The organism is Kocuria sp. NBRC 114282, assembly GCF_030268385.1.
GTDB lineage: Bacteria > Actinomycetota > Actinomycetes > Actinomycetales > Micrococcaceae > Kocuria > Kocuria palustris.
Window position 1 is genome coordinate 170,023 of sequence record NZ_BSQO01000002.1, and the last position, 110,547, is coordinate 280,569.

General features: G+C 70.6%; 107 protein-coding genes and 3 pseudogenes (2 of these 110 cut by a window edge). 60 read left to right on the forward strand and 50 right to left on the reverse strand.

The genetic code is table 11. The features are described 5' to 3' along the window. The 4 genes and pseudogenes from QSJ40_RS04455 to QSJ40_RS04470 all read left to right on the forward strand — a co-directional run. Positions 1-1,137: the 3' portion of a Rep family protein gene (locus QSJ40_RS04455; protein ID WP_053446999.1), read on the forward strand. The gene continues 285 nt to the left of window position 1, outside the view; only the last 1,137 of its 1,422 coding nucleotides appear in the window; its start codon lies off the left edge, out of view; its stop codon occupies positions 1,135-1,137. Then, the gene (locus QSJ40_RS04460; protein WP_035123391.1) at positions 1,134-1,724 is read left to right on the forward strand and encodes a hypothetical protein; all 591 of its coding nucleotides are present in this window, start codon (positions 1,134-1,136) and stop codon (positions 1,722-1,724) included. The genes QSJ40_RS04455 and QSJ40_RS04460 overlap by 4 nt, the downstream gene beginning before the upstream one ends. Then, positions 1,721-2,182, forward strand: a pseudogene (locus QSJ40_RS12875) (relaxase/mobilization nuclease domain-containing protein); the annotation flags it as partial. The gene QSJ40_RS04460 and the pseudogene QSJ40_RS12875, both read left to right, overlap by 4 nt. Before the next feature lie 412 nt (positions 2,183-2,594). After that, on the forward strand, positions 2,595-3,482 hold the full coding sequence (locus QSJ40_RS04470; RefSeq protein ID WP_038989747.1) for an ABC-2 transporter permease: 888 nt from the start codon (positions 2,595-2,597) through the stop codon (positions 3,480-3,482). Between the two features lie 18 nt (positions 3,483-3,500). Here QSJ40_RS04470 and merT read toward each other — a convergent pair whose 3' ends face one another. Continuing rightward, the gene (gene merT / locus QSJ40_RS12880; RefSeq protein WP_131797935.1) at positions 3,501-3,842 is read right to left on the reverse strand and encodes a mercuric ion transporter MerT; all 342 of its coding nucleotides are present in this window, start codon (positions 3,840-3,842) and stop codon (positions 3,501-3,503) included. A 10-nt stretch (positions 3,843-3,852) separates the two neighbouring features. Continuing rightward, positions 3,853-5,277 carry a mercury(II) reductase gene (gene merA, locus QSJ40_RS04475; RefSeq protein ID WP_061225165.1) on the reverse strand — a complete coding sequence of 475 codons (1,425 nt, stop codon included), beginning with the start codon at positions 5,275-5,277 and terminating at the stop codon, positions 3,853-3,855. Between the two features lie 106 nt (positions 5,278-5,383). Here merA and QSJ40_RS04480 point away from each other — a divergent pair, with 106 nt between their 5' ends. The 3 genes from QSJ40_RS04480 (at position 5,384) to QSJ40_RS04490 (ending at position 6,873) form a co-directional block, all read left to right on the forward strand. Then, positions 5,384-5,773 (forward strand): heavy metal-responsive transcriptional regulator, encoded by a 390-nt coding sequence (locus QSJ40_RS04480; protein ID WP_042529932.1) that lies wholly within the window; start codon positions 5,384-5,386, stop codon positions 5,771-5,773. A 39-nt stretch (positions 5,774-5,812) separates the two neighbouring features. Beyond that, positions 5,813-6,625 (forward strand): LLM class flavin-dependent oxidoreductase, encoded by an 813-nt coding sequence (locus QSJ40_RS04485; protein ID WP_285729160.1) that lies wholly within the window; start codon positions 5,813-5,815, stop codon positions 6,623-6,625. Between the two features lie 65 nt (positions 6,626-6,690). Continuing rightward, positions 6,691-6,873 carry a hypothetical protein gene (locus QSJ40_RS04490; RefSeq protein WP_206389870.1) on the forward strand — a complete coding sequence of 61 codons (183 nt, stop codon included), beginning with the start codon at positions 6,691-6,693 and terminating at the stop codon, positions 6,871-6,873. Between the two features lie 34 nt (positions 6,874-6,907). On the opposite strand, the gene QSJ40_RS04495 is transcribed toward QSJ40_RS04490, so the two are convergent. The 6 genes from QSJ40_RS04495 to QSJ40_RS04520 all read right to left on the reverse strand — a co-directional run bounded on the left by QSJ40_RS04495 (position 6,908) and on the right by QSJ40_RS04520 (position 10,910). Next, entirely contained in the window at positions 6,908-7,543 is a 636-nt protein-coding gene (locus tag QSJ40_RS04495; protein ID WP_285729163.1) for a methylated-DNA--[protein]-cysteine S-methyltransferase, read from the reverse strand. Then, positions 7,540-8,037 (reverse strand): RNA polymerase sigma factor, encoded by a 498-nt coding sequence (locus QSJ40_RS04500; RefSeq protein WP_285729166.1) that lies wholly within the window; start codon positions 8,035-8,037, stop codon positions 7,540-7,542. The genes QSJ40_RS04495 and QSJ40_RS04500 overlap by 4 nt, the downstream gene beginning before the upstream one ends. Positions 8,038-8,318: 281 nt before the next feature. Then, positions 8,319-8,624 (reverse strand): Rossmann-fold NAD(P)-binding domain-containing protein, encoded by a 306-nt coding sequence (locus QSJ40_RS04505; protein ID WP_285729168.1) that lies wholly within the window; start codon positions 8,622-8,624, stop codon positions 8,319-8,321. Between the two features lie 123 nt (positions 8,625-8,747). Next, positions 8,748-9,776 carry a hypothetical protein gene (locus tag QSJ40_RS04510; protein WP_285729170.1) on the reverse strand — a complete coding sequence of 343 codons (1,029 nt, stop codon included), beginning with the start codon at positions 9,774-9,776 and terminating at the stop codon, positions 8,748-8,750. Then, entirely contained in the window at positions 9,773-10,132 is a 360-nt protein-coding gene (locus QSJ40_RS04515; RefSeq protein WP_285729177.1) for a PadR family transcriptional regulator, read from the reverse strand. The genes QSJ40_RS04510 and QSJ40_RS04515 overlap by 4 nt, the downstream gene beginning before the upstream one ends. A gap of 106 nt (positions 10,133-10,238) precedes the next feature. Next, entirely contained in the window at positions 10,239-10,910 is a 672-nt protein-coding gene (locus QSJ40_RS04520) for a LysE family translocator (protein WP_285729179.1), read from the reverse strand. A 116-nt stretch (positions 10,911-11,026) separates the two neighbouring features. Between QSJ40_RS04520 and QSJ40_RS04525 the strand changes: the two genes are divergently transcribed. Then, positions 11,027-11,473, forward strand: a complete 447-nt coding sequence (locus QSJ40_RS04525) for an Lrp/AsnC family transcriptional regulator (protein WP_024290990.1) — start codon at positions 11,027-11,029, stop codon at positions 11,471-11,473. Positions 11,474-11,543: 70 nt separating this feature from the next. Here QSJ40_RS04525 and QSJ40_RS04530 read toward each other — a convergent pair whose 3' ends face one another. Both QSJ40_RS04530 and QSJ40_RS04535 read right to left on the reverse strand, forming a co-directional pair. Beyond that, positions 11,544-12,008 (reverse strand): hypothetical protein, encoded by a 465-nt coding sequence (locus QSJ40_RS04530; RefSeq protein ID WP_053447008.1) that lies wholly within the window; start codon positions 12,006-12,008, stop codon positions 11,544-11,546. Between the two features lie 5 nt (positions 12,009-12,013). Beyond that, positions 12,014-12,253 carry a PspC domain-containing protein gene (locus QSJ40_RS04535; protein WP_006215424.1) on the reverse strand — a complete coding sequence of 80 codons (240 nt, stop codon included), beginning with the start codon at positions 12,251-12,253 and terminating at the stop codon, positions 12,014-12,016. A 188-nt stretch (positions 12,254-12,441) separates the two neighbouring features. Here QSJ40_RS04535 and QSJ40_RS04545 point away from each other — a divergent pair, with 188 nt between their 5' ends. Then, a complete protein-coding gene (locus QSJ40_RS04545) occupies positions 12,442-12,678 on the forward strand; it encodes a hypothetical protein (protein WP_162138730.1) in 237 nt (78 codons plus the stop codon). 100 nt (positions 12,679-12,778) lie between these two features. Then, a complete protein-coding gene (locus tag QSJ40_RS04550) occupies positions 12,779-13,726 on the forward strand; it encodes an alpha/beta fold hydrolase (protein ID WP_204782857.1) in 948 nt (315 codons plus the stop codon). Between the two features lie 96 nt (positions 13,727-13,822). Here the strand turns inward: QSJ40_RS04550 and hchA are convergent, their stop codons facing one another. Then, positions 13,823-14,683: a glyoxalase III HchA gene (hchA, locus tag QSJ40_RS04555; RefSeq protein ID WP_204782858.1), complete on the reverse strand. Its 861-nt coding sequence runs from the start codon at positions 14,681-14,683 to the stop codon at positions 13,823-13,825. A gap of 159 nt (positions 14,684-14,842) precedes the next feature. Between hchA and QSJ40_RS04560 the strand changes: the two genes are divergently transcribed. The 8 genes and pseudogenes from QSJ40_RS04560 to QSJ40_RS04595 all read left to right on the forward strand — a co-directional run bounded on the left by QSJ40_RS04560 (position 14,843) and on the right by QSJ40_RS04595 (position 21,523). Then, complete coding sequence (locus tag QSJ40_RS04560) at positions 14,843-15,184, forward strand: hypothetical protein (protein ID WP_204782859.1); 342 nt, start codon at positions 14,843-14,845, stop codon at positions 15,182-15,184. Between the two features lies 1 nt (position 15,185). Further along, positions 15,186-15,470, forward strand: a pseudogene (locus QSJ40_RS04565) (VOC family protein); the annotation flags it as partial. Positions 15,471-15,584: 114 nt separating this feature from the next. Further along, positions 15,585-15,716, forward strand: a complete 132-nt coding sequence (locus QSJ40_RS04570) for a hypothetical protein (protein WP_006215416.1) — start codon at positions 15,585-15,587, stop codon at positions 15,714-15,716. A 386-nt stretch (positions 15,717-16,102) separates the two neighbouring features. Continuing rightward, positions 16,103-17,500: a sugar porter family MFS transporter gene (locus QSJ40_RS04575; protein ID WP_285729187.1), complete on the forward strand. Its 1,398-nt coding sequence runs from the start codon at positions 16,103-16,105 to the stop codon at positions 17,498-17,500. Positions 17,501-17,559: 59 nt separating this feature from the next. Further along, entirely contained in the window at positions 17,560-18,666 is a 1,107-nt protein-coding gene (locus tag QSJ40_RS04580; protein WP_285729189.1) for an FUSC family protein, read from the forward strand. Next, a complete protein-coding gene (locus QSJ40_RS04585) occupies positions 18,663-19,475 on the forward strand; it encodes an NAD-dependent epimerase/dehydratase family protein (RefSeq protein WP_285729191.1) in 813 nt (270 codons plus the stop codon). Before QSJ40_RS04580 ends, QSJ40_RS04585 begins: the two co-directional genes overlap by 4 nt. A 3-nt stretch (positions 19,476-19,478) precedes the next feature. Then, positions 19,479-20,351 carry an ABC-2 family transporter permease gene (locus QSJ40_RS04590; protein WP_285729193.1) on the forward strand — a complete coding sequence of 291 codons (873 nt, stop codon included), beginning with the start codon at positions 19,479-19,481 and terminating at the stop codon, positions 20,349-20,351. Continuing rightward, complete coding sequence (locus QSJ40_RS04595; RefSeq protein WP_285729195.1) at positions 20,348-21,523, forward strand: winged helix-turn-helix domain-containing protein; 1,176 nt, start codon at positions 20,348-20,350, stop codon at positions 21,521-21,523. The genes QSJ40_RS04590 and QSJ40_RS04595 overlap by 4 nt, the downstream gene beginning before the upstream one ends. Before the next feature lie 31 nt (positions 21,524-21,554). Here QSJ40_RS04595 and QSJ40_RS04600 read toward each other — a convergent pair whose 3' ends face one another. Then, a complete protein-coding gene (locus QSJ40_RS04600) occupies positions 21,555-22,031 on the reverse strand; it encodes a MarR family winged helix-turn-helix transcriptional regulator (protein ID WP_285729197.1) in 477 nt (158 codons plus the stop codon). 103 nt (positions 22,032-22,134) lie between these two features. Here QSJ40_RS04600 and QSJ40_RS04605 point away from each other — a divergent pair, with 103 nt between their 5' ends. Beyond that, complete coding sequence (locus tag QSJ40_RS04605; RefSeq protein ID WP_285729199.1) at positions 22,135-23,397, forward strand: MFS transporter; 1,263 nt, start codon at positions 22,135-22,137, stop codon at positions 23,395-23,397. A 111-nt stretch (positions 23,398-23,508) separates the two neighbouring features. On the opposite strand, the gene QSJ40_RS04610 is transcribed toward QSJ40_RS04605, so the two are convergent. Together QSJ40_RS04610 and tdh are read right to left on the reverse strand one after the other, a co-directional pair. After that, positions 23,509-24,696, reverse strand: coding sequence for a glycine C-acetyltransferase (locus tag QSJ40_RS04610; protein WP_285729202.1), 1,188 nt, complete (start codon positions 24,694-24,696; stop codon positions 23,509-23,511). A 60-nt stretch (positions 24,697-24,756) separates the two neighbouring features. Then, a complete protein-coding gene (tdh, locus tag QSJ40_RS04615; RefSeq protein WP_285729204.1) occupies positions 24,757-25,794 on the reverse strand; it encodes an L-threonine 3-dehydrogenase in 1,038 nt (345 codons plus the stop codon). 484 nt (positions 25,795-26,278) lie between these two features. Between tdh and QSJ40_RS04620 the strand changes: the two genes are divergently transcribed. Together QSJ40_RS04620 and QSJ40_RS04625 are read left to right on the forward strand one after the other, a co-directional pair. Then, entirely contained in the window at positions 26,279-26,845 is a 567-nt protein-coding gene (locus QSJ40_RS04620; RefSeq protein ID WP_204782866.1) for a CAP domain-containing protein, read from the forward strand. A gap of 233 nt (positions 26,846-27,078) precedes the next feature. Then, a complete protein-coding gene (locus tag QSJ40_RS04625) occupies positions 27,079-27,348 on the forward strand; it encodes a DUF3072 domain-containing protein (RefSeq protein WP_171004084.1) in 270 nt (89 codons plus the stop codon). Between the two features lie 136 nt (positions 27,349-27,484). On the opposite strand, the gene QSJ40_RS04630 is transcribed toward QSJ40_RS04625, so the two are convergent. From QSJ40_RS04630 to betT, 3 genes are read right to left on the reverse strand one after another with little or no spacing between them, the layout of a single operon-like run. After that, positions 27,485-29,095 carry a GMC family oxidoreductase gene (locus tag QSJ40_RS04630; protein WP_285729208.1) on the reverse strand — a complete coding sequence of 537 codons (1,611 nt, stop codon included), beginning with the start codon at positions 29,093-29,095 and terminating at the stop codon, positions 27,485-27,487. 8 nt (positions 29,096-29,103) lie between these two features. Further along, positions 29,104-30,585, reverse strand: coding sequence for an aldehyde dehydrogenase family protein (locus QSJ40_RS04635; RefSeq protein WP_285729210.1), 1,482 nt, complete (start codon positions 30,583-30,585; stop codon positions 29,104-29,106). Next, positions 30,578-32,797 (reverse strand): choline BCCT transporter BetT, encoded by a 2,220-nt coding sequence (betT, locus tag QSJ40_RS04640; protein WP_061711077.1) that lies wholly within the window; start codon positions 32,795-32,797, stop codon positions 30,578-30,580. Before betT ends, QSJ40_RS04635 begins: the two co-directional genes overlap by 8 nt. Before the next feature lie 299 nt (positions 32,798-33,096). Between betT and QSJ40_RS04645 the strand changes: the two genes are divergently transcribed. Further along, on the forward strand, positions 33,097-33,609 hold the full coding sequence (locus QSJ40_RS04645) for a ferritin (RefSeq protein WP_061711078.1): 513 nt from the start codon (positions 33,097-33,099) through the stop codon (positions 33,607-33,609). A 101-nt stretch (positions 33,610-33,710) separates the two neighbouring features. On the opposite strand, the gene QSJ40_RS04650 is transcribed toward QSJ40_RS04645, so the two are convergent. Both QSJ40_RS04650 and QSJ40_RS04655 read right to left on the reverse strand, forming a co-directional pair. Continuing rightward, positions 33,711-34,490, reverse strand: a complete 780-nt coding sequence (locus tag QSJ40_RS04650; RefSeq protein ID WP_285729215.1) for an enoyl-CoA hydratase — start codon at positions 34,488-34,490, stop codon at positions 33,711-33,713. A gap of 154 nt (positions 34,491-34,644) precedes the next feature. After that, positions 34,645-35,283: an HD domain-containing protein gene (locus QSJ40_RS04655; protein ID WP_285729217.1), complete on the reverse strand. Its 639-nt coding sequence runs from the start codon at positions 35,281-35,283 to the stop codon at positions 34,645-34,647. A gap of 102 nt (positions 35,284-35,385) precedes the next feature. On the opposite strand from QSJ40_RS04655, the gene QSJ40_RS04660 reads away from it, so the two are divergent. Then, positions 35,386-36,357 (forward strand): GlxA family transcriptional regulator, encoded by a 972-nt coding sequence (locus tag QSJ40_RS04660; RefSeq protein ID WP_285729219.1) that lies wholly within the window; start codon positions 35,386-35,388, stop codon positions 36,355-36,357. Positions 36,358-36,400: 43 nt separating this feature from the next. Here QSJ40_RS04660 and QSJ40_RS04665 read toward each other — a convergent pair whose 3' ends face one another. Together QSJ40_RS04665 and QSJ40_RS04670 are read right to left on the reverse strand one after the other, a co-directional pair. Beyond that, complete coding sequence (locus QSJ40_RS04665; RefSeq protein ID WP_137801924.1) at positions 36,401-36,784, reverse strand: hypothetical protein; 384 nt, start codon at positions 36,782-36,784, stop codon at positions 36,401-36,403. A 116-nt stretch (positions 36,785-36,900) separates the two neighbouring features. Next, positions 36,901-37,356 (reverse strand): hypothetical protein, encoded by a 456-nt coding sequence (locus tag QSJ40_RS04670; protein ID WP_053447028.1) that lies wholly within the window; start codon positions 37,354-37,356, stop codon positions 36,901-36,903. Positions 37,357-37,549: 193 nt separating this feature from the next. Here QSJ40_RS04670 and QSJ40_RS04675 point away from each other — a divergent pair, with 193 nt between their 5' ends. Then, positions 37,550-38,131: a mismatch-specific DNA-glycosylase gene (locus tag QSJ40_RS04675; protein ID WP_206389895.1), complete on the forward strand. Its 582-nt coding sequence runs from the start codon at positions 37,550-37,552 to the stop codon at positions 38,129-38,131. A 51-nt stretch (positions 38,132-38,182) separates the two neighbouring features. Here QSJ40_RS04675 and QSJ40_RS04680 read toward each other — a convergent pair whose 3' ends face one another. Further along, entirely contained in the window at positions 38,183-39,493 is a 1,311-nt protein-coding gene (locus QSJ40_RS04680; protein ID WP_285729225.1) for an Nramp family divalent metal transporter, read from the reverse strand. 100 nt (positions 39,494-39,593) lie between these two features. Between QSJ40_RS04680 and QSJ40_RS04685 the strand changes: the two genes are divergently transcribed. Both QSJ40_RS04685 and QSJ40_RS04690 read left to right on the forward strand, forming a co-directional pair. After that, positions 39,594-40,391: an alpha/beta fold hydrolase gene (locus QSJ40_RS04685; protein WP_251714814.1), complete on the forward strand. Its 798-nt coding sequence runs from the start codon at positions 39,594-39,596 to the stop codon at positions 40,389-40,391. A 35-nt stretch (positions 40,392-40,426) separates the two neighbouring features. After that, positions 40,427-40,957 carry an O-acetyl-ADP-ribose deacetylase gene (locus QSJ40_RS04690; RefSeq protein WP_251714815.1) on the forward strand — a complete coding sequence of 177 codons (531 nt, stop codon included), beginning with the start codon at positions 40,427-40,429 and terminating at the stop codon, positions 40,955-40,957. A 1-nt stretch (position 40,958) separates the two neighbouring features. Here the strand turns inward: QSJ40_RS04690 and brnQ are convergent, their stop codons facing one another. After that, entirely contained in the window at positions 40,959-42,395 is a 1,437-nt protein-coding gene (brnQ, locus tag QSJ40_RS04695) for a branched-chain amino acid transport system II carrier protein (protein ID WP_268142529.1), read from the reverse strand. Between the two features lie 128 nt (positions 42,396-42,523). Here brnQ and QSJ40_RS04700 point away from each other — a divergent pair, with 128 nt between their 5' ends. Beyond that, positions 42,524-43,375, forward strand: a complete 852-nt coding sequence (locus QSJ40_RS04700) for an arylamine N-acetyltransferase family protein (protein ID WP_285729233.1) — start codon at positions 42,524-42,526, stop codon at positions 43,373-43,375. A 4-nt stretch (positions 43,376-43,379) separates the two neighbouring features. On the opposite strand, the gene QSJ40_RS04705 is transcribed toward QSJ40_RS04700, so the two are convergent. Next, complete coding sequence (locus QSJ40_RS04705; RefSeq protein WP_285729234.1) at positions 43,380-43,979, reverse strand: hypothetical protein; 600 nt, start codon at positions 43,977-43,979, stop codon at positions 43,380-43,382. A 60-nt stretch (positions 43,980-44,039) separates the two neighbouring features. Between QSJ40_RS04705 and QSJ40_RS04710 the strand changes: the two genes are divergently transcribed. After that, positions 44,040-44,621, forward strand: a complete 582-nt coding sequence (locus QSJ40_RS04710; RefSeq protein ID WP_285729236.1) for a PH domain-containing protein — start codon at positions 44,040-44,042, stop codon at positions 44,619-44,621. Here the strand turns inward: QSJ40_RS04710 and QSJ40_RS04715 are convergent. Next, positions 44,596-44,817 (reverse strand): annotated as a pseudogene (locus tag QSJ40_RS04715) (arginase family protein); the annotation flags it as partial. The gene QSJ40_RS04710 and the pseudogene QSJ40_RS04715 sit on opposite strands and share 26 nt — an antisense overlap. A 110-nt stretch (positions 44,818-44,927) precedes the next feature. On the opposite strand from QSJ40_RS04715, the gene QSJ40_RS04720 reads away from it, so the two are divergent. From QSJ40_RS04720 to QSJ40_RS04735, 4 genes are all read left to right on the forward strand, one after another. Then, a complete protein-coding gene (locus QSJ40_RS04720) occupies positions 44,928-47,150 on the forward strand; it encodes a multicopper oxidase family protein (protein ID WP_285729238.1) in 2,223 nt (740 codons plus the stop codon). 66 nt (positions 47,151-47,216) lie between these two features. After that, positions 47,217-47,921 carry a class I SAM-dependent methyltransferase gene (locus QSJ40_RS04725; protein WP_285729240.1) on the forward strand — a complete coding sequence of 235 codons (705 nt, stop codon included), beginning with the start codon at positions 47,217-47,219 and terminating at the stop codon, positions 47,919-47,921. A 31-nt stretch (positions 47,922-47,952) separates the two neighbouring features. After that, entirely contained in the window at positions 47,953-48,861 is a 909-nt protein-coding gene (locus tag QSJ40_RS04730; RefSeq protein ID WP_285729242.1) for a TetR/AcrR family transcriptional regulator, read from the forward strand. A gap of 52 nt (positions 48,862-48,913) precedes the next feature. Then, positions 48,914-50,158: an acyl-CoA dehydrogenase family protein gene (locus QSJ40_RS04735; protein WP_285729244.1), complete on the forward strand. Its 1,245-nt coding sequence runs from the start codon at positions 48,914-48,916 to the stop codon at positions 50,156-50,158. A gap of 30 nt (positions 50,159-50,188) precedes the next feature. On the opposite strand, the gene QSJ40_RS04740 is transcribed toward QSJ40_RS04735, so the two are convergent. Continuing rightward, positions 50,189-51,328: an alanine racemase gene (locus tag QSJ40_RS04740; protein ID WP_285729246.1), complete on the reverse strand. Its 1,140-nt coding sequence runs from the start codon at positions 51,326-51,328 to the stop codon at positions 50,189-50,191. Between the two features lie 295 nt (positions 51,329-51,623). Here QSJ40_RS04740 and QSJ40_RS04745 point away from each other — a divergent pair, with 295 nt between their 5' ends. Beyond that, the gene (locus QSJ40_RS04745; RefSeq protein ID WP_241180046.1) at positions 51,624-53,198 is read left to right on the forward strand and encodes an AI-2E family transporter; all 1,575 of its coding nucleotides are present in this window, start codon (positions 51,624-51,626) and stop codon (positions 53,196-53,198) included. A gap of 100 nt (positions 53,199-53,298) precedes the next feature. Next, a complete protein-coding gene (locus QSJ40_RS04750; protein ID WP_285729251.1) occupies positions 53,299-54,099 on the forward strand; it encodes a cytochrome b5 domain-containing protein in 801 nt (266 codons plus the stop codon). Between the two features lie 91 nt (positions 54,100-54,190). Here QSJ40_RS04750 and QSJ40_RS04755 read toward each other — a convergent pair whose 3' ends face one another. Continuing rightward, positions 54,191-56,833: an AAA family ATPase gene (locus QSJ40_RS04755; RefSeq protein ID WP_285729253.1), complete on the reverse strand. Its 2,643-nt coding sequence runs from the start codon at positions 56,831-56,833 to the stop codon at positions 54,191-54,193. Further along, positions 56,830-58,077 carry a metallophosphoesterase family protein gene (locus QSJ40_RS04760; RefSeq protein WP_285729254.1) on the reverse strand — a complete coding sequence of 416 codons (1,248 nt, stop codon included), beginning with the start codon at positions 58,075-58,077 and terminating at the stop codon, positions 56,830-56,832. Before QSJ40_RS04760 ends, QSJ40_RS04755 begins: the two co-directional genes overlap by 4 nt. Positions 58,078-58,298: 221 nt before the next feature. Between QSJ40_RS04760 and QSJ40_RS04765 the strand changes: the two genes are divergently transcribed. The 3 genes from QSJ40_RS04765 to QSJ40_RS04775 all read left to right on the forward strand — a co-directional run bounded on the left by QSJ40_RS04765 (position 58,299) and on the right by QSJ40_RS04775 (position 60,300). Beyond that, positions 58,299-58,754, forward strand: coding sequence for a lipopolysaccharide assembly protein LapA domain-containing protein (locus QSJ40_RS04765; RefSeq protein ID WP_006214946.1), 456 nt, complete (start codon positions 58,299-58,301; stop codon positions 58,752-58,754). Positions 58,755-58,839: 85 nt separating this feature from the next. Beyond that, on the forward strand, positions 58,840-59,760 hold the full coding sequence (locus QSJ40_RS04770) for a diacylglycerol/lipid kinase family protein (RefSeq protein WP_285729259.1): 921 nt from the start codon (positions 58,840-58,842) through the stop codon (positions 59,758-59,760). Between the two features lie 126 nt (positions 59,761-59,886). Then, entirely contained in the window at positions 59,887-60,300 is a 414-nt protein-coding gene (locus QSJ40_RS04775) for a VOC family protein (RefSeq protein ID WP_251714828.1), read from the forward strand. A gap of 122 nt (positions 60,301-60,422) precedes the next feature. On the opposite strand, the gene QSJ40_RS04780 is transcribed toward QSJ40_RS04775, so the two are convergent. Continuing rightward, positions 60,423-62,642: an NADP-dependent isocitrate dehydrogenase gene (locus tag QSJ40_RS04780; protein WP_285729262.1), complete on the reverse strand. Its 2,220-nt coding sequence runs from the start codon at positions 62,640-62,642 to the stop codon at positions 60,423-60,425. A gap of 205 nt (positions 62,643-62,847) precedes the next feature. On the opposite strand from QSJ40_RS04780, the gene QSJ40_RS04785 reads away from it, so the two are divergent. Next, a complete protein-coding gene (locus tag QSJ40_RS04785) occupies positions 62,848-63,405 on the forward strand; it encodes a phage holin family protein (protein WP_204782896.1) in 558 nt (185 codons plus the stop codon). 13 nt (positions 63,406-63,418) lie between these two features. On the opposite strand, the gene zupT is transcribed toward QSJ40_RS04785, so the two are convergent. Both zupT and QSJ40_RS04795 read right to left on the reverse strand, forming a co-directional pair. Further along, positions 63,419-64,228, reverse strand: coding sequence for a zinc transporter ZupT (gene zupT, locus QSJ40_RS04790; RefSeq protein WP_285729265.1), 810 nt, complete (start codon positions 64,226-64,228; stop codon positions 63,419-63,421). 37 nt (positions 64,229-64,265) lie between these two features. After that, on the reverse strand, positions 64,266-64,994 hold the full coding sequence (locus tag QSJ40_RS04795; protein WP_352156079.1) for a PIN domain-containing protein: 729 nt from the start codon (positions 64,992-64,994) through the stop codon (positions 64,266-64,268). Between the two features lie 99 nt (positions 64,995-65,093). Between QSJ40_RS04795 and QSJ40_RS04800 the strand changes: the two genes are divergently transcribed. After that, positions 65,094-65,819 carry a maleylpyruvate isomerase family mycothiol-dependent enzyme gene (locus tag QSJ40_RS04800; protein WP_285729267.1) on the forward strand — a complete coding sequence of 242 codons (726 nt, stop codon included), beginning with the start codon at positions 65,094-65,096 and terminating at the stop codon, positions 65,817-65,819. A gap of 117 nt (positions 65,820-65,936) precedes the next feature. Here QSJ40_RS04800 and QSJ40_RS04805 read toward each other — a convergent pair whose 3' ends face one another. Together QSJ40_RS04805 and QSJ40_RS04810 are read right to left on the reverse strand one after the other, a co-directional pair. Further along, on the reverse strand, positions 65,937-66,284 hold the full coding sequence (locus QSJ40_RS04805; RefSeq protein WP_024290935.1) for a GNAT family N-acetyltransferase: 348 nt from the start codon (positions 66,282-66,284) through the stop codon (positions 65,937-65,939). After that, positions 66,277-66,777, reverse strand: a complete 501-nt coding sequence (locus tag QSJ40_RS04810; RefSeq protein WP_285729271.1) for a carboxymuconolactone decarboxylase family protein — start codon at positions 66,775-66,777, stop codon at positions 66,277-66,279. Before QSJ40_RS04810 ends, QSJ40_RS04805 begins: the two co-directional genes overlap by 8 nt. 316 nt (positions 66,778-67,093) lie before the next feature. On the opposite strand from QSJ40_RS04810, the gene QSJ40_RS04815 reads away from it, so the two are divergent. From QSJ40_RS04815 to QSJ40_RS04830, 4 genes are all read left to right on the forward strand, one after another. Further along, positions 67,094-68,725 (forward strand): peptide ABC transporter substrate-binding protein, encoded by a 1,632-nt coding sequence (locus tag QSJ40_RS04815; RefSeq protein WP_285729273.1) that lies wholly within the window; start codon positions 67,094-67,096, stop codon positions 68,723-68,725. A 146-nt stretch (positions 68,726-68,871) separates the two neighbouring features. Further along, entirely contained in the window at positions 68,872-69,798 is a 927-nt protein-coding gene (locus QSJ40_RS04820) for an ABC transporter permease (RefSeq protein WP_006214935.1), read from the forward strand. After that, positions 69,791-70,828, forward strand: coding sequence for an ABC transporter permease (locus tag QSJ40_RS04825; RefSeq protein WP_285729277.1), 1,038 nt, complete (start codon positions 69,791-69,793; stop codon positions 70,826-70,828). Before QSJ40_RS04820 ends, QSJ40_RS04825 begins: the two co-directional genes overlap by 8 nt. A gap of 191 nt (positions 70,829-71,019) precedes the next feature. After that, entirely contained in the window at positions 71,020-72,606 is a 1,587-nt protein-coding gene (locus QSJ40_RS04830) for a dipeptide ABC transporter ATP-binding protein (protein ID WP_285729585.1), read from the forward strand. Positions 72,607-72,676: 70 nt separating this feature from the next. Here QSJ40_RS04830 and QSJ40_RS04835 read toward each other — a convergent pair whose 3' ends face one another. From QSJ40_RS04835 to QSJ40_RS04855, 5 genes are all read right to left on the reverse strand, one after another. Further along, entirely contained in the window at positions 72,677-73,348 is a 672-nt protein-coding gene (locus tag QSJ40_RS04835; RefSeq protein WP_053447052.1) for a response regulator, read from the reverse strand. Next, complete coding sequence (locus QSJ40_RS04840) at positions 73,345-74,763, reverse strand: sensor histidine kinase (protein WP_053447053.1); 1,419 nt, start codon at positions 74,761-74,763, stop codon at positions 73,345-73,347. Before QSJ40_RS04840 ends, QSJ40_RS04835 begins: the two co-directional genes overlap by 4 nt. Before the next feature lie 154 nt (positions 74,764-74,917). Next, on the reverse strand, positions 74,918-77,206 hold the full coding sequence (locus QSJ40_RS04845) for an FtsX-like permease family protein (protein ID WP_053447054.1): 2,289 nt from the start codon (positions 77,204-77,206) through the stop codon (positions 74,918-74,920). Beyond that, the gene (locus QSJ40_RS04850; RefSeq protein ID WP_285729282.1) at positions 77,206-78,018 is read right to left on the reverse strand and encodes an ABC transporter ATP-binding protein; all 813 of its coding nucleotides are present in this window, start codon (positions 78,016-78,018) and stop codon (positions 77,206-77,208) included. Before QSJ40_RS04850 ends, QSJ40_RS04845 begins: the two co-directional genes overlap by 1 nt. A gap of 156 nt (positions 78,019-78,174) precedes the next feature. Beyond that, a complete protein-coding gene (locus QSJ40_RS04855; protein ID WP_285729285.1) occupies positions 78,175-78,936 on the reverse strand; it encodes a sulfite exporter TauE/SafE family protein in 762 nt (253 codons plus the stop codon). A gap of 81 nt (positions 78,937-79,017) precedes the next feature. On the opposite strand from QSJ40_RS04855, the gene QSJ40_RS04860 reads away from it, so the two are divergent. The 4 genes from QSJ40_RS04860 (at position 79,018) to QSJ40_RS04875 (ending at position 84,683) form a co-directional block, all read left to right on the forward strand. Further along, positions 79,018-80,118 (forward strand): NAD(P)H-dependent flavin oxidoreductase, encoded by a 1,101-nt coding sequence (locus tag QSJ40_RS04860; protein WP_285729287.1) that lies wholly within the window; start codon positions 79,018-79,020, stop codon positions 80,116-80,118. A 1,130-nt stretch (positions 80,119-81,248) separates the two neighbouring features. Continuing rightward, a complete protein-coding gene (gene typA, locus QSJ40_RS04865; protein WP_006214924.1) occupies positions 81,249-83,150 on the forward strand; it encodes a translational GTPase TypA in 1,902 nt (633 codons plus the stop codon). Beyond that, positions 83,143-84,120: a PIG-L family deacetylase gene (locus QSJ40_RS04870; protein WP_259871869.1), complete on the forward strand. Its 978-nt coding sequence runs from the start codon at positions 83,143-83,145 to the stop codon at positions 84,118-84,120. The genes typA and QSJ40_RS04870 overlap by 8 nt, the downstream gene beginning before the upstream one ends. Then, positions 84,117-84,683, forward strand: a complete 567-nt coding sequence (locus QSJ40_RS04875; RefSeq protein WP_259871867.1) for a hypothetical protein — start codon at positions 84,117-84,119, stop codon at positions 84,681-84,683. Before QSJ40_RS04870 ends, QSJ40_RS04875 begins: the two co-directional genes overlap by 4 nt. Here QSJ40_RS04875 and QSJ40_RS04880 read toward each other — a convergent pair. Next, positions 84,631-84,909 carry a putative acetyltransferase gene (locus QSJ40_RS04880; protein ID WP_259871865.1) on the reverse strand — a complete coding sequence of 93 codons (279 nt, stop codon included), beginning with the start codon at positions 84,907-84,909 and terminating at the stop codon, positions 84,631-84,633. The two genes, QSJ40_RS04875 and QSJ40_RS04880, sit on opposite strands and share 53 nt — an antisense overlap. A 97-nt stretch (positions 84,910-85,006) precedes the next feature. Between QSJ40_RS04880 and fdxA the strand changes: the two genes are divergently transcribed. The 3 genes from fdxA (at position 85,007) to QSJ40_RS04895 (ending at position 88,023) form a co-directional block, all read left to right on the forward strand. Further along, positions 85,007-85,330: a ferredoxin gene (gene fdxA / locus QSJ40_RS04885; RefSeq protein WP_006214921.1), complete on the forward strand. Its 324-nt coding sequence runs from the start codon at positions 85,007-85,009 to the stop codon at positions 85,328-85,330. Positions 85,331-85,335: 5 nt separating this feature from the next. Then, complete coding sequence (gene dapC, locus QSJ40_RS04890) at positions 85,336-86,499, forward strand: succinyldiaminopimelate transaminase (protein WP_285729296.1); 1,164 nt, start codon at positions 85,336-85,338, stop codon at positions 86,497-86,499. A 225-nt stretch (positions 86,500-86,724) separates the two neighbouring features. Then, on the forward strand, positions 86,725-88,023 hold the full coding sequence (locus QSJ40_RS04895; protein WP_204782915.1) for a citrate synthase: 1,299 nt from the start codon (positions 86,725-86,727) through the stop codon (positions 88,021-88,023). A gap of 144 nt (positions 88,024-88,167) precedes the next feature. Here QSJ40_RS04895 and galE read toward each other — a convergent pair whose 3' ends face one another. Then, on the reverse strand, positions 88,168-89,184 hold the full coding sequence (gene galE / locus QSJ40_RS04900) for a UDP-glucose 4-epimerase GalE (RefSeq protein WP_285729300.1): 1,017 nt from the start codon (positions 89,182-89,184) through the stop codon (positions 88,168-88,170). 99 nt (positions 89,185-89,283) lie between these two features. Beyond that, positions 89,284-90,264 carry a 2,3,4,5-tetrahydropyridine-2,6-dicarboxylate N-succinyltransferase gene (gene dapD, locus QSJ40_RS04905; protein ID WP_285729302.1) on the reverse strand — a complete coding sequence of 327 codons (981 nt, stop codon included), beginning with the start codon at positions 90,262-90,264 and terminating at the stop codon, positions 89,284-89,286. A gap of 53 nt (positions 90,265-90,317) precedes the next feature. On the opposite strand from dapD, the gene dapE reads away from it, so the two are divergent. The 4 genes from dapE (at position 90,318) to QSJ40_RS04925 (ending at position 94,275) form a co-directional block, all read left to right on the forward strand. Next, on the forward strand, positions 90,318-91,442 hold the full coding sequence (gene dapE, locus QSJ40_RS04910; RefSeq protein ID WP_285729304.1) for a succinyl-diaminopimelate desuccinylase: 1,125 nt from the start codon (positions 90,318-90,320) through the stop codon (positions 91,440-91,442). A gap of 16 nt (positions 91,443-91,458) precedes the next feature. Then, positions 91,459-92,394 carry an LOG family protein gene (locus tag QSJ40_RS04915; protein ID WP_024290909.1) on the forward strand — a complete coding sequence of 312 codons (936 nt, stop codon included), beginning with the start codon at positions 91,459-91,461 and terminating at the stop codon, positions 92,392-92,394. Positions 92,395-92,713: 319 nt separating this feature from the next. Beyond that, positions 92,714-94,012 (forward strand): hypothetical protein, encoded by a 1,299-nt coding sequence (locus QSJ40_RS04920; RefSeq protein ID WP_285729307.1) that lies wholly within the window; start codon positions 92,714-92,716, stop codon positions 94,010-94,012. 95 nt (positions 94,013-94,107) lie between these two features. Continuing rightward, positions 94,108-94,275, forward strand: coding sequence for a DUF3117 domain-containing protein (locus QSJ40_RS04925; protein WP_081609586.1), 168 nt, complete (start codon positions 94,108-94,110; stop codon positions 94,273-94,275). Positions 94,276-94,347: 72 nt separating this feature from the next. Here the strand turns inward: QSJ40_RS04925 and QSJ40_RS04930 are convergent, their stop codons facing one another. Continuing rightward, entirely contained in the window at positions 94,348-94,977 is a 630-nt protein-coding gene (locus tag QSJ40_RS04930; protein WP_024290907.1) for an O-methyltransferase, read from the reverse strand. A 286-nt stretch (positions 94,978-95,263) separates the two neighbouring features. On the opposite strand from QSJ40_RS04930, the gene QSJ40_RS04935 reads away from it, so the two are divergent. Together QSJ40_RS04935 and QSJ40_RS04940 are read left to right on the forward strand one after the other, a co-directional pair. After that, the gene (locus QSJ40_RS04935) at positions 95,264-95,944 is read left to right on the forward strand and encodes a hypothetical protein (protein WP_024290906.1); all 681 of its coding nucleotides are present in this window, start codon (positions 95,264-95,266) and stop codon (positions 95,942-95,944) included. 30 nt (positions 95,945-95,974) lie between these two features. Beyond that, entirely contained in the window at positions 95,975-96,412 is a 438-nt protein-coding gene (locus QSJ40_RS04940; RefSeq protein WP_024290905.1) for a twin-arginine translocase TatA/TatE family subunit, read from the forward strand. Positions 96,413-96,449: 37 nt separating this feature from the next. Here the strand turns inward: QSJ40_RS04940 and QSJ40_RS04945 are convergent, their stop codons facing one another. Genes QSJ40_RS04945 through QSJ40_RS04955 form a run of 3 tightly spaced genes read right to left on the reverse strand, consistent with a single transcriptional unit; the run spans position 96,450 to position 99,622 of the window. Next, positions 96,450-97,634 carry a P-loop NTPase gene (locus QSJ40_RS04945; protein WP_285729310.1) on the reverse strand — a complete coding sequence of 395 codons (1,185 nt, stop codon included), beginning with the start codon at positions 97,632-97,634 and terminating at the stop codon, positions 96,450-96,452. Next, positions 97,627-98,337, reverse strand: coding sequence for a DUF1003 domain-containing protein (locus tag QSJ40_RS04950; protein ID WP_024290903.1), 711 nt, complete (start codon positions 98,335-98,337; stop codon positions 97,627-97,629). The genes QSJ40_RS04945 and QSJ40_RS04950 overlap by 8 nt, the downstream gene beginning before the upstream one ends. After that, on the reverse strand, positions 98,330-99,622 hold the full coding sequence (locus tag QSJ40_RS04955) for a magnesium transporter MgtE N-terminal domain-containing protein (RefSeq protein ID WP_006215775.1): 1,293 nt from the start codon (positions 99,620-99,622) through the stop codon (positions 98,330-98,332). Before QSJ40_RS04955 ends, QSJ40_RS04950 begins: the two co-directional genes overlap by 8 nt. A 93-nt stretch (positions 99,623-99,715) precedes the next feature. On the opposite strand from QSJ40_RS04955, the gene QSJ40_RS04960 reads away from it, so the two are divergent. Then, positions 99,716-100,495, forward strand: coding sequence for a YflT domain-containing protein (locus QSJ40_RS04960; protein ID WP_058871342.1), 780 nt, complete (start codon positions 99,716-99,718; stop codon positions 100,493-100,495). Between the two features lie 103 nt (positions 100,496-100,598). On the opposite strand, the gene QSJ40_RS04965 is transcribed toward QSJ40_RS04960, so the two are convergent. After that, positions 100,599-102,218, reverse strand: coding sequence for an aminopeptidase P family protein (locus QSJ40_RS04965; protein WP_285729317.1), 1,620 nt, complete (start codon positions 102,216-102,218; stop codon positions 100,599-100,601). A 177-nt stretch (positions 102,219-102,395) separates the two neighbouring features. On the opposite strand from QSJ40_RS04965, the gene QSJ40_RS04970 reads away from it, so the two are divergent. After that, positions 102,396-103,247 carry a PHP domain-containing protein gene (locus tag QSJ40_RS04970; RefSeq protein ID WP_053447070.1) on the forward strand — a complete coding sequence of 284 codons (852 nt, stop codon included), beginning with the start codon at positions 102,396-102,398 and terminating at the stop codon, positions 103,245-103,247. Between the two features lie 58 nt (positions 103,248-103,305). On the opposite strand, the gene QSJ40_RS04975 is transcribed toward QSJ40_RS04970, so the two are convergent. From QSJ40_RS04975 to QSJ40_RS04990, 4 genes are all read right to left on the reverse strand, one after another. After that, positions 103,306-105,177 carry a DEAD/DEAH box helicase gene (locus QSJ40_RS04975; RefSeq protein ID WP_285729320.1) on the reverse strand — a complete coding sequence of 624 codons (1,872 nt, stop codon included), beginning with the start codon at positions 105,175-105,177 and terminating at the stop codon, positions 103,306-103,308. A gap of 322 nt (positions 105,178-105,499) precedes the next feature. After that, on the reverse strand, positions 105,500-105,736 hold the full coding sequence (locus tag QSJ40_RS04980; RefSeq protein ID WP_024290898.1) for a DUF3107 domain-containing protein: 237 nt from the start codon (positions 105,734-105,736) through the stop codon (positions 105,500-105,502). 74 nt (positions 105,737-105,810) lie between these two features. Beyond that, positions 105,811-106,443: a TetR/AcrR family transcriptional regulator gene (locus QSJ40_RS04985; RefSeq protein ID WP_285729323.1), complete on the reverse strand. Its 633-nt coding sequence runs from the start codon at positions 106,441-106,443 to the stop codon at positions 105,811-105,813. A gap of 13 nt (positions 106,444-106,456) precedes the next feature. Then, positions 106,457-107,905: a glutamyl-tRNA reductase gene (locus QSJ40_RS04990; protein WP_053447073.1), complete on the reverse strand. Its 1,449-nt coding sequence runs from the start codon at positions 107,903-107,905 to the stop codon at positions 106,457-106,459. Positions 107,906-108,021: 116 nt separating this feature from the next. On the opposite strand from QSJ40_RS04990, the gene hemE reads away from it, so the two are divergent. Beyond that, entirely contained in the window at positions 108,022-109,206 is a 1,185-nt protein-coding gene (gene hemE / locus QSJ40_RS04995) for a uroporphyrinogen decarboxylase (RefSeq protein ID WP_285729325.1), read from the forward strand. A gap of 179 nt (positions 109,207-109,385) precedes the next feature. Then, positions 109,386-110,547, forward strand: partial view of a protoporphyrinogen oxidase gene (hemG, locus tag QSJ40_RS05000; RefSeq protein ID WP_058871336.1) — the 5' portion only. 356 nt of this gene lie beyond the right edge of the window; only the first 1,162 of its 1,518 coding nucleotides appear in the window; it begins with the start codon at positions 109,386-109,388; its stop codon lies beyond the right edge, outside the window.

The following is a 110,547-nucleotide window of genomic DNA, read 5'->3' on the forward strand; positions in this document are numbered from 1 at the left end:
ATCAAGTTCGCCAGCCGCGCGAAGAGCGCGCCTCTGGATCGGCTCGCGTTTGGCATCGGCGTCGAACCGCAGTACGTCGAGAAGCCCGGTCGCGGGCGGTACGCCTTCGACAACATGCTCTCGTACCTGACGCACGTGAAGTACGCGGACAAGCACCAGTACGCGCCTTCGGAGGTCGCCACGGTGCGCGGGCCGGACTACCTCGGCATCGACGCCCAGCGCCGGGAGACGTGGCTCAAGGGTCGCGCCCACGTGAAGAAGAAGGTCGTCGCCGAGAACTTCGAGGACATGCGCGAGCGCGTGCTCCAGGGCGAGATCACGCGCGATCAGATCATGCTTACCGATGAACTGTTCGACATCTACTCGCGGCATCAGCGGGAGATCGACGATGCCCTGTCCGCCTACGGTCAACGCCGCGCGTACCGGGCGGCGGCGAAGCTCCGCGCCGGTGAGTTCTCGACGCACGTGGTATTCGTGCACGGGGATGCCGGTATCGGCAAGACCCGGTTCGCCACGGACTTCATCACCGAGGCGATCAACGCGGCGAACGCCCACGGCGAGCGGTGGCAGGTCTACCGGGCCGCCACGGGGAACCCCCTCGATGACTGGCGCGGGGAGGAAGTGCTGCTGCTCGACGATCTGCGCGCCTCGGCGATGGACGCGAACGACTGGCTGCTGCTGCTCGATCCGTATAACGCCTCGCCTGCGAAGGCTCGGTACAAGAACAAGGGCGAGGTGGCTCCGCGCCTCATCGTGATTACGGCGACGATCGAGCCGGTCGAGTTCTTCTACTACGCCCGCCAGAAGGGCAACGTGGACGAGGCGCTGGACCAGTTCATCCGCCGCCTGGCCTCGGTCGTGAAGGTCTACCGTGCCGACGAGATCAACCGCTACCTCGTGCAGCACATCGGAAGGATCGAGCCCTACGAGTGGCATCAGTGCAGCGTTCCGGCCGCCGCGCACACGCCCGGCATGTACGGGAACGCGTACCACCGGAACGCCGGGTCACGGGAACTGACCTACGGTCCGGAGACCTCGGCCGACCACGACGCGGACGGCGCGGTCGCGGAGCTGCTGAGCGGGCTCGCCGTGCGGAGTCCGGACGTGCCGCTGGCACTGATCGGAGGTGCCGCATGAGCACCGAACTGGACGCGCTCTTCCAGGGGGTCGAGGGGGCCGGAGGCCCCTCGCAAGCAGGCATGGAGGACACGAGCGTCAGCGATGTGTCTGACATGCCTACTGCTTGCCACTCTGGCGTACAGGTGGAGCAGCAGACCGACTCCCAGGTGAACACGGGTCGGGCTGATGCGGAGGCTGTGCGGCAGAGTCACGGCGGCGCGAAGCGTCGTCGTGGGGGCCGCGCGAAGCTCGATACCGACTTCGGAGAGGCCACGCTCGCGGCGCTTCGCACTCGTGCGAAGCGGCTCGGGCTGGCTCCGAGCACGTGGGTGCGGGCCGTCGTGCGCGATGCCCTCCACGCCTCTCGGAGCGAGGAGCTGGACGCCGCCGTGGCCGCGCACCTGCTCGGCGTCGAGGCGCGCGCGCAGGTGTCGGCGGACGCGCGCGAGCTGGCCGCGCAGATCCGCCCGCTGGCGATCAACGTCAACGACCTGGACCACCGAGCACGTGCCGGTGAGGCGGTGGCGCTGTCGTCGGAGGTGCCCGAGCTGATCGAGCTGCTGCGCGAGGTCCGCGCCCTGCTCGGTGATCGGACGGCGTCATGAGCACGACGCACTACAGCCCGAGCGCCAGCGCCGCCGACACGGAGCGCTATATCCGGGGCAAGGAGGACGAGCGGGGCGTCGCGATCACGTGCGATGTGCCGGGAGGCCCCGGCGCGTTCTCGGCGCGCGCTCGGGCGCTCACGCAGAACACGACGCGCGAGGTCGAGGCGCTGCACTACCGCCAGTCGTTCAGCGACGAGGAGTTCGACCCGAAGAACCCCGAACACGTGCGGCGGGTGAACGACCTGGGCTACCAGCTCGCCAAGAAGATGCACCCGGATTCCGACTGCCTCGTCGTCAGTCATGTGGATGGGCGGGGAAAGAAGCCGCACAACCATATTTTGGTTCTCAATCACAACAACCGCACGGGAAAGGCGCTCTCGGACTATCGCACGTTCCACGACCGCAAGGCCGGGAATCAGAAGGGCGTGCAGTCGGCGAACGACGAGCTGATGCGCGAGCACGGGCTCTCGGTCGTGAAGCGGCTGGAGCACGCGCCGAAGGACTGGGAGCTGCGCCGCGAAGACTTCGCCGAGGGGTCGCTCGACCGCGAGATGGGCGACCGGATGAGTGCGGCGCTGGCCGATCCCCGCGCGGTGGACAAGGCCGGTCTGGTCTCGGTGATCGAGGAGCAGAACCAGCAGCTCGGTGATGACGGGGATCGGGTGCCACGGATGCGGCTGCACAGCCCCGTCAGCAAGAAGGGCAAACGCGCCGGGCAGGAGACCTGGACGCTCTACATCGAGGACCGCCGCGGCGAGTCCGGGCGTGCCGAGCGCCGCAAGCGCACGAGCGCACTCTCGGCGGACTTCACCCCGGAGGGCGCGCAGGCGTTCTTCGACTACCACCAGCAGCAGAAGGAGCAGGAACATGAGCGCAGCACTCGACAGGCTGAAGCAGCAGAACGGGCCCGTGCAGTCGCCGCAACCGCTCGGCAGTCCGGAGACGATGGAGCTGTTGACCTCAATCCTCGCCGCCGTCGAGGCGCAGAATACGAGGATCGCCACGCTGACCGAGCAGCAGAAGAAGCTCGCGGGGTTCGTGAAGGTGGACAGCGAGGAGCAGGAGAAGCAGCTCTCCGCGATCTCGCATCAGCTGACCTCAACGTCGCCGCCGCCGGAGTCGAACGAGAACAGCGAACTGCTCGCCGGAATCGCGTCCACTCTCGCGGGTATGAGCGTGAACCTCAACGGGGAGAGTCTGAAGGGCTCAGCCTCTAAGTCCGAGGCTGCCGCCAAGCATCTCGATGAGAGCCGGGCTAAGTTCGAGCGGGCCGCGAACGGTGCGCAGAAGGCCTGGCGGGAGTCGATCACCCAAGCCAGCGCCGAGGCGACGAGCGCGATCAGCACGGCCCGGGATCAGGCTGTGCAGTCGATCGAGAGGGCCGCTGCCGACGCCGGGGCCGTGGCAACAGCCAAGATTGACGCCGCGAACGAGCGGGCCGAAAAGATCATCGCCACAACGGCGAAGCTGGAGGCCCGTCAGCTTTGGTCTGTCGCCGCGTCGATGTGCCTCGCGCTGCTGCCGGTCGCAGTGATCGTCGCGGGTGTTTGGATGGCCGTCGCCGGGCTTATCACGGGCGCTCAGTGGGCCCTCGACGTGGACGGGAGCGTGTGGCTCGGGATCGGTCGCTGGCTCGTGGTCTCCATGGGCCTCGCCGGGGCCGGCTACGGACTCTTCGCGTCCGTCCGCTGGGTCGCCGGTCTCGTGGAGACCTGGAAGGGCCGCGGGATGCCGAGGTGGCCCCGTTGGCGGTGATGGCTGGATCCGATCGAGCTACCGGTTCCGATCAGCAGTCGAAGGATTTTCGCAGCAGCCAGTCCTGCGGCCTCGGTGCCGCCGCCGTAGCCTGACGAGCATCCCGGCCGTGACGGCCATCGCGACGGCGATCCCGGCACCGATGATCCAGGGATTGCCGAGGAGCCCTCCGACGCCTGCGAGTGCTCCGCCCGCCGCGATGAGCGGCAGGCCGCAGCAGAGCAGCAACGGAAGCGCGCAGCATGCCAGTAGGAGCAGCCCGGTCCCTGCGGCGACGATGGGACCGGCGCGCCGTTCGTCGCGGTCGTGATCGGCGCTCATCGTCTGCACCTCTTCCGGATGAGATCTCCCCGATTGCATGCGTTGCCGTTCATGCGCAGCACGAGAGCAGTGACGGGTCGGTGGTGAAGGACTTCGCGGCGATCCGGATGCCTTCGGTCATGGTCAGGTAGGGGGCCCAGGCGTCGGCGACTTCGGCGATGGTCTTGCCGAGCACGTGGACGCCTGCGGCGGCGAGTTCCCCGGCGTCCTTGGCGACGGCGGTGAGGCCGAGGATCTCGCTCGTATCGGCGTTCACGACGATCTTGATGAACCCGCGGGTGTCGCGGTTGATCACCGCCCGGGGCACATACTCCAGGGGCAGCACGCGGCAGTCGCAGCGGATCCCAGCGGCGACGACCTCCTTCTCGGTCATCCCGACCGCGCCGATCGCCGGTCCGGTGAACGTCACCCGCGGCAGATGGGAGTAGTCGACGGACCGGTCGGCGTCGGCGAACGCGTTCTCGGCGACGAGGGTGCCGTGGTGGGCCGCGACGTAGACGAACTCCGGGTGCCCGGTCACGTCGCCCGCGGCCCAGATCCGCGGGTTCGACGACTGCAGATGGTCGGAGACGACCACCTCGCCGGAGTCCCCGGTCTTCACCCCGACCGCATCGAGGTTCAAGCCGTCGGTGACGGGACGGCGTCCGAGGGCGACGAGCACCTGGTCGGCGCGGAACTCCTGCGAGCCGCCGGACACGTCCGCGGTAACCACGACCTGCCCGGTCGCCGCGTCCCGGGACACCCGGGTCGGCACCGCGCGGCGGACCACCCGGATGCCCTCGTCGGCGAACACCTCCTGCAGTGTCCGGGACACCTCCGGCTCCTCCTTCGACGCGAGCCGGGACCGCACCAGCACGGTGACCTGGGAGCCGAGGCGGGCGAACAGCTGCGCCTGCTCCAGGGCAACGTAGCCGCCGCCGAGCACCAGCATCGACTCGGGGACCTCGGTCAGGTCCATCGCCGTGGTCGAGGTCAGGTACCCGGCCTCGTCCAGGCCGTCGATCGGCGGAGCCCACGGCCGCGCACCGGTGGCGACCAGGTAGTGCTCGGCCTCGATCGTCTCGACCGCTCCGTCTGCGGCGGTGACCTCCAACACCGGCGCGTCCGGGGTGCCCGCGAACCCGGCGTCTCCCCGCCGGACGTGCCACCCGTATGAATCGGCGACGTCGGCGTACTTCTCGCCCCGCATCGTCTCGACCAACGCCTGCTTCCCGGCGATCAGCGCGGGCATGTCCACTGGGCCTGCCGTCGTCGCGATCCCCGGGAACCGGTCGGCGGCGTCGGCGGCGACGTGCCGTGCATCGGCGGCGGCGATGAGGGCCTTCGACGGCACGCAGCCCGTGTTCACGCAGGTGCCGCCGAGCGTGCCACGCTCGATCATCACCACCGACTTCCCGAGCATGGTCGCGCGAATCGCGGCGGCGAACGCTCCGCCGCCCGATCCGATGATGGCGAGATCGTACTTCGTAGGCATCGCTGCTCCCGTCAAGGCTTGGACTTCTGTTCCGTTTCAGCCATACTGGACCTTCCAGTGCAGGGGAAGGTCAAGCGTGGCCCCTGCCGAATGATCGGAGGCCGCAATGCGCATCGGAGAACTCGCCGAACGCGCGGGCACCACCTCGAAGACGCTCCGGTTCTACGAAGAGCAGGGACTGCTGCCCCCGGCCGACCGGACGCCATCCGGGTACCGCGACTACGCGCCCGACGCCGTCGCCCGGATCGACTTCGTTCACCGTGGCCAGGCCGCAGGCCTCACCCTCGCCCAGATCCGCCAAATCCTCGACATCCGCGACAGCGGCCACGCGCCCTGCGAGCACGTGCGAGACCTCCTCGACGCGCGCCTGGCCGAGATCGAGCAGCAGATCGCCCAGCTCACCGCCCTGCACGGCACCATCGCCGACCTCCGGCACGACGCCGCGCACCCGGACCCCGACACATGCAGCCCAGACCAGGTCTGCCGGTACCTGTAGAGGGACGCGGACCGAGAAAACGAGAGCCATAACACGAACATGCGCTACGAGAACCCCCTCTATCTGGCCGAGGAGCTGGGGGCGCTGGATCTGCTCAGCGATCAGCGCCTGGCCATCGGCATCAGCCGCGGATCGCCCGAGCCGGCGCTGCGCGGCTGGGAGGCCTTCGGCTACACCGGTTCCACCGACCCGCGCGGTGCAGATATCGCCCGCCCCAAGTTCGATCAGCTGATGTCGGCCGTGCGAGGGGAGACGATGGTCGACGCCGATCCCGCCCAGCACGGACGGGGCATGCGGCTGCGCGTCGAGCCGCATTCGCCGGGTCTGGACGAGCGGATCTGGTGGGGTGCCGGCAGCCGCGAGACGGCCGAGTGGGCCGGGCACGAGGGTGTGAACCTCATGAGTTCGACCCTGCTCACCGAGGCCACCGGCGCCGCCTTCTCGGACCTCCAGGCCGAGCAGCTGCAGCAGTACCGGGAGGCGTGGAAGGCCGCAGGCCACAGCCGGACTCCGCGCACGAGCGTGAGCCGCAGCATCTTCCCGATCGTCACCGCCGAGGACCAGGCGCTGTACGGGCAGCTGCAGCGCGAGGGCCAGGACCAGATCGGCATCATCGACGGCTTCCGCAGCACCTTCGGCAAGTCCTACGTCGGCGAGCCGGACCGGCTGGTCGAGCAGCTCAAGGCCGACGCCGCCGTCATGGAGTCGGACACCCTGATGCTCACGATCCCCGCCCACATGGGTCCGGAGCTGAACCTCAACCTGCTGGGCAGCTTCGCCGAGCACGTGGCTCCGGAGCTCGGCTGGGAGCCGAACGCCCAGGGCCCGGTCACCGGGTACCCGATCGGCTGATCGGTCCCCGGCCGCACCCGTCGTTGACGCCGCCGATGCTCGAGGCCCTGGCGAGGGCGAATGACGTGCCGGATGAGAGCCTCCTCGAGCTCTATCGCCTGGCTGTGTCGGAGGGGGCTGAGAAGTTCCCGGTCGTCGGCGCTCAGGGGCCGTTCTGGGGCATCGAGTCGGTGGATGTCCGAGTGCTCCAGGACCAGGACGCCGCGCTGGTCCGAGAGGTCGAGGAGGGGCGGACTCGTCCGGAGTGAGGTCTGCGTCGCGGAGGGGTGCCCGTTGAAGCGCTCAGGCAGCCTTCTCCAACGAGAGCAGCGCCGTCTTGGCCTCCAGTCCGCCGATGTATCCGCCCAGGCCGCCGTCGGAGCGCAGCACGCGGTGGCAGGGCAGCACGACCGGCAGCGGGTTGGTCGCGCACGCCGTGCCGACCGCGCGGACCGCCCGGGGGCTGCCGACGAGCTCGGCGATCTCCTTGTAGGACCGGGTGCGCCCGTAGTCGATGCCCGGCAGACTGGTCTGGACGCTGCGGCGGAACCCCGAGGACAGAGCGAAGTCCAGCGGCACATCGAAGCTGTGACGGCGGCCCGCGAAGTACTCGTCGAGCTCCACCGCCGCAGCATCCAGGCGGTGCGGCGCCTCCAGCACCCGCGGACTGATCCGCTTCGCGAGCGACTCCAGCACGGCGTCGAAGCCCTCGCGCTCGAAGGCCACACGCACCAGCCCCGTCTCGGTCGCTGCCAGCAGCAGCGGACCCACGGGGGTCTCCAGGGTGCGATAGGCGACGTCGACCAGCCCCCGCTCGCCGGCCTGCGCCGACAGGCGCGATCGCAGATCCGCCACCGCAGAGGACTCGATCGGGAACAGCGTGTCCCGCTCGGTCGCGAGGTCGTCGCCGGGGCAGGGCGTCGGGGTCTTCTCGGTCATCGGGAGGCTCCTCTCGTGGGGTGGTCCGCGCCCATGCCGTGACGCAGGTTCTTGAGGCCGTCGGAGGCCGCTCGGCGCACCGCTTCTGCGCTGCCGCCGATGATCCGTGCGGTCTCAGCATGAGGAAGGCCGCCGAGGTAGTGATAGGCGATCGCCAGGCGCTGCCGCTGCGGCAGTGCGGCCACGGCCGTCCACACCTCGCGCCCGTCGTCGCCGGGCAGCTCCTGTGAGGCGCCTCGCTCGGGGAGCGCGTCGGTGGGGATCGCCTGCCGCCCGCGGACCCGGGTGATGTCGATCGCCTTGCGGTGGGCCACCCGCACCAGCCAGGCTTCCACGTTCGTGTCCTGGGGCAGCTCGGGCCATGCCTGCAGCGCGGCCAGGAATGTCTCGGACCAGGCGTCGTCGGAGTCGGGGCCTGGCCCGAGCACGGCGCGGCAGACCCGCAGCACGGTCTCGCCGTGCCGCTGGACTGCTTGATCGAAGGGCTGATTCATCGTCATCGCCCTGAAGACGCGCGGGATGGGTGAGATGTGAGGTCCGGAGCGAGAAGATTCTGCGAACGCCCGTGCGCGGTCAGAGCCATGTGCCCCCGGTGGGGCGCCACTGCTCGATCACGCGCTCGGCATCCAGCGGGTCTGGCCTGTCGAGGTGGGAGAAGCGCACAGCGACGATCGTCATGAAGGCAGTCAAGCAGATCTGCGGCGGTCCCCATCGGGACTCTGCGCGGCCTCGCGAAGCGGCCGGGCCAGCAGCTCTGGAGACGAGGAGCGTCACCTCAGTCCAGGTCGGTCCCTGTGAGCTGGACCGCCTTGTCCCACAGCCGCCGCGCCAGCTGCGGATCGGCGGCCTCGGGGGAGCGACCCAGCAGGGTCGGGGCGCCGCGCAGCGCCTTGAGCGCCCAGCCGGGGTGGGCCAGCATCACGGGGATCCCGCGCGGGGCGAGCCGGCGGTTGAGCTCCAGGCCCCACAGCATGTCCGGGAACTTGGAGCGCCCGTAGGCCCGGAAGGGGCGCCTGCCGCGGGTCTTCGTCATGCGCTCGGACTGATCGGGCAGGTCCAGAGGAGCCAGACGATCCTTCATGGGCTCAGTATGGCGGTGATCCAGTGCCCACCGGGCCTGTGCCGACTTTGCTCGCCACAGCATCGCGATCCAACGGAGAATCTCGTCATAACGGGCCTGATCATCGGCGCCGGCGGGAAGGAATCAGCTCAGCTTGCGCGCCCTGCGCCACTCCAGCGCGGCGATGACCACGACCAGCAGCAGCCACAGCACAGTCCACGGCCGCAGCTGCCCGTCGATCAGGCTGAGCACGCCGGTGAGCAGCGCGAGCCCGGCCACGCCGGTCATCAGCCAGGCCCGGCGTCGAGCCGCCACTGCCCGATTCGGCGCGAACCGCTGCGCGTAGGCCTCCGCCGCCCCGAACTCCTCGGCAGGCGAGGTGCCGGCCTCCTGGGCATGGGATCGCGCCTCGGCCAGGATCTCCTTCACCCGCGAATCCGTGAGGTCCCCGCGGCTGCGCAGTGCAGCGCCCAGGGCGTCGTACCAGGAGGCGTCGTCGTGAGGCGCTGCGGTCCTGGCGGGCCGCGCGGGCCAGGCCAGTGCGGTGGCCCAGGCGAGCAGCGCAAAGGCGACGACCGCGCCCAGGAAGCCCAGCATGGCCGTGCCGGGAAGCGTCACGGGATTGCCGAGCGCGAAGACGCCCACGCTCAGCGCTATGCCGGGAAGCGCTGCGGCCACCGCGGCCAGGACTCCGGCGGTGTGCGATCGAGCCGCCGTCACCGCGGTGTGGACGGCTGCGATCGTCCGCGACGTCAGCGCCAGAGCAAGCGGTGCCAGCAGGAAGGACAGCTTCAGGGGGTCGGCCCAGGACCAGGTGATCAGCTCGTAGAGCAGGAACAGGCCGGCGTAGAAGCTCGCGATGATCAGCGTCTCGACCGCGAAGTTGCGCGGGCTGGTCGTCGGCGGCGCCTTCAGGGCCATGCCCTGCTCGCGCCAGGCCGCCTCCTGCCCCCGCGCCCAGGTCAGCGGGTCGCCGAAGAGCTCCTGCGCAGGCTCCTGTGCCGCGGCCACCTGCTCGGCGACCTCGTCGAGGGCCTCGACGATGCGACGCTCCAGCACCTCCTCCATCAGCAGCCGACCACCTGCGGTCAGCGCCCAGTCCTGATCCTCCTCAGCACCGCGGGCGGTGCCCACTCTGTCGACGGCGGCCTGGAAATCGCTCTGCGCGGTCATCGTGCGTCCTGCTGAGAGTGAGCTGCGAGAGAAGAGGGCTCGAGCGCTGCGACCAGGCGATGCCAGTCGTCGCGCTCCCGGGACAGGCGCTCTCGTCCGACGTCGGTGAGGCGGTAGGTGCGCCGCCCGGGGCCGCTGTCGCCCTGGGACCACGACGCCGCTATGGCGCCCTGCTGCTCGAGGCTGTTCAGCAGCGGATAGAGCGAGCCGCCCTTGGGGCGGCCGAGCCCGCGTTCGGCGAGCCGTTCGGCGATCGCATATCCATGCAGCGGCTCCTCGGCCAGCACCGCCAGCAGGGCGGTGCCCATGGCGGCGCGCACCCAGGGGGTCGGCCACAGTGGATCGGCGTCTGTCATGTATCTAAGTATGATCCGTACCTAGAGAGGTGTCGAGTGCGACGGCGGCATGGAGATGACGTCGCTCGTTGATGCGTCCTGCCGACGGGGCCCCGCAGTCGGCCGCTCAGCGCACTCCGCTCAGCAGATGGGCGAACTGCTCGCCGGCCAGCCAGAGACCCATGAGGATCATGGCCGCGCCCGTGATGCGGGTGACGATATCGGCGGGGCCGTCGCGTCCGACCAGCAGCCTCTGAGATGCCGCGGCGAGACCGACATAGAAGATCGCGCCCAGGCCGGTCCATGTCAGTCCGAGCGCTCCGAGCTGAACCCACAGGGGCCATGCCGCGGTCGTCGAGACGAACTGGGGGAGGAAGGCGACGAACAGGACCAGCGACTTGGCATTGAGCGTGCTCACGGCGACGCCCTGGCGCAGGACCTTCCGGCCCGGGGCGGCGGCCGTCACCGGCGCGCTGGGGACGATCTCGAGCGCACCCGTCGAGGCATCGGGTGCGGCCGGGCGCGGCGCGCGCAGGATGCGGATCCCCAGGAAGGCCAGGTACCCCGCTCCGGCCAGGGTCACCGTGATCAGCGCTGCGGGAACGGCGGCGATGAGCGGGCCCAGTCCGGTGGCTACCACGAGGGAGAGGATCACGTAGCCGATCGTCAGCCCGGCGACCGGAGGGACGATCCGGGGCTGGCGTGCACCGGTGGCGAGCATGAAGGCCCAGTCCGGTCCGGGAAGCAGCAGCAGCGCTCCCGTCGCGGCGATGAAAGCGAGCCACAGTCCCATATCCATTGCGGCCTCCTCGGGCGGCGTCGGTCGTCGTTGACGAGGGACAGCGTAGGAAGAAGTCCGCGACAGCCGATGCCAAATTCAGCCCGGACGAACCGCTGAAATGGCAAGATCCTGCTATGGATTCCGTGGATCGCGCCATCATCGACCAGCTGCAGGCGAATGCGAGCCTGACCAACACCGAGCTGGCGGATCGGGTGGGGCTCACGCCGTCGCCCTGCCTGCGCCGGGTGCGCCGTCTGGAGGAGGGGGGCGTGATCCTGGGATATCACGCGCGGATCTCGCCCGAGGCGCTCGGACGGCAGTTCCAGGTCTACGTCGAATTCGAGCTCGCCGACCAGCGCCAGTCCACGATCGAGCAGTTCGAGGTCGCACTCGTGGCCTATGACGAGGTCATCGAGGCCCGGCGGATGTTCGGCGCCCCGGATATCGAGGCGCTCGTCGCGGTGGCGGACCTGCCCAGCTTCGAGCGCTTCAGCACCGAGCATCTCAGCGCCCTGCCGGGGCTGGGGCGGATGCAGTCGCGCTTCGCCATGAAGGTCATCAAGGAGCGGCACCCGGCCTGATGCGGGCTCGCGATCGATGCCGGAGGCCGCGCGGCGGCCGCCCGTGATGTCCTGTGTCTCGAGGGGCGCCTCAGTTGGCGCTGACCGCCTCAGGGCGACGAGCCGCCACTCGGAGCAGGCCGGCCAGCGCCAGGGCGGCGATGCCAGCACCCCACAGCGAAGCCCCGGCAGCCGGCTCCGCCACGACCATGCCGCCGGTGGGTCGGCCCTGGGCGTCCATGCCGTCCCAGAGCGCAAACGGCGCGGTGTCGATCATGTGCCAGAGGACGACGCCCCACACCGCCGCGACGATCAGCGCCGCAAGGGCCCACCGGCGCGAGCGGCCGATCCAGGCACTGAGCGCGCACAGGATCACGGCCGCACCGAGCGCGGCGAACAGCGGCCAGTCCGCCTTCAGCCCGCTCTCGGTGCCGCCTAAGGCGGTCTGGATCATGGAGATGCCGTCCTTGTCCCGTGAATCGAGGACGGGCGTGGTGAGGCTCAGGACCCACAGTGCGGCGCTGAGCAGCGATAGCACTCGCGAGGCCAGGACCACGGTCGTCAGCCTCGAAGAGCCCGCTCAAGCGGGATGCTGCCGTCCTGCCAAGGGGTCAGCACCCACACGAGCGCGTAGGCGCCCACGCCCAGCACAGGCAGCAGGAACGAGGCGAGCAGCAGCGCGCGGACCACCCACACGTTGATCCCGAGCCGCGCGGCGATCGCGCCGCCGATGCCTCCGGCGAGCCGCTGCGGTCCGCGTCGGAAGCCGAGGCCGCGCACTGAATCGAAGATCGTGTTCATGGAGCCAACGCTACTCGGCGCGTGGCGACGCACGGCATGCGTCAGCGGCCCGAGCTCGCCAGAGGCTGATCCGGTCTGGCGAGCCTCAGCCCTGGGGCCGTCCAGGGAGGTGCGCCTGCTCGCCGTCGTGATCGAAGATCGTGAGGACCTCGGCCGGCCCGCGGTGGGCTTCGAGCGCGTGCGGGGTCATGGTGGAGAACTCCGCGGCCTGCCCCGGGGAGACGCCCTTCGGGCGGCAGATCCCCACGAACCCGCAGGGGATGACACCGATCCCGGGGATCTGGAGCGCAGGCAACGCCAGCCAGCCCATGACCATGGTGGTCTCGGCCGCCGCAGCCGGGCTCATGGCAGGCGCGGGGGTCCACGGCGAGCTGGCCATGACCGATCTGGCCCGTGCGGTGGACGGCGGCAGCGCCCGGCAGTGAACTGCGGGGCGGCTGCATTCCACCGGAACTGTCAGGACGCGCCGAATTATGCTGAGGCTCCCAGCGCCGACCGGCGGCGCATCCAGCGCAGGGGACACCCATGGCACTGCAGGAGATCGAGTTCGCGTCGGCCAATGGTCGCGACACCATCCAGGCATGGCTGCACACGCCGATCGCCGAGCCCAAGGCGATCGTGCAGATCGTCCACGGCCTCGGCGAGCACTCGCGGCGCTACCTCCACCTCATCAGCGCGCTGCTGGACGAGGGGTTCGCGGTGGCGGCGGGCGATCACAGCGGGCATGGTCGCACGGCCATGCGGTCCGGGATCTGGGCGGATGCCGGCGACGACGCCGCCCGTGTGGTCGTCGACGACGAGCTGGCGCTGCTGGCCAGGGTGCGGCAGGAGCTGCCCGGGGTCCCGGTGGCCGTGTTCGGGCACAGCTGGGGCTCGATGATCGCCCGCGTCCTGGCCGCGCAGCCGGATGTCGAGCTGGCCGGATTGGCGTTGGGCGGCATCGCGGCGCAGATGCGCGGCATCGAGTCGACGCTCGACCGGGACATGCTCGCCCGCCTGTCCGCCGGAGAGGGCCGTGCCGAGCCGGCGCCGGATCTTCTGGTGGGACAGCTCTTCGACGGCTTCCTGGCCCGCTTCGGCCAGGACGCGGGACCCACGGCCTGGGTGGCCCTGGACGCCGACGTGGTGGCCGACCACGGCCGCGACCCCTTCAACAACTTCGGGGCGCCCTTGAGCGCACGGTTCCTCAAGGGGTTCGTGGACCTCTACGACCAGGCGAACGACGACTCCTTCTACGCCGCTCTGCCCGTGGATCTGCCGGTGCTGATCCTGGCGGGGGAGCAGGATCCTGTCGCCAACTTCGGCGAAGGCGCGTTCCACGTGGCCAATCGACTGCGGGACAGCGGCCATAACGACGTCCGCACCCGCGTCTTCCCCGAAGTCCGCCACGAGGTGCACAACGAGCCGCTGACTCGCGCCGAGGCCGAAGAGGAGATCCTCGGCTTCATCGCCCGAGTCACCGCGCGGAGCTGAAGGGCCGGGGGCCTCATGGCCGAGCCCGCTCCGGAAGAGGCTCCGGGGCGGGCTCGGTGCAGGAGCTGCGATGGTGTGCCGACTCCAGGGGACGGCTCAGTCGCCGAACGACTCCAGCAGCGCGAGCGCGGACTCCTTGCCGAGCTGGTTCGCGGCCAGAGGGCTGTCGCCGGTCAGCAGATTGCCGTCGCGGGTGGTCGCTCCGGACATGTCGTCGTTGACGATCTCGAGACCGGCGGCGGTGAGCTGCTCGCCCAGGTTCCACGGCATCTGCCCGGGGAGGTAGCCGATCTCGATGTTCGCCCCCAGGTCCAAGGAATCCGGGAAGGCGGTGATGCGGCGACCCGCGAAGGGGTTCTTCTCGCGGTCGACGCCCGCGGCCAGCAGGGCGGCGGGGCCGTGGCACAGGGTGATGATGAGCCGGTCCTGCTCCATGAAGAAGTCCAGTGCCGACCGCAGCTCGGGGCTGTCGGGCAGGCCCGTCATGGCGCCGTGGCCGCCGGGGATGAAGATCGCGGCGTAGTCGTCGAGCCCGTCAGCGATGACGTCCGCGAGCGCGCGCGGGGTCTTGAAGGACTCCTTGGTGGCCTCCCAGGTGCTGGCCACAGCCTGGTCCTGCGACGGGTAGGCCCACCACTCCAACTTGCCGGGCCCGCCCGTGAGCGTGGCGACGTCGATGCCGTAGCCGGCCTGGGCCATGTGGTGCAGCGGCAGCAGGGTCTCGACGGGGTGATTGCCGGTGGAGAAGAACGTCCCGTTGCGCATGCGCATGTAGCGCTCGTGGGCGGCGATCACCAGGACCTTCCAGCGGCCGCCGCGGTACTGCTCCTCGGTGGCAAGTCCGTCGAAGTCCGTGGTGGGAGCGGTGTACTGGGAAAGTGAGTACGGAGACGGGAAGAAGGCCCCGTCCTCCGCTGGGTCCTGCGTGGGCGTGCGGTCCTGCGTGGTCTCGGTCATCGGATTCCCTTCACGAGATTTCGTCAGTGCAGTCTGTCGTTGCGCACGCTACAGGCCTGCTCAGACGTCGCAGCGAGATCTCGAGCGCACCCGTGACCATTCCCTTCGTCGAGACCATCCGCCAGCGTCCGGTCATCGACGTGATGACAGGCGAGATCCATGACTGAACGACCGGCCGAGATCGAGCAGAGGCTGCAGGCGCGCAGGCTCGAGCGGGTGAGCGCCAACCCCGACGCCGCGCGCAAGGCGCTGGCAGCCGTGCTGGCTCACCACGGTCTGCGTGTTCGGCCGGTGGGCGGGGCGCACGTGAACACCGGCGCGGCCGCCGCTGCGTATGTGTCCGACGATGCCCTGGCGGAGTTCGACTGGATGCGACAGGTCCGCAACAGCACCGAGTACCCCGATATCTCTCGGGCGCTCGCCACGAAGCAGGACGTCCAGGAGGCCATCGCGGCTGCCTCGGCGACCGTGGCGGCATGCCCAGCCGCTGTGGATGTGTGAGCGGATCGCCGCGCTGTCCACTCCCGACGGACGCGGCGTCCTGGAGCTGTTCGAGTACATCCACCCGCCTGCCAGCCCCATGCCGCCGACCCAGCCGAACGACCTGGGCATGCACCGGGTCGCCTTCCAGGTCGACGATTTCGACGCCGCCCTGGAGAAGGCGGCCGCCCACGGCTGCCACCCGCTGCGCGGGGTGGCGGACTACCAGGGCGTCTACCGCCTGACGTACCTGCGCGGGCCCAGCGGCATCGTGGTGATGCTCGCCCAGGACATGCGCGGCGACTGAGGGTCTCCCGCCCGTCGGACGGGGTCCGTAGGCTGAGCCGGACCACGCGGTCCGCTACCACGGCACCTGCCGTTGATTCCGCGCCGGACCGACGACGCGCAGGAGGAAAACACCATGCTGAACTGGCTGTTCAAGGCACGACGGATGCGCGGCGACGCCCGCGCGGCCCAGCGCGGCCCCGAGGCCCTCGGCAAGCGGATGGGCCGCCGCGGCGCCCACCGGCTGCTGAGCCGGCTGCTGCGCTGAGCCCCGCGCCATGCGGGCCGCCTGATCACAGGCTGGTCTCCACCAGCGTCCTGCTGTCCTTGTGCCGGCGCAGACGGCTTCCCACCACCATGCGATTGATCGACGAGCGGCTCACGATCCCCACGGGGCGCGGTTCCTCGCCGTGCCGGAGGCGCTGAGCGCGCCGTAGACGCCGGCGGCCAGCTAGGTCCCGACGCAGCCCGCGATCTGGAAGCTCGTGGAGACGACCGTGACGCCGTGCTCACGGTCTCCGCAGACGCCCTCCACCGGGCAGCCGCAGGACTGCGCGGCTGAGATCCGGCTCACCTCGGGCGCGCGGGGGATCCGGAGCGTGGATACGGTGAAGGACAGCACCCTTCCTTCCCCCCCTGTCAGCGAGGTTCCCCGTGCCTTCTTCTGCGCCCGCCCAGGCGAGGCCCGCCGCCCGTCATCAGACCGCCTTCATCGCCGTGCTCGCGGTCGGCGCGGTGATCGGCGGCTTCCTGTTCGGCTTCGACATGTCGACCATGAACTCGGCGATCAACGGCATCGCGCCGTCGCTGGAGCTCAGCTCGTTCCAGACGGGGCTGATCACCTCGATCGCGATGATCGGGGCGGCTGCGGGTGCCTGGTTCTCGGGCGATGTCTCCGAGCGGATCGGGCGCACCCGGGTCATGACCCTGGCCGGCACCCTGATGCTCGCGGGCTCGGTTCTCACTCAGCTCGCCGACGGCTTCTGGCTGATCCTCGTCTTCCGCATCTGCACAGGCCTGGGCATCGGCGCCGCCAGCGCAGTGGTCCCGGCCTATGTCAGCGAGGTCTCCCCGCCGCGCATCCGCGGCACCATGGGCACTTTCTGGCAGATGGCGATCGTGCTCGGGCAGTTCCTGGGCCTGGTCTCCGGGTACCTGTTCGCCCGGGCCGCAGGCTCCGAATCGGCCCAGCTGTGGGGCATGGAGGCCTGGCGCTGGATGTTCGCCGTCGTCGCCGTCCTGGCGCTGTCCTACGTGCTGATCTCGCTGCGCCTGCCGCAGTCCCCGCCCGATGCCGTGCGCCTGGGCGATCACGACTCGGCCCGCGCCTTCATCGAGCGAGCCGGCGGCGACGACATCGAGGGCCGCTTCGAGCGCATCCGCGAGAAGCTCACGGACCGATCCGAGAGCGCGTCTCTGAAGGATCTGCGCGGCAGCCGGCTGGGGCTCCAAGGCATCGTGTGGCCCGGGATCCTGCTGGCCGCCTTCCAGCAGCTCGTGGGCATCAACGTCGTGAAGATGTACTCCAACACCATCTGGCAGTCGGTGGGCGTGCCCGTCGACGCCTCCTTCCAGGTCAGCATGCTCACCGCCGGGCTGAGCATCGCGGCCACGGTCGTGGCGATCCTGATCATGGACCGCGTCCCGCGCCGGAGCATGCTGATCGTCGGCGGCGCGTTCATGGTCGCCTCCATGGCCGCGATGGCCATCGCCTTCGCCCAGGGCGGCGGCGCCGAGGGCGCTCTGCCTCGCGGGGCTGCGCTCACAGCCCTGATCGGCATGAACGGCTTCGCGATCTCCTTCGGCATCACCTGGGGACCGGTCATGTGGCTCATGCTCGGCGAGCTGTTCGACTCGGACCTCCGCACCGTCGCCGTGGCCGTGTGCACCGCCGTGAACTGGCTGATGAACTGGCTGATCACGCTGACCTTCCCCGTCCTGGCGGGTATCGGCCTGGATCTGGCCTACGGTCTGTACACGGCCTTCGCGCTGCTGGGCGTGTGCTTCGTGTGGAAGGCCCTGCCCGAGACCAAGGGCAGGGCGATGGCCTGAGGCCGCTGGCGCAGGGCGCCGAGGAGGACGGGTGAGGTGCGGTGGGATGGAGAGCTGAGGTGCGCGATCGGCTGCGCGAGGACGGGTGGACCATCCTGCAGCTGGCCGCCGCCGCGCTGATCGCCTTCCTGCTCGCCCGCTGGCTCGGGGGCCACTCGGAGCCGTTCTTCGCCCCGATCGCCGCGGTCGTGTCCCTGAACACGGATCTGGGCGAGCGCGGTCTCAACGCCCTGAAGCTGCTGCTGGGCGTCGTGCTCGGGATCGTGGTGGGGGAGCTGACCCTGCTGGTCGTCTCCGATCTGGCGCTCGTGCTGGGCATCGCTGTCCTCGTGTCGCTGAGCATCTCCACACTGGCCGGCGGCTCCCGGCTGCTCGTGGCCCAGGCAACGGCCTCCGCCGTGCTGACCGTGTCGATCTCCGACGGCAGCGCCGGCCCTGAGCGGCTGATCGACGCCCTGATCGGGGCGGGAGTCGCGCTCGTGTTCACGCAGCTCCTGTTCACCCCGGATCCGCTCAAGCTGCTGCGAGCCGCGGAGTCTGAGGCCCTGTTGGCCGTTGGCTCCGGTCTGCGCCGGGCCGCCGAGGCCCTGGCGGGCGACGACGAGGCCGCGGCCGTCGACGCGCTCGCGGGCCTGCGCGAGACGCGCGACGACCTGGCCGATGTGGCCTCGGCGCGCGAGCGCAGCCAGCGCGTGGCCCGGCACTCGCTGACCCGCCGCTCCGGGAGGCGCCCCCTGGTGGTCATGACCGAGAACGCCGGTCATCTGGACCTGCTGGGCGATGACGCCATCATGGCCGTGCGCCTGGCGATCGCCGCGGACCCGTCGTCCCGGGTGGCCCATGGCGCCTCCTTGACGCGCTTCGCGGGATTGATCGAGCGCCTGGCCGAGGACCCCGCGAGCCGCAGCGCCCGCCAGGGCGTCGTCGACGACTTCCCGGCCGCGCTGTCCGAGCTGGACCCCGCTCGGCAGTGCGATCCCACCGTGCGGATGATCCGCCTCCTGGCCCTGGACGCGATGCTCTACGCGGGGGTGGAGCCCTCGGCGGCGCAGGCCGTGGTCGACGGCGCCTCCGACGAGCCGTCGGTGGAGCGCGACCAGGATCCGAGCACGACCCTGCTGCGGCGCGTGCGCCGATCCATGCGCAGGGGGAGGATGGGGCCATGACCACGCCATCAGAGTCCTCCGCCCCGAGCCGCCGCCTCCTGATCACGGGTGCCACCGGCGGGATCGGGCTGCTGCTGGCCGAGCGGCTCAACGAGCAGGGCCCCGGCTACGAGATCATCCAGCACGGGCGCACGCCCAGGAACGAGGAGCAGGAGCGCGTGCTGCGCCCAGCGCAGATCACCGACCTGGACGAGATGCTGGCCCTGATGGACGGCGTGGACACCGTGGTGCACCTGGCGGGGGCATCGGCCCCGCAGGCCGAGTGGGACGACGTCCTGGACGCCAACATCGTGGGCACCCGCAGCGTGCTGGAAGCGGCCCGGCAGGCCGGGGTGCGCCGCGTGGTCTATGCGTCGTCCAATCACGCCTTCGGCATGTGGGACCGGAACGAGCAGTGGCCCGTGCTGCCCACCACGCTGCCTCGACCGGACTCGCTCTACGGGGTCTCCAAGGTCTTCGGCGAGGCGCTGGGCAGCTACTACCACGACGAGTTCGGCCTCGAGTTCATCGCCCTGCGCATCGGCTGGTACGCCCAGGATCCGCTGGAGGCCGACGACGAGCTGCTGCACGCCATGTGGCTCTCGCCCAACGACTGCGTCCAGGTGGTGCGCTGCGCGATCGAGGCGGATCGCAGCTTCGGGGCGTACTACGCGATCTCCGAGAACCCCAACCGGCGCTGGGACATCACGAACACCATGGTCGAGCTCGGCTACCGGCCGCAGGACTCCTGGACCCGCTTCACCGGCAGGTCCGAGGACGTGGTCGAAGGCGGAGCACCCGTCCGCGACACCTGGCCGTCGGGGTCCTGAGCGATGGGCGGATCTCAGCCCGGCCGGCTCAAGGCCATCCTGCTGCTCGTCATCTCCCTGCTGTTTGTGGCGGCCGGTGTCTTCGTCCTGCTCTTCGGTCCCGTGATGCTCGGCCTGGTCGTGATCGCCTTCTTCGGCGGCTGCGCGCTGATCGGGCTGACGCAGCTGCTGGGCACTGATCACCCCGCCACCCCGATCCTCATAGGGGTGGGATCCATCGGCATGGGCCTGGGGTGCCTGGCGATGCTGGCCGGCGGGCTGAGCGGTGGGCCGAGCGACGCGGGGGACTGGGTGATGGTCGCGATCATGCTGGTCGGTGCCCTGTTCTTCGGGGTCGGGGGAGTGCTGCTGATCCTGCTGCCGCTGCTTCGCCGCCGACGTTCGGTTCGACCGCAGGTGTCCTCTCCGGTGCTGCCCCTGGCAGAGGTCGAGGCGCGCCTGGAGGGGCGGCTCGCCCAGCTCGGCGGTGCGGGCGGAGGCTTCGGCGGCGGGGTCGGGGCCGGGATCCCCGGTGCCGTCGGAGGCCGCTCGGGAGGTGCGTTCGGTGCGCAGGTCGGCACCCGCCACCTCACGCACCTGGACGGGGCGCGGGCCCAGCTGCCGGTGGCGCTGGATCAGCAGCTGGTCCAGCACGTGCTGCGGGAGGTCTTCGGTGGTCGAGCCGAGTGGGGATGGGCCCCGGACCGACCGGTCGTGCTCATGACCGGCATGGCCGGTTCGGGTGCGGCAGGGATGAATCCCTGCGTCCTGCAGGTCGTGTGGTCGCAGCACGGCCTCGAAGCCACGGCCCATGCCCGGGAGGGGCTGATCGGGCAGCGCACGTGCGCCAAGACCCTGGAGAAGCTGGAGTCCGCGCTGAACCAGGGGACCCGATGACCGAGCTGACTCCTGCGGCAGCCCGCCGCATCGCCCTGGCCGCCCAGGGCTTCCTGGACCCGCGCCCGGCTCCGGGCGCTGTCACGGCGCGGCACCTGAACCGGGTGATCGATCGCGTGGGCGTGGTCCAGGTGGATTCGGTCAACGTGCTCACCCGCTCCCACTACCTGCCGTTCTTCTCCCGGCTCGGGCCCTATGACCGCGCCCGACTGGACCGCCTGCGCGACCGCTCGCCCCGGCGCCTCGTGGAGTACTGGGCGCACGAGGCCAGCCTGATCCCGCTGCAGACCTGGCCGCTGCTGGCCTTCCGCCGCGACCGCGCTCGTGACGAGGCCTGGGGCGGCATCCGCCGGATCGCCCAAGAGCAGCCCGAGCTCGTGGAGCGGGTGCTCGCCGTGGTGGCATCCCATGGGCCCCTGACCGCCCGGCAGTGCGACGCGCTCGTGGAGCACCAGGTCCCCGGCCGCGGCGACGGCTGGGGCTGGAACTGGTCGGCGGTCAAGACCGCGCTGGAGTTCCTGTTCTGGTCCGGGCAGATCATCAGCAGCGGGCGCAACCAGCAGTTCGAGCGCGCCTACGTCCTGCCCGAGCGGATCCTTCCTCCCGAGCTGCTCGAGCGCTCGCGGCAGATGGACGCTCATGGGGCCCATGTGGAGCTGATCCGCATCGCCGCCCGCGCCCACGGGGTGGCGAGCCTGCGCACCCTGCGCGATCACTTCCGGCTGCGCGCCGACGAGTCCCGCGCCGCCGTCGTCGATCTGGTGACGGCCGGTGAGCTGGAGGAGGTGACGGTCCGCGGCCTGGGCCCGGCGTACCTGCATGCCGAGGCCCGACGGCCGCGCAGAGCCCATGTGGAGGCTCTGGTCAGCCCGTTCGACTCGCTGGTGTGGCAGCGCGAGCGCACCGAGGCGCTGTTCGGCATGCGCTTCCGCCTGGAGATCTACACGCCGGCGGCCCAGCGCCGCCACGGCTACTACGTCCTGCCGTTCGTCTACGGCGCCACGCTGGTCGCCCGCGCGGACCTGAAGGCCGACCGCGCGGCGGATGCCCTGCGCGTGCAGCGCCTGACCTGGGAGCCGGAGGCGCCGGGGGCGGCGCGGGAGGCGCTGGCAGCGCAGCTGCGCTCGATGGCCGACTGGCTCGAGCTCTCGGACGTCGTGGTCTCCGCGTAGCTCCAGCCCGCAGGGACCGGGCGGTCGCGGCTCACTCGGGATCGGGGCGCGGCCAAGGCTGTGCCCGGATGGCCTCGACCGATTCGTTGAAGCGGCGCATCAGGCGGGTCAGCTGCTCGACGTCCTCGTCCGCCCACTCGGCCGTCACGGCGGCCACGGAGTCGGTGCGGCCGCGGAAGTCCTCGCGGAGCCGGTTCGCGCCCTCGGGGGAGGGGCGGTGCTTGCGGGCCGAGCCTCCGTCGGGGTCCTCGACCCGCTCGATCAGCCCGGCCTTCATGGCGGCGGCGACCTGGCGGTGGACCGTGGAGACGTCCAGGTCGAAGGCCTCGGCGAGCTCTCCCACGGACAGCGGCCCCGAGGCCTCCAGCCGCGCCAGCAGAACGGCGGCGCTGCGCTCCAGGGTCGCCGAGCGCAGACGGGGGGCCGAGCCCTGCAGCGCGTGCCGGGACATCAGCATGTGCTCGTACATCAGCGCCCGCAGCGTCCGGCTGTCGCTCTGCTCGTCCATGCGGCGGCCCCCTTCAGTGGTGCGATCCCGTCACCTCGAATTGTATCGAGCAAACTCAGTGCTAGATTTGCATCATACAAACCTCGATCCCAGGAGATGACCCTTGTCCGCCGCCACCGGTGAGATCCCGCGCATCGACCACCCGAGCGCTCAGCCCCTGATCACCCCGGCCTTCGTGCTGGCCTGGCTGGTCAACTTCTCGCAGTACCTCGTCTTCTACCTGCTGGTCACCACCATGGCGCTGTACGCCGTGCGCGAGTTCGCCGCCGACGACGCCGCCAGCGGCTTCGCCTCGAGCTCCTTCGTGGTGGGGGCGACCGTCGCGCGACTGGTCACCGGCTTCATCGTCGATCGGCTGGGGCGCCGTCGCGTGATGCTCGCGGCCCTTGCAGTGACGATCCTGGCCTGCGCTCTCTACCTCCCGACCGCCTCGCTGCCCCTGCTGATCGCGGTGCGCATCCTGCACGGATTCGCCTACGCCTTCGCCTCCACGGCGGTGATGGCCATCGTGCAGTCGGTGATCCCGGCAGCCCGTCGCGCCGAGGGCACCGGCTTCTTCGCCTTGGGCACCACGCTGGCCACGGCCGTGGGGCCGGCGCTGGGGCTCTTCCTGGTCGGCGCGTACAGCTACAGGATGCTGTTCGCCGTCGCGCTGGCGGCCACCGCCATCGGACTGGTGCTGGCGCTGTTCCTGCGCCGTCCTGCCGAGGGCACTGCAGCGCGCACGGACGAGGAGGCCGAGGAGCACGACGAGGCCGTCGCCGCGCGGAAGGCCGAGTTCTCGCTCTCGGAGATCCTGCATCCGGCCGTCGTGCCGATCGGGCTGTTCATGGTGCTGATCGGACTGAGCTATGCCGGGGTGATCACCTACCTGAACGCCTATGCCGTGGAGCGCGATGTCGCCACCGGCGCCGGACTGTTCTTCGTGGCCTATGCGGCGGCCATGCTCGTGATGCGCTTCGTGCTGGGCCGGGTCCAGGATCAGCGCGGGGACAACATCGTCGTGTGGTTCGGCATCGTGTGCTTCGTCCTGGCGCTGGTCGTGCTGTCCGCGGCCCAGCAGGACTGGCAGGTGGTCGTGGCCGGTGCGCTCACCGGCCTGGGCTACGGCACGCTGATGCCGGCCGCCCAGGCCATCGCCGTGAGCGCCGTTCCTGCCGACAAGCTCGGCACCGGGATCTCCACGCTGCTGCTGCTGGCCGATGTGGGGATCGGGCTGGGCCCGGTGCTGCTGGGCGCCATCCTCTCGGCGACCGGCTACGGCCCCATGTACGCGGGGCTGGCGGTCGTGGTGGTCGTGGCCGGCATCTTCTACCACGGCGTGCACGGCCGACATCAGGCGGCCCGACGCCGGCAGGTGGCCTGAGCGCGACGACGAGATCCCTGTCCGTGACAGCGACAGGCGGACCCGACGAGCTCGAGCTCGCCGGGTCCGCCTGTCGATGCGCTCTGGTGCGGGCCGCTGCGCGCGGAGGCCTCAGGCCACGGCGTCGCGCGCGTCGATGAAGGCCTGCACGCAATCCCGGACGTCGCGCTCCGAGTGCGATGCGGACAGCTGCACGCGGATCCGCGCCTTGCCCCGCGGCACGACCGGGAAGCTGAAGGCGATCACGTAGACGCCGGCCTCGAGCATGCGATCGGCGATCTGGGTCGCCTGGCGGGCGCCGTCGTCGCCGGGGAACATGACCGGGCGGATCGGGTGGGTTCCGGGCAGGACGTCGAAGCCGGCCTCGCGCATCAGCGAGTCGAACAGCTCGGTGTTGGCCTGCAGCTGCCTGCGCTTGTCGGCCGACGACTCGATCAGCTCGAGGGCCGCCAAGGAGCCGGCGACGACCGCCGGGGCCACCGAGTTCGAGAACAGGTAGGGGCGCGAGCGCTGCCGCAGCAGGTCCACGATCTCCTGATGGGCGGCCACATAGCCGCCGGATGCTCCGCCCAGGGCCTTGCCGAGCGTGCCGGTGAGGATGTCCACGCGATCCATCACGCCGAACAGCTCGGGGGTGCCGCGCCCGCCGTCGCCGATGAAGCCGACCGCGTGCGAGTCGTCCACGAAGACCAGGGCGCCGAACTCCTCGGCCAGGTCGCAGATCTCATCCAGCGGGGCGTAGGAGCCGTCCATGGAGAAGACGCCGTCGGTCACGATGACCTTCCGGCGCGCATCGGCCGCCGCCTCGAGCTGGGCGCGCAGATCCGCCATGTCCGCGTTCCTGTAGCGGAAGCGCTGGGCCTTCGACAGCCGCACCCCGTCGATGATCGAGGCGTGGTTCAGCTCGTCCGAGATGATCGCGTCCTCGGCGCCGAAGAGCACCTCGAAGACGCCGCCGTTGGCGTCGAAGCACGACGAGTAGAGGATCGTGTCCTCGGTGCCCAGGAACTCGGACAGCTTGTCCTCGAGCTGGATATGCAGGTTCTGCGTGCCGCAGATGAAGCGGACCGAGGCCATGCCGAAGCCCCAGTCGTCCAGGGCGGTCTTGGCGGCGCCGATGATCTGCGGATCATCGGCCAGGCCCAGGTAGTTGTTGGCGCAGAAGTTCAGCGCCTCGGACTTCAGGGTGGTGATGTGGGCGGACTGCGGGGAAGTCAGCTCGCGCTCGTCCTTGTGGAGCCCGGAGTCCCGGATCTCCTGCAGCGTGGCGCTCAGCTCATCCTTGAGGGTGCCGTACATGGTGGTTCCTTCGGGGGTCGGTGGTTCGGGGTGTCGTCGTCGGTTCGGGGGCGGGTGCGGTCAGGACCAGTCCAGGATGACCTTGCCGCACCGGCCGGAGCGGGCGGCCTCGAAGGCGTCCTCCCACTGCTCGGCGGGGAAGCGGTGCGTGATGACCTGCGAGACGGCCGAGCGGAAGCGCTCGGACGTGGCGATCATCTGCGACATGGCGTACCAGGTGTCGAACATCTCACGTCCGTAGATGCCCTTGAGCGTGATCATGTGGGTGATGACCTTGCCCCAGTCCAGGTCGTAGGACTGATGCGGCAGCCCGAGCAGGGCGATGCGGCCGCCGTGGTTCATGTTGCTGATCATGTCCGAGACCGCGGGCCCGGCCCCGGACATCTCCATGCCGATGTCGAAGCCCTCCTTCATGCCGAGCATGTCCTGCGCATCGGCCAGGGACTGCCGCGTCACGTTGATGGTGACATCGGCTCCGGCATTCGCCGCAAGCTCCAGGCGGTAGTCGCTGGCATCCGAGACGACCACATAGCGCGCTCCGGCATGGCGGGCGATCGCAGCCGCCATCACGCCGATCGGACCGGCGCCGGTGATCACGACGTCCTCGCCCACCATGGGCCACTGCAGCGCCGTGTGCGTGGCGTTGCCCAGGGGATCGAAGATCGCGCCCAGGTCCGGGTCCAGCTGCGGCGGGTGGACCCACACGTTCATGGCCGGAAGGACGACGTAGTCGGCGAAGGCGCCGTCGCGGTTCACGCCCAGGCCCTCGAGCGCGATGCACACGTGACGGTGCCCGGCCCGGCAGTTGCGGCAGGTCCCGCACACGATGTGGCCTTCACCCGAGGCTCGATCGCCGACGGCGACGCTCGTGACCTCCGAGCCCACCTCGACGATCTCGCCGTAGAATTCGTGGCCGATGACCAGGGGCGGGTCCACCGTGGAGCGGGCCCAGTCATCCCAGTCGGCCAGGTGCAGATCGGTGCCGCAGATGCCGGCGCGCAGCACGCGGATCTTCACGTCCCAGGCGCCGCAGCCCGGCTCCGGGTGGTCGAGCAGCTCCAGTCCGGGGTCGGCGGACAGCTTGGTGAGTGCGCGCACGGGGCTCGTCTTTCCTCGAACGGTCGGCCGGGTGGGGCCGCGGATCCGCCTCCGCCGGTGCGGTGGCACCGGGTCGTGGTCGCGTCCGATCCGATCAGGGCCAAGACGGCGACGACCGGGTGGAGGGTTCTTCGGAGCCTAGGGGCTGGACGACCTGCGGCGCGGCTCACGCGAGCATCGCGACGCAAGGTTGAGCAGAACCCGTGCGGCAGCGCGGACTGCTCGCGAGGCGGGGTGCGAGCAGCCGAGCTCACCGATTCTGGGGGAACTCCCAGCTTTACGATGACGATCGAGGTGGGCGAGGACATCATCCCTGTCATGGCAGGGATGTGCCGTACTCAGCCACTGTTCAGGTTACAATTCCATCACGGTACAATCACGGTTTGATAACGAATGCGATTTGAGCGGGTCTTGCGTGACCTCCTAGGTTCTCTGGCGGACTCCGGGCAGCACGCCCGCATCGACATCCGCTGAGGAGCACGCCATGAAGAAGAAGACCACTCGCTACGCCGCAGCCGCCGCGCTCGCCTTCGCCGGCACCAGCGCCGCCGTTGCTCCCGCGCAGGCCGCGGTCTCCGTCTCGGGTGCCGAGACCCAGGCTCAGACATCGGCCGGTGAGGCTCCGGCCCCCGAGGCCGCGCCGGCCTCCGATGCATCGTTCTCCGCACAGGTCTCCCAGGAGGTCCTCGCCCAGATGAACGAGCACCGCTCCCAGGCCGGGCTGTCGCCGCTGTCGAGCAATGGGCAGCTCGACGCCATGAGCACCGACTGGTCGGGCCAGCAGGCCGCCGCCGGCGCGCCGTCGCACAACCCGTCGTTCATCGCGCAGACCAGCGCCGCGGGCTCGACCGGCATGGCCGAGAACATCGCCTACAGCGTGGGCTCCCAGGGCTCCGTCGAGGCCACGGCCTCGTACTTCGTGGACTTCTGGATGAACAGCCCCTCGCATGAGGCGAACATCATGAATCCCGAGTTCAACGCCGCCGGCTTCGGTCTGGCGGAGGGCGCCGACGGCAACGTCTACGCCACGCAGAACTTCGGCACCTTCTGATCCGCAGCATCCCGCGCGCACCGCGGCCCCGGCCTCTCCCTGAGGCCGGGGCCGCGGTGCGTCTGCGAGCTGCGGGCCCGATCCTCCGCGGCCCGACCTCGCGGGGCTGACGTCCCGTCGGTGGGCGGTGCCATGATGAGATCAGGCGCACAGGCGCAGGCCCGAGCCCGCGATGCGCGCCGATGTCCCGAACCGGTCGCCCTCGCGGGCGGCCGCAGATCCAGGAGGTTCCCATGTCAGAGAACACGCAGGGCGACGACGAGCTCTACACGCCCGTCACGGACGACACCGAGGGCGGCGCGGAGATGATGGGCGCCACCGGCGACGCCGGCGGCGCCTCGTCCCTGGAGAAGGACCCGGAGGAGTGGGTCAGCGGCGACGAGCCCATGACCGAGTCCCAGAAGTCCTATCTGGACACCCTGGCCAAGCAGGCGGGGGAGTCCGTTCCGACCGATCTGACCAAGGCGCAGGCGTCCGAGCACATCGACCGCCTCAAGGGCTGAGCCGACGCTGCACAGCGCGCAGCGCCTCGAGCCGTCCTCGGACGGCTCGAGGCGCTGCGTCATTCGAGAGCCCCGCAGATCACCGGATCTGCGGGGCTCTCGCCTCAGGCCGGCGGCTGACTCAGCCCATCGGAGCTCAGGAGCCTCGGATGATGTCCGACGCGCGTTCGCCGATCAGCATGGTGGTGATGTTCGGATTCACCGCGACCAGCTGCGGCATGATCGAGCCGTCGACCACGCGCAGTCCCTTCACGCCCTTGACCCGCAGCTGGGGATCCAGCGGGGACAGGTCGTCGTCCAGCGCACCCATGCGGCAGGTGCCGGCCGGGTGGTAGACGGTGTTATGGGTCTTGGAGACGTAGTCGGCGATCTCCTCGTCGGTCTGGGCCTCCTCGCCGGGGAAGAGCTCGCGGCCGCGGTAGGCGTCCATGGCCGACTGGGAGACGATCTCGCGCGCCCTCCGGATCCCGGCCACGGCCACGGCCATGTCGTAGCCCTCCTCGTCCGTGAAGTAGCGTGGATCCACCCTGGGCTTGTCCCGGTAGTCGATCGTGCGCAGCCGCACGGTGCCTCGCGACTTCGCGTGCGTGACGTTCGGAGTCAGGGCGAACGACTCCGGAGAGGTGGGGTAGCCCTGACGGCGGGTGTGCATGTCGAAGGGCACGGAGCCGTAGTGCATCATCAGGTCCGGCAGCTCCAGGCCCTCCTGGGTCGGGGAGAAGATCCCGATCTCCCACCACTGGGTGCTGTCGCGGGTCATGCGCTGGGTGCACTCCCAGGAGATCACGGCCTCGGGGTGGTCCTGGAGGTTCGAGCCCACGCCCGGGGAGTCCACCCGCACGTCGATGCCGACCTCCCGCAGGTGATCCGCCGGGCCGATCCCGGAGAGCATCAGCAGCTTGGGGGTGTCGATCGCCCCGGCCGAGAGGATGATCTCCTTGCGGGCCCTCATGATCGAGGAGCGATCGAAGCAGTTGTCGATGTACTCGATGCCCACGGCCCGCTGGTCGTCGTCGAACAGGACCTGCATGACCTGCCGGTTCGTGAGGATCTCGAGATTGTCCCGCTGCTGGATGGGGTGCAGGTAGGACACCGACGACGAGGCGCGGCGTCCGTCCGCCTGGCGGTTGACCTGGAAGAAGCTGGCGCCGTTGACCACGGTCTCGAAGTCGTTGAACGTGGCTCGGGGGATCCCCGCCTGCTCGCAGGCCTCGAGCAGGGCCACGCCCACGGGATCGTTCGGGGGCGCGTCCATCAAGTGGACCGGCCCGTCGGTGCCGTGGCGCTGCGAGGTCCTGGAGGTGTTGGTCTCGAGGCGCTTGATCAGCGGGAGCATGGTCTCGGCGCTCCAGCCCTCGGCGCCCATCTGCTCCCACAGGTCCATGTCCTCCGCAGGAGGGTGGAAGGCGATGCAGGAGTTGTGCGACGAGCAGCCTCCCAGCACCTTGGCGCGGGCGTGGCGCATGAACGAGTTGCCCTTGGCCTGCGGCTCGATCGGGTAGTCCCAGTCGAGCCCGGATTCCAGCATCTCCGGCCAGCGGTTGAGCTGCAGGACCATCTCGTGGTCCAGGTCGTGGTCCCCGGCCTCGACCAGGGCCACGGAGACGTCCGGGTCCTCGCTGAGGCGGGCGGCGACGACGGCGCCGGCCGACCCGCCTCCCACGATGATGTAGTCATACTCGGTGATCAGGTTCTCCGACACGGGCTCCTCGAGCACGCGGTCCTCCTTCTGCTGAGTGCGGGACATGGAAGCGGTCACTTCTGCGGGAACCAGCCGGTCACGGCGGGCTCGGTGTTCTGGTAGATGTGCTTGGCCTCGGTGTACTCCTCCAGGCCCGTGGGGCCGAGCTCGCGGCCCACGCCGGAGGACTTGAAGCCGCCCCACTCCGCCTGCGGCAGGTAGGGGTGGTAGTCGTTGATCCACACCGTGCCGTGGCGCAGACGACGGGACACGCGGTTGGCCGTTCCGGCATCCGAGGTCCACACCGCTCCGGCCAGGCCGTACTCCGTGTGATTGGCGGTCTCGATGGCCTCGGCCTCGGTGGAGAACGTCTCGACCGTGATGACGGGGCCGAAGCCCTCCTCGATCACCGCGGGGTTCTCGCGATCGCACTGGTCCAGCACGGTCGGGGCGTAGAAGAACCCGTCCTGATGCTCCTCGCCGCCCCAGTGGCCGCCGACCCGCAGGCGGGCGCCGGCCTCGATGCCGCGCTGGACGTAGTCGGTGACCTTGTCGCGGTGCTCCTTGGAGATCAGCGGGCCGGTCTCGGCCTTCTCGTCGAACGGACCGCCCATGACGATGTCGCCGGCGCGGCGGACGACCTCGTCGACGAAGCGCTCCGCGATCGAGTCCTGCACGATCAGGCGCGTGCCCGCCGAGCAGACGAGCCCGGAGTCCGTGAACGCGGCATTGAGGGCGTTGTCCACGGCGGCGTCGAAGTCGGCATCGGCGAACACGACATTGGGGTTCTTGCCGCCCAGCTCCAGGGCGACCTTCTTCACGCCGCGGGCCGCCGACTCGGCGACCCTCCGGCCGGTGACGAGGCCTCCGGTGAAGGAGACGAGGTCGATCTCCGGGTGGCTCGACAGCGGGGCACCGACGACTGCGCCGTCGCCGAGGACCAGGTTCGCGACTCCGGCGGGCAGCCCCAGCTCGTCGAGCACATCCACGATCAGGATCGCCGTGTGCGGGGTCAGCTCGGCCGGCTTGAGCACGAAGGTGTTGCCGGCCGCCAGCGCGGGGGCGATCTTCCACGCCGCCTGAAGAAGGGGGAAGTTCCACGGGGTGATCATGCCGCAGACCCCCACGGGCTCGTGGACCACCCGCGAGATGACGGTGTCGTCGCCCGCATCCACCAGGCGGCCCGGGCTCTGGTCCGCGATCTTGCCGAAGTAGCGGAAGCAGGCCGCGATGTCGTCCATGTCGCCCTCGGCCTCGACCAGGCGCTTGCCGGTGTCGAGGGCCTCGGCACGGGCGAACTCGTCCTTGCGCTCGAGCAGGGCGTCCGAGACGCGGATCAGGAAGTCGCCGCGCTCAGCGGCGGGAGTGTCCACCCAGGTGCGGGCCTCGAACGCCTTGCGGGCGGCGAGGATGGCGCGCTCGACATCCTCACCGGTGGCCTCGGCGACGACGCCGACCTCGGTGCCGTCGGCGGGGCAGATGATGGTGCGGGTCCCGCCGTCGGAGGAGGGCACCCACTCTCCGTCGATGTACAGGGTCGAGCTGGACTCAGTCATGGCGCTCCTTCTGGGTTGCGGTGTTCACGGTCTCGACGGAGGAATCTAGCCGAGGGGCGACGGTGGGGATCTGATCGGTGTCGACCCAGGTCTCAGGGGTGGTTCCGACCACCGCGCCTGTGGCGATCCCGCCGCCGTCGCCGCTGAGGTGCAGGTAGGCGATGTGGGCGTCGTAGACATCCAGGACATCGGCGATGACCTGGTCCTTCGTGTATCCCATGATGTCGCGGCCGCGCGATCCGTGGGTCGAGAAGATCTCGATCCGGTAGTAGACATCGCGCACGGTCGACAGGTTCGCAGCGAAGCTCGGCAGCGAGTGGGCCACGGGGTAGGCCTGGTACTTGAAGTCCTCGGCTTCCGGGAAGGAGACCACGAGATCCACGAAGCAGATGCCGCTGTCGGGGTGCTCGCCGCGGTGGCAGGCCACCGACAGCCCGAGCTCGGAGAGCTCCTCAGCGACCTCTTCCACCGCCGGTGCCGCGGTGTGCTCGACGAATGCCTGCGCATCGGCGGCGGAGGCATAGGACATCCGGTCGTGAAGGCGCTGCCGCCAGGTGACCTGCTGGCCGGTCTCGCGAACTCGGCTGGTGAGCAGGGCGGGCAGAGCCGCCTGCCTCGAGTCGAGGTTGATCTGCTCCGTGCGCAGCATCTTCCAGAGCCCCGCCATCACGATCCAGACGATCAGCGACAGCGGCAGTCCCACGACCACTGTGGCTGCCTGCAGCGTGTAGACGCCGTCGATGAACAGCATGACCAGCGTCAGCACGCCGGTGATGACCGCCCAGACGATGCGCAGCCACGGAGGGCCGTCGGAGTCCGTGTCCGTCGTCTTGGAGGACATGTTCGCCAGGACGAGAGATCCTGAGTCGGCGGAGGTCACATAGAAGAACAGCCCGGTCAGCAGCGCCAGCGGAATCGTGAAGAAGGCCCCGGGGTGCTGCTCGAGCAGGTTGAAGAATCCGGATTCGGGCAGGGTCATCGTCAAGTCGAGGAAGTCCTGATCCTCGGCATTCATCAAGGTGGCGTTGCCGAAGATCGAGACCCACAGCAGGATGAATGCGAAGGGGATGAGCAGCACGCCGAAGACGAACTGCCGCAGGGTCCGGCCGCGGGAGATGCGGGCCAGGAAGAGGCTGACGAACGGCATCCAGGCGATCCACCAGGCCCAGAAGAACAGGGTCCAGTCCGCCATCCACTGATCGGCGGGGTAGGCGGCTGTCCCGTCGGTGTAGGCGAACGTGTTCATCAGCATTCCCGGGAAGCGGGAGAAGAAGTCGCCGATGTTCTGCACCAGGGCGTTGAGCAGCTCATGCGTGCGGCCCGTGAAGAGGATCCACAGCATCAGGGTGACTGCCAGCAGAACGTTCAGCTCGGAGAGGCGACGAATCCCCTTGTCCACGCCGGAGACCGTGGAGGCGACGGTGATGACCACGGCGACGGCCATGAGAGCGACCTGCACGCCCACGGTCGTCGGGACGCCGAAGATCGCCGCGAGCCCATAGTTCAGGAAGACCACGCCGATGCCCAGCGACACCGAGATGCCGAAGATCGTGCCGATCACGGCGCCGATCTCTGCGGCGTGGCCGACACCGCCGTGGATGCGCTTGCCGAAGATGGGTGCCAGAGCCGAGCGGATGCTCAGCGGGAGGTGATAGCGATAGGACACGAGGCCGACGACCATGCCCATCAGCGCGTAGAGCGCCCAGCCGGGAATGCCGTACTGGAAGATCGTCCACAGCGGAGCCATCCTGGCGGCTTCATCGGACATCGGCGCGACATCCGGGGGAGTGAGGAGATTCGTGGCCGGTCCGGAGATCCCGAAGAACATGAGATCCACGCCGATGCCGGCAGCGAAGAGCATCGCCGTCCACGTGAAGAGGTTGTACTTGGGCCTGGAGTGATCCGGGCCCATCCTCGTCTGCCCCACGCGCGAGAGCGCGACCACGATGACGAAGACCACGACGACCGTGACGGTCAGCACGTAGTACCAGCCGAAGTTCTCGGCGATCCAGGCCATCGACCCGAAGATTGCGGTCTCGGCTGCCGAGGGCCAGATGGCGGCCCAGGCCACGAAGGCGACGATGATGGCGGAGGCCCCGATGAAGACGGGCCAGTTGACGGCGGAGTGACGGGGACTGTCCTGTTCGACGGCCTTGCGTCTGAATGCGTCGTCGGCGGTGTCGTGCGGCGGCGGTGCGGTGGAGCCTGCCATGAGAGTTCCTTCCTGGAGGACGAGTGCTTTCAGGCGTGCAGACGGCTGCTCACCTCCGGACACGGTGCGCCGGGGGAATCAGCCGCCCCATTCACCATAGGGAGCCTCGATGCGGAACTCACTTCGACGAGCCGGGAGCCTGACGCTTGGTGCGACGCCGGTGGGCATCCTCGAGAACATGGTAGTAGGGATGCCTCACTGAGCTGAGGCTCACCACGGGAAGCTGAGCCTCAGCTCAGCAATGCGTTTCACAGCGCATGATCTAGCTTTCTGAAGCGTCCTCTCCTATAGTCCTTATTATGAAGATTTCACAGCAGATGGAAGCCAAGTTCAACGATCAGATCACCCTCGAGTTCGAGGCCTCGCTGGTCTACCGCCAGCTGGCTGTCGAGGCCGAGCGCATGGACCTCGTGGGCATGGCCGCGTGGTTCCGCCACCAGGCCGATGAGGAGATCGTCCACGCCAACAAGTTCATCGACCACGTCGATGCCCGTGACGGCCACGTCCAGATCGGCAGCCTGAACGCCCCGGCCCAGTTCGCCGCCCCGTCCGCTCTGGACCTCTTCGAGGCCGCCTTCAAGCACGAGCAGAAGGTCTCGGAGGCCATCCAGAACCTCTACCGCGCTGCTGAAGAGGCCGGCGACTTCGATTCCCGCCCCATCCTCAACTGGTTCACCTCGGAGCAGATCGAGGAGGAGTCCACGGTCGACGAGATCATCGGCCGCATCCGCCTCGTCGGCGACGACGGCTCGGGCCTGCTGCGCATGGACTCCGAGCTGGGCGCCCGCCCGGCCACGACCACCGAGGCCTGATCCGAAGCATCGCTTCGCCGGTCGCGGCATGATGAAGCCCGCCGCCCCTGTCGGGGACGGCGGGCTTCGTCGTTCTCCGACCGCTGGGCGAGCGCCGCAGCTCAGCGGTGCTTGAACTCCGGGTCGCGCTTCTCGATGAACGCGGCCATGCCCTCCTTCTGGTCCTCCGTGGCGAACAGGCCGTGGAACAGCCTCCGCTCGGCGACCAGCCCCTGTGACAGCGGGGTCTCCAGGGCTGTGTGCACCGCCTCCTTGGCGGCCATGGTCGCGATCAGCGACTTCGAGGCGATGGTCTGCGCGATCTCCAGGGACTTGTCCTGGAACTCGTCGGCGGGGATCACGCGCGAGACGAGCCCGGCGCGCTCCGCTTCCTGCGCATCCATCTGGCGCCCGGTGAGGACCATGTCCATGGCCTTGGGGCGCCCGATCGCCCGCGTCAGGCGCTGCGACCCGCCCATGCCGGGCAGCACGCCCAGATTGATCTCCGGCTGTCCGAACTTGGCGGTCTCGGAGGCGATCAGCAGATCGCAGAGCATGGCCAGCTCGCAGCCGCCGCCCAAGGCGTAGCCGCTCACGGCGGCGATGGTGGGGGTGCGGATCTCGGCTAGGCCCTGCCAGCCGGCGAACCAGTCGGTGGCGAACATCTCGGCGAAGCCGCGATCGGCCATCTCCTTGATGTCGGCTCCTGCGGCGAAGGCCTTGTCCGAGCCGGTCAGCAGGATCGCGCCGATCCCGTGGTCGGCATCGAAGGCTCGGGCGGCGTGCAGGACGTCGGCCAGCACCTGCGAGTTCAGCGCGTTCAGGGCCTTGGGGCGGTTCAGGGTGATGATCCCGACCCGCCCCTTCGTCTCCACGAGGATGGTGTCGTAGGTCTGCGTCATGGCTCGAGTCTACGAGCCGAGCCATCTGCATGTGGGGCGGTTCACATACTGCGATTTCGGCTCAGCCGGCCCACGGCCGCCCACGACGACGGGTCCCCTGCGCAGCTCTGCGCAGGGGACCCGCCGTCGTGCGGTGATCGCACGGGGTGCGAGATCACTCGGGCCAGTCGGAGCCGCGGATCTCGTCGACGAAGTTGCCGCGCTCGAAGCCCGGCATCTGATCGGCCAGGACATCGGCCTTCACGTTGCCGAACGTGGTCTGCGGGCGGTGGAACAAGCCCTGCGCGAAGGACTCGATGATGCCCTCCTTGAAGCGTGGGCGGGGGTGCACGGAGGTGATCTCCTTGCGCTGGGCGTCGGTGAGCTCGTGGTAGTCCACGCCCATCACGTCGAGCTCCACGCCGCGGGTCACCAGCTCGATGAGCGGGGACATGTGCAGCGGGACCATGGGGGTCGTGTGCAGCGCGATCGAGGCCCAGGCCTCCTCGGCGTCGTGCTGGCTGTAGCCGTGACCGGTGAGGAAGTCCCGCACGACGTTCGCGGCGTCGATCTCGAAGCGCAGGTCGTCGGAGCGGTATGTCTCGGTCAGCCCGAGATCGTGGAACATCGCGGAGATGTAGAGCAGCTCGTCGTCGAATCCGCGGCCCAGGGCGTGCCCGCGCAGGGAGCCGAAGACGAACACGCGACGGCTGTGGTGATACAGCAGATCGGACTCGACGTCGCGGACCAGCTCAGTGGCCTCCCGGGCGACGGCGCTGTCGGGAATGGTGATGCCGGCGATGATCTCGGGCATGGGATCCATCCTTTCGGTGCGGTGAAGATGCTGATAGCCACCCTGGTCCGCCGCATAGGATCGGGCCATGTTCCATCAGCCTGCATCCCCTCGGAATCGGACATGACCGCAGACGGTGCGGCTCCGATGCGCCGCGTGGACATCGTGGTGTTCGACGGTATGACCCTGCTGGATGCCACAGGTCCGCTGGAGGTCCTGCGCGTCGCCGATCCGTCCGGGGAGCTGTACTGCACGCGTCTGGTCTCCGCCGCCGGCGGCCGGGTGCGCTCGTCGGCGGGGCTCGAGGTCCTCACGGAGTCGCCCAGCGCAGAAGGCGCTGCGGACACGGTGATCGTCGTCGGCGGGGACCGGCTGGTCGCCGAGCCGATCGAGGACGAGCTGCTGCAGCTGGCGGGGGACCTGGCCCAGAACGCGCGCCGGGTAGCGTCGGTCTGCACGGGAGCGTTCGTGCTGGCCCGGCTCGGACTGCTCGACGGACGCCGCGTGACCACTCATTGGCGCCATGCGCAGGCGCTGGCGGACCGGTTCCCCCTGCTCGACGTCCAGCCCGACGTCATCCACGTGCGTGATGGACGCATCGCGACCTCGGCGGGCATCTCCGCGGGACTGGACCTCACCCTGGCTCTGGTCGAGGAGGATCTGGGGGCGGCTGCGGCGCGTGAGGCCGCCCGCGAGCTCGTGGTGTTCATGCAGCGCTCGGGCGGACAGGCGCAGTTCTCCTCCGCTCTGCGACAGGCGACCGTGGGCGATGCGGGGCTCCAGACGGTGATGGGCGAGGTGATCGAGCATCCGGAGCGCAGTCACTCCGTGGCGTCCATGGCCGAGCGCCTGGGGGTGAGCTCTCGGCAGCTGCACCGGCTGGTGAGGGCGCAGACAGGCTTGTCGCCCATGCAGTGGCTCGAGGCCGCGCGGGTCGACGCCGCCCGCGAGATCATCCACAGCGACATGCCGCTGACGTCAGTGGCCAGGCGAGCTGGATTCGGGTCGGACGAGACGATGCGCCGCGCCTTCCTACGACAGCTCGGGGTGACGCCGAGCGGCTTCCGCGAGCGCTTCACCAGCACGGGCCCCTAGGCATGGGATGAGCAGGGGCGGCTGGTCCCCGGCGCCGCCTGCTTCAGCCGGTCGGTAGGCCCAGCGCTCGCAGCGTCTCCAGGACGTTCTCGCGGTCGCCGACGACGAACCTGCGGGTGGCGCCGTCCTGCAGCTCGATCTCCAGGCCCTTGAGCGCCTGCTGGGAGAAGGTGCGCACGACGCGGATCGTCTCAGCGGGAGCCCACCACTGCCCGCCGGGAAGGTTCATGGAGTGCGGTTCGAAGCTCACGCCGTTCGGCCAGATCAGCAGGTGGCCTCCGTCGGCCAGGTACCCGAATCCGCCGGTGATCAGCTGGACCGGGTTCCAGGCCAGCACCTTGCCGAGGCCATCGGTCTCATCGGCAGGGCGCAGGTGGTTGGCACTGAGCCTCAGCAGCGGCTGCGGCGGATTCGGAGGAGCAGTCATGGACAGCAGGGTAGGGGAGGGCTCGGCCGGATGCGCGGCCCAGGGCCGGAGACGACGAGACCCGCACCGCCCTGAGGGGGACGGCGCAGGTCTCGTGCGCTGAGGACGTCAGCCGATCACTGCACTGGCACGACGGGTGCGTCCTCCTCACCGGGCAGCGGAGCCGTGGCGGTGAAGCCGGGCAGCTGGACGGAGTCGGTGACCTCCTGGCCGTCCTCCACGTAATTCGCACCCACGAAGTACGAGCCCGGAGACATGTACAGCGGCACCTCGGCCTGGCCGTTCTCATCCAGCGGCACCAGCGGACCCGTGGGCACCCCGTGGAAGGTGATCTGCACGTAGTCCTGCACGGTCGGATCGGCCTGCGGGAAGGTCACGACCGCAGCCAGATCCTGGCGGTAGTCGCCGTTGGTGGTCGGCTGGCCGTCAGCGGTGATGACGCCGGTGCCGGTCTGCTCGGCGGCGGGGGCGGACTCCTGGGCCGGGGCGGCGTTGGCTGCCGCGGCCGAGCCGGCCACTGCCGCAGCGGCCAGCATGGGGACGGCCAGGGTTCGGCGGATGCTCTTGCGCATATCTCACACCTCCGTGCGATCAGGCGGCCCCACTTCTTCCAGTGCTTCCTCGGGACCGCCGGGGGAGTCCCCACCATAGGGAGACGAACCTGAATGTCTGGGCCCTCAACCTGGGAATCCGATCACCTTCCGATAACAATCAGGTGCTTGCAGCCGCATAATCCGCGCTCTATCGAGGTCATAGCCTGGGGCCATGGGATTCACACGGGTGCAGCTGGAGGAGCACTACGGACGGGAGGTCCCGGACCTGCTGCCCGACCCTCTGCGGCTGCTGTTCGTGGGCATCAATCCGAGCCTGCGCTCCGCGGCCACCGGCGCGCACTTCAGCGGCTCCGGCAACCGCTTCTATCCCGCGCTGCACCGAGCCGGGATCACGGGGCACCTGATCCGGGCGGCCAACGGATTCAGCGACGACGACCTGGCGGAGCTGACCTCGCGCGGCATCGGCATCACCAATCTGTGGCCGGAGGCCACGGCCCGGGCGGACGAGCTCACCCGCGAGCAGCTGCGCACGGGCCGGGACAGGCTCACCGCGACCGTCGCGGAGCATCGCCCGACGGTGGTGGCCGTCGTCGGGATCACCGCCTACCGCACGGCCTTCGGGCTGCCTCGGGCGACGACAGGGGAGCAGGAGTCTCCGTGGGAGGGGACGCGGCTGTTCGCGGCCCCCAATCCGAGCGGACTGAACGCCCATTCCTCCGTGGACGACCTTGCGCGGGCTTACGGGGAGATCGCCGAGGCCGCGGGAATCGCTGCGGAGTCTGCGGCCGGCTGAGCGGGGCCCAGCGCAGAGGGACCCGCGGCTGTCGTCGGGACCAGCGGGTCGTCAGCCCAGCAGGCCCCCGACGGACTCCACGACCTGCATGGCGGCCAGGAAGCCGAAGAGCAGGAAGCACACCGAGAGCAGGACGTTGGCCGGTGCGCGATTGCGCAGCGTCTCGTGGATCCCACGGCGGTTGAGCAGCACCAGAAGGGCGATGGCCAGCACCGGCAGGATGAAGGCGCTGATCGCCGCGTAGATGAGCACGAGCGTCACCGGCCGGCCGGTGCCCATGATGGCCAGGGCGCAGATCGTCAGGTAGATCAGGGCGATGCGGAACTCGGGCGCCTTGGAGGACATGTCCAGACCCGGGGCGTCCTGATGGGGGTAGCGGCGCAGCACGCGCAGGCAGTCGGCGGTCACGTAGGCGATGCCCGAGAAGCCGCCGAGCACGCTCGTGTAGACCACCGCCAGGAAGCTGAGCAGGAAGACGAGACGCACGAAGCCGCCCAGGGAGGCCCCGAGTGAGTCCGCCATGGCGAACATGGCGCCGTTGTCCGAGATGGTGAAGCCCTGGCCGTAGAGCAGGAACGCCCCGACCATCGTCATGGCCACCGCGAACACGAAGACCACGCCGTAGCTGATGAGCAGATCCGTGCGGATCGTGGCCTTCCACTGCACGCCGCGCCAGGCCTTCTCCCGGATCCAGAACGAGTAGGCAAGGATCCCGGTGGCTCCGCCCACGCCGCCGATCAGCGACAGGACGGTGATCAGGGACCCGCCGGGCATGACGGGCACGAGGGTCTGCGTGGCGATCTCCTGAGCCTCCTGACCCTGGGCCGTGGTGATCGCCAGAGCGACGATGCCGGAGAACATCAGGATGCCGAAGCCCATCATGACCTTCTCGACGAACCCGTAGCGCCCGACCCACAGCATGAAAATGGCCGAGGCCAGCACGACGATCGCGGTGGGCCAGAACGGCAGCCCGGGGATGAGGCTCTGCAGGATCATGGCGCACACCGAGACCACGCTGGCGCCGAAGAACAGCCCCACGAGCAGCTCGGCCACGAGGAACACCACTGGGAAGAGGCGCCCGCCGGCGGTGCCCATGTGCGACATCAGCGAGCGGTCGCCGCTCATCTGCACGCGGGCCACGGCCTCCGAGAGCACGAACTTGAGCAGGATGCCGACCGTGAACACCCAGATCAGGGCCAGCCCGTGCTCGGCGCCCGAGTTCAGTGTGGTGATCATGTCCGAGGCGCCAACACTCGACAGCGCCAGGACGATCCCCGGCCCGATCAGGCGCAGCCTCCCTCGGGTGGTGCGGGGAGCCTGCAGGGGCTCATGCGGTGCGGCGGCTGAGGGCGGGATGGTCATGGCGCTGTCCTGGGCATCGGCGTCGAGGGCCTTCTCACCCTAGGGGTCCGTCGCCTCGTGCACCGTTCGGGTGTCGTCACCCGCGGCTATCGTCGATCCCATGTCCGCACTGTCTGAAGCCGCCGAGTCCGTCACGATCTCCACCGTGGGCGATGGCCCCGTCGTCGTCGCGTTCCTGCACGGGCTGATGGGGCGCGGCAAGAACTTCACGCGCTTCGCCAAGGACCTCTCGGCCCAGTGCACGAGCCTGCTGGTGGACCTGCCGAACCACGGGACCTCGGGGTGGACGGACGAGTTCTCCTACGAGGACATGGCGGACACGGTCGCAGAGGCCCTGCGCGCCAAGGCCGGCGACCGGAAGATCATGCTCGTGGGCCACTCCATGGGCGGCAAGGTCGCCATGCTGATCGCCCTGCGCCACCCGGAGCTGATCGAGCGGCTCATGGTCGTGGACATCTCCCCGGGCCGTTCCTGGGAGGACGGCGGCGAGTTCCCGCACCTGCTGGGCAGCCTGCGGGAGCTGGACCTGGCGAACGTGGAGAACCGCGGCGACGCCGATGCCAAGCTGGCTGAGGCCATCCCCAAGGACTCCGTGCGCCTCTTCCTGCTGCAGAATCTGCGCTACTCGGACGGCGCCTGGGGGTGGCAGCCGAACCTCGAGCTGCTGTATCAGTCCCTGGAGGAGATCGGCGGCTTCCCCGTCACGAACCAGAGCTTCGACGGCCCCGTGCTGTGGGTGGCCGGCTCGGAGTCCGACTACGTCAGCGAGGCGCACCTGCCACTGATGTCCCAGCTCTTCCCGCGCGTCGAGCTGCGCACGGTCCAGGGCGCGGGCCACTGGGTGCACTCGGAGAAGCCGGAGGAGTTCGAGCAGCTGCTGCACGAGCTGATCGACTGAGCGGAACGGGAGCGCCCCCGCGTAGGCTCGACGTCATGGAGCTTCGCATTCAGCCCGGTGACATCACGACCATGGACGTGGACGCGGTGGTCAACGCGGCCAACTCGTCCCTGATGGGCGGCGGGGGAGTGGACGGCGCGATCCACCGCGCCGGCGGCCCGTCGATCCTCCAGCAGTGCAAGCAGCTGCGCGCCGAGCAGCTGCCGGACGGCCTCCCGGCGGGCCAGGCCGTGGCCACGACGGCCGGGGAGATGCCCGCACGCTGGGTCATCCACACCGTGGGGCCCACCTATGCCAAGACCATCGACAAGTCCGAGACGCTGGCCTCCTGCTATCGGGAGTCCCTGCGCGTCGCCGCCGAGATCGGCGCGCGCACCGTGGCGTTCCCCGCGATCTCCGCCGGCGTCTACGGCTGGCCCATGGACGACGCCGCCCGCATCGCCGTCGAGACGTCGGAGGCGATGCGGGCGGAGGTGGGGCAGCAGATCGACGAGGTCGTCTTCGTGCCCTTCGGAGAGTCCGCGCAGCAGGCCTTCCGCACCGCGCTCTCGAACCTGGCGGACTGACTCAGGAGGCGGCGTCGACCCGCTCCTGAGCGGCCTCCTGCGACTCGCCGCCCACCGGAACGGGGTCGGAGGCCCCGCGGGCCAGGTCCACGACGAACCCGACGACGGCCGCGACGACCGTGGGCACGACCCAGCCCATGCCCTGCGCGTGCAGAGGCGTCCAGCCGATCAGCGTCTCGATCGGGTCGGCGCCCACACCCAGATCGCTCAGCGTCATGAGCGCGGCCCACACAATGGCCACCGCCAGGGCCAGGCGGAACGTCAGGTTCAGGCGCCGGCGCGTGAGCGGCTCGATCAGGGTGAGCAGGATCAGCGTGATGCCTGCCGGGTAGAGGAAGCCGACGATCGGTCCGGCGATGGCCAGCACCGTCTCCAGCCCGGCGGTGGAGACCAGGAACGCGATGACCGTGAACAGGATCGCCCACACCCGGTAGGACAGGGCCGGGACCAGCTTGTGGAAGAACTCCGAGGTGGCCCCGATCAGCCCCACGGAGGTGGTCAGGCAGGCCAGCACGACGATCAGCCCGAACACCACGGCCCCGGGTCCGCCCAGCACCTGGACGGCGGCCTCGGCCAGGAGCGAGGCGCCGTCGGGGTGGGACTGGCCCTCGGGCATCCGCAGCCCCACGATCGCCAGGCCGATGTAGACGGCGGCCAGCAGGACGCCGGCGATCACGCCGGCCAGGCTGACTCCGCGCACGATCGCGGGGCCGTCGGAGACGCCCTTGGCCCGGAGGCTGGCCACCACGATGATCCCGAAGGCCAGACCGGCCAGCGAGTCCATGGTGTTGTAGCCCTCCAGGAAGCCCGTGACGTACGGGGCGGAGGCGTACTCCTCGGTGGGGCCGTGGCCGGGGGCGCTCAGACGCAGCACAGCCATCGTGATCAGCACCACGAGCAGGATCAGCAGCGCCGGGGTCAGGAAGCGTCCGAGCCGGTCCACGATCCCGCTGGGGTCGAAGGCCAGCAGCAGCGAGATCCCGAAGAACACGGCGCTGAACGCCACGGCGATCCACAGGGACTCCTCGCCCAGGTAGGGGGCGACGGCCGTCTCGTAGCTCACCGACCCTGTGCGCGGCAGAGCGTAGAACGCGCCGATCGACAGGTACACGAGCACGGTGAACACGACGCCGAAGACCCGTCCGCCGCGGTTGGCCAGATCCTGCAGATCGCGTCCGGTGACGGCGATGGCCAGGATGGCCAGGACCGGCAGCAGGACGCCGGTGCTCAGGAAGCCGAGCAGGGCCGGTGTCGTGCTGGAGCCCGCCTGAGCGCCGAGCATCGGCGGGAAGATCAGATTCCCGGCGCCGAAGAACATCGAGAAGAGCATCAGGGAGGCGACCAGCACGGCGCCGGAGCGACGGCCGCTCGATGCGGTCTCTGTGCTCTCCGGCGGCGGTGCGGTGGCGTGGGAGGAAGGGGTGCTCGAAGGGGACATCCGTCCATCATTCCAGCCGGAGGGCGTCGGAGGAGCCAGCGCGGACCGGGGAGCCCCGTCTGGCCTAGGCTCGGCTCAGGGCCGACGCGCGCCGACGAGCGTCGGCGCGCGGCTCGTAAAGGAGCACCATGCCCGCCGACCTCACCGGATCCTCGTGGCGCACCGAGGACTTCGACATCCCCGCCTATCTGCAGCGGATCGGCATCGAACCCGGCCCCGCGAGCCTCGAGCTGCTCGAGGCCGTGCACCAGGCGCACGTGCGCACGCTGCCGTTCACGAACGTCGACATCCTGCTGGGCACCTACCCCGGTGCGGCGCCGGCGGCCGTGCAGCGGCAGCTGATCGAACGACGCCGCGGTGGCTACTGCTTCGCCCACGGGCAGTTGATGGCCGCGGCCCTCGAGCACCTGGGATTCGAGGTCACGCGCCACCTGGGCCGGGTGGGCTCCCCGGATCGGGCGCGCACGCACACCTCGCTCGAGGTCCGGCTCGACGACGGCGCCTGGTTCGCCGATCCCGGCTTCGGCTTCAGCATCCGCGGCCCCATGCCCCTTCGCGACGGCGCGGTGCGCGACGAGGGCGGCCGGCTCTTCGAGCTGAGCCTGGTGGGGGAGGGGCCGTCCACGGGCTGGGCGCTGCACCGCGACGGCGAGTTCCAGCACGTCTCCGACAGGCTGCCCGTGCGCCCGGTCGACATGCACACCGGGGACCAGATCACCTCCGGCGGCCTCGCCCCTGGCCCGTTCACCGTGATGCTGATGGCCAACCGCTGGACGGATGAGGGCCACGTCTCCATCACGGACACCACCCGGGTGGTGCGCGCCGACGGGAAGCCGACGCAGCACCAGGAGATCACTGCGCGCGAGGCCGTCGACGCCGCCATCGAGCTCGGGATCGAGCTGGACTCCTCCGAGCGGGAGGCGCTTCATGACGTGCTGGTCGGGCTGCGGCGTCGGCGGGAGACCGAGCACTCGAGCTGAGGACTCAGCCGAACCGGCGGTGGGCGGCGCGCAGGGTCTCCAGCAGCTGCGTCGGTCCGTCGCCGATCTGCGCGGGGATGGCTCCGCGGCCCGACTCGATCTGCGTGGCGCGCTCGGCCCAGCTCGGGCGGTGCGCCGGATCGTCCAGGGCGGCGCGCTGCTCGTCGATCCGTCGGGCCGCTGCCGGGCGCAGCGTGTAGAGAACGTGCCCGGCCGCCCCGGGCAGCGACCCGTGGGCCGGGGCGAAGGCGATGATCTCGTCCCAGCGCAGCCGGTGCAGAGTGGACCAGGTGCCTTCCGGCCTGTGCTCGAACACCAGGGACTCGTCCGTGAGGATCAGCTGGAGGCCGCAGCGGCGGATGCCCAGAGCGCGTCGCACCGCGTGGCACCCGAGGACCACGAGCACGGCACCGAGCCACAGTCCGGGCCGCAGGAAGATCTGTGCGACGGACTCCAGCCCGCGCCCGGCCAGCGCGCACAGCAGCGCCCCGACGGCCGAGACCATCAGACCGCCCAGAAGCCTCAGGGCGGTGCGGCGCGGGTTCGAGGGGATGATCAGCAGCCCGTCCTCCTCGAGGATCGCGAGCTGCTCCGTGCTGTGCATGGGGCCAGCGTAGGCATCGCACGCATGGCAGGGTGGAATTTGCTGAGGTAAACTCGGACTATGGCATCCGCACAGAGGGACCAAGGCAGCGTCGACGGGGGCTTCGTGTTCTACTCCGCGCGCTGCCATGTCCTGTTCCGGGTGCTCGCGGCGCTGTGCATCGGCATGCTCCTCGTACTGGCGGGCATCGTGCCGACCATCGTGCTGGCCAACGGGAGCTGGCGAACGGGCATCGTCCTGGTCGCTGTGATGGTGCTGCCGACAGCGGGGCTGTGCACGCTGCTGTGGATGTCGCAGCTGTGGCGCTTCACCGTCACCTCGCGTGGCCTGGTCGTGCGCAGGATGGGGCGCACTCGCCAGATTCCCTGGCCGGCGGTGGATCATCTCGAGGTCGACAGGAGCTTCTACTGGTCAGGCGCCGTGGTAGTGATCCTGCGCGACGGTCGACGGCTGCGCTCGAACGGCACTTCCACGCGAATGACCATGCACCGCGGGGAGCCGATCGTGATCGACTTCCACGACTGGCATGCCCCAGCCCGTCCGTTCCACGTGGCCGCGGAGATCCACCAGCGGCACCTGGCCGGTGAGTTCGACCGCGAGCTCGCCGCCAGCGGTCTCACCGGGTCCGCGCTGCCTCGCTGAGGATCGTGTGGATCAGCCGCGCGGCGGTGCGCGCCGTGCGGGAGTCCACGTCGAAGGCAGGATTCAGCTCGACCACGTCCGCGTGGCGCAGCTTGCCGGATGCCGCTGCCGCCTGGCAGGCCGCCAGGATCACATGCGCGGGCACGCCGAGCCCGGCCGGGGCGCTGACTCCGGGAGCCACCGAGGCCGGGAGCACCCTCCGAAGGTTGCGATCGCACAACATTGCAGTCGATAATATTGTGCGATCATGAATCACGGAGAAGGGTGAGAAGCGCACGCCGCTCACCTCGCCGAAGGGACACTGCCATGTCCGATCGATCCGCCTCTGCCGACCGCTCCGCCGCCGACTCCTCCGCACCAGCTCCTGATCCTTCCGCGACTCTGCCCGAGCCGGGCACCCTCGAGTACGCGTTCCTGGCCGCCACCGGCTCGGCTCCGCCCCTGAGGGACGTGGAGCCGGGCCCGCAGGCGCCTGCTCCGGAGGCTGCTCTCCCGGAGGCCGTCCGCCCCGAGACCGCCCGGCCGGCGCCGTCCCGGGCCGGCGGCCCCGTGCCGTCGAACCTGATCCTGAAGAAGTTCGTCGACCGGCTCCCGATCCCGCCGGTGCTGCGGGCCTCGCGGCGTCCGTCGGGGCGCGGTCTGGAGATCCGCGCGGACGTGGTGCGGACCAGGCTGCATGCCGAGCTGCCGGAGACCGAGATCTGGGGATGGGAGGGCTTCTGCCCGGGGCCCACGATCGAGGTCGAGCGCGACCAGGCCCTCGAGATCGACTGGGTCAACAGCCTGGGCGACTGCAAGGGCGCCCCGGCTGCGTTGCCCTACGACGTCGTGCGCGTCCCGCAGCGGCCGGAACCTGGGCTCCCGTTCAACGGCGACCTCACCGAAGCCGTGAGCCCCGGCGGCTGGTCGGCATCGCGCGGCAGCGGACCGAGGGCCTTTCCTGCCCTGCCCGGCACCGAGCAGCTGCGCGGCTGGATCTCCGTCCATGTCCACGGCGCGCTGACCAACGGCCACGACGACGGCTGGGCGCACAACGTCCTGGCCCTGGGCGATACCGCCCGCACCCGCTATCCGAACCGGCAGAGCGCCCGGACCATGTGGTACCACGACCATGCCATGGCCGTGACTCGCTTCAACGTGTACGCGGGACTGGCCGGGTTCTGGCTGATCCGCGACAGGAACGAGCGCTCCCTGGGGCTTCCCGACGGGGAGCGCGAGATCCCGCTGATGATCGGGGACCGCAATCTCGAGACGTCTCCTGCGGGCCGTGGGCCAGGGGGCCTCACCGGACGGATGCTCTACAAGCAGGCGGGATTCACCTTCACGCCCGGCGGGCAGCCCGGGGAGGTCCCGATCGTCGGGCCGTACAGCCTGGTCAACGGGAGGATCTGGCCCTTCGTCGACGTCGAGCCGCGCTGGCATCGGCTGCGGCTGCTCAATGCCTCGAACTCCCGGGTCCTGCGGCTCGCGCTGCACGACCCGCGCCGCGATCCGGCAAGGACGGAAGGCTCCCGGGATGCCCAGTGGGCCTCGGGCGATGCGCAGGTGCGGGCGGCGCGCAAGGCCGCCTCGCGGCTGAGCGGGCGCCTGGTCGTGATCGGTGCGGATGCCGGACTGCTGCCGGCCCCTCACCGGCCTTTCGGCGACACGGTCGTGCTCGGGCCCGGCGAGCGGCTGGACGTGCTCGTGGACCTGCGCGGGCTCGACGAGACGCCCGTCGAGCTGCGCAACGAGGACGGCGTGCTGCACGCCGTGCCTGGCGACGCTGAGGCGTCGATCCTGCAGCTGCGCGTGGGCCGCGCCCGCGGGCGCGGCCGCGAGACGTGGGAGCCGCCGGCGGTGCTCGACCGCTCGTTCCGAAGGTATGAGCACCTGGAGGGAGGGCGTCTGCGAGCCGGCCACGAGATCGTGGAGCACCACGAGCACCTCTGGGTCGGGGTCATCCCGCCAGGACCGGCCGGCGGGGTGCACCCGGAGATGTGGGAGCTGGCGGAGATCCCGGCGGGCGAGACTCTGCCGGAGCGCGAGCTCATCCAGGTCGTGGAGCACGGCGGAGCGGTCCGCTCGCTGCGCCCGGTGGCCAAGCTCTTCGACGATGCCACGACGATCCGGCTGAACCGCGGGGACTGGGCCGTGTGGCACTTCCTGCACCTGGGCGGCCCGGCGCATCCGATGCACATCCACATGGCCGACTTCCAGGCCATCGGACGCCGCCGGATCGACCCGGCCTCGTGGGATCCGGTGCGGGCCCGCACCACGGCCCCGCTGGTGGGCAGGCCCGTGCCGCCGGAGGAGTTCGACGATCTGGTGCGCGCGCCCAAGGACACGTGGACCATGAACGCCGGCGAATGGTACAGCGTGGCCGGGCACTTCGAGGGGGCCTCGGGCAGCTTCATGTACCACTGCCACATCCTGGATCACGAGGATCACACGATGATGCGCCCCTTCACGGTCCTGCCGCGGGACATCATGACCTTCCACGCCGGTCACGGATCGTCCGGGCACGACGGCGGGCACCACCCGCGCTGAGCGCGGCGACGGGTGCGGGCGGCCCCGCGGTCCGGCCCGCACCCGTCGCGGTTCATAATCGTGGTCATGAGCGATTCGATGAGCACCCCGCAGCCGCACAGCCACTCCCACGACCATGACCACGGCGGGGGAGAGGACCTCGAGCTGCTGCGCCGCGGGAACACCGCCGAGGCATGGGATGCGATCTACTCGCCCGCCGAGCGTCGCTGGAGCGGCCAGCCGAACCAGGCGCTCGTGGCCGAGGTCGCAGGCCTCGAGCCCGGCACCGCGCTCGACGTCGGCTGCGGAGAGGGCGCCGACACCGTCTGGCTCGCCCAACAGGGGTGGCAGGTCACCGGCCTGGACATCTCCGGGGTGGCTCTCGAGCACGCCCGCGCCGCGGCGGAGGCCGCCGGTGTGCAGGCCGAGTGGATCCACTCCGGGCTCGACGACGTCGAGCTGCCCGAGGATGGCTTCGACCTCGTCTCGGTGTTCTACCCGGCCCTGCCGTCGCAGCCCGAGGGCGTGAACCTCATCGCGCTGCTCGGCGCAGTCGCCCCGGGAGGCACGCTGCTGTTCGTCGGCCACGCGGACATCGACCCCGAGGAAGCCCGGGCTCGCGGCTTCGATCCGGAGGACTACCTCTCGATCGACGATCTGGAGGCTGCGCTGCAGCGCTCCTCGCGCTGGGAGATCGCCGTCCGCGAGCGTCGTCCCCGCCATGTGGAGGGCGGCGCCGGCGGCGGCCACACGCACGACGAGATCCTGAAGGCGGTGCGCTCGGAGGACTGATCCTCGGCAGGGCTGGTAGCGTCCCGAAGCCATGGACCCCGCGCAGCAGCCCGTGAGCGAGACCTCTGCGGCAGGAGGGCGCTCGCGCCCAGTCGCCCCGTCGTCGAAGCCCTCAGTCGATCCCGTACGCGCTGCGGATCCCGCCGAGGACGACCTGCGCACCCAGTCGGTGCGCTGGGCCGTCGAGCTGTTCGAGCGCGAAGGGTTCGAAGCCACGAGCGTGGCGGACATCGCCGCCGCGGCGGGCATCTCCCGAGCCACCTTCTTCCGTCAGGTGGGCGGCAAGGAGGACGCCGTCTTCGCCGATCACCCCCCGCTGCTCGAGCGCATCGAGGCTTGGATGCTCCAGCGGCTCGCGGAGGACGGGGCGGATGCGCACGTGATCGTGTGCGAGGCTTCCCTGCAGGTCCTGTCCCACCTGGCTCGAGACCTTCCGGCGGCCCGGCGACGCTACGGCGTGGTCCGCTCCGTGGCGGCTCTGCGCGAGCGCGAGATCGTCACCGAGCGGCGCTACGAGCGGCTGTTCGTCCAGACCCTGCGCGCCCACCTGCCGCAGGCGGATTCCCTGGGCACCGTGGTCTTCGCCGCCGCCGTGACCGCGGCGCACAATCACGCGCTGCGCTCTCTGCTGCGCGATGAGCATGCCCAGCAGCCGCAAGTCGTCGACGCGGCCGTCGAGTCTCTGCGCGCAGCCCTCAAAGATCTGCGCTCCCGGCTGGCGACCGGCTCGGCGGGGCTCGGCGGCGAAACCGGCGAAGACGGCGATGGCCACGGCGACCCGGGCGCGCACGACGGTCCAGGCGTGCTCGATGGAGGCAGTCGGGCGGACAGCTCTGCGGCGGATGCGGTGACGGTCGTGGTGGCCACGGCGCCGTCGTCGTCGGGCTCCGGGGTCGATGTCGACGCTGTCGTCGAGAAGGTGCGCAGAGCTCTGAGCTGAGGTGATACTGCGTTTCATTCCATTTGAGACGCAGTATCGCTAGAGTGGGGCCATGACTGAGACCCCGCTTCCGGGCGCCACCGAGCCCGAGTACTCGGTGACCCACGCCCTGGACATCGACTACTACAGCCTCTTCACGCAGATCCCGGAGGCCGACCGCGAGCTCTGGGAACGGGCTCGGGAGGTGGGCACCGGGCTGCAGGAGCGCATGGCCGCGGCGTGGGACGCCCACGAGTACCCGCTCGAGGCTGTTGCCGCGCTGGGGGCCGCCGACCTGTTCGTCGACGGGCTCGAGCACCCCCTGCTGAGCGAGATGTCCCCGCTGGGGGCCGGGCTCGTGAACATGGAGCTCTCCCGCATCGACGGCTCGCTCGGCACCATCGTGGCGGTGCAGGGCGGTCTGGCCCTGCGCAGCCTGATCCTGCACGGCAGCCCTCAGCAGCAGCAGCGCTGGGCGAAGCCGCTGGCTTCAGGCGAGGTCTTCGGCGCCTTCGCACTCACCGAACCGGATCACGGCTCGGACTCCGCGCAGCTGGAGACCGTCGCCGAGCGCACGGCCGAGGGATGGACGCTGCGCGGGGCCAAGAAGTGGATCGGCAACGGGGCCGCCGGTGGGATCAGCTTCGTGTGGGCGCGCGTAGTCGACGATTCCGTGCCCGAGGGCGTGCCCGGGGCCACCGGCTCGGTGCGCTGCTTCCTGATCCCGCAGGAGACGCTCGGCTACCGCGCGGAGGTCATCAAGGGCAAGGGCGCTCTGCGCGCGATCGACCAGGCGCTGATCCGCCTGGAGGATGTGAAGGTCCCCGCAGATGCCGTGCTGCCCGGCTCCACGAGCTTCCGCGACGCCTCGCGCGTGCTCTACGCGACCCGCTCCGGGGTGGCCTGGTCCGCGCTGGGCCACGCGACCGGCTGCTTCGAGTCCGCGCTGTCCTACGCCAAGCAGCGACGCCAGTTCGGCAAGCCCCTGGCTGAGCACCAGCTCGTGCAGGAGCGGCTGACCCGCATGCTGTCCATGCTCACGTCCATGCAGCTGTACTGCTCCCAGCTCGCCGCCTCCGAGGCCGGAGGGCATCTGCGGCCCACCCAGGCCTCGCTGGCGAAATACCACAACACCCGCACGGCCCGCGCGATCGCCGCCGAGGCCCGCGACCTCATGGGCGGCAACGGCATCCTGATCGACAACGGGGTCATGCGCCACCTGGCGGACATCGAGGCGATCCACACCTACGAGGGCACCGAGTCGGTGCAGGCGCTGCTGATCGGCCGAGACCTGACGGGCTTCAGCGCGTTCGCCTGAGCGCAGGCGTCGTCGTCGGGTTCGAGCGCTTCAGCTGTTGAGCCCGCGGGCGGCGACCTTCCACGAGCCCAGCACGGCCCCGCCGTCGATCACCGTGACGGAGCCGATGAGGTTCAGGGTCAGGCACACGTGGTTGGGGATCACGCGCAGCTGCTCGCCCATGGCCGGCAGCGCGTCCTCGGGCGGGAAGACGACGGTCGCGTGGTGCTCGGACAGCGCCGTGATCCGCGCCCGCGGGTGGTTCGGCAGGCGCCCGTAACCGGTGGCCCACGCCGGGCGGTCGCTGCCGAGGACCTTCGAGCCCGCGTCCAGCACGATCCGGCGCAACGACGGTCCGTCGTCCTCCGCTTCCTCGTGGTCGTGGCGGGAGATGACGGTGGCCGCGACCGACAGGGACACGTCCTGGATGCCGATGCGCCCGAGCTCGAGCTGCTGGGCGTCGCCGAAGACGTAGACGCCCGGGCGGATCTCCTGCGCCGCCGTGGGCTCCTCCACCTCGGCGGTGGGGCTCGAGCCGCCGCTGACGTGCACGATCTCGTGGCCGGCCTCGCGCAGCTCTCGGGCAGTGCCTGCAAGGATCGCGCTCTCCTGGGTGGCCGCCGAGGACTGCTCGCCCGGGGCGTAGCTGTGCCCCGGGAAGGTGAAGAGGCCGTCCAGTTGCACGCCCAGCTCCCGGGCGCGCTGCGCGATCGGCAGGGCGTCGTCGGGCAGCACGCCGCTGCGGTGGTGGCCGCTGTCCAGCTCCAGGGACACCGAGAGCGGCGCATCGCCCAGCTCGCGGGCGATCTGCTCAACGGCCTCGACCGAATCCGTGCCGATGCGCAGCCGCGTCTTCTCCGCCAGCAGCTTCAGCCGCACAGCCTTGCGCATGTCGACCCACAGGGGATAGGCGATGAACAGGTCCTCGATGCCGGCACCGGCGAAGACCTCCGCCTCGCCGATCGTGGCCACGGTCAGGCCCACCGCACCGGCGTCGATCTGCCGGCGGGCGATCTCCGGGATCTTGTGCGTCTTGGCATGCGGGCGCAGCATCAGGCCGCGCCGAGCCGCCGAGTCGGCCACCCGAGCGATATTGGCATCCAGGATCCGACGATCCACCACCACCGCAGGCGTGGACAGGGGCAGATCCGGCAGGTGCTGGGCGGGGAAGTCGGCATGAGCTTCGGTCATGGCCCGACCCTATCTGCGTGCGCCCGGGCCCTGAGCCCCCACCCGACTGCCCGAATCCGAACCGCACCGCCACCGACAGGCCGAGTCGTCACCGGTTCCGGCGGCTTGCGGTGAGGAAGCGGCCACCGGATCCAGGAGCGGTGGGCAATCGGCCAGTCGCTGGAAGGGGAGCGGCGATGCGGCCGCTCGGGCGCCCGGACATCTGCGGGACATCAGGCGGGTCTAGGATCTGCTCGACGGCCGCAGGGCCGCCCGTGCGTCGCAGCCGCGGCGCCGCTGCCCCACAGGAGCCTCGATGTCCCCGGCTGAGCCGCACGGAACCCGCAAGACCGACCGCTCGACGCTCGGTGAGCCCGGAACAGCGTCGTCTGCGCGGTCGAACTCGAGTGCCGGATCACCTGAATCCACAGGACCCACGCCCACGGATCATCCGGCCGATGAGTCCGCCGGTCTCGCGGATCTGCTGGACGAGCAGCCCGTCCAGGAATCCCCGGAGACGGGGCTGCCTGCCGAGGACCGCACCGCCCTTACCCCGGTCGAGGCCTTCGAGGCCGCACGCGACGGATCCCCTGATGACGGACAGCCACAGGGACAGGAAGAGGTGGCCGGGCCGACCCTCGACACAGCCGCTTCGATGCGCGGGGGCGAGGCCGGGTCGCGTCGTCTGGTGCTGATGCTGGTCGGGGTGGCGGCGGCACTGCTGGCTCTGGAGGGGATCAGCCGCTACGCCAGCTTCATCGCCCCGGTCTTCTTCGCGCTGAACATGGTGATCATCGTCCACCCCCTGCACGCCTGGCTCGTGCGAAGGCTGCGGTGGCCGGTCTGGCTGGCCGCGATCACCGCTCTGGCAGTGGTGCTGATCGCGCTGCTGGCCTTCTTCTACTCCATGGGATGGGCGATCTTCGCGCTGCTGACGGCATTGCCCGGCTACTCCGGAGAGTTCGCCGCGCTGGGCGATGACCTCATGCAGTGGCTCGCGCAGTTCGGCGTGACGACCGAGACCATGGCGGCCAACATCGAAGCCAATGTGCCCGACATCGTGGGCTTCTCGACGGAATGGCTGCTCGATGTGGCCTCGAACGTGTCCGGAGTGGCCACCATGCTGGCGATCGTCATCACCGCGATCTTCTTCCTCACCCTGGACTCCATGACCATCCGGCGGCGGATGGGCGTGATCCTGCTGCAGAAGCCCCTGGTGGGCCGCGCGCTGCTCAGCTTCGCCGCCGGGGTGCGCAGGTACTGGATCGTCACGACGGTCTTCGGGCTGATCGTGGCGCTCATGGACCTGGGCTACCTGTGGGCCCTGGGGATCCCGCTGGCCGGTGTCTGGGCGGTGCTGGCCTTCGTGACGAACTACATCCCCAACATCGGGTTCGTCATCGGCATGATCCCGCCGACCATGATGGGCCTGCTCGAGGGCGGCTGGCTCGATGCGCTGGCCGTGATCCTGGGCTTCAGCGTGATCAACCTGGTCATGCAGTCGTTCATCCAGCCCAAGTTCACCGGCGACGCCGTGGGAGTCACCCCGATGGTCTCGTTCGTCTCCGTGCTGCTGTGGTCGCTCGTGCTCGGCCCGCTGGGGGCGCTGCTCGCCCTGCCGGCCACGCTGCTGGTCAAGGCCCTGCTCGTGGATCCCAACCCAGACGTGCGCTTCGTCAACGCGCTGATCGCCTCCTCGCCAGAGGACGGGCTGTCGTCGGCGGCTGCCGAGCAGGCCCGTGCCTCCCGCGGCGCCCTGGCCCGTTGGATCAGCGGGACCACCCGACGCCGGCGCCGCCCCGCACCGGTGGCGGGTCGCAGCACAGCGGAGGCGAGCGACTCGACGCAGGCCTCGGAGGCGCCCGCAGCCTTGGCAGACGAGCGCTCCTGACCCGTCACGGAAGCTTCCCGCGTCAGCGACGTGCGGGGTCTTACTCCACTGAGTCCGACAATTTGAGGGACGTGTCATCTTTTTCCCGTACCGTGGAAGCATGAACTCGCAGATTCCCCTGCAGACCAGTCCGTTCACCGCCGTAGGCGACCTTCCTCTGCATCCGCTCGTGGTGCATCTTCCGGTCGTGGTGCTGCCGCTGACGGCCATCCTGCTGATCGTCGCGGCGGTGGTGCCAGCCGTGCGCCGACGCGTCCTGGGCCTGTCCGTGATCGGCGCCGCGCTCGGGCTGGCCGGGGTCATCCTGGCCCTGATCTCCGGCGATGCCTTCGCCCAGCAGGTCGGCATGCCGCAGCAGCACGCCGACGCCGCGAACCGCCTGCTCGCGGCCTCGATCGCGCTGTTCGTGCTGACGACGGCCTGGTGGATCGGCCGGGTCCTCGCCGACCGGAAGCAGCGTGGCGAGGTCGAGGGCTCGGGCGCAGGTGCGCTGCCGACGGTCCTGGGCGCGCTGAGCGCTCTGACGGGCGCGGCCGTGCTGATCTTCGCCGTGCAGACCGGTCACACGGGCGCCCAGGCCGCGTGGTCAGGGGCCATGGCCACGAACGACCCTGCGGGCACCAGCGCCGAGGAGTCGTCCTCGGCCGCCACCGAGTCCGAGGCTGAGACCTACACGATGGATGAGGTTGCCGAGCACGACGGCGCCGAGTCCTGCTGGGCCGCGATCGACGGCGGCGTCTACGACCTCAGCGACTGGATCGCCCAGCATCCCGGGGGTGAGGGCGCGATCGAGTCGCTGTGCGGGAGCGACGGCACCGAGGCCTTCACCGGCCAGCACGAGGGCAGCGATCGGGTGGCCGAGCAGCTCGCGCAGTTCAGGATCGGCGAGCTCGCCGCCTGAGCCTGCTGGCGCACTCAGCGCAGTCCGGCCCGCGTCTGCGGCCGAGCCCCGGAGGTCCTGCCGTCCGGGATCATCGGAGAGCGCGCTGCGCTCAGTCGCCGATCCGGACCTCGGCCGTGCCTGCGACCGCTGCGAACCGCTCCGGCGTGGCGGTGAGCAGGATGACCTGAGCCCGGCGTCCGGCCGATTCGAGAGCCGCGGCCAGGCTGGCCAGACGCTCGGGGTCGGAGTGGCCAAGGGCGTCGTCGAAGATCACCGGCACTCCCTCCACCGGATCCACCAGGGTGGCCACGGCCAGGCGCACCAGCACGGCGAGCTGCTCGCGGGCGCCCGTGGACAGCGACGACTCGTCGATCCAGGTCCCGTGCATGAAGCGGCGGGTGACCTCCAGATCCTCGTCGACCTCGACCCGGAAGCTTAAGCCGAAGACGTGGGCCCCCAGCCGCTCCAGCTGCTGGCGGAACGGCTCCGTGTAGCGGCGATGCGCCTCCGCCTGGAAGCGCTCCAGGGTGTCGGCCAGCAGCTTGGCGGCCGCTGCCCGCCGCAGATGGCTGCTCAGCTCCTGAGCGACCGCGCGGCGCCGGGTGAGCGCGGTGTCGAAATCGGACTGCTTCTGGTCTCGGTCCAATGCCATCAGAGCACCCCGGGACTGGGCGCGCTGATCGCGGGCCTGATCCAGCACCCGGCGCAGTGCCTCTGGGCGGCGCATGCGCGCCTCGTACTGGCTGCGCTTGTGCTCGCCGTCCTGGTCCTGCCACTGCCGCTCGAGCTGGGCTGCCTGCTCCTGGGCCCGCGCGAGCTCGTCGATGGCCTCCTGATGCGAGGCCTCCACGGCATCGTCGGCGATCTGCTCGCGCTCGTGGGCGAGCTGCTGCTCGTCGCGCTGCGCGGACTCCGCCTGCGCGTCCAGCGCGGCCCGCGCGGCACCCAGCTCCTCCCGCCGGGCTGACAGGGCCGCTTCTGCGCCGGAGACGTCGTCGCGCACGGTCTCCAGCGTGCTGCGGGCGTCCTCGGCGGCCTCCTCCGCCTCCTGCAGGGCATCTGCGGTTTCCTGCGCCGATCCGGTCATGGCCGGAGGATCTGAGTCCGCGGGCCGCTCCGAATCGGCCAGCAAGGAGGCAAGCCGCTCGTGCTCGCGGCGCAGCTCGGCCTCGTCGTGCTGGGCGAGCACGCTGCGGCGGCGCTGTACCAGCGCGGTGCGCTCGCGCTGCGCCTCCGTCTGCTCGCGCAGCAGATCGCGGGCCTCCTGCGGGGAGGCGACCTCCCACCGGTCCAGCGCTTGCCGCAGGGCCTCCTGAGCGTCGTTCGCGGCCCGGCTGCGGTCCTCGCGCCCCTTCTCGGGGACCACGCTCACCCGCAGCTGCCCCGGCAGCTCGAGGTCGATCTGCTCGGTCACGGCGCGGATCTGCGCTTGCTCATCGAGCAGCTCGATCGACTCGTCGCCCAGGTGCACCGTGCGGGGGCCTCCCAGGGCGGTCACCGTCAGCTCGGCGGAACCGGCTGCGACCTGCGCTCGAGCGGTCGCCAGGGCCCGCTCGGCGGCATCGATCCGCTCGACGTCGGCGGCGCCGATGGGGGAGTCAGGGGCCTGACCCAGCGCCTCGAGCTGCTGGGCGATCTCCTCGAGCTCGTGCAGCTGCTGTGCCAGCTCGCTGTGGCGCTGCCGGTGCTGGACCAGGCGCTGGGCGGTGCGCAGCGCGCGGACTCGGCCCCGGGCCTGCTCCTCCGCAGTGCGAGCGCTCTCGAGCTCGGTGCGGTGCTGCTGCGCCGCTTCCTGCGCGGAGTCGAGCTTGACCTGCAGCGCTTCCGCCTCCGTACGCAGCTGCGCGGCACGCTGGTGAGCCTCCTGTGCCCGGGTGCGCAGCCGCTCGCGCTGCTCGAGATCGGATCGGCGCTGCTCGGTGCGCGATGAAGCCGCCTCCGCCGCCGCTGCGGCCTGCTCCCTGCGGGTCTGCAGCTGAGTGAGCGCGGCGGCTGAGACTCTGGCCTGCTCGGCGTCCTCCTCCGCTGACGCGAGGGTGCGCTGGGCGGCGGTCAGCGCGCGCTCGTCCCGCTCCAGGCGCTCTTCGGCTTCCACGAGGCTCGCGAGCTCGGCGTCGGCTCGCTCATGGTCGGCCACGGCCTCACGGTGCCGGTCGCGCACGGCCTTGGTGGCGGCGTTCTCCTTGCCGCCGGCCGTCCAGTACCGCTCGCGCTCGGCCTGGGCCAGAGCGAGCAGGCTCGAACCGGACTCGCTCTGGGCGCTGCCTCCGCTGGCCTGCTCCAGGGCGGACTTCAGCGCCGAGGAGTCGGTGAGCCTCTCCCGGCCCGAGGCCGAGCCCTGCAGCATGCGCAGCGTCGACCACAGTGTCTGATCGGAGCGCTCGCGCAGGGCCATGACGGTGTCGTGGGCCTCCCGCCCCGAGAGCGTGTCCCCGGCGCGCGGTCCCTCGAGGAAGCGCAGGGTGGTCTTCTTGGCCTTGAGCCACTGCTTGCGGTACAGCAGGCGGTGGCCCTCCAGGGTGAACTCCGCCTCCACGGCGATCCCCAGGTCATCGCCCACGGGATCCGCCGCCTTGACGGCCTTGGCCCCGGAGCTGTCCGGGATCTCCAGCAGGAGGTCGAAGGCCTCGATGAGGGACGACTTCCCGGACTCGTTGCGCCCCTGCAGCACGGTGATCCCTGTGTCCGGGAACTCGATCGTGCGGTTTCGGACTCCCTTGAAGCTGTCGACGGCGATGCGGTGGATCCTCATGCGCGCTGCCCTCCGCTCAGCCGCACCAGCAGGCGCAGGGCATCCTGGGCGGTCTCGTGCTCAGCAGGCGGCGCCGGCTCGCGGAGCATCTCCTCCTGCTCGGCCTGCTCCGAGAGCTCTTCTGCGGCGATCGGCTCGGGCGACCCGTCCTCAGCGCGCTCCCGCTCGGGCTGCCAGGCCCTCTCCCGAAGCTCCTCGAGGGTCTGCTGGGCGAAGCCGCCCAGCGAGATCTCCTGCATCTCCTCCTGGCTGGGCAGGATCACGATGTCCGTGTGCCGGTCCCAGGCCTCCAGCGACGCGAAGCGCGCCCCCAGGGATTCGAGCAGCTCGTCCAGCTGCGCCGCCTGCCCGACCGTGAGGGCTCCCCGCAGAGCCGTCTTGACCATGGTCCGCTCCTTGGGCGTCTGAGCATCCAGCTCGGCGGCCAGCGCCTCGAGGTCCTCCGGGCCGTCGAGCTCGCGCTCGATCACCACGTGGCGCCACCGCCCGACCTGGTGGTCCTGCACCGTGACCTGGGACCCGGCCGGGGCCTGCGGATCGATCTGGACCTCCAGCACCAGGCCCAGATCGGTCTCCCGGAAGCTGGTGGTCTCGTGGGCCCCCGAGTACCGGATGGCCCCGCGTCCGTCCTGCGGCCAGCGGATGTGGCGATCGCCCAGTGCGACGTAGTGGATCCGCCCGTCCGCCAAGGCTGCCTCCAGCGGTGCCCGCCTGACGGTGACGGGGGAGGAGGCATCCGGATCCAGCTCCTCCAGCATGCCGTGACCGACGAGCACGCGGACGGTCCCATCTGCCTCCAGACCCTCCAGCGCCGGAGCCACGGGATCCGCGTCCGGCTTGCGGGTCCGCCACGGCGCCCCGACCACCTGGACGCCGTCGAGCACCTGGACGGGACCGGAGTCCCGCAGCAGCATGACGTTGTCCGGGAGGCCGTCGCGCACGGCGGGCGAGTCCCACAGCGAGCCCGTGCCCAGAGGGTCGTGGTTGCCCGGAAGCAGCAGCACCGGCAGCTCGCAGCGCATGGCCTCCAGCGCCCGGCCCATGTCCTGAGGGCTGAGATTGGCATGGTCGAACACGTCTCCTGCCACGACCACGAACGAGCATTCGCGCTCCAGGGCCAGCGCCAGGAGGGTGCGCACGGTGTCCACCCGGTCGGCGGTGAAGCGCGGCTGAGCCTCACCGGCCAGGTAGTGCCGGGTCATGCCCAGCTGCCAGTCGCTGGTGTGCAGGAAACGAACGGTCACGGCGGGCCTCCATCAGGGCGCTCCGGCGGATGCGGGGACGAGAACGGGCCGGGGAAGCGAACTCCCATGACCCTAGGAAGCGAGTCCGACATCACAAGGTCCTGGTGAGACCGGATGTCAGGCCGTCAGCGAGGTGATGATCCCGTAGATTGGGCCCACGGAATGCGCGGCGGCCGTGCGTCCCCTTCCGGTCCCGCCGCCCCTGAGAGCGAGGAGACCCCATGTCGCAGAACACCCCTTCCGAGCCGACCTGGAACCCGGAGACCAGCCCGGCCGGCGTGTCCGCCTCCGAGGTGCCCGGACAGCAGCCGGAGCAGCCTCGTCCCGCGCAGGAGCCGGCGCCTGCGCCCCAGCAGGCTCCGCGCCAGGCCCCGCCGACCGATCCCGAGCTCGACGGCCACAGCTCCGGCCCGGGCGCCGGCGTGTGGGCCGCGCTGATCGTGGGCATCCTGGTGCTGATCGTCCTGCTGATCTTCATCCTCCAGAACATGGAGGACGCCACGATCCACTTCATGTCCTGGACCTCCTCCATGCCCACCGGCGTGGCCATGCTGCTCGCCGCGATCGCCGGCGCCCTGGTCATGGCCCTGGTCGGCTCGGTGCGACTGTTCGCCGTGAACCGTCGCGTGCGCAAGCTCGAGAAGGAGCGCGAGCGCATCAAGTCCACGCTGCGCTGAGCGCGCTGATCGGTCCGCGGAGCATCTCCATGACGGCCGCGTCCTCGCCTGTGCGGGACGCGGCCGTCGTCGGAAGCGGCTCTCCGTGAGCGATCGTGCGGACGTCGTCGTCATCGTGCATCCGCTGCGGCGCTATGCCGCCGCGATCGAGCCCCTGATGCGGCATCGAGCGGCCGCGGCCGGGCTGCGGGTGCGCTTCGAGGCGACCACCTCGCAGCGCCCCGGCGCGCAGCAGGCCGCCCGGGCCGTGGCCGACGGAGCGGCTCGGGTGATCGTCGCCGGCGGTGACGGCACCGTCCGCAGCGCCGCCTCGGGCCTGATCGGCTCAGAGGCCGTCCTGGGCATCATCCCGACGGGCACCGCCAATCTCTTCGCCCGCAATCTGGGCATCCGTGCTCCGCGCACGGTGAAAGCGCTCGACGCTGCGCTGCGCCATGCGCTCGCAGCTGACCCGACTCCACACGACGTCGGCCTCCTGAGCTGGCGCGACGCCGATCAGCAGCGGCATGACGACGTCTTCCTGGCGGTCACCGGCATGGGCGAGGACGCAGCGGTCGTGGCCGCCACGGACGAGGCGCTCAAATCCCGCACCGGCTGGCCGGCCTACCTGCTGCGCGGTGCCGCCAGGCTGCGCTCGCCCCTGCACACCCTCGGCATGCGCGTGGACGACGGTCCCGAGCTCGAGCTGCTCGCCTGGTCCGTGCTGATCGGCAGCGCGCCGCGGATCCCGCTGGCCATCCGCGTCTTCCCGCACGTGCGCACGGACTCCGGGGACCTCGAGCTGGTGCGAGCGGCGCCTCAGTCCCTGCGCGACTGGGCGAGCATCGGCTGGCTCGGGCTGATCCGACGACCCCAGCGGGCGCGCGCCCTGCATTACGACTGCGCCCTGTCCGTCGAGCTGCGAGCGCGGAGCCCGCTTCTGCTGCAGGCCGACGGCGATCTGCTGGGCCGCGCTGTCCAGGTCCGGACCGAGGTCCGCCCCGGGGCGCTGCTCGTGGCGAGCTGAACGGATCGACGTCCGTCGAGCCGTGGACGGGACTGCCGCGCCGAAGCCCGTGACGGAGCGCAGCCGCGCCGATGCCACACTGATCCCGAGAACCAGCACCCGAGCATCACCTCCCAGGAGGACCCCATGGCAGCACGACTGAGCCCCTTCATCATGTTCTTCGGCGAGAACCACGGACAGGCGGAGACCGCCCTGAGCACGTGGGTCAGCGCATTCCCCGACTCAGAGGTGCTCGAGCTGTCGCGGTGGTCCGAGGACGACGAGAACGAGGTCGCGGGCACGATCTCCCAGGGCCTGATCCGCGTGGCGGGGACCACCGTGCGGGCCTTCGACAGCGCCTTCGACCACGGCTTCCCGCTGACTCCGGCGGTGTCGATGTTCGTCGAGCTCGACACGCAGGAGCAGGTCCGCGCCGCCCACGAGGCCCTGCTCGACGGCGGCACCGAGCTCATGCCGCTGGGGGAGTACCCCTTCAGCCCCGCCTTCGTGTGGCTGCAGGACCGCTGGGGCGTGAACTGGCAGATCAGCGCGGCGGGCTGAGCTGCATCGAGTCATCGGAGGCGCGTGATCCGCCGGAAAGGCCCTGCGACGCACTGCGGCCCCGCTCACCGATCGGTGAGCGGGGCCGCAGTCTGATCCGGTGCCTCAGCAGAGGCGGGAGATCACTTCTTGAGGCTGTCGATCGCCTCGTTCAGCGTGGCCGAGGGACGCATGACCGCGAAGGCCTTCTCGTCCTCGGGGCGGTAGTAGCCGCCGATGTCCGCCGGGGAGCCCTGGACGCCGAGCAGCTCGGCGACGATCTTCTCCTCGCCGTCGGACAGGCGCTGGGCGACGTCCGAGAACGCCGCGGCCAGCTCGGAGTCGGCCGTCTGCTGCGCCAGAGCCTGGGCCCAGTACAGGGCCAGGTAGTAGTGCGAGCCGCGGTTGTCGATCTCTCCGACCTTGCGCGAGGGCGACTTGTTCTCCTCCAGGAAGCGGCCGGTGGCCTCGTCCAGGGCGTCGGCCAGGACCTGCGCCTTGGGGTTGTCGTAGCGCGAGGCCAGGTGCTCGAAGGAGGCCGCCAGCGCCAGGAACTCGCCCAGCGAGTCCCAGCGCAGGTGGTTCTCCTCGACCAGCTGCTGCACGTGCTTGGGTGCGGAGCCGCCGGCACCGGTCTCGAACAGGCCGCCGCCGTTCATCAGCGGGACGATCGAGAGCATCTTGGCGGAGGTGCCCAGCTCCAGGATCGGGAACAAGTCCGTGAGGTAATCGCGCAGCACGTTGCCGGTCACCGAGATGGTGTCCTCGCCCTTACGCAGGCGATCGATCGTGAACTTGGTGGCCTCGACCGGGCTCAGGATGCGCAGATCCAGTCCCTCGGTGTCCTCCTCGGCCAGGTACTTCTCGACCTTCTCGATGAGGTTGCGGTCGTGGGCGCGGGACTCGTCGAGCCAGAACACGGCCGGCATGCCGGACTCGCGCGAGCGGCGCACGGCGAGCTGGACCCAGTCCTTGATCGGGGCGTCCTTGGCCTGGCAGGCGCGCCAGATGTCGCCCTGCTCGACCTCGTGGGACATCAGGACCTCGCCCGCCGAGTTCACGACCTCGACGGTTCCCGGGGCGGGGATCTCGAAGGTCTTGTCGTGCGAGCCGTACTCCTCGGCCTTCTGCGCCATGAGGCCCACGTTCGGGACGGTGCCCATGGTGGTGGGGTCGTAGGCGCCGTTGGTGCGGCAGTCGTCGATCACGGCCTGGTAGACGCCGGCGTAGGACGAGTCCGGCAGCACGGCCAGGGTGTCCTCCTCAGTGTCGTCCTTGGACCACATGTGACCCGAGGTGCGGATCATGGCCGGCATGGAGGCGTCCACGATGACGTCCGAGGGCACGTGCAGGTTCGTGATGCCCTTGTGCGAGTTCACATAGGCCAGTGCCGGGCCCTCTGCCAGGCCCTTCTCGATCTCTGCCTTGATGCCGTCGCGGACCTCGGGATCCAGCTGCTCCGCACCCGAGAGGATCGAGGCCAGGCCGTCGTTGGCGGACAGGCCGGCCGCGGCGAGCTGATCGCCGTAGACCTCGAACAGGGTGGGGAAGAAGGCGCGGACCACGTGGCCGAAGATGATGGGGTCGGAGACCTTCATCATGGTGGCCTTCAGGTGCACGGAGAACAGCACGCCCTCGGACTTGGCGCGCTGGACCTGCTCGGCCAGGAAGCCGTCCAGGGCGCGGGCGGACATGTTGGTCGAGTCCACGACCTCACCCGCGAGCACCGGCACGGACTCCTTGAGCACCTGCTCGCCGTCCTGCGTGCGCAGGCGGATGGTCAGGGTGTCATCGGCGGGGATCACGACGGACTGCTCGTTGTCGCGGAAGTCGTTCGCGTCCATGGTCGCGACGTTCGTCTTGGAGTCCTTCGACCACGCGCCCATCTTGTGGGGGTTCTTCTTGGCGTAGTTCTTCACGGCCTTGGGGGCGCGGCGATCCGAGTTGCCCTCGCGCAGGACCGGGTTCACGGCCGAGCCCTTGACCTTGTCGTAGCGGGCGCGGACGTCCTTCTCCTCGTCCGTCTGCGGGTCCTCGGGGTAGTCCGGGATGTCGAAGCCGGCGGCCTGCAGCTCCTTGACCGCGGCCTTGAGCTGCGGGACGGAGGCCGAGATGTTCGGCAGCTTGACGATGTTCGCCTCGGGCGTCTTGGCCAGCTCACCGAGCTCGGCGAGGGCGTCGTCCAGGCGCTGGTCCTCGGTCAGGCGCTCCGGGAACAGGGCGATGATGCGACCGGCCAGCGAGATGTCACGGGTCTCGACCTCCACGCCGGCGGTGGTGGCGAACGCCTCCACGATCGGCTTGAAGGAGTAGGTGGCCAGCAGCGGGGCCTCATCGGTCTTGGTCCAGATGATCTTGGGCATATGAGTCGTGACTCCTTCGTTCGACGTCATGCGGTGCGTGATCGCCTTCAAACCTACCCGATCCGACCTCTCCATCAGAGGCCTGGGTCACGCTGCCCGGGCGGCAGGCTGGGACGACGGGTCCGCTGTTGCGCGCGGCGCGAACGCCGACGTCAGCGCGTCCCTGCCTCAGCTTCCGGACAGCTGGAGCGGGTAGAACGGGTCCATGCTCTGGAGATGGCTCGTCAATTCGCTCGCGGTGGCCCTGGCCACCGCCCTGGTGCCCGGCATCCACCTGAACACCGCGACCCTCGGCACCCAGATCCTGGTGATCGTGATCGTGGCCGCCGTGCTCGGTGCGTTCAATGCCGTGGTCAAGCCCGTGCTGCAGCTGCTCAGCGGCTGCCTGATCATCCTGACGTTCGGGCTGTTCCTGATCGTGATCAACGCCGCCATGCTGCTGGCGGTCTCCACCGTCATGGAGGTCTTCGGCGGCTACTGGGCGGTCGAGTCCTTCTGGCCGGCGGCCGTGCTCGGCTCGCTCGTGATCTCGCTGGTCAGCATGCTCATGGGCGCGTTCGAGCCCAGGCGGCGCGACGTCGTCGTGGTCGAGCAGCGTCCCGGTGCCGTTCCGGGCCGCGATCCCTACGGCCGCCCCGTGCGCGGCGGCTCGCAGGCCCCGCGGCGCAGCGGGCCGGACACCTACCAGTACCGCGGCGACGACGGCCGCCTGCACGAGGGCGAGATCTACGACCCGGAGGACCCCACCGGCCGCGGCCGCTGAGCACTCCGCCTGATCAGCCCAGCATCGCCAGGCTCACGGCCATGACCGCCATCCCGGCCACGATGCCGTAGACGCACAGATGGTGCCCGCCGTACTTCTCGGCCGTGGGCAGCAGCTTGTCCAGCGAGATGAAGACCATGATCCCCGCCACGGCGGCCAGAGAGGCCCCGAACAGGGCATCGGTCAGGAACGGGCGCAGCAGCAGGAAGCCGATCACCGCGCCCAGCGGCTCCGAGAGCCCGGAGAGGAAGGACAGGCCGATCGCGCGGGCGCGGGAGCCGGTGGCCTGGAAGACGGGCACGGCCACGGCGATGCCCTCGGGGATGTTGTGCAGGGCGATCGCCACCGTGATGGCCACGGCCACCGACGGGTCGCCCAGGGCCGCGGCGAAGGTCGCGAAGCCCTCCGGGAAGTTGTGGATCGCGATGGCCAGGGCGGTCAGCATGCCGGTGCGCAGCAGCCGGGAGTCGGCTGCGGGCGCTGCGAACGCGGCGTCGGCTTCGGCATCGCCGGGCTGATAGGCGAACTCGTGCGGATTGGCCTGATGCGGCACGAGCCGATCGATCACGGCGATCACCGCGATGCCTGCGAAGAAGCCCCCGACCATGCCCCACGTCCCGCGACCGGGCCCCCAGGCAGCGCTCAGGAGGTCGCTCGCCTCGGCCAGGATCTCCACGAACGAGACGTAGAGCATCACGCCCGCGGAGAAGCCCAGGCTCAGCGCCAGGAACGATCCGTTCGAGCGGTTCGTGAGGAAGACGGCAAGACCGCCCAGGCCCGTGGCGAGCCCGGCGATCACCGTCAGCAGCAGGGCAGCGGCCAACTACTCTCCTCAGGCGGTGCGGATCAGCAGCAGCGGATCAGAGGTAGCGCGACGGATCGAAGGCGTCGAGCTCGATGATGCGCAGGCGCGGCAGCGGGGCCTTGAAGGCCTCGAAGTCGTCCTCCAGGTCCACGATCTGCAGGCCCTTGTCCTCCATCTCGTGCAGCCCGGCCGAGAGCAGCTCGCGGAAGCACAGCACGGCCACGCGGCGGCCGTCGTCGAGCAGGGCCTCGATCTCGTCGTGGAAGTCGATGTCGTGGGAGGCCAGGATGACGTCGCCGTGGCCCTGATCCAGGATCGCCTTGAGCATGCGCTGGATGCCGACGTCGACGACCTTGACCTTGGGCGGGGCGGCCAGGGGGATGACCTGGTAGTCGAAGCCGCGCAGCGCGGCCACGAAGCTGAAGGGCAGGTGACCGTTGGAGCCGTTGAGGAAGAACAGCCCGTTGGTGTCCTGGCGCCACAGCTTGCGGGCGCCCTTCATGACCTTCTCCCAGCGCGGCCGCTCCTCCGGCTTGGGCTTGCGCTCGAGCAGGGACATGCCCAGGGTGGCGTCGATGTTCTCGCCGTCGACCAGCAGGTAGGTGGTGCTGGGGGCGGAGGCCGACGGCTGCACGGTCGGCTCGTCGGCCACGGCGGGCTCTGCCGGGGTGGTGGTCCCCTGCGCGGGCAGGGAGCCGGCCTCCGGGGTGTCGAGGATCGCCGGCGTGGGCGCGGAGGAGTCGGAGCGGCGCGAGCCGAACTGGGCAGTGTCATGCGGAACCATGCTCCTGAGGGTACGGGAGGTTCCTGGCGCGCAGGGGAGCTCGGGTGCCGCCGCGGCCTCCATGTGTTGCGCCTTACACGAGGCCGATAGCCTGAGCGCATGAGCGCCATCCATCCCGTCCTGAACCCCGCCCGCGTCCGCTCGGACCTCTCCCGCCTGGGGCGGGAGTCCGAGCAGTACCTGTCCACCGTCGAGTCCTTCCATGACGACGAGTTCGACAAGCCGTCCCACTGCGAGGGCTGGAACCGCGCCATGGTCATCGCCCACGTGGCGGTCGCGGCCCGTCGCTTCAAGCGCCTGCTGGAGTGGGCGGAGACCGGTGAGGAGCAGAAGCTCTTCGAGTCCAGGCAGGAGCGCACCGAGGCCATCGAGCAGCTGGCCGCCAAGCCGCGCGAGGAGCTCAAGGCCGAGTCCCGCGCCGCGCTGGAGGCCTTCATCGCCGACGCCGAGGTCCTGACCGGTGAGCTGAAGGCCGAGGAGGTCGGCATCGGCCCCAAGCGCTTCCCGGCCACCTCCATCCCCGCCGTGCTGATCGCGGAGGTCGTGGTCCACCACGCCGATCTGGACACCCAGTGGGAGGTCGAGGAGGCCGATCCCGACTCCCTGCTCAACGCCGTGACCGCCGGAGTGCTGAACCTGTCCGTGAAGGACTCTCCGGGCTTGACCATCGTCACCGACGAGGGCGACGAGTGGGTCGTCGGCGACGGCTCCCTGCGCGTGGAGGGCGACCGCGAGGGCATCCTCGACTGGCTCTCGCGCGGGCGCACCGAGGGCATCTACCTGCCCGAGGGCGTCGACGAGGCCCCGGAGCTGCCGGCCTGGTGAGCCGACCCGGCGCAGACGCTGCCGGAAGACCCGACTGCACGACGAAGGCGCCCGGACCATGACCGGTGCGGGCGCCCTCGCGCACTGCGTTCCCTGACAGCTTCCGAGTGCGTCGGCTCAGGAGCTGCGTCGCTGGCGCGCCTGGACCGCCTCCAGATGGCGCGGGCGGACCGCGACCGCGTGCTGCGCATAGTCGTCGTGCCTCTTCAGCCAGGCCTTGACGTACGGGCACACCGGCACGATCCGGAAGCCGCGCTCGATCGCGTCGTCCAGGGCGAAGCGCACCAGCTGGGAGGCCACGCCCTGACCCTCGAAGGCGTCGTCGACCTCGGTGTGGAAGAAGATGCGCTCGGGCTGCTCGGCCTCCGAGGCGTCCACCCAGTACATCTTGCCGGCGATGGCGTCCCCGGACAGCGCCTCGTAGCGCTGGGGGCCGTCGTCGTTGCGGAAGCTCAGCTCAGTCATGGCGTGCCTCGGCCTTCTTCTTGCGGTCCAGTGCGCGCTCCTGGACGGGGTACTCGGACAGGATGGAGAGGCGGTTGAAGGTCCCGATGGTGATGGCCGCCCACTGCACCGCCGAGAACTGGGCGTCGGTCAGCACCTCGCGGGCGGCCTCCAGGCGCGAGCGGCGGGTGACCTGATCGGGCAGCTCGGCGGCGATCTCGGCCACGGTGAGCGCGGCGCATTCGACGTCGTCGAACAGCTCGGTCTCCTCCCAAGCGGTCAGCACGGCCAGCTGACGATCCGTGACACCGGCCCGACGCGCCAGCTTCACGTGCATGTCCAGGCAGAACCCGCAGCCGTTGAGCTGGGAGACTCGCACGTTGATCAGCTCGGCGACGACCCTGGACAGGCCGGCCTCCGCCAGGGAATCGGCCACCTGCCGGGAGAGGCCGTTGAGGGCCTTCCAGGAGGCGGGATCGGCCTTGTCGAGGGAGAACCGCGGGTCTTCGCTCATGCACCCGAGAATAACGTGACATGTCACGCGCCACAAGAGCCGGCCATGTCCGGCGACACGCCGATGTCTGCCGAGAATGCCGGTCGGAATCAAAGCGTCCGATCCAGGGGCCGAAACCGCTCCAGCGCTGGACAGTCGGGCTCCGACGGGGCGATCTGGCAGACGGAGCGGGTGGTGGCGCGGGGGTATGCGTGGGAGCGTCCCTGAAATCTTCAGAAATGCTGGATGCGAGCTGTAGCCTGTCTTACATTCAGGGGTGTCTCGGATCACATCAGCGACGGCAGAGCCCCACCAGCACTCTCCACAGGAGGTCACCATGAACCCTTCCTTCTCCCGCCGCGGACTGCTGGGCGCCTTCGCCCTCACCTCGGCCTCTGCCCTCGTCCTCACCGCCTGCGGCGGAGGCGGCGGCGAGGACAGCGACGGCCCCATCACGGCCTTCGGCACCGAGCCCGAGAACCCGCTGGTCCCCACCAACACCACCGAGCAGGGCGGTGGCCGCGTGGTCACCCTGATCTTCGTGGGCCTGATCAGCTACGACGACAATTCCGAGGCTGTCAACGAGCTGGCCGAGTCCATCGAGGCCAACGACGACAACACCGTGTGGACCATCAAGATCAAGTCCGGCAAGAAGTTCACCAACGGCGAGGACATCACCGCCCAGAGCTTCGTGGACTCCTGGAACTACGGCGCTGCCGCCAAGAACGCCCAGCAGGGCTCCTACTTCTTCGAGACCATCAAGGGCTACGACAAGGTCTCCGCCGAGGGCTCGGAGGAGGACGAGATGGAGGGCCTGGTGGCGGTCGACGACACCACCCTGGAGGTCACCCTCTCGGGCCCCGACTCCACGTTCGGCAACCGTCTGGGCTACTCCTCCTACGCCCCCATGCCGCCTTCGGCCTTCGACGACATGGAGGCCTTCGGCGAGAACCCCGTGGGCTGGGGCCCCTACAAGATGGACGGCGAGGGCGCCTGGGTCCACGACCAGGAGATGCGGCTGGTCAAGAACGAGGACTACGACGGCTCCACGCCGGCGGCCAACGACGCCGTGACCTTCAAGATCTACCAGACCGCCGAGGCCGGCTACACCGACCTCGTGGGCGGCAACCTCGATCTGCTCGACACCATCCCGCCGTCGAACATCGAGGTCTCCGAGGACGACCTCTCCGGCCGCCTGACCAATCGCGAGTACGCGGGCAACTACACGTTCGGCATCCCGTACTACCTCGAGGGCTGGTCCGGAGAGGCCGGCAAGCTGCGCCGCCAGGCCATCTCCAAGGCGATCGACCGGGACGAGCTCATCGAGGTGATCTTCAAGGGCGAGAACACTCCCGCGGTGGACTTCACCTCCCCGGTCGTGGCCGGCTACGACGCCGACGCCCTGAAGAACACGGCCAACGCCGAGTTCGACGCCGACGAGGCCAAGAAGCTGTGGGACCAGGCCGAGGACATCGAGCCCTACAACGGCAACACGTTCGAGATCGCCTACAACGCAGATGGCGGTCACAAGGAGTGGGTCGACGCTGTCTGCAACATGATCAAGAACAACCTCGACATCGAGGCTGCGGGCAAGTCGTACCCGACCTTCAAGGAGCTGCGCACCGAGGCCAACGACGGCAAGCTCACCTCGGCCTTCCGCTCGGGCTGGATGGCGGACTACCCGTCGCTGTACAACTTCCTCTCCGCGCAGTACGCCACGGACGGCTCGTCGAACGACGCCCACTACGAGAACAAGGCGTTCGACGACAAGCTCAAGGAGGGCCTGGCCGCCAGCTCGGACGACGAGGCGAACAAGGCCTTCCTGGAGGCCGACGACATGCTGCTCGAGGATCTGCCCGCGATCCCGCTGTACTACCCGAACCGCACCAGCGGCTACAGCGAGGCCGTGGACAACGTGTCGCTGACCTGGAACGGCGAGATCGACTACACCAAGGTCACCCGGGCCTGATGCCTCGCGACCGGGCCGGAGCCGCTGAGCAGCTCCGGCCCGGTCGCGCTTTTCCCGCAGCCGCATCGTTCCAGGAGCCTCTCGCATCATGACTCACCACGCGCCGGCCCTCCGGCATCTCCGTACGACGGGAGGTGCCCGCTGACATGGCCTGGTACCTCGTCCGCCGCCTCCTCCAGATGATCCCGGTCTTCCTGGGAGCCATCTTCCTCGTCTACTTCCTGATGTTCGCCACCTCCGGCGATCCCACCGCCGCCCTGTGCGGCGAGAAGGGGTGCACCCCGGGCACCAAGGCCGCGCTCGAGGCCCAGTACAACCTCGACAAGCCCTTCCTGATCCAGTTCCTGCTCTACCTCAAGGGCGTCGTGACCCTGGACCTGGGCGACAACTTCTCCGGACGCCCGATCATGTCGGTCATCGCCGACACGTTCCCCACCACGATCAAGCTGGCTGCGCTCGCCGTGATCTTCGAGGCGGTCTTCGGCATCCTCTTCGGCGTGATCGCCGGCCTGCGCAAGGGCACCTGGATCGATTCGACCCTGCTCGTCGTCTCCCTGCTGGTGATCGCGGTGCCCGTGTTCGTGCTCGCCTTCGTGGCCCAGTACGTGATCGGCATCCACTTCGGGCTGGCCAGACCCACGGTCTCGGGAGGCGCACCGCTCAACGAGCTGATACTTCCAGCGCTGGTGCTGGGAGCGCTGTCCTTCGCCTACGTGCTGCGGCTGACCCGCAACTCGATCGCCGAGAACCGCGAGTCCGACCATGTCCGCACCGCCACGGCCAAGGGCCTGCCGCGCCGCCGGGTCATCACTGTGCACGTGCTGCGCAACTCCCTGATCCCGGTCGTGACCTTCCTGGGCGCCGATCTGGGCGCGCTGATGGGAGGGGCGATCGTCACCGAGTCCATCTTCAACGTCAACGGCATCGGCAATCAGCTCTACAAGGCGATCAACCTGGGCGACGGCGCCATGGTGGTCTCCATCGTGACGCTCGTGGTGGTCATCTTCCTGATCACCAACCTGGTCGTCGATCTGCTCTACGCCGTGCTCGACCCGAGGATCCGATATGCCTGAGCAGAACCAGAACCCGAACCCGGATTCCCCGCAGGGCTCGGTGCACGAGACCCTGGACCCGTCGCCTCGCGTGATGGGCTCGCACGAGGTCTACCTGCCGGATCACTTCGTGGCCCCGGTGGTGGAGGAGCAGGGCCGCGCCGGCATCGAGAACCAGCTCGAGGGCAAGCCCTCGAGCCTGTGGCGCGACGCCTGGTCGACCCTGCGCCGCAACCCGGTCTTCCTCGTCTCCGCGGTGCTGATGCTCTTCGTGCTGTTCGTGGCCGCGTTCCCCGGGGTGTTCACCTCGGCTGCACCCAACGCCGGGTGCGAGCTGTCGAACTCCAACGGCGGCCCCGCCCCCGGACATCCGCTGGGCTACACCAACCAGGGCTGCGACATCCTGGCCCGCGTGGTCCACGGAACGGGCCCCTCGATCATGGTGGGCTTCGGCGCCACCCTCGGCGTCGTGCTCATCGGCGGGCTGCTGGGCGCGCTGGCCGGCTACTTCGGCGGCTGGATCGACGCGATCATCTCCCGCTTCATGGACATCATCTTCGCGCTGCCGCTGATCCTGGGCGCGATCGTGTTCATGCAGGTCCCGCTCATGCGGGAGAACCGCGGCGTGAGCACGCTGGCGATCACCCTGGTGATCTTCGGGTGGCCGTCGATCGCGCGCATCACGCGAAGCTCCGTGATCTCGGTGCGCAATGCGGACTTCGTGACCGCCGCGCGCTCGCTGGGCATGAGCCGGCTCGGCATCCTGTTCAAGCACGTGATCCCCAACGCCGCCGGGCCCGTCATCGTGATCGCCACGATCTCGCTGGGCACGTTCATCGTGGCCGAGTCCACGCTGTCGTTCCTGGGCATCGGGCTGCCCGCGGAGGCGATCTCCTGGGGCAATGACATCTCGGCGGCGCGGCCTCAGCTGCGCACCAACCCCGAGACGCTGTTCTGGCCCTCGCTCATGCTCTCCATCACCGTGCTGAGCTTCATCATGATGGGCGACTCGCTGCGCGACGCCCTCGACCCCAAGGGGAGGACCAAGTGAGCACCTCGGCGAACAGCCCCCAGCCCGACGGCGGCGGGAAGCACCGGGCCGAGACCCAGGGGCCCTGGGCCCCCGGGCAGGAGCCGCTGACCCGCACGGGCCGGATGGTCAGCCTCAAGGCCCACGAGATCCTCAACGCGGGTTCAGACGCCTCGGGGCAGCGCCAGCAGGGGCAGACGCCGCTGCTGGAGATGAAGGGGGTGGGCATCACCTTCAAGACCGGCACGGGTGACGTCCAGGCCGTGGCCGACTCGGACATCCGGGTGATGCGCGGGGAGACCGTGGCGATCGTGGGCGAGTCCGGCTCGGGCAAGTCCACCTCGGCGCTGGCGGCCATCGGGCTGCTGGCCTCGAACGGGCGCGTGTCCTCCGGGCAGATCCTCTTCGACGGGGAGGACATCACGCATCCGTCGGCCAAGCGGCTGGAGGCGCTGCGCGGCTCGCAGATCGGCATGGTCCCGCAGGACCCCATGTCGAACCTCAACCCGGTGTGGACCATCGGCGCGCAGGTCCGCGAGACGCTCAAGGCCAATGACAAGCCGCACGGCGACGCCGACGTGGTCCGGGCTCTGGAGGAGGCCGGGCTGCCGGATGCCGAGCGGCGCATGAAGCAGTACCCGCACGAGTTCTCCGGCGGCATGCGCCAGCGCGCGCTGATCGCCATCGGGCTCTCGTGCCGCCCGCAGCTGCTGATCGCCGATGAGCCGACCTCCGCACTCGACGTCACCGTCCAGCGCCAGATCCTGGATCACCTGGGGCGGCTGACCAGCGAGCTCGGCACCGCGGTGCTGCTGATCACCCACGACCTCGGCCTGGCCGCCGAGCGCGCGGACCGGGTGATCGTGATGCAGAAGGGCCGCGTGGTCGAGTCCGGCCCCGCGCTGAGCCTGCTGCGCAACCCGCAGCATCCCTACACCAAGGAGCTGGTGGCGGCGGTTCCGTCGCTGTCCCCGGATGATCTCGCAGCGAGCGTGGACAGCGCCGCCCCGGAGCTCATCCAGGTGAAGGATCTGGTCAAGGAGTACAAGATCCGCGGCTCGTGGGGCCGGTCCTCCGAGTTCCGCGCCGTGGACGACGTCTCCTTCACGGTGCGCCGCGGACGCACGACCGCGATCGTGGGGGAGTCCGGCTCGGGCAAGTCCACGATCGCCAAGATGCTGCTGGGACTGGAGGACATCACCTCCGGGACCGTGACCGTGGACGGCCACGACATCAGCGGGTTCAAGGGCCGACAGTGGTTCGACTACCGCCGCAAGGTGCAGCCGATCTTCCAGGACCCCTACGGCTCGCTGGATCCCATGCGCAGCGTCTTCCGCTGCATCGAGGAGCCGCTGAAGGTGCACAAGGTGGGCGATGCCGCCTCGCGCCGGGCGAAGGTCCATGACCTGCTGGACCGCGTGGCGCTGCCGCGCCAGCTCGGCGATCGCTACCCGAACGAGCTCTCGGGCGGTCAGCGCCAGCGCGTGGCCATCGCCCGGGCGCTCGCACTGGATCCGGAGATCGTGGTGTGCGACGAGGCCGTCTCGGCCCTCGACGTCCTGGTCCAGGAGCAGGTCCTGCAGCTGCTCGGCCAGCTGCAGCAGGATCTCGGTCTGACCTACCTGTTCATCACCCACGACCTGGCCGTGGTGCGGGAGATCGCCCACGACGTCTGCGTCATGGAGAAGGGCAGGCTCGTGGAGACCGGCACCGTGGACTCGGTGTTCGAGAACCCGCAGCAGGAGTACACGCGCCGACTGCTCGACGCGATCCCCGGCAAGGACCTCCTGGAGGTCTGAGCGCGGTCCCGCACCGGGCCCCGTCGTCGTCTCCTTCCGGGACGGCGACGGGGCCCTTCCGCGTTCCTGCTCAGCCCACCAGCCCGAGCTCGTGGGCCAGCACCACGGCCTGCACGCGGTCGCGAGCTCCTGTCTTGGCGAGCACGCGGGAGACATGTGTCTTCACGGTCGGCTCGGAGAGTACCAGCGCCTCCATGATCTCGTGGTTCGACAGCCCGCGGCCCACGAGCCCGAAGACCTCCTGCTCCCGGGGCGTCAGGGACCGGAGGCGGGGGTCATCGGCCACGGTGCGCTGCGGCGGGTCGATGAACCGGCGCATCAGGCGCTGCGTGGTCGACGGCGCGATCACGGCGTCGCCGCGGGCACAGGTGCGCAGGGCGCCGAGCAGCTCCTCCGGCTCGGCGTCCTTGAGCAGGAAGCCCGAAGCCCCGGCGCGGATGCCCTCGAGCGCGTACTCGTCCAGATCGAACGTGGTCAGCAGGACCACCGTGACCTGCGGATGCTCGGCCAGGATGCGACGGGTGGCCTCCAGGCCGTCCATGCCTGGCATGCGGATGTCCATGAGCAGGACGTCGGGCGCCTCACCGGTCGCGGCCAGGCGCGCGACGAGGTCCACGGCCGCCTGGCCGTCCCCGGCCTCGCCGCCCACGACGAGGTCGGGCTGCGAGCCGATCAGCATGGCCATGCCGCTGCGGATCAGGGGCTGGTCGTCGATCAGCAGGATGCGCAGGGGATCGGTCATCGGGTGCCCTCCTCGGTGGTCGTGGGGGTGCCGTGCTGCGGGTCGGTGGCCTGCGGATCACGTGGAAGATGCGGATCCTTCTCGGCCGGCTGATCCCGTGCGGTCGGCTGGTCTCGTTCGTCCTGCTGGTCGGATGCCTCGGACGAGGCGGCTGGCACGTTCCGGGCCTCGGCGGGCAGGCGACCGGCGAGCAGCCATCGTCCGGGCGATGCGGGGTCGGGGCCGGCCTGGATGGTCCCGCCGTAGAGACCGAAGCGCTCGCGCAGGCCGCGCAGGCCCTGTCCGCCGCCGTCGTGCCCCGGGCGGGGAGGCTCGGGGGACTCCGCGCCCAGGCCGTCGCTGGTGACGCGGACGGTCAGCTCCGCGCCGTCGTGGCGGAGCTCGACCCTGACCCGGGAGGCATCCGGGGCGTGCTTGAGCGTGTTGGTCAGGCCCTCCTGCACGAGGCGGTAGGACGCCAAGGAGGGTCCTGAGGCCAGCTCCGGCAGCGGCTCCGGGGAGGTCTCCACATCGATCTGCAGACCGGCGCTGCGCACCGAGTCCACGAGCGCCGGGAGGTCCTGCACGGTGGGGACCGGAGCGCGCTCGGCCTCCTCGCCTTCGGTGCGCAGCACGCCCAGCAGGCTGCGCATCTCGCTGAGCGACCCGCGAGCGGTCGTGGCGATCGTGGCCAGGACGTCGGCGGCCACCGAGGGATCGCTGCGCACGGCGTACCGGGCGCCGTCGGCCTGGGCGATCACGACGGACAGCGAGTGGGCCACCACATCGTGCATCTCCCGGGCGATGCGGGTGCGCTCGTCCTGTGCGGCCAGGCGCACCTCCTGATCGCGCTCGACCTCCAGGCGGTGCGCCCTCTCGGCGAGGACGTCGGCGCGGTGCGCCTCGGCCTCCCGACGCTGCAGGGTCACACGATGCAGATCGCCGGCCAGGTACGCGGCGACGATGATCAGCATCATCATGATCCCCTGGGTGGCGGCGCCGATGGCCCACTCGGTGGTCGTGACCTCGGCGATGCCGAAGGACAGGGGACCACCCAGGCGCCATCCGGGCCAGCTGGCGCTGACAATCGCAGCCACCAGCAGGGCCAGAGCCAGCACCGACACACGGGTGCGACGGCGGCAGCGCGAGGCCACGGTGTAGAGCAGCCAGGGCACGCCGAGCAGGCCGATGCCCAGGGGGAAGACCCCCAGCACCACCGTGGCGATCACGGACAGGAGGGCGAACAGCGCGGCGGATAGGGCGGGGCGCAGGGGCCGCAGGACCAGCACGGCGATGAGCGCCAGCGAGCAGGCCATCTGCGCCGGCGAGCTCACGGTCACGAGCGTGGTGAAGGCAGCCAGCACCAGGAGGAACAGGGCATTGGCCCAGACGGAGTGGGTGCGCAGCCAGTCGGCCACGCGGTGATGCAGCTGCATGGGACCTCGGGGGTATCGAGCGGATGGGCATCGCGTCGGCACTGGGGCGACGGGCCTCGAGGCGGCCGCGTCGACAGGACAGCGGAGAGCGCTCAGGGCAACGGCCACGGCCGGGACCCGACGGATCGGGCCCCGGCCGCGGACGCGGACCGGATCAGTCCAACGATGCCAGACCCTCCACGGGGGCCACCCGTGTGGCGCGGCGGGCCGGCAGGGCCGAGGACACCAGGGCCACGACGAGCACGCCGATCGCCACCGCGAGCAGACCGCCCCACGGGACCGTGATCGCCACGGGGATGGTGTCGGGGACCATCGCGGAGACCACGCCGGTGCCCAGCAGCCAGCCGGCCACCGCTCCCGCGACGCCGGCCGCGGCGGAGATGACCAGCGCCTCGCGGCGGATCATGGCGCCCAGCTGAGCGCGCGAGAGCCCCAGGGCCCGCAGCAGCGAGTTCTCCCGCGTGCGCTCCAGCACCGACAGCGACATCGTGGACGTGATGCCCAGGACGGAGACCGCCACGGCGGCGGCCAGCAGGCCCAGCGCAACCCAGAGCATCACGTTGAGGATGTCGACCATCATGGCCTTCTGCATGCCGTTCGCCGCGATCTCGTAGGCCTCGGTGTCCGTGAGCTCGGCGATCTCCTGTGCTGCGGTCGTGGTCTCCGTGGAGCCGATGCCGCGCTCGAGATCCACCTCCACGACGTCGTCTGTCTGCTCGACGGAGACCACCGAGTCGACGTCCTCGATCTGCTGCAGGGTGTCCTGGTCCACCTGCTGGGAGACGGTGATGTCCACCGGCATGGAGCGGTCCAGGTCATCGAGCACCGACTTCTGCGCCACGGCGTGGCCGGTGAGCACGGTGGTCACCAGCGTGATGCCGATCAGCAGCGCGGTGGCCGTCGTCGTGGTGCGGGACTTGTGCCGGATCGCGTTCGCGGCTGCCAACCGTGACGGGACGCCGCCGGGCAGGATCCGTCCCAGCACGCCGACAATCGCCGGCATCCACAGCCGCGAGGTGAGGATCAGGCCCACGCCCGCGCCGATCCCGCTCACGACGCCCACGGCGGGGTGGTCGTGCGTGAAGGCGGCCCATGCCAGGGCGATCACCGAGGGGATCAGCACGAGCAGCCCGAACCCGGAGCGCACCCACGGGATCCGCTCGGCGCGACGGGAGCCGCGCATGCCGTCCAGCGGGGAGGCGCCCATGGCCCGGCGCGCGGGCCCGAGCGAGGCCAGCACGGTCACCAGGATGCCGATCACCAGGCCCAGGACGATGTCCTTGGGGGCCACGGCGACGTCGATCGGGGCGGTGGCGGGAAGCAGCGGCTCGAGCGCGAAGCCCGCACCGACCACCGCCGCTACACCGATCGCCGAGGAGACGAGCCCGAGCACGAGCGCCTCGAGCAGCACCGAGCGCTGGATCTGGCCGCCGGTGGCACCCAGGCAGCGCAGCAGCGCCAGCTCGCGGGCCCGCTGGGCCGTGAGCACTCCGAAGGTCGTGGTGATCACCAGGAAGGCCACCAGCACGGCCAGCATGGCGAAGGCCAGCAGGAAGGCGGACAGACCGGCGGCGGCGCCTGCCATGTCCTCGAGGGCGTCCTCGGTCTGCTCCTGCGGGGTCTGCACCAGGAAGGCGGTGTCGCCGGGCAGGGACTCGAGCTGATCCTGGATGTCCGCGCGCACGGTCTCCAGGTCCGCGCCGTCGGCCAGGGCAATCTGGGTGCTGGAGGAGACCGGCAGCATGTCGGTGTCGAACGGGGAGATGGTGCTCATGACGTCGGGCGAGACCCAGGCCATGTACATGTCCGCGCCGCTCTCGGCGCCCACGATGCCCGTGACGGTGACCTCGGCGTCCCCGCCGGACGGGATCATCTGATCCTCAGACATGCCTTGCTCCTCCGCCGACTGCACGGACAGGGTCATCGTGTCGCCGACGCCCACGCCGAGGTCTTCGGCGCGCTTGGTGTTCAGCGCGATCTCGTTCTCGCCCTGGGGCATGGAGCCCTCGTCGAGCTCCCAGGGGAAGATCTGGGGATCCTCCGGCGCGGTGCCGATGTAGAGGACCGGGGAGGAGCTGTCGTTCGATTCGACGTCGACGGCGGTGCCGGTCGGGGCCCACACCGTCTCCACGCCGTCGATGTCCTGCAGCTGATTGATGTCTCCGCTGGAGACGTAGTCAGCCCCGTACAGGGACTCGGGGTCCTCGGGATCGGAGGCCTCGGTCTCCTCGGTCTCTGCATAGGTGCTGTTCTCCCAGTCCTCGCTCACCACCAGATCCGCGTTGCGGGTCGAGTCGGCGATGGTCGAGACCATCGAGTGCTGCATGGTGGTGCCGAGCATCAGCGACCCTGTCGCGAAGGCGGCCGAGACGGCGATCGCCAGCAGGATCAGGACGTAGCGGGTCCACTGCAGGCGCAGTCGGCTCAGGACGATGCGGCGCATCAGCGCACACCCCCTGCCCTGCTGCCGTCGGCGACCGGGCGGCCGGCGCGGGACTCGTCCGAGACGATCGCCCCGTCCTGCACGCGCACGGTGCGGTCCGCGAAGTCCGCCACACGGGGGTCGTGGGTCACGACGACGACCGTGTGGCCCTGCTGGTGGACGGTGTCGGCCAGCAGCTGCAGGACCTGGGTGGTGGTGTCGGTGTCCAGGGCGCCCGTGGGCTCGTCGGCGATGATGACGTCCGGGCTCGTGATCAGCGCGCGGGCGATCGCCACGCGCTGCTGCTGACCGCCCGAGAGCTCGTCGGGGCGGTGGTCCAGGCGCTCGGCGAGGCCCAGGCTGTCGGTGATCCGGGCCAGCAGCTCGGGATCGGGCCGGTGCCCGGCCAGGGTCAGGGGCAGCTCGATGTTCTGCCGCGCGGTGAGCACGGGGACCAGGTTGAAGGCCTGGAACACGAAGCCCACGTGCTCGCGACGGAACTCGGTGAGCTCCTTGTCGTTGAGGGAGACGATGTCCCGGCCGCCCACCACGATGGAGGTCTCCGGGCGACGATCGGGGGAGTCCAGGCCCGCCAGGCAGTGCACGAGGGTCGACTTGCCGGAGCCCGACGGCCCCACGACCGCGGTGAAGGTCCCGCGCTCGATGTCCAGGGAGACGGAGTCCAGGGCGGTGACGGTCAGCTCGCCGTCGCCGTAGGTCTTGGAGACGTTCCGGGCGGCCACCGCGAGCTCCCGCGGGGGCTGCCAGGGAGTGTGCGGGATGGCTTCGTGGGTGTGACCGGACGGGGCAGAAGACTCAGGCGATGTGCTCATGGTCCAAGACTGCGCCCTCCAGGCCTGCGGCACATCGGACCGACGGCCTATTCCGGGCAGTTGTCAGGTCATCCCGGGGTATGACGTCCTGGGGCGTCGGTCGTGGTCGCGGGCTCCGGTGCGGCCTCCGGCGGAGTGCTGGGTGGCCGTCGTCGTTCAGAGCAGCCCGAGCACTCCCTTGACCACGGCGGCCGCCCCGCCGAGACCGGCGAGGATCAGCGCCAGCGTGCGGGCGCGCTCGGGCGTCACGCGGGACTCGAGGGCGGCGGCGACTCCCACCCCGCCGAGCACCAGGGCGATCACCGCGGGCAGGACCCACCACGGGGGCAGTCCCTGGTCTCCGGTGGCGCCCATCAGGGACTTGAGCACGACCGACATCAGTCCCATGGACATGAAGATCGGCTGCAGCGACGCCGCGAACGCCTTCTGCTCCCAGCGGGTGAGCCGCGAGACGATGACCATGGCCGGGGCGGCCACTCCTGCGGTGGTGTTCAGCAGGCCGCCGACAGCTCCGGCCACGGGCAGCGCGGCGCGATTCGTGACACGCGGCAGCTCCGGCGTGGCGACGGTGAGCGACAGGGCGATGAGCACCAGCACGCCGATGCCGATCTGCAGCCAGGAGGCCTCCAGCCACAGCACCAGCAGAGCGCCCAGAACCGCCCCCGGCAGGGCAGCGGCGACCACGATCCCCGCGCGGCACCAGTCCACGCGCTTGCGGACCGAGAGCATGATCGTGAATCCGGAGACGGTGGTGACCGCATTCGTCAGCAGCACCCCGGCCACGGGTCCGAGCAGCAGGGAGAGCACCGGGGTCACCACCAGCCCCACGCCGGTGCCCGAGAGCCGCTGCAGCGCGGAGCCGATCAGGATCGCCGCGGCAGCCAGCACCAGAGCGCCCCACGAGAGGTCGCTCAACATCCTGGCTCCATGGCGTGGCCCCTAGAGTGATTCACGGCACGTTCGATCAGCCACCACGCTACTCGCCTGAAAGGTCCCTCCATGTCGATGGATGCTCCGGCCGCCCGTCCGTTCGCACTCGATGCCCTCGAGGTGCCGCTGATCGCAGCGCCCATGGCCGGCGGGCCGTCGAGTCCGGAGCTGGCGGTCGCCGTCGCGCGCGCAGGCGGACTGGGGATGCTGGCTGCCGGGTATCAGTCGGCCGAGGCGCTCGCCGAGCAGATCGCGGCGGTGCGCTCGGGGCTGCGTGACGTCGACCGTCTGTTCGGTGTCAACGTGTTCGTGGCGGAGTCCTCGCCCACCGATACGCAGCAGCTTGCGGACTTCCGCTCGCGGTGGGTGCAGGCGGTCGCTGCGCTCGATGCCGAGATGGGGGAGCAGGCCGCGGCGCGCCCGCTTCCCGACTACTCGGACGACGGCTGGGATCAGAAGATCGCCCTGCTGGTCGAGGATCCGGTGCCTGTCGTGAGCTTCACCTTCGGCCTGCCGCCGGCGGCCACGATCCGGGCGCTGCAGGATGCGGGCACGACTGTGCTGCTGTCGGTGTCCTCGTCCGAGGAGGCGGTGGAGGCCGCGGCCTTCGGCCCCGACGCCCTGGTCCTGCAGGGCCCCGACGCCGGCGGGCATCGCTTCACGCTCGCGCAGGACACTGCGCCGGGGACCACCCCGCTTCCGGAGCTGCTGGAGCAGACGCTGGCGGCGCTGGCGTCGTCCCATCCGCAGCTGCCGGTCATCGCGGCGGGCGGCATCTCCTTCCGCGCGGATGCGGCTCGGCTGCTGGAAACGGGAGCTCACGCCGTGCAGGTGGGCACCCTCTTCCTCGCCGCCGAGGAGGCCGGCACCGGGGCGGTCCATCGGGAGGCAGTGCTGGCTGCGGCGGGCGATCCGTCGTCGGCGCAGACCGTGGTGACGCGCGCGTTCTCCGGTCGCCCTGCTCGGGCGCTGTCCACGCCGTTCACCGAGGCGATGGCCGAGCACGAGATCGCGGGCTATCCGCAGGTCAACTCGCTGACGTCGCCGATCCGCAAGACCGCGGCTGCTGCGGGGAAGCGGGAGCTGGTGCACCTGTGGGCCGGCACGGGCTTCCCCGCGTGCCGAGCCCGCCCCGCCGCCGAGATCGTGGAGTCCTTCCGGGGCCTGTGACCCGCACCGGATCACGTGCATCCTCGGCTGCGTTCTGTCCCGAGCCGTACCGCCACACGCGTCCCACCGCGACGTCCCACCGCGCCCCACCGGGCCGCGCAGCTCGAGGTCGGGTCGGAAGCCTCCGTACCCGTGGTCCTCCAGCATCAGGCGCAGCCGCGTCTCGGGCTCGGAGTCGACGCCCCGCCCCGCCGCGCTCGCTCCAGGGCTCGCAGCACAGCACGCCGTCCCCTGGTCCCCGCGAGCTCGCTCAGGTCGCGCTCGAGCAGCGCCAGACTGCGCAGCGCCGGCGGAAGCCCCAGAGCACGGCCGCCGACTGGTGGCTGATGGCATGGCCGGGCATGGCTTCGCGCTGTGCCCGGGCGAGCTGGATCAGTTCGGCTCGGGCGTCTGGCCGAGCGGAGGCCGCCGATGGCCTCAGGGATCGCCAGATCCCCGAGGCCACGCGCTCGTCGTAGGGCGCTCGCAGCTGCCGCGAAGTGAGGCCGACGGCCATTGCCTCCGGGCGAGCGAAGATGCGCCCTGCAAGGGGCTGGGGAACCTGATGACGCTGCGGCATGCGCCCAGGGATTACCGAAACGTCGACGGCGTCCTCCGCGAGCTGTCCGTGTGGAGGCCGAGCCGGGGCGCAGGCGTCGTCCCTCGGTGTGTGGAGTCGCCGTGCCTGCCCGACGGTGTGTGTCGCACCCCCATCTGTTCGGCCGCTGTGCCGAGGAGACGGATCGCCCGGACAGGGAAGCGGCTCTCAGGCCACGCGTTGATCCTGTCGCGTCGAGCGGCCGATCTCTCACCGTTCATGCATCGAGTGGCCAGAAGCTCACCGTTTCCCGGCGGAACCGGTGATGGAACGGCCACTCGACGGGAGAGGGGGCCAGAAGCGGCCACTCGATGTGCGGGCCGGTGCCGGAGCGGGTGCCGGCGACGGGCAGAGCGGCGTGCGAGCGCTGCGACGGCGACATCGGCGTGTGAGGTGCGCGACGTCCCGGGGGAGGGGTTGGACTTGCGCGCTAGACTCGTCGGCGGACTTCCGCGACCCTCGTCGCGACCCCGCCGGCCACGGGCCGGAACCGAGCACCGTCCTGGCAGAAGGGGCGGGAGCACGCCATCGTCTGAAGAGAGACCCCACTCGTATGAGCACTGCCCAGCGCACCGACCTCCGCAACGTCGCGATCGTGGCCCACGTGGACCACGGCAAGACCACGATCGTCGACGCCATGCTCCGGCAGACGAACACGTTCTCCGAGCACGGCGAGGTCGCCGAGCGCGTCATGGACTCGGGCGATCTCGAGCGCGAGAAGGGCATCACCATCCTCGCCAAGAACACCACGGTGTTCTACGAGGGCCCGTCGGCGAACGGCGAGGTCATCACCATCAACGTGATCGACACCCCGGGCCACGCCGACTTCGGCGGCGAGGTCGAGCGCGGCCTGTCCATGGTCGACGGCGTCGTGCTGCTCGTGGACGCTTCCGAGGGGCCGCTGCCGCAGACTCGCTTCGTGCTGCGCAAGGCCCTCGAGGCCAAGCTGCCGGTGATCGTGGTCGTCAACAAGATCGACCGACCCGACGCCCGCGCCGAGGAGGTCGTCTCCGAGACCATGGACCTGCTGCTCGGCCTGGCCTCCGACATCGCCGAGGACTACCCGGACATGGACCTGGACGCCGTGCTCGACGTCCCGGTCGTCTACGCCTCCGGCAAGGCCGGCCGCGCCGACACCGAGTTCCCCGGCGACGGCAACCTGCCGGCCAGCGAGGACCTCGAGCCCCTGTTCAAGACGATCATGGAGCACATCCCGGCTCCGTCCTACGAGGACGACGGCGTGCTGCAGGCCCACGTGACCAACCTGGACGCCTCGCCGTTCCTGGGCCGCCTGGCCCTGCTGCGCATCTTCTCGGGCACGCTGAAGAAGGGCCAGACTGTGGCCTGGGCGCGCAAGGACGGCTCCCTGAAGAACGTGCGCATCTCCGAGCTGCTGGCCACCAAGGGCCTGGACCGTGTCCCGGCCGAGTCGGCCGGCCCCGGCGAGATCGTGGCTGTGGCGGGCATCGAGGACATCACGATCGGCGAGACGCTGACCGATCCCGAGAACCCCAAGCCGCTTCCGGTCATCACGGTCGACGATCCCGCGATCTCCATGACCATCGGCATCAACACCTCGCCCATGGCCGGTCGCGTCAAGAACGCCAAGGTCACCGCCCGCCAGGTCAAGGACCGCCTGGACAAGGAGCTCGTGGGCAACGTGTCGCTGCGCGTGCTGCCGACCGAGCGCCCGGACGCCTGGGAGGTCCAGGGCCGCGGCGAGCTCGCCCTGTCGATCCTGGTGGAGCAGATGCGCCGCGAGGGCTTCGAGCTCACGGTCGGCAAGCCGCAGGTCGTCACCCGCGAGATCGACGGCAAGGTCCACGAGCCGGTCGAGCGCATGACCATCGACACCCCGGACGAGTTCCTGGGTGCGATCACCCAGATCATGGCCACCCGCAAGGGCCGCATGGAGACCATGACGAACCACGGCACCGGCTGGGTGCGCATGGAGTTCGTGGTGCCCGCCCGCGGTCTGATCGGCTTCCGCACCACCTTCATGACGGAGACCCGCGGCGCGGGCATCGCCTCGTCCTACTCCGATGGCTTCGAGCCCTGGTTCGGCCCGATCGAATACCGCACCAACGGCTCCATGATCTCGGACCGCGCCGGTGTGGCCACTCCGTTCGCCATGATCAACCTCCAGGAGCGCGGCACGATCTTCGTGAAGCCGACCGAGGAGGTCTACGAGGGCATGGTCGTCGGCGAGAACGCGCGCGCCGATGACATGGAGGTGAACATCACCAAGGAGAAGAAGCTCACCAACATGCGCTCGGCCGCGGCCGACAACTTCGAGAACCTCACCCCGCCGCGCCAGATGACGCTGGAGGAGTGCCTCGAGTTCGCCCGCGAGGACGAGTGCGTGGAGGTCACCCCGGAGGCCATCCGCATCCGCAAGGTGATCCTGGAGTCCAACGAGCGCGTGCGCCAGGCGCGCCAGCGCAACCGTGCCTGATCAGCACCACGACACGCCGGCGCCGGGGGAGACCTCGGCGCCGCCGTCGTACCCGGAGCCCGGCACGCTGATCCGCCCGGATGCCGTGGACTCGCTGCTGCCGCGCGGCACGGCCCCCGAGCAGGCCCGCGTGGTGGCCGTGCACGCGCATCCCGACGACGAGACGCTGGCCTCCGGGCTGGCCCTGGCCTCGCTGGCCCAGGCCGGGGCGCAGGTCCACCTGATCACCATGACCCGCGGGGAGCGCGGCGAGGTGATGATCCCGGAGCTGGCCCACCTGGAGGTGGGGCACCCGGACAACCACGACGACGGCACCGCCCTGGGCGCCTATCGCGAGGGCGAGCTGGCCGCGGCCTGCCGTGCCCTGGGCGTGGAGCACCACGTCTACGCGGGCCAGTCGCCCGCCCTGGACGCCCAGACGGGCTTCCCGGGCGGCGGGGACCGCTTCATGGACTCCGGCATGTCCTGGGGCCCCGAGGGCCGGGCCCAGCCCGCCGAGGACGTCTCGCCGAAGGCGCTCACGACGGCCGGCGTGGATCAGGCCGCCGCCCACGTGGCAGCGGCCCTGCGCGAGATCCGCCCGCATGCGGTCCTGAGCTATGACGACGACGGCGGCTACGGCCACCCCGATCACGTGCGCACCGCGCGCGTGCTGGCCCGGGCGCTCGAGCTGCTCGAGGACGAGTCCGGCGCTGAGCCGGCCCTGAGGCCTCTGGCCTGGGCGATCGAGGGCCAGCCGGATCCGCAGGACGAGCGCCCGCAGGCTGTGGTGCACGCCGACGAGGCCTCGCGCGCGGCCCGCCACGCGGCCATGCGCGCCCATGCCACCCAGATCGAGACGGGCGATGATCCCGCGGATCCGCGCTACGAGCTCTCGAACCGGGTGCCGCAGACCCTGCCGCAGGCCGAGACCTTCCGTCTCATCGGGGGCGACGCCGCCAGGCTCGCGCCGCGGGAGCCTGCTCGATGAACGGCGAATGGGATGAGCAGGGCCGCAGACGCGGCCGTTCGTCGGTGGATCAGGCGTCCGTGCCGGTCTCGGCGACTATCGCGATCGTCAGCGGCATGCTGGCGGGCGTGGTCGGCACGGCGGTGCACGGCAACATCGCCCGCTTCGGCGACGGCGTGTGGATCCCGTGGGGCGCCCCGCTGGCGCTGGCCCTCCTGCTGAGCTTGTCGGTGTGGTCGGGGACCACCACGCGGCGCATCTGGGCCGCCGCGGTGCCCGGGATCGTGGCCTACGCAGCCGCCTTCGTGCTGGCCTTCGGCCGTCAGGACTCGCCGCTCGTGGTCCTGTCGACCACCTCGGCGATCGGGCTGGCCGGGCTGCTGTGGTTCGGCGGCATCCTGGTGGTGACGCTGCTGTCGGTGGTCCTGGTGGGTCGCTGGTGGCGTCGGCGTCGTGCGGCGGTGCGCCGGGTCCTGGCGGAGCAGGCCGCGGAGGCCTTCGACGCCGAGCCGCTCGTCAGCCCTGAGGACGTCAGCGGGGCCGTCGGCGCGGCACCGGAGGCGGGACCTCGCGGGCGAGCCTGACGAGCTCGAGCGGGATCAGCAACTGCCCGCTGCGCGTCTGCAGGGTCACGGCGGGGGGATCGTCGTGCCGGGAGACGAGCGTGCCGATCGCGTCCGTGCGTCCCTTGCCGGACGGGTCCCCGGTCGGCAGCGCATAGCGCACGCTGAACCGCGTGCCGAGCGCTGCGCCGGCCAAGCGGCTCAGGGCGATGCTCCGTGCGGGGTCCTGCTGAGACTGGGACGTCATGGGCCTCACAGTATCGGCGTATGACGCGCGGGGCGGACCACCGGGCGCTCGCCCGTAGAATGGGCGGAGAACTCCGCGAGAAAGGACCGTCGCCACCATGACGTATGTGATCGCTCAGCCCTGTGTCGATGTCAAGGACAAGGCCTGCGTGGAAGAGTGCCCCGTCGACTGCATCTACGAGGGCGAGCGCAGCCTCTACATCCACCCCGACGAGTGCGTGGACTGCGGAGCCTGCGAGCCCGTGTGCCCCGTCGAGGCCATCTACTACGAGGACGACACCCCGGACGAGTGGGCCGAGTACTACAAGTACAACGTCGAGTTCTTCGACGACCTCGGCTCGCCCGGCGGCGCCGCCCGCCTGGGCAACACCGGCAAGGACCATCCGGGCATCGCCGCCCTGCCCCCGCAGAACCAGGACTGAGTCCCGTGACTCAGCCGCCCCGCGCCTTCGGCCTGGATCTGCCTGAGTACCCCTGGGAGTCGGTGGCGCCGTACCGGCGGATCGCCGCCGAGCACTCGGAGGGGACCGTCGATCTGTCGATCGGCACGCCCGTGGACCCCACGCCGCTGGTGGTCCAGGACGCGCTGGCCGCGGCCTCCGACGCCCCCGGCTACCCGACCACCCACGGCACCCCCGCGCTGCGCGAGGCCATCGCCCGCTGGTACGACCGCCGTCGCGGCGTGCCCGGACTGGACCCCGAGCAGATCATGCCCACGGTCGGCTCCAAGGAGCTCGTGGCCTGGCTGCCCCTGCTGCTGGGGCTGCGCGCCGGGGACGTCGTCGTGCGTCCCTCGGCTGCCTACCCCACCTACGACATCGGGGCGCAGCTGGCCGGTGCGGAGCACGTGGCCGCAGATGACCTGGACGAGCTGCCGCAGGACGTGCTGGAACGGGTCCGCCTGATCTGGCTGAACTCGCCGGGCAACCCCACGGGCGCGGTCGCCGACGTCGAGGCCATGCGCGCCACGGTGGAGAGGGCTCGCGAGCTGGGCGCGGTCGTGGCCTCGGACGAGTGCTATGCCGAGCTGGGCTGGGGCGAGTGGGATCGCGAGGAGGGCGGCCAGGCTGTGCCCTCCGTGCTGGATCCGCGCATGTCCGGGGGAGACCTCACGGGGCTGCTGTCCGTCTACTCGCTGTCCAAGCAGTCGAACCTCGCGGGCTACCGCGCGGCCTTCGTGGCCGGCGACGCCCAGATCGTCGCCGGGCTCGTGAATTCCCGCAAGCACGCGGGCATGATCGTGCCGGCCCCCGTGCAGGCGGCCATGCGCGCCGCGCTCGACGACGACGCCCATGTGGTCGCGCAGAAGGCGCTCTACCGGACTCGTCGGGAGCGTCTGCGCAGCGCCGTCGAGGCCTTCGGGCTGAGCATCGAGCACTCGGAGGCCGGACTCTACCTGTGGTGCCGGCGCGACGGCCGCTCGGCGCAGGACACCTGGGACCTGGTCCGCGAGTTCGCCGAGCTGGGCATCGTGGTGGGCCCCGGGGTCTTCTACGGCGATGCCGCGGCAGGCTTCATCCGGATCGCGCTGACGGCCTCGGACGAGCGGATCGACGCAGCCGTCGCCAGGCTGCAGGCCGCCGCCGACTGAGCTGCGGCTCGATCCCGCCGAGGGCTGGCAGGGCGCGCCACAGATTGGCGGGGGCAGGCGCCGTGCGAGTAGATTGGCATTCGATGGCGTGTCTGCACACGCCCCGTGACCTTCCGCCGCGCGACAGCGACGTCGCCGGCTCCCATGACCCGACGCCCCGGCAGCTGACCGGTGCGCGACGGGACCAGGTGAGCCCCATGGGCTCACAGACTATGGAGGAGACCCATGACCGAGTCCGGCAAGGACGGCCGCACGGCCCAGCTGAGCATCTCCGAGGGCGCGCCCCTCGAGCTGCCCGTCCTGGGTGCCACCGAGGGCAACGAGGGCATCGGGATCGGTGCCCTGCGCAAGGAGACCGGTGCGGTCACCTATGACCCCGGCTTCATGAACACCGCGAACGCGCGTTCGGCGGTCACCTACATCGACGGCGAGAACGGCGTGCTGCGCTACCGGGGCTACCCGATCGAGCAGCTCGCGGAGCACTCCAACTTCCTGGAGACCGCCTACCTGCTGATCTACGGCGAGCTGCCCACGCAGGAGCAGTACGAGGACTTCGTGCACCGGGTCACCACCCACACCATGGTCCACGAGGACCTGAAGATGTTCTTCAACGGGTTCCCGCGCTCGGCCCATCCCATGCCGGTGCTGTCCTCGGCGGTCTCGGCGCTGTCCACCTTCTACCATGACTCGCTGGACCCGCATGATCCCGAGCAGGTCGAGATCTCCACGATCCGGCTTCTGGCCAAGGTGCCCACGCTGGCCGCCTACGCCTACAAGAAGTCCATCGGCGAGCCCATGCTCTACCCGCGCAACGAGCTGTCCTACGCGGAGAACTTCCTGCGCATGTGCTTCGGCGTCCCGGCCGAGGACCTCGAGATCGACCCGGCGCTGGCCAAGTCCCTGGATATCCTGCTGATGCTGCACGCGGATCACGAGCAGAACTGCTCGACCTCCACCGTGCGCCTGGTGGGCTCCTCCGAGGCCAACATGTTCGCTTCGGTCTCGGCCGGCATCAACGCCCTCTACGGCCCGCTGCACGGCGGCGCCAACGAGGCCGTGCTGGCCATGCTCGACCAGATCCAGAACCAGGGCCTGTCGCCCGAGGACTTCATGGAGAAGGTCAAGAACAAGGAAGACGGCGTGAAGCTCATGGGCTTCGGGCACCGCGTCTACAAGAACTACGATCCCCGCGCCAAGATCATCAAGGGCTACGCCCACGACATCTTGGAGCGCCTGGGCGGCGACAACGAGATGCTCGACATCGCCATGCGCCTGGAGGAGAAGGCCCTAGCGGACGACTACTTCGTGGAGCGCAAGCTCTACCCGAACGTCGACTTCTACACCGGCCTGATCTACAAGGCCATGGGCTTCCCGGAGCGCATGTTCACGGTGCTGTTCGCGATCGGGCGCCTGCCGGGCTGGATCGCCCAGTGGCGCGAGATGGTCCAGGACCCCGAGACCAAGATCGGGCGTCCGCGCCAGCTCTACGTGGGCGAGGGCGCGCGCGACTACCCCACCAAGTGATCGGACGCGCGGGCGCGGGCTGCTGAGGCTCCCGGGCCCGCGCCGCTCACCGAGCAGGTCCTTGAGACGACGGCGGGCCGCCTCCCGAGCTGGGAGGCGGCCCGCCGTCGTCGTGCCCGCTCGCGCACACTGGGCGGGGTGGCTTCAGGAGCCGTAGCCCATGGGGTTGGCCTTCTGCCAGTTCCAGTGGTCGCGGCACATGGTGTCCATGTCGCGATCGGCGGACCAGCCCAGATCCGCCAGGGCGGAGGCGGGGTCGGCATAGTTGATCGCCACATCGCCGGGGCGGCGGTCGACGATCTCGTAGGGGATCTCGACCCCGGAGGCCTTCTCGAAGGCCTCGCGGACCTCGAGCACGGAGTAGCCGCGGCCCGTGCCGAGGTTCCAGATCTTGGCGCCGCCGTGGTCGGCGAGCCACTCCAGGGCGCGGACGTGGCCGTCGGCCAGGTCGACCACGTGGATGTAGTCGCGCACGCCGGTGCCGTCCGGGGTGGGGTAGTCGCCGCCGAAGACCTTGAGCTTCTCGCGCCGCCCCACGGCCACCTGCGCCACGAAGGGCATGAGGTTGTTGGGAATGCCCGTGGGGTCCTCGCCGATGATCCCGGACTCGTGGGCGCCCACCGGGTTGAAGTAGCGCAGCAGAGCCACGTTCCAGCGATCGTCGGAGGCGGCGATGTCCGCGAGGATGTCCTCGATCTGCTCCTTGGTGCGCCCGTACGGGTTGGTCGCGTCCTTGTCGAGCTTCTCGGTCAGGGGCATGGTCTCAACGTCGCCGTAGACGGTCGCGGAGGAGGAGAAGACGATGGTGCGGCAGCCGCTGTCCTCCATGGCGTGCAGCAGGTTCAGCGTGCCGCCCACGTTGTTGGAGTAGTACCACAGCGGCTTCTCATTGGACTCGCCCACGGCCTTCAGACCGGCGAAGTGGATGACGGCCTCCGGCTTCCACTGCTCGAACACGCGGTGCAGCCCCGGCTGATCGAGCAGGTCGACCTCCTCGAAGCCCAGCACTTCCCGGCCGGCGAGCTGGTGGACGCGCTCGAGGCTCGTCTTCGACGAGTTGGCCAGGTTGTCGAGCACGATGACGTCGTGCTCGGCCTGGAGCAGTGCCAGGACGGTGTGCGAGCCGATGTACCCGGTCCCCCCGGTGACAAGGATGCGCATGCGGATGTCTCTCCTTCAGCTGGATGCGTTGCGCCCAGCCCCCGATGAACAGGGCGCGGTGGAGCGCGCCGGAGCCAGCCCGGCTCCGGCGCGCACAGATCAGTTCTTGTGCAGGGCGTCGTTCAGCTCCACCGTGCGGCCCCCGCGCGGCAGGGCCTCGACGGCGCCGCTGGTGGAGTTGCGTCGGAAGAGCAGGTTCGACACCCCGGACAAGTCGAGCGCCTTGACAGTGCGGGCCTCCTGCGCGCTGTCCTCGAGCACCTGCACGCGCGTTCCGGCGGTGAGGTAGAGGCCGGCCTCGACGATGCAGTCATCGCCCAGGGAGATGCCCACGCCGGCATTGGCGCCGAGCAGCACGCGCTCGCCCAGGCGGATGCGCTGCTTGCCGCCGCCGGAGAGCGTGCCCATGATCGAGGCGCCGCCGCCGATGTCGGTGTGATCCTCCACGACCACGCCGGCGGAGATGCGGCCCTCGACCATGGCGGAGCCGAGCGTGCCGGCGTTGAAGTTCACGAAGCCCTCGTGCATGACGGTGGTGCCCTCGGCCAGGTGGGCGCCCAGGCGCACGCGGTCGGCGTCGCCGATGCGCACGCCGGAGGGCACGACGTAGTCGACCATGCGCGGGAACTTGTCCACGGACAGCACGCTGACGTGACCGGTGGAGCGCATGCGCAGGCGGGCCAGGTTCAGCTCCTCGGCCAGCACGGGGCCGCGGTCGGTCCAGGCCACGTTGGCCAGCAGGCTGAACACGCCGTCCAGGTTGATCGTGTTGGGCTGCACCAGGCGGTGGGAGAGCAGATGCAGGCGCAGGTAGACGTCGGCGGCATCGACCGGAGCGGCATCCAGGTCGATCACGCGGTCCACGACCTCGACCGTGACATTGCGATCGGCATCCGGCAGCGCGGAACGGCGGAGGTCGCCGTCGAGCGAGCGGTCGGGCTCCTGGCCCAGGACGGGGGCCGGGTACCAGACGTCCAGAATCGTCCCGGCGCGGGGGCCCTCGGCGACGACGCTGGCCAGACCGATACCGGCGGCGTGTCGTTCGGTGGTGGTGCTGGAGGCAGTGGTCTCGGAAGTCATGGCTCCATCCTACGATCCGGGCGCCGCCCGGGCCCCTGGATAGGGTGGAGGTCATGTCGAGCTCCGAATCGCCCTCCACCGACCGCACCCCCTCCGGCCTGGACCTGCGCGCCGATCCCGCCGAGCTGACGGCCGCGCTGATCGATGTCGAGTCCGTCTCCGATCACGAGACGCAGCTGGCGGACCTGGTCGAGAATGCCCTGCGCGGCCTGGAGCACCTGAGCGTGCATCGCGACGGCGATGCGATCATCGCCCGCACCGAGCTGGGCCGGGCCGAACGCGTCGTGCTGGCCGGTCATCTCGACACGGTCCCGCTGCCCACCGCCGCGGGTTCGCGCGGGACGGTGCCCTCGAGCTGGGAGGACCACGACGGCGATCTCACGCTCTACGGCCGCGGCGCCACCGACATGAAGGGCGGGGTGGCCGTGCAGCTCGGCCTGGCGGCCGAGCTCACGGAGCCGAGCCGGGACATCACCTACGTCTTCTACGACCACGAGGAGGTCGACTCGGCCAAGTCCGGGCTGGCCCGTCTGGAGCGCAGCGTCCCGGACCTGCTGCAGGCGGACTTCGCGGTGCTGCTCGAGCCCACCGACGGCACGGTCGAGGGCGGCTGCAACGGCACGCTGCGCTTCGTGATCGCCCCGCAGGGACTGGCCGCGCACTCGGGCCGGGCCTGGCGCGGGGACAACGCGATCCACAAGCTCGCCGACGTGCTGTCCGTGCTGGCCGACTACGAGCCGGCCACGATCGAGGTTGAGGGGCTGGCGTACCGGGAGGGGCTCAACGCGATCCGCATCAGCGGGGGCACCGCGGGCAATGTGATCCCGGACGCGGCCTCGGTCGAGATCAACTACCGCTTCGCCCCGGACAAGACCCTCGAGCAGGCCCAGCAGCACTGCCGGGAGCTGTTCCCGGGCCATGAGCTGGAGTTCGTGGACCTCTCCCCGGCGGCACGCCCCGGGCTGGACCGGGCGTCTGCGGCGGCTTTCGTGGCAGCCGTCGGGCAGGAGCCCAAGCCCAAATACGGCTGGACCGACGTGGCCCGCTTCTCGGCCATGGGCGTGCCGGCCGTGAACTTCGGCCCCGGAGACGCCCTGCTGGCCCACACGGACGACGAGCACGTCTCGGCCGAGGCGATCCGTCAGTGCCGCCGGGTCCTGCTGAGCTGGCTGTCCTAGGGCATAGCCTGGGGTCATGAGTCACAGCGACCCCCGCGCCAGCGACCGCCGCGAGTCCGCACAGGACCTCCCGGGCGAGGACCAGCCCGTCTCCTCCTCGGCCGAGCGCCCCGCCACCAGACCCTCGCGCTTCAAGGGGCCCATCGTCCTGCGCGGCCGCGAGGCCCACCGTCGGACCTCGGATCAGCGGCTGCTGGAGCAGGGCGGACCCCAGGACTTCGGTCACGACGACGACTTCACCCGCACGGACCCCTGGCGGATCATGCGGATCCAGTCGGAGTTCGTCGACGGCTTCGACACCCTGGCCCGGCTGGGGCCGGCGGTGACCGTCTTCGGCTCGGCGCGCGTGCCCGAGGGCGCCGCCGACTACGACCTGGCCCGCGAGGTCGGCCGAGCGCTGGGCCGCGCCGGTTACACCGTGATCACCGGCGGCGGTCCCGGCATCATGGAGGCAGCCAACCGCGGCGCGCACGACGTCGAGGCCCCGTCCGTGGGCCTGGGGATCGAGCTGCCGCACGAGCAGAGCCTGAACCCCTACATCGACCTGGGCATCAACTTCCGGTACTTCTTCGTGCGCAAGACCATGTTCGCCAAGTACAGCCACGGCTTCATCGCCCTGCCCGGCGGCTTCGGGACCCTGGACGAGCTCTTCGAGTGCCTGACCCTGGTCCAGACCGGCAAGGTGACCCGCTTCCCGGTGGTGCTCATGGGCGTCGCGTTCTGGACACCGCTGCTCGAGTGGATCCGCGGCTCGCTCGTGGAGCAGGGGATGGTCTCCCCGGATGATCCGGATCTGGTGCGCCTGACCGATTCTGCCGAGGAGGCGGTGCGGATCATGCGCGAGGCGCACGACCGCTTCACCCGCGAGGCAGAGCACCGCGCCGATCTGGGCGGCTACGACCAGGCGCCCTTCGGGGACTTCGACGACGACGGCCGAGCGGGTCGCTGGTGAGCGCTCCGGTCATGGCGATGGTGCTCAGCCTCCTGCTCGTCGCGGCGGGAACCGCCGCGGCGGTGCGGCAGCTGGGGCGTTCGGGGGTCGCTGAGCCCTCTTCCGGTCCCTCGGCCGCAGCGCCCGTGCACTGGACGCGCCGAGGCCGCAGCGAGGTCGGGGCACCGGCACGGGCGCGAGCGGCTCGCACCTCCGGCGGGCCGCGATCCGGGCGGTCAGCAGGCGCGGCGCGCGTCCCCGGGGTATACCGGTGAACTCGGCGGGGCCGGAGGCCTCCGGCCCGCAGAACAGCTCGGAGCACGGACCAGGTCGCGAGTCGATGCGCGGCACTGCGCGCAGCACCACTGCACAGGGCGGTTCCGCTGCGGGGACTGCCGCCGCCGACGTCCATCCCACGCGGGTCCACTCGGCCCTGGCCGGCTGGGCCGGCGAGGCCGGTGCTCGGCTGGCTCGTCAGCCGCTGTGGCTGCAGGTCCTTCTGCTCTGGGCGGTGGCCCGAGCCTGGTCGGCTCTCGTGCTGATCGTGATCGACCGGCAGGCCCCGGACGGTCCGTGGGGCGAGACTCCGCTGGGCTACTTCGCCACGGCCGGGATCTGGGACGGCGAGTGGTACCAGCGCATCCACGACGACGGCTATCCCACGCAGATCCCTCGCGACCGGACCGGCAGCGCCGAGGAGAACGCCTGGGCCTTCTACCCGGTGTTCCCCCTGCTGGTCCGCGGGCTCACGAGCCTGACGGGGGCGCCGTGGTCGATCGTCGCGCCCCTGGTCTCCTTGGCCGCGAGCTTCGCCGCGGCCCTGGCGATCGCGGCGCTGTTCCGTCGTCTGCTCGGGCAGCGCGATGCCCTATGGGCGCTGGCGGTGGTGGGCCTGTGCGCCGTCTCGCCGATCCTGCAGACGGCCTACGCGGAGTCGCTGCATCTGGCGCTGCTGGCGCTGTCGCTGCTGCTCGTGCTGCAGAGGCGCAGCGCCCTGGCCGCCGTCGCCATCCTGGTCATGTGCCTCTCGCGTCCGGCCGGGGTGCCTTTCGCCGCGGCGCTCGGCATCGTCTGGGCCCTCCGCGCCGTGCGCGTGCTGAGGGAACGGGGGCCGGGCGGGCTCGGCCAGGTCCTGGACCGCTGGTTCTGGCTGGCCCTGTGGGCCTGTGCCTGCGCGCTGGCCTGGCCGGCGATCGCGTGGCTGGCCACGGGGGAGCCGCGCGCGTACACGGACACCGAGACCGCATGGCGCGGCACCTCGCTGGTGCCGCTCGAGCCCTGGGCGGTCTTGGGCGCTCAGCTGCTCGGGGAGGGCTGGGGGTGGCTGTTCGTGCTGGTCCTGGTGGTGCTGTGGGTGCTGGCGATGGCCACGACCGCGGTGCGCCGCACCCTGCCGCTGGGCCTGCAGGTGTGGGTCCACGCCTATGCCGTCTACCTCCTGCTCTTCCTGCACCCCCAGTCCTCCACGCCGCGCCTGCTGCTGCCGCTGTTCGTGCTGGCCGCGCCGCTGGTCGCGGTGAGCGAGTCGAGGGCCTACCGGTGGGGCCTGGTGGTGGTCTGCGCGCTGTCGCAGATCGTGTGGGTCGGGGTGCTGTGGCAGTGGTCGCCGCTGCCGCAGGGCGGCGACTATCCGCCGTGATCGGGGACCCCTGGAGACCCCCGCCACGCCTCGTGTGACGCATCCGATATGATGGGGGCTGGAAGAACGTGCCGACGGACAGGAGATCGAGTTCCATGGCGGCTATGAAGCCCAGGACCGGTGATGGCCCTATGGAGGTCACCAAGGAGGGTCGCAGCCTCATCATGCGCGTGCCCCTGGAAGGCGGCGGTCGTCTCGTCGTCGAGCTCAAGGCCGATGAGGCCGCAGAGCTGAAGGGCTGCCTCGAAGGCGTCACCGGCTGACAACCCCACGAGCATCGACAAGGACCCCCGCACCCGACCAGGGTGCGGGGGTCCTTCCCATGGGGGCCCGCCTCAGCGGCGCACGGCCACGAACAGCCCGGATCCCGGAGTGAGGATGGTGGACACGAAGCGCTCGTCCTCGCGCAGCATGCGGTGGATCTCGCGGTGCACGCGGGTGGAGTCCTGGCGCTGCACGGGATCCGGCACGCGGTCTTGATCGAGGGCGTCCTGGACGATCAGGGTGCCGCCGCGGCGCAGCAGGCGCACGGCCTCGTCCACGTAGAGCAGGGTGTTCGACGGCTCCGCGTCGAGGAAGACCAGATCGTAGGACGCGGAGCTCAGCCGCGGCAGCACGAGCGAGGCGCGCCCGGAGATGGTGCGCACGCGCGGCTGCGTGCCGATCTCGCGGAAGGTCTCGCGGGCCGCGCGCAGGGCCCGGATGTCCGTGTCGATGGTGGTGAGCACCGAATCCTCCGGCATGCCGCGCAGCAGCGCGGCACCCGAGACGCCGGCTCCCGTGCCGACCTCGACGGCCGCCCGGGGCTGACCTGCGGCGGCCAGGACCGTGAGCGTGGCGGCCACCGCGGGGGTGACCGGACGCAGTCGCAGGGCCATGGAGCGCTCGCGGGCCCGCAGCAGGACGTCGTCCTCCTGCGGATAGGCCTCGGCGTAGGCCCAGCTGGTCGCCTTGCCGCTGCTCATCGCCACCCGCCCGTTCCTCTGCTCGGTCCTGCCCTGCTGCCTTCGCGCCGCCGATTCCGCGCGGCCGGTGATCAGGGCGCGGCGGCACCGGCTGCGCAGTGCACTTCGGGTCATCCTACCCGTCGGCCCCCGTCCGCCTGCGACGTGGGGGTCGGCGCCTCGAACGGGCCGGCAGCGGCGTCGAGGGCGAGAGCGCACACAGGATCCGTCAAGGTCCGTCTCGGATCCTTGGCCTGCACGAGCGCGGCCAGCGCTCGATCCGCCGCGAGCACCCCAGAGGAGGACCATGAGCTCCACGGCTCTGCCCACGTTCCTCTCCAGGGCTCGGCTCATCACGGCCGTGGTCTCGGTGATCCTCCTGCTGCTGCTCGGCATCCTGCTGCTGGGGTGGTTCGCCGGATCGCGCTCGAGCGTGCCCTCGACTCCGGGCGCCACCGCGGCGCAGGGCTCGCCGTGGGCTCAGTCCTCGGGGCTGCTGATCTCGGAGGTCTCCGACCTCGACGTCCTGCGCTCACAGGGCTGGACGCTGCCGCTGGCCGGGATGCCCGGTTACGAGGTGCTCTCGCTGAGCGAGGACACGATCGCCGGTCAGCCCGCTGTGCGCATGCAGCTGCAGGACGCGCAGGGCCGCGATGTCCAGATCACCGAGCAGCGCGGCAGGATCGATCAGTACCACCCCACCGACGGCATCGCGGGTCTGCCGTCCACGACCACGGGTCTGGACCCGGCGGTCCTGAGCGGCACCCCGGTGCGGGTGCGCGAGGGCAGCCCGTGGCGCGCGCAGATCGTCCACGACGACGTGGTCTACACGCTGCAGAGCGAGTCCTCGGCCGCGGAGATGGTGCGCCTGATGCACCACACCGAGGCCGCGGACCGGGCCACGCTGGTGCAGCGTCCGGAGGAGACCTCCTCACCGGGGGAGACCGTGCTCAGCGGCTGGCGGCGCATGCTCGGGATCGGGGCCTGAGCCGGTGCAGGCCCTGATAATCTCGACGACGTGTTAGGCATCAGCGGCTGGGAAGCCATCGTCCTCATCGTCCTGATCCTGCTCGTCCTGGGTCCGGAGAGGCTTCCGGAGTACGCCGAGAACCTCCGAGACCTGGTCAAGCGGGCGCGCCGCTACGCAAGCGGCGCCAAGGAGGACCTGCGCGAGACCCTCGGCCCGGAGATCGGCGACCTCGACTGGCGCAAGCTCGACCCTCGCCAGTACGACCCTCGCACGATCGTGCGCGATGCCCTGCTGGAGGCCGATCAGGAGGACTCCGCCGAGAAGCGCAAGCGCGAGCGAGAGGAGCGCGAGGCCGCGCGGGCCGAGCGCAAGCGCCGGCGGGAGGAGGAGGCGGCGGCCGCCGGCGAGGACCTCTCGGCGCAGGCCCAGCCGTTCATGCGCCTGGGCGATTCCCAGCAGGCCCCGTTCGATCCCGAGGCCACCTGAGACGCAGACCTCCATCGTGGGGAGGGCACCTGAGCGCTCAGCGCGGGGTGATCCCCAGGGAGCGTCCCTCCAGGCCGCGAGGACCGTCCAGGCGCGCGGCCACACCGCGCAGGACCTGGGAGGCCGGTGCCTCCGGGTCGGACCACACGAGCGGCATTCCGGCGTCGCCGGCCTGCCGCAGGGCGATGTCCAGGGGGATCGAGCCCAGCAGGGGGACGTCGTAGCCCATGCGGCGGGTGAGGGAGTCGGCGATCTGCTCGCCGCCGCCGCTGCCGAAGAGATCGAAGGACGAGCCGTCGGGCATGACCATGGCGGACATGTTCTCGATGACCCCGGAGACCGTCTGATCGGTCATGGCCGCCAGGGCCCCGGAGCGCTCGGCGATACCCGCTGCGGCCTGCTGCGGCGTGGAGACCACCAGGACCCCCGAGCCGGGCAGCTTCTGGGCCACCGCGATCGCGACGTCGCCGGTGCCGGGCGGCAGATCCAGCAGCAGGTGGTCCAGATCGCCGAAGTGGACGTCGGCCAGGAACTGCTCGACCGCTCGGTCCAGCAGCGGTCCGCGCCACACCACCGGGTTCGCCGGATCCGTGAACATGCCGATCGAGATGGCCCGGACGCTGCCGCGCCGGTGCCCGTCGGCGGCGCGCGAGGCTCCGTCCTCCGACGCGGCGGAGTCAGGGACCTCGACGACGGGCGGCAGGATCATCTCGTCGACCTTCGTGGGCCCGGCGGTGATGCCGAACAGGCCCGGGATCGAGAAGCCGTGGATATCGGCGTCGACGACGCCCACCGAGCGTCCGCGCGCGGCCAGGGCCGCGGCCAGATTGGCGGTCACCGTGGACTTGCCGACACCGCCCTTGCCGGAGGTCACCGAGTGCACTCGGGTCAGCGACGTCGGATCCGCGAACGGGATGGTGGGCGTGTGCCCGAGCCTGTCCTTGAGCTCCTCGCGCTGCTGCGGGGTCATGACGTCCAGCTCCACTACGGTGCGATGCACGCCGTCGACCCCGCGCACGGCCTCTGCGACGTCCGTTTCGATCGTGGAGCGCAGCGGGCAGCCGGAGATCGTGAGCAGGACCTCGACGACCGCGGTGCCGTCCGGGTCGAGCCGGGCTGCGCGCAGCATGCCCAGATCGATCAGCGGGCGGCGCAGCTCGGGGTCCTCCACGGAGGACAGGGCCGCGGCCAGGCGGGGATCGATGGGGTCCTGCTCAGTCATGGTCACCTGTGCTCCGAGGGCTCTCGGGATCCTCCGCCGCCGACGCCACGGCCGCCGTCTGCTGGGCGCTGTGCTGCTCGGCGCTCGGCCGCTCGAGACCGGCCGAGCGGGCGGCCACGGTCTCGCCGGAGCGCTGCTTCTTGCGGCCCTTGCGCTTGCGGCTGGAGGGCTCGGGGTCTGCGTCGTCGGCGCCCTCAGGCTCGTTCAGCTCCTCGAGCAGCTCCTCGAACAGGTCGCGCAGCTCGGAGCGGACGTAGTCGCGGGTGGCGACCTCTCGCATGGACATGCGCAGGGCGGCGATCTCGCGGGTCAGGTACTCGGTGTCGGCCAGGTTCTCCTGCGTGCGCTGGCGGTCGCGCTCGGCCACGACCTTGTCGCGGTCGTCCTGGCGGTTCTGGGCCAGCAGCAGCAGGGGGGCCGCATAGGAGGCCTGCAGGGACAGCATGAGCGTGAGCAGGGTGTAGTTCAACGCGCGCGGGTCGAACTGCATGTCCTCGGGCATGAACGTGTTCCAGCCCAGCCAGATGAACACGAAGACGGACATCCACAGCAGGAACTGCGGGGTGCCCATGAACCGGGCGAAGCCCTCCGTGAGCTGGCCGAAGGCGTCCGGGTTGGGACGCAGCCGGTTCCACATCCCGTGGCGCAGGCCGGTGGGGGTGTCCAGGCCGGCAGTGCGGCGCTCGGTGCGGCTTTCAGACATAGCGTCGTCCCACCTTCCTCACGGGGGTTCCGTCGTCCCAGGTCCGCCAGTCGTCCGGCAGCAGGTCATCGAGCACGTCGTCGATCGTGACCGCTCCCACCAGGCGGCGGTGCTCGTTGATCACGGGAATGATCGTCAGGTCGTAGGTGGCCAGCTCGCGGGCCACGTCCGAGATGGGGGAGAGGTCCTTCACGGGATCGATCGCCGAGTCGATCAGGCTGCCGATCGGCTCGGGCGGCGGCACGCGCAGCAGCTCCTGCATGTGCACCATGCCCAGGTACCGCCCGGTGGGCGTCTCCAGCGGCGGACGGCACACGAACACGGCCGCGGCCATGGCCGGGGAGACCTCCTCCTGGCGGATCGCGGCCAGCGCCTCGGCCACCGTGGTCTCCGGGGCCAGGATGATCGGCACCGGGGTCATCATCGAGCCGGCGGTGCCCTCCTCGTACTCGAGCAGGCGGCGGACGTCGTCGGCGTCCTCGGGCTGCATCAGCTCCAGCAGCGACTCGGCATCCGGGTCCGGCAGCTCGTTGAGCAGGTCCGCGGCGTCGTCCGGCTCCATCTCCTCCAGGACGTCGGCGGCGCGCTCGACCTCCAGGTGGGTCAGGACGAAGACCTGATCCTCCTCGGTCATCTCCTGCAGGACATCGGCCAGGCGGTCGTCGCGCAGCTCGGCGGCGATCTCCAGGATGCGCTTGCGGGGCAGCTCGCGCAGCTCGTCGGCCAGGTCCGCGGGCTTGTCGTCCTCGTGCGAGCTCACCCACTGCGTCGCCGGCTGATGGCCGACGGCCTCCTGGTCGGTGGCCTCGTTCCAGTCGATGACGAGCGTCTCGCCGCTGCGACGGCGCATGAGGCCGCCGCCGACGGGGCCGCGGCGCACGAACAGCTGCGTGACCTGCCAGTCGCCAGAGCGGGCCAGCTCCATGCCGACGTCGATGATGGTGGCGGTGCCGCTGCCGTCGCGCATGGTGACGGTGCGGTCGAACATCTCGCCGACCACCAGGATCTCGGAGCCGCGCTGCTCGAAGCGGCGCAGGTTCACCAGGCCGGTGCACAGGACCTGCTCGGAGTCCATGGACGTCACCCGGGTCATGGGCAGGAACACGCGGCGCTTGCCCAGGACCTCCACCACCAGACCCACGACCACCGGCTGCTTGGCCGAACCGGCGCTGTCGCGCCTGATCATGACGAGGTCGCGCACTCGCCCCACGCGGTCGCCCAGGGGGTCGAACACGTCCAGGCCGATGAGGCGCGCGATGAAGATCTTCTCGAGGGAACTGCTCACCGCACCAGGGTAGTCGCTGCACGGATTCAGCCGGGCGCGATCGAGATCTGCGTCTCAAGGCTCCGGTCAGCTGCATGGGGGAGTCTTGAGCCCATGAGCAGCTCAGCGCAGAAGGCACGTCAGATCTCCGGGGCAGGACTGCCGGAGGGCAGGGTGATCGCCTCTTTCACCAAGTACGCGGACGCGCAGCGGGCCGTGGACCACCTCTCGGACGAGGAGCTCGAGGTCTCGGCGCTGTCGATCGTCGGGCACGACCTCGCGACCCTGGAGAAGGTCACCGGCCGGCTGACGTATCCCCGCGTGGCCCTCATGGCCGCGGGTCAGGGCGCGTTCTTCGGCCTGTTCTTCGGGCTGATCCTCAGCCTGTTCGGGGGCGGCGGGCCCCTGGCCATCCTGTTGACCGTGGCCCTGGGCGCGGCGTTCTGGATGCTGCTCGGCGTGGTCTCCTACGCCGCCCAGCGCGGACGCCGCGACTTCACCTCCATGTCCACGATCGTGGCCACGCGCTACGACGTCCTGGCCCGACCGGATGTGGCCGATCAGGCCGAGCGCATGCTCCAGGGGGCCGGTCTGCAGGGCAGGGCCCCGCGCGCGGCGGCGCCCGCTTCGCCGGCTCCCGGAGCCGCCGGGCCGGTCGGCAATCTGGGCGCCGCCCCCGACGGGCAGCCGCAGGAGCAGTCGGCTCCGGTCTCGCGCCCCGATGAGACCCCGGACGGCCGCCCGCTCTACGGCGTGCGCGTCTCCCCGCAGGAGCAGGAGGCGCACCGGGGGCACCCCGAGGGCCAGGAGCAGGGCCAGGGCCCGGACCAGGCTGCCCCCGGTGGGGACGCCCAGACCGACGGCCCGTGGAGCGGCGGCGAGCCGCGCAGCTGAGCTTCTGCAGGCAGATGACCTGCTGTCGGACGGCCGTCCGCCTGCGGAGGCGGCCGCCCGTCGCGGGGCCGGAGCTGCGACCGGCCCCGCGACCGTCGGCTGATCAGTGCGCGGTCGAGGACGTCTCGGAGGACTCGAACAGGCCCTGCATCCAGGACTCGACATCGTCCGGATGACGCGGCAGAGCGGCCGAGAGGTTCTCGTTGCCGTCGGCGGTGATCAGGACGTCGTCCTCGATCCGCACGCCGATGCCCCGGTACTGCTCCGGGACGGCCAGGTCCTCGGCCTTGAAGTACAGGCCCGGCTCGATCGTGAAGACCATGCCCGGCTCGATCACCGCGTCCTGGTAGAGCTCGCGGCGCGCCTGGGCGCAGTCGTGGACGTCCAGGCCCAGGTGGTGGCTGGTCCCGTGCGGCATCCACCGGCGATGGTGCTGGCCGCGCTCCGAGAGCGAGACCTCGGCGGAGACCGGGAGCAGGCCCCATTCCTCCAGCCGGGCGGCCAGCACCGACATGGCGGCGTCGTGGACGTCGCGGAACCGGTTGCCGGGCACCGCGACCGTGAACGCGTGATCGGCGGCATCGAGCACGGCCTGGTAGATCTGGCGCTGGATCTCGGAGAACTCGCCGGTGACCGGCAGGGTGCGGGTGATGTCCGCCGTGTAGAGCGACTCGGCCTCCACACCGGCATCCAGCAGGATCATGTCCTGCGGGCGGATCTCTCCCGTGTTGCGGATCCAGTGCAGCACGGTCGCGTTGTTCCCGGAGGCCGCGATGGTGTCGTAGCCGAGGTCGTTGCCCTCAGCTCGGGCGCGGGCGAAGAACGCCCCCTCCACGAGCCGCTCGCCGCGCGGCTTGGCGATGGCGTGGGGCAGGGCCCGCACGACGTCCTCGAAGCCCCGGACGGTCATGTCCACCGACTCGCGCAGCTGCGCGATCTCGTGCTCGTCCTTGATCAGCCGCAGCTCGGAGAGCCGCTCCACGAGCTGGTCGTCCTTCAGGTGAGCCTGCTCCAGCTCCACGCCGCCCGCCTGCCGGGCCGAGTCGACGATGCCGTCCACGGCCGCGTCCTGCGCGCGGACCAGACGGAGCTGGACGCCGTCCGCCCCGACGTCCTTGCTCAGCGCGGCCTCCAGCTCCGACAGATCCCGCGTCCGCAGGCCGTAGGCGGTAGAGATCTCACGCAGCGTGGGCCGGTCGCCCACCCAGAACTGACCGTTGCGGGCATCGGCGTAGAACTCGCGGGTGTCCCGCCCGGCCATGGGATGGAAGTACAGCACCGCGGTGTGATCACCGGCGTCGTCCCCGCTGCCCGGCTCGACCGGCTCCAGCACGAGCACCGCGTTCGGCTCGTGGTCCACGCCCAGCCCGGTGAGGTGGGCGAAGGCCGAGTGGGGGCGGAAGCGGTAGTCGGTGTCGTTGGAGCGGACCTTGGGCGCCCCCGCAGGGATCACCAGGCGCTGACCGGTGTGCTCCTTCGAGATCCGCAGCCGCCGCTGGGCGGCATGATCGGCGACCTCCTCCCGCGGCAGGTCCTTCTCCGCTGCCGGGGCCCACTGCGAGGCCATGAACTCGGCGAAGGCCGAGGACTCGGGGGAGTGGGTCCTGTTGTCCACTCGCTCGGACAGCGGCTGCGAGCCGGGCTCTGCGCCGGTGTCTGCCGGTGCGCCGGCGCTCGCCTCGCGGGCGGCTGCGGGGGTGGTCTCCGAGGGCTGATCCGTCATGCTCGCTCCGTCCTGCCAGTCCGGGACCGGCTGCTCGAGGCGCAGCCGTCACCTGAAGCTGCGCGGTCTTCGTCCTGCCATGGTGCCACCGGGCTCCGACGGGGGTGGGGTCGAGGCGACCTGAGCCCGCCCGCCGAGCGGGATGGCGGCGTCTGCGGGCCGTGCCACGATGGGGCCATGAAGATCGATCTGCACACCCACTCCTCGGCCTCCGACGGCACCCAGCTGCCGGGAGAGGTCATCCGCAGCGCGGCGGAGGCGGGTCTGGACGTCGTGGCCCTCACGGATCACGACACGACCGCCGGGTGGGAGGAGGCCGCGGAGGCTGCGCGCGAGCACGCAGTGGCCTTCGTGCCCGGGACCGAGGTCTCGTGCCAGACCGACGACGGCATCTCGGTGCACCTGCTGTCCTACCTGCAGGACCCGCAGGACCGGGCGCTGGACGAGGTCATGCAGAGGGCCCGGCGCTCGCGGCGCACACGCGCCGAGCGGATGGTGGAGTTGATCGCCGAGGACTATCCCATCAGTTGGGAGCAGGTCCTGGACCAGGTCGTCGGGGATGCCACCGTGGGTCGGCCGCACATCGCCGACGCCCTCGTGGCCGCCGGGATCGCGCAGACCCGCTCCGAGGCTTTCAGCACGGTCCTGCACCCGCGCTCGGGCTACTACGTGGGCCACTACGCCCCGGATCCGGTCACCGCGGTGCGGCTGGTGCGCCAGGCCGGAGGCGTGCCGGTCATGGCCCATCCGCTGGCCCGCGTGCGGGGGCGGACGGTCGGGCAGGAGGTCTTCGACGCCATGATCGAGGCGGGCCTGGCGGGCCTGGAGATCGCTCACCGGGACAATCCGCCCGAAGCTCGGGCGGTGCTGTCGCAGATGGCGGCCGAGCACGATCTGATCGTCACCGGCTCCTCCGACTACCACGGCTCCGGCAAGCCGAATGAGCTGGGCGAGAACCTCACCTCGGAGCAGTCCCTGCGCCGGATCATGGCGGAGGCGGGCTCCGGGACGCAGGTCGTGCGTCCCTGAAGAGCCCGCCTCAGGGGTGCTCGCGCCGAGGCGGCGCGAGCGGATCAGCTCCGGAGGATCAGTCCTGGTCGTCGACCAGGCGAGCCGGGGAGCCCGTCAGCTGCTCGCCGCTGGAGCGGCGGCGGCGCCGACGGCGCGCGTTCGCCGTGGCGCGGTCCTGAGCGGTGTTCGGAGCTGCCGTCTCGGAGCCGCGGGTGCGCTCTGCGTTGCGGCCCTCTCGAGGGCTGCGCGAGGACTCGCCCGTCTCTGAGCCACGACGGCGCCCGCCGCGCTGGGAGCGGCCTTCGTCCGAGGAGCCGCCCTTCGCCGCATCGCGGGAGCCGCCGCCGCGCTGCCCGTCGTGCGAGCCCTCGCCGGAGCGCTCCGTGCGGTTCGCGCGTGCGGTGTCCTCCGAGCGCCCGCCGCGGGAGCGGCTGCGCGAGCGGCCGGAGCCGCCTCGACCCGAGCCGGATCCGCCGGAGCGAGCGCCGCGGGAGCCCTCGCGGCCGCCCGAGCCGCCGCGCGAGGAGCGGGAATCGCCCTTGTCGCCGCGGGAATCCGGGCCGCCCAGGTCCTCGAGCTTCTCCGCGCCCAAACCGGCGTGGGTCTGCTTGGAGCGCGGCAGCTTGCCCTTGGTGCCCTTGGGGATGCCGAGGTCCTCGAACAGGTGGGCCGAGGAGGAGTAGGTCTCGACCGGCTCGGGGATCCCGAGCTCGAGCGCCTTGTCGATCAGGCGCCAGCGGGGGATGTCATCCCAGTCCACGAACGTGATCGCGGTGCCCTTGCGTCCGGCACGGCCCGTGCGGCCCGTGCGGTGCAGGTAGGTCTTCTCGTCCTCTGGGCACTGGTAGTTGATCACGTGGGTGACGTCGTCGACGTCGATGCCGCGGGCGGCGACATCGGTGGCCACCAGGATGTCCACCTTGGACGAGCGGAACGCGCGCAGCGCCTGCTCGCGGGCGCCCTGCCCCAGATCGCCGTGCAGCGGGGCGGCGGCGAAGCCGCGCTCGATCAGCTCGTCGGCGACCTTGGCGGCGGTGCGCTTGGTGCGGATGAAGATGATGCACCGGCCGCGGCCGTCGGCCTGCAGGATGCGGCCCAGCATCTCGGGCTTGTCCAGGTTGTGCGCGCGGTAGACGACCTGGCGGATGTCCGCCTTGGTCGAGCCCTCGTCCGGGGCGGCGGCGCGGATGTGCATGGGCTTGGACATGTACCGGCGTGCCATGGCCACGACGGGGCCGGGCATGGTCGCGGAGAACAGCATGGTGTGGCGCACGCGCGGCACCGCCGAGAGCAGCTTCTCGACGTCCGGGAGGAAGCCGAGATCGAGCATCTCGTCGGCCTCGTCCAGCACGACCGTCTTGACCTGGGACAGGTCCAGGTGATGCTGGCGGTTCAGGTCGATCAGGCGCCCGGGGGTGCCCACCACGACCTCGACGCCCTTCTCCAGGGCCTCGATCTGCGGCTCGTAGGCGCGGCCGCCGTAGATCGTCAGCACGCGCGCGTTGCGGGTCTTGGCCGCGATGGACAGGTCCGAGCCCACCTGCACCGCGAGCTCGCGGGTGGGGACCACGATCAGCGCCTGCGGTGCGCCCGGGCGCTCCAGGCGGTCCCAGCCGTCGTCGTCGCGGCCCACGACGTTCTGAACCGCCGGGATGCCGAAGCCCAGGGTCTTGCCCGTGCCGGTCTTGGCCTGCCCGATGATGTCCTGCCCGCTCAGCGCGATCGGCAGCGTCATGGACTGGATGGGGAACGGGTGGACGATCCCGGCCTCCGCCAGGGCCTCGGCGATGTCCTCCCGGACGCCGAAGTCGGCGAAGGTGCGGGTCTCGACGGGGGCCTGGGGCTCCACCTCCACGGAGTCCTCGGCGATGGCCCCCAGCTGGGCCTCGCCCTGGTCCGGGGCGGTCTCGGGAGACTGCTCGGTCTCGGGGGATTCGGTCTGGCTCATGTTCGGGTCCTTCCCGTGGTCATCCGTGCGCGCTCGCGCGGCCGCGGTCCGCGGCGCGAAGGTGCGACGGGGCACGCCGCTGCGACCGCTTCCGGGGCTCGCGGCCGCTTGGGGGCCGGGGCGGAAGGGGAGGACGTGCCAGGGGTGGGAGCCGATCGTGCAGGTCTTCGGGTGATCTCGTCATCGACGATCGGGCATCCGGTTGCGGGACCACTGTACTCGGCCGTGTGCCCGGGCAGGGAAGGGGCCGCGGCGCGCTGCCTCGGTCGAGGCGAGCGCGACGCGGCCCGGGTGCGCTCGCGCGCTGGCTGCGAGCTGCGGCTCAGCTGGCGCTGACGCCGGGCATGAAGCCCACGCGGCGCTTGGTCTCCGCGCCGATCTCGACGTAGGCGATCCCCGAGGCCGGCACCAGCGTCAGGTTGTCCTTGGAATCCTTCAGGGACAGGACGGTGCCCTCGTTCAGGGCGGCGCTGACCAGGTCAGTGGCCTCCTGCGCGCCCAGCGGGGAGTCGACGACGATCTCCCGTCCGACGTGCTGCATCCCGATCTTGATCTCCACGGTTCCTCCTGAATGATCTGCGGGCCGCGAGGGCTGCGGCCGGACTCCTGGTGGTTGACGAGTCTAGGAGCGGGTCACTTCCAGTCCTCGTCGAGCACTCCGATTCCGCCCCAGGCTAAACGCAAGACCAGCAGCTGGGCCTCCTCGCGGGAGATGATGTCGCGGTGGCGCGACCAGTAGCCGGCACCCGTCTGGACCATGTCGGTCAGCGAGCGCCAGAGCATGACGGCCGCGTCCTGGCTCATTCCGGTGTTCGGGCCCAGGACGCTGCCCACGCCCTCGGCGACGCGCATGTGGAAGTCCTCGAAGCGCTCGCCGATCTGCGGATCCGCCATGAGGTCCGATTCGAAGATCAGCTTGTAGGACTGCGGGTCGTAGTCCACGAAGTCGAAGTACACGCGCAGCATCTCCTCGACGCGCGCGCGGTTGACCGTGATCCCCTCGCGGGCCTGTGCGCCTTGCAGGGCCTGGAGCAGGTCGCCGCCGAGGCGCTCCAGGCTGTGCTCCACGAGCGCCAGGTAGAGCTCGTGCTTGCCGGGGAAGTGCTGGTACAGCACGGGCTTGGAGACGCCGGCGGCATCGGCGATCTCCTCCATGGAGGCGCCGTGGTAGCCGTGCTCCGAGAAGACGGTGAGGGCGACCTGCAGCAGCTGGCGGCGCCGCTGCTCCTTGGGCAGACGGGTGGTGCGAGGACGGGGTGTGGGCATGGGGCTCCTGGGCTCAGCCAGCGGCGCGGGGCAGCTGCCTGTGGCCGTCGGCCGCGTCGTGGTGCGTGCGGGGCCCGGGGGTCGGCTCGGCTCGCTGATCGGTGCGGCCGCGGCCGCAGTGGGTGGGGTCCGTGGTCCCTGCCGCGTCGCTGCGGGAGGAGCCGGGACCGGTGGGGGCCGGGGTCTCGAGGGGCTCGGCGCGCACGGGCGCCGCCTGCTCGGGAAGATCGACGGACAGGCCGAACAGGGCTTCGAGCCCGGTCAGGTAGTCCTCTGCGCGGCCCTCCTTGGCCATGCGGCGGGCGCGGACCGTGGGCTCGTGGAGCAGGGACTTCACCATGCGGCGCATGGCGAACTCGACCTCCTCGGCGGCGGCGGTGCAGCCGTGCTGGCGGCGGACCTTCTCCAGCTCGGTGTCCAGCACGGACATGGTGTGCTTGCGCAGCGCCACGATCGCAGCGTCCATGTCCCGTTCGGACCGGCGGTCGCGGAAGCGCTTGGCGGCCTCGGCGACGATGCGGCGGGCGGAGGCCACGGACTCCTCGGTGGCCTCGGGGGCCGCGAGCTTGACCGACTCGAGCGTGATCAGCTCGACGCCGTCCAGGTCCACGACCGAGGGATCGAAGTCCCGCGACAGGGCCAGGTCGACCACCGTGAGCGGGCCCTCGGGAAGCTGATCGGCCGACAGCGGCTCGGATCCTCCGGAGCAGCCGATCACGACGTCCGCGCGCTCGAGGGCTTCGCGCAGGCCGTCCACGGGAACCGGGGTTCCGCCGCGGTTGGCGGTGAAGGCCTCTGCTCGTCCCGAGGCGGAATGGACCTCGATGTCGGCGCAGCCGCGGTCGCGCAGCGCGGCCATGGTGGCCCCGGCGTAGGCGCCGGTGCCGAAGACCAGCGCGCGGCGCTCGGGCCAGCGGCCGTCGGTGACGTCGTCGGCCAGGTCCAGTGCCACCGAGACGATCGAGCGGCCGCGCTCGCCCAGGCTCGTGCTGGTACCGACCTCTCGGGCGGTCTTGGCGGCCTCCTCGAACAGGCGCACGAGCCCGCCGGAGGCGGTGCCGCCTCGCTGGGCATCGATCAGCGCGCGGCGCACCTGCCCGGTGATCTCGCGCTCGCCCACGACGGCCGACTCGAGCCCCGAGACGACGGTGAAGAGGTGATGGGCGGCGTCCTCGTCGACGTGCAGGTCCATGGACTCCAGGACGTCCTCGAGGGCCACTCCGGAGCGCTCGGCCAGCAGCCGGGCGAGGGCCTCGCGAGCGGGGCCGATGCCGGCGGCGCCGGTGCTGTCGTCGAGCTCGCCGTAGATCTCCAGGCGATTGCAGGTGGACAGCGAGACGGAGCCGCTCAGCCCGGCCGTGGGGCCGAGCTCCAGGGGAGCGCTGGCAGCACCGTCGGCCAGACGCGCGACGGTGCTCAGATCAACGGTGCGGTGGGATGCCACCAAGGAGAACAGGACCACAATCCCCTCATCCTACCGCGACGTCGCAAGCTCGCACCGGTGGCGCGGACCACCTCCTGCCTGCGGGGGCCGTGCAGACGTCTCGTCGCCAAACCAGCATGCTGACGGAGGGCACAATGGGAGCCATGACCCACGCAGCACAGACCTCCGGAGCTGAGACTGCAGCGATCCGGCCCATCACGGACGAGACGGCCCCCGACGGCTTCCGCGGAGGGTTCGAGCGCCTTGCCCCGGAGCACCCGCTGCGCAGCGCCGGCACCCATGACTCGGCGCTGCTGCGGGAGCTGACCGGGCGCCGCGCTACCTCGCACCCCGTCTGGTTCATGCGACAGGCCGGACGCTCGCTGCCCGAGTACAAGCAGGTCCGCGAGGGCACCGCCATGCTCGACGCCTGCCTGCGGCCCGATCTCGCCGCGGAGATCACGCTGCAGCCCGTGCGCCGCCACCGCGTGGACGCCGGCATCTTCTTCTCGGACATCGTGGTCCCGCTGCGCCTGGCTGGTGTGGGCGTGGACATCGTCCCCGGCAAGGGCCCGGTGCTCGAGCACCCGGTGCGCACCGCTGCGGAGATCGATGCCCTGCCCGAGATGGACGACGAGGCCCTCGAGCCCATCCGCGAGGCGGTGCGGCTGACGACCGCCGAGCTCGGAGCGACCCCGCTGATCGGCTTCGCGGGGGCGCCCTTCACCGTGGCGGCCTACATGGTCGAGGGCGGGCCCTCGCGGGATCATCTGCGCCCGCGCACCATGATGCATGCCGATCCCGGGGCCTGGCAGGCGCTGGCGGCGTGGGCGGCGCGCGCCTCGGGCGCCTTCCTGCGCGCCCAGGTCGAGGCCGGCGCCTCGGCCGTCCAGCTCTTCGACTCGTGGGCCGGATCGCTGTCGCTGCGGGACTACCAGGAGCACGTGGCCCCGCATTCGGCGGCGGCCCTGGAGTCCGTGGCGGACCTGCCGGTCCCGCGGATCCACTTCGGCACGGGCACCGGGGATCTGCTGGCCGCCATGCGCGATGCAGGGGCCGAGGCCGTCGGCGTGGACCACCGCCTGAGCCTGAGCGAGGCCGTGCGCCGGGTCGGGCACGGCACGGTCCTGCAGGGCAACATCGACCCGGCCCTGCTTCCGGCCCCCGCGGAGGTGCTGCACCGCCACGTGGACGAGGTGCTGGCGGCCGGGGCGGAGGCCGCAGGCCACGTGGTCAACCTGGGCCACGGCGTCCCGCCGAGCACCGATCCCCAGGTGCTCACGGACCTGGTCTCCTACATCCACGACCAGCAGCCGGCGCCCAGGCCCGCCGACGGCTGAGCAGGGGGCCGGTTGCAGGCGGTGGCCGCCCGGCGGCTGCGTTGTCGGTGCGCAGTGGCATCCTGGAAGAAGATGAGGGCCGGCGGTCGTCGATCCGCGGACCGGCCGGTCCCCGCAGCGGAACTCGGATCAGCAGGCGCCTGGGCGCAGGCGCACCAGTGCAGGAAGGACGTGCAGCGGTGGAGCAGACCGTGTCGGGGCTCTCGGGCCAGCAGCGCGCGCGAGGACCGCTGCGCTCCGCGCTCGTGGTCGGCGGAGGCATCGCGGGCCTGTGCGCCGCGCGGGATCTCGCCGCGGCCGGGCTGCGCGTCACCCTGGTGGAGGCCCGCCCCCAGTTCGGCGGCTCCGTCGGCTCCCACCTGGTCGAGAACCTCGTGCTGGACTCCGGCGCGGATTCCTTCGCGACCCGCTCGGAGGCCGTCGCCGAGCTGGCCCGGGAGCTCGGGCTGGGGGATCGGATCATCTCCCCTGAGCCCCTGGGCTCCTGGACGGCCCTGCCGGACGGCCCCCGGCCCTCGCAGCGCACGGGCATCCTGGGCATCCCCGGCGACCTCTCGGAGCCCGGCCTGGCCGAGACCCTGGGGCGCTTCGGGCTGTGGCGGGCGCGCGCGGACCTCAAGCGCCCGGCGAGGGTCGGGGCGCAGGCGCGCACCCTCGGGGAGCTCGTGCGCCAGCGCATGGGCACCGCCGTGCTGGAGAGGATGGTCGCCCCCTTCACCATGGGGGTGCACTCCGCCCACCCGGACGCCCTGGACCTGGACACCGTCTCGCCGGGGATGCGCCAGGCCCTGCGCGAGCACGGCAGCCTCAGCGGCGCGGCGGCCTCCCTGCGCCGGGCAGCACCTCCGGGAGGCAACGTCGCGGGTCTGCGCGGAGGCATGAACACTCTGGCTGAGGCCCTCGTGGAGGACCTCAAGCAGCGCGAGGTCAAGCTCGTGCTCGGCTACGACGTCCTGGCAGTGGACCGGGATCCGCGCCGTCCCGGCTGGATGGTCCTGCAGCGCCAGCCGGAATTCGGGGACAAGTCCGCTATCGCCCGCGGCGAGCTGCTGGTCCTGGCCTCCGACGGCCCCACGGCCGTGCGCCTGCTCGGGGCACAGTCCCGGGAGATCTCCGAGTTCCAGCCCAAGCTGGGCCCCCAGATCGCCCTGGCCACGCTGGTCGTGGACAAGCCCGAGCTGGATGCCGCGCCCCGCGGCACAGGCATCCTGGTCTCCGAGGGCGTCCCGCACGTCCGCGCCAAGGCACTCACGCACGTGAGCGCCAAATGGGGCTGGGTCCGCGAGTCCCTCCCGGAGGGACGCCATGTCCTGCGCCTGTCCTACGGGCGGGTCGACAGCT

Bases quoted from the DNA above. Each gene is read 5' to 3' on its own strand.
- QSJ40_RS04460 (WP_035123391.1), top strand. From the start codon at position 1,134: ATGAGCACCGAACTGGACGCGCTCTTCCAGGGGGTCGAGGGGGCCGGA.
- QSJ40_RS04830 (WP_285729585.1), top strand. From the start codon at position 71,020: ATGAAGGGGGTGGGCATCACCTTCAAGACCGGCACGGGTGACGTCCAG.
- QSJ40_RS04680 (WP_285729225.1), bottom strand. From the start codon at position 39,493: ATGACCATCCCGCCCTCAGCCGCCGCACCGCATGAGCCCCTGCAGGCT.
- QSJ40_RS04730 (WP_285729242.1), top strand. From the start codon at position 47,953: ATGGACCCCGCGCAGCAGCCCGTGAGCGAGACCTCTGCGGCAGGAGGG.
- QSJ40_RS04945 (WP_285729310.1), bottom strand. From the start codon at position 97,634: ATGACTGAGCAGGACCCCATCGATCCCCGCCTGGCCGCGGCCCTGTCC.
- QSJ40_RS04960 (WP_058871342.1), top strand. From the start codon at position 99,716: ATGAGCAGCTCAGCGCAGAAGGCACGTCAGATCTCCGGGGCAGGACTG.
- fdxA (WP_006214921.1), top strand. From the start codon at position 85,007: ATGACGTATGTGATCGCTCAGCCCTGTGTCGATGTCAAGGACAAGGCC.
- QSJ40_RS04600 (WP_285729197.1), bottom strand. From the start codon at position 22,031: ATGGACGAGCAGAGCGACAGCCGGACGCTGCGGGCGCTGATGTACGAG.
- QSJ40_RS04625 (WP_171004084.1), top strand. From the start codon at position 27,079: ATGTCAGAGAACACGCAGGGCGACGACGAGCTCTACACGCCCGTCACG.
- QSJ40_RS04965 (WP_285729317.1), bottom strand. From the start codon at position 102,218: ATGACGGATCAGCCCTCGGAGACCACCCCCGCAGCCGCCCGCGAGGCG.
- QSJ40_RS04915 (WP_024290909.1), top strand. From the start codon at position 91,459: ATGAGTCACAGCGACCCCCGCGCCAGCGACCGCCGCGAGTCCGCACAG.
- QSJ40_RS04750 (WP_285729251.1), top strand. From the start codon at position 53,299: ATGAACTCGCAGATTCCCCTGCAGACCAGTCCGTTCACCGCCGTAGGC.
- QSJ40_RS04805 (WP_024290935.1), bottom strand. From the start codon at position 66,284: ATGACTGAGCTGAGCTTCCGCAACGACGACGGCCCCCAGCGCTACGAG.
- QSJ40_RS04610 (WP_285729202.1), bottom strand. From the start codon at position 24,696: ATGTACGGCACCCTCAAGGATGAGCTGAGCGCCACGCTGCAGGAGATC.
- QSJ40_RS04875 (WP_259871867.1), top strand. From the start codon at position 84,117: ATGAACGGCGAATGGGATGAGCAGGGCCGCAGACGCGGCCGTTCGTCG.
- QSJ40_RS04660 (WP_285729219.1), top strand. From the start codon at position 35,386: ATGACCGCAGACGGTGCGGCTCCGATGCGCCGCGTGGACATCGTGGTG.
- QSJ40_RS04585 (WP_285729191.1), top strand. From the start codon at position 18,663: ATGACCACGCCATCAGAGTCCTCCGCCCCGAGCCGCCGCCTCCTGATC.
- QSJ40_RS04630 (WP_285729208.1), bottom strand. From the start codon at position 29,095: ATGTCCCGCACTCAGCAGAAGGAGGACCGCGTGCTCGAGGAGCCCGTG.
- QSJ40_RS04700 (WP_285729233.1), top strand. From the start codon at position 42,524: ATGCCCGCCGACCTCACCGGATCCTCGTGGCGCACCGAGGACTTCGAC.
- QSJ40_RS04595 (WP_285729195.1), top strand. From the start codon at position 20,348: ATGACCGAGCTGACTCCTGCGGCAGCCCGCCGCATCGCCCTGGCCGCC.
- QSJ40_RS04480 (WP_042529932.1), top strand. From the start codon at position 5,384: ATGCGCATCGGAGAACTCGCCGAACGCGCGGGCACCACCTCGAAGACG.
- QSJ40_RS04560 (WP_204782859.1), top strand. From the start codon at position 14,843: ATGACTGAACGACCGGCCGAGATCGAGCAGAGGCTGCAGGCGCGCAGG.
- QSJ40_RS04470 (WP_038989747.1), top strand. From the start codon at position 2,595: ATGAGCGCAGCACTCGACAGGCTGAAGCAGCAGAACGGGCCCGTGCAG.
- dapE (WP_285729304.1), top strand. From the start codon at position 90,318: ATGTCGAGCTCCGAATCGCCCTCCACCGACCGCACCCCCTCCGGCCTG.
- QSJ40_RS04500 (WP_285729166.1), bottom strand. From the start codon at position 8,037: ATGAATCAGCCCTTCGATCAAGCAGTCCAGCGGCACGGCGAGACCGTG.
- QSJ40_RS04820 (WP_006214935.1), top strand. From the start codon at position 68,872: ATGGCCTGGTACCTCGTCCGCCGCCTCCTCCAGATGATCCCGGTCTTC.
- QSJ40_RS04800 (WP_285729267.1), top strand. From the start codon at position 65,094: ATGAGCGCCATCCATCCCGTCCTGAACCCCGCCCGCGTCCGCTCGGAC.
- QSJ40_RS04810 (WP_285729271.1), bottom strand. From the start codon at position 66,777: ATGAGCGAAGACCCGCGGTTCTCCCTCGACAAGGCCGATCCCGCCTCC.
- QSJ40_RS04745 (WP_241180046.1), top strand. From the start codon at position 51,624: ATGTCCCCGGCTGAGCCGCACGGAACCCGCAAGACCGACCGCTCGACG.
- QSJ40_RS04570 (WP_006215416.1), top strand. From the start codon at position 15,585: ATGCTGAACTGGCTGTTCAAGGCACGACGGATGCGCGGCGACGCCCGC.
- QSJ40_RS04670 (WP_053447028.1), bottom strand. From the start codon at position 37,356: ATGCGCAAGAGCATCCGCCGAACCCTGGCCGTCCCCATGCTGGCCGCT.
- QSJ40_RS04720 (WP_285729238.1), top strand. From the start codon at position 44,928: ATGTCCGATCGATCCGCCTCTGCCGACCGCTCCGCCGCCGACTCCTCC.
- QSJ40_RS04635 (WP_285729210.1), bottom strand. From the start codon at position 30,585: ATGACTGAGTCCAGCTCGACCCTGTACATCGACGGAGAGTGGGTGCCC.
- QSJ40_RS04740 (WP_285729246.1), bottom strand. From the start codon at position 51,328: ATGACCGAAGCTCATGCCGACTTCCCCGCCCAGCACCTGCCGGATCTG.
- QSJ40_RS04485 (WP_285729160.1), top strand. From the start codon at position 5,813: ATGCGCTACGAGAACCCCCTCTATCTGGCCGAGGAGCTGGGGGCGCTG.
- QSJ40_RS04650 (WP_285729215.1), bottom strand. From the start codon at position 34,490: ATGACGCAGACCTACGACACCATCCTCGTGGAGACGAAGGGGCGGGTC.
- QSJ40_RS04775 (WP_251714828.1), top strand. From the start codon at position 59,887: ATGGCAGCACGACTGAGCCCCTTCATCATGTTCTTCGGCGAGAACCAC.
- QSJ40_RS04825 (WP_285729277.1), top strand. From the start codon at position 69,791: ATGCCTGAGCAGAACCAGAACCCGAACCCGGATTCCCCGCAGGGCTCG.
- QSJ40_RS04975 (WP_285729320.1), bottom strand. From the start codon at position 105,177: ATGAGCCAGACCGAATCCCCCGAGACCGAGCAGTCTCCCGAGACCGCC.
- merT (WP_131797935.1), bottom strand. From the start codon at position 3,842: ATGCAATCGGGGAGATCTCATCCGGAAGAGGTGCAGACGATGAGCGCC.
- QSJ40_RS04675 (WP_206389895.1), top strand. From the start codon at position 37,550: ATGGGATTCACACGGGTGCAGCTGGAGGAGCACTACGGACGGGAGGTC.
- QSJ40_RS04520 (WP_285729179.1), bottom strand. From the start codon at position 10,910: ATGGATATGGGACTGTGGCTCGCTTTCATCGCCGCGACGGGAGCGCTG.
- QSJ40_RS04925 (WP_081609586.1), top strand. From the start codon at position 94,108: ATGGCGGCTATGAAGCCCAGGACCGGTGATGGCCCTATGGAGGTCACC.
- QSJ40_RS04655 (WP_285729217.1), bottom strand. From the start codon at position 35,283: ATGCCCGAGATCATCGCCGGCATCACCATTCCCGACAGCGCCGTCGCC.
- QSJ40_RS04765 (WP_006214946.1), top strand. From the start codon at position 58,299: ATGTCGCAGAACACCCCTTCCGAGCCGACCTGGAACCCGGAGACCAGC.
- hchA (WP_204782858.1), bottom strand. From the start codon at position 14,683: ATGACCGAGACCACGCAGGACCGCACGCCCACGCAGGACCCAGCGGAG.
- QSJ40_RS04505 (WP_285729168.1), bottom strand. From the start codon at position 8,624: ATGAAGGATCGTCTGGCTCCTCTGGACCTGCCCGATCAGTCCGAGCGC.
- QSJ40_RS04895 (WP_204782915.1), top strand. From the start codon at position 86,725: ATGACCGAGTCCGGCAAGGACGGCCGCACGGCCCAGCTGAGCATCTCC.
- QSJ40_RS04535 (WP_006215424.1), bottom strand. From the start codon at position 12,253: ATGAACACGATCTTCGATTCAGTGCGCGGCCTCGGCTTCCGACGCGGA.
- QSJ40_RS04950 (WP_024290903.1), bottom strand. From the start codon at position 98,337: ATGTCTGAAAGCCGCACCGAGCGCCGCACTGCCGGCCTGGACACCCCC.
- QSJ40_RS04665 (WP_137801924.1), bottom strand. From the start codon at position 36,784: ATGACTGCTCCTCCGAATCCGCCGCAGCCGCTGCTGAGGCTCAGTGCC.
- dapD (WP_285729302.1), bottom strand. From the start codon at position 90,264: ATGACTTCCGAGACCACTGCCTCCAGCACCACCACCGAACGACACGCC.
- QSJ40_RS04970 (WP_053447070.1), top strand. From the start codon at position 102,396: ATGAAGATCGATCTGCACACCCACTCCTCGGCCTCCGACGGCACCCAG.
- QSJ40_RS04525 (WP_024290990.1), top strand. From the start codon at position 11,027: ATGGATTCCGTGGATCGCGCCATCATCGACCAGCTGCAGGCGAATGCG.
- QSJ40_RS04930 (WP_024290907.1), bottom strand. From the start codon at position 94,977: ATGAGCAGCGGCAAGGCGACCAGCTGGGCCTACGCCGAGGCCTATCCG.
- QSJ40_RS04935 (WP_024290906.1), top strand. From the start codon at position 95,264: ATGAGCTCCACGGCTCTGCCCACGTTCCTCTCCAGGGCTCGGCTCATC.
- QSJ40_RS04780 (WP_285729262.1), bottom strand. From the start codon at position 62,642: ATGCCCAAGATCATCTGGACCAAGACCGATGAGGCCCCGCTGCTGGCC.
- QSJ40_RS04755 (WP_285729253.1), bottom strand. From the start codon at position 56,833: ATGAGGATCCACCGCATCGCCGTCGACAGCTTCAAGGGAGTCCGAAAC.
- hemE (WP_285729325.1), top strand. From the start codon at position 108,022: ATGGGAGCCATGACCCACGCAGCACAGACCTCCGGAGCTGAGACTGCA.
- QSJ40_RS04705 (WP_285729234.1), bottom strand. From the start codon at position 43,979: ATGCACAGCACGGAGCAGCTCGCGATCCTCGAGGAGGACGGGCTGCTG.
- QSJ40_RS04920 (WP_285729307.1), top strand. From the start codon at position 92,714: ATGCGCGGCACTGCGCGCAGCACCACTGCACAGGGCGGTTCCGCTGCG.
- QSJ40_RS04545 (WP_162138730.1), top strand. From the start codon at position 12,442: ATGGTGGAGAACTCCGCGGCCTGCCCCGGGGAGACGCCCTTCGGGCGG.
- QSJ40_RS04840 (WP_053447053.1), bottom strand. From the start codon at position 74,763: ATGCAGCTGCATCACCGCGTGGCCGACTGGCTGCGCACCCACTCCGTC.
- QSJ40_RS04685 (WP_251714814.1), top strand. From the start codon at position 39,594: ATGTCCGCACTGTCTGAAGCCGCCGAGTCCGTCACGATCTCCACCGTG.
- QSJ40_RS04835 (WP_053447052.1), bottom strand. From the start codon at position 73,348: ATGACCGATCCCCTGCGCATCCTGCTGATCGACGACCAGCCCCTGATC.
- QSJ40_RS04850 (WP_285729282.1), bottom strand. From the start codon at position 78,018: ATGAGCACATCGCCTGAGTCTTCTGCCCCGTCCGGTCACACCCACGAA.
- brnQ (WP_268142529.1), bottom strand. From the start codon at position 42,395: ATGTCCCCTTCGAGCACCCCTTCCTCCCACGCCACCGCACCGCCGCCG.
- QSJ40_RS04725 (WP_285729240.1), top strand. From the start codon at position 47,217: ATGAGCGATTCGATGAGCACCCCGCAGCCGCACAGCCACTCCCACGAC.
- QSJ40_RS04735 (WP_285729244.1), top strand. From the start codon at position 48,914: ATGACTGAGACCCCGCTTCCGGGCGCCACCGAGCCCGAGTACTCGGTG.
- QSJ40_RS04845 (WP_053447054.1), bottom strand. From the start codon at position 77,206: ATGCGCCGCATCGTCCTGAGCCGACTGCGCCTGCAGTGGACCCGCTAC.
- QSJ40_RS04495 (WP_285729163.1), bottom strand. From the start codon at position 7,543: ATGACCGAGAAGACCCCGACGCCCTGCCCCGGCGACGACCTCGCGACC.
- QSJ40_RS04710 (WP_285729236.1), top strand. From the start codon at position 44,040: ATGGCATCCGCACAGAGGGACCAAGGCAGCGTCGACGGGGGCTTCGTG.
- QSJ40_RS04860 (WP_285729287.1), top strand. From the start codon at position 79,018: ATGTCGATGGATGCTCCGGCCGCCCGTCCGTTCGCACTCGATGCCCTC.
- QSJ40_RS04985 (WP_285729323.1), bottom strand. From the start codon at position 106,443: ATGCCCACACCCCGTCCTCGCACCACCCGTCTGCCCAAGGAGCAGCGG.
- QSJ40_RS04795 (WP_352156079.1), bottom strand. From the start codon at position 64,994: ATGGTTCCGCATGACACTGCCCAGTTCGGCTCGCGCCGCTCCGACTCC.
- merA (WP_061225165.1), bottom strand. From the start codon at position 5,277: ATGCCTACGAAGTACGATCTCGCCATCATCGGATCGGGCGGCGGAGCG.
- QSJ40_RS04785 (WP_204782896.1), top strand. From the start codon at position 62,848: ATGCTCTGGAGATGGCTCGTCAATTCGCTCGCGGTGGCCCTGGCCACC.
- QSJ40_RS04515 (WP_285729177.1), bottom strand. From the start codon at position 10,132: ATGACAGACGCCGATCCACTGTGGCCGACCCCCTGGGTGCGCGCCGCC.
- typA (WP_006214924.1), top strand. From the start codon at position 81,249: ATGAGCACTGCCCAGCGCACCGACCTCCGCAACGTCGCGATCGTGGCC.
- galE (WP_285729300.1), bottom strand. From the start codon at position 89,184: ATGCGCATCCTTGTCACCGGGGGGACCGGGTACATCGGCTCGCACACC.
- QSJ40_RS04590 (WP_285729193.1), top strand. From the start codon at position 19,479: ATGGGCGGATCTCAGCCCGGCCGGCTCAAGGCCATCCTGCTGCTCGTC.
- QSJ40_RS04880 (WP_259871865.1), bottom strand. From the start codon at position 84,909: ATGACGTCCCAGTCTCAGCAGGACCCCGCACGGAGCATCGCCCTGAGC.
- QSJ40_RS04815 (WP_285729273.1), top strand. From the start codon at position 67,094: ATGAACCCTTCCTTCTCCCGCCGCGGACTGCTGGGCGCCTTCGCCCTC.
- QSJ40_RS04690 (WP_251714815.1), top strand. From the start codon at position 40,427: ATGGAGCTTCGCATTCAGCCCGGTGACATCACGACCATGGACGTGGAC.
- QSJ40_RS04645 (WP_061711078.1), top strand. From the start codon at position 33,097: ATGAAGATTTCACAGCAGATGGAAGCCAAGTTCAACGATCAGATCACC.
- betT (WP_061711077.1), bottom strand. From the start codon at position 32,797: ATGGCAGGCTCCACCGCACCGCCGCCGCACGACACCGCCGACGACGCA.
- QSJ40_RS04620 (WP_204782866.1), top strand. From the start codon at position 26,279: ATGAAGAAGAAGACCACTCGCTACGCCGCAGCCGCCGCGCTCGCCTTC.
- QSJ40_RS04510 (WP_285729170.1), bottom strand. From the start codon at position 9,776: ATGACCGCGCAGAGCGATTTCCAGGCCGCCGTCGACAGAGTGGGCACC.
- QSJ40_RS04550 (WP_204782857.1), top strand. From the start codon at position 12,779: ATGGCACTGCAGGAGATCGAGTTCGCGTCGGCCAATGGTCGCGACACC.
- QSJ40_RS04855 (WP_285729285.1), bottom strand. From the start codon at position 78,936: ATGTTGAGCGACCTCTCGTGGGGCGCTCTGGTGCTGGCTGCCGCGGCG.